Here is a 110479-nt window from a genome sequence, read left to right on the forward strand (position 1 = left end):
AATGATATAGTCCACGCCGTCGGGCGAGCAGTTGGTGTCAACCACGGCCACAACCGGAATGCCCAGCTTGTTGGCTTCGGCCACGGCAAGCGCTTCTTTCTTGACGTCGATGACAAAGATCAGGTCAGGGCGACCGCCCATTTCGCGGATACCTCCCAGGGACGCCTGAAGCTTGCCCTGGTCACGTTCCATGCCCAGACGCTCTTTTTTGGTCAGACCTTCGAAACCGCGCTCGGCCTGCTCGTCGATGGCCTTGAGGCGCTGGATCGATTTGGAAACCGTTTGCCAGTTGGTGAGCGTCCCGCCCAGCCAACGGTGGTTCATGTAGTATTGTGCGCAGTTCTCGGCCGCATCGGCGATGGGCTGAGCTGCCTGGCGCTTGGTGCCGACGAACAGAACGCGGCCGCCTTTGGCCACGGTGTCGCGAACGGCCTGCAGGGCCTGGTCCAGCATTGGCACGGTCTGCGTCAGGTCCATGATATGGATACCGTTGCGCGAGCCATAGATGAAGGGACCCATACGGGGGTTCCAGCGCTGTGTTTGGTGACCAAAGTGTACGCCTGCTTCAAGCAGTTGGCGCATGGAGAACTCGGGAAGAGCCATGTTCGTTTCCTTTTCCGGTTTTCGCCTCGTCTGGGGTATCAGTGCGGATGCACCAACCGGTGGACATTTGGGGATGTCTCCCCCATCTGCCCGCCCCGGACTGCGGATTAATGGGCTGGGCTTTAGGGGAGTGGTGGGGCAATGGCAAGGGGTTTTGCGAGGTGCCGCGATTTGGATTGGCATATTTTTGGAACACTGAAGACTTGGGAGCGCGCAGGATTGGGTTGCGATGGTTTTGCTTGCCCCGCAAGGCGGCGCTAAACCTTTGCCTTACTCAGCCAACGCGTGGCCTGCATGAACGACCGCTTGGGCCCTATTGGCCAACGTCTTGCGATCGCCCATCTCTGACACGCGCAGGGGCGCATGATAGACCACCTCGACATGCCCCTGACGGGGTAAGGCCAGCGTATAGATCAGATGACTGCCAAAGCTCATGTCGCCCCACCAGCCGTAGGTCCGCGCGTCCTCCCCCTCTGGCGCGTGATAGATCACAGTCACGGGCTGTACTGACAGCGCCTCTTTCAGCTCTGGCACAAACATCGCGGCAAAGAGCGTCGATTTGAAAGGCAATACCCGCAGCCCGTCCGTGCTGGTTCCTTCCGGGAAAAAGAGCAGACGTTGCCCGGCCATCAGGCGTTCCTCAAACAGAAGGGTCTGTTCTTTGGCCTTGCGCGGATCACGGGCGATGAACAGCGTTCCCGTCGCCCGGGCCAGAAACCCGATACCCGGCCAGCCCGACACTTCGGACTTGGACACGAAATAGACCCGGTCAGAGGCGTTAAGGACAAAGATATCGAGCCAACTGGAGTGGTTGGCGACAATCGCCCCGCGTCCTTGCATGGGCCGCCCAGTACGATGAAATCCCAAACCCAACCAGAACATCGAGATGCGGCACACGGCTTGCGTGATCCACGGCGTCCAGGGACGCGCGAGCCCGAAAAAGGGCCTTTCAATCAATCGCAGTGGCAGCAACACCGCCAACCCCAGTCCGATCGTCAGTACAATGGCCACTGCCCGATAAGCGATCCGCGTCAAAGCCATTGGCCCGAGGGTTGGATGATCTGGTGGTGGCGCGCCGTCCCATGTCACGCTCATGGCCCTGCTCCGTATATCCGTTTTTGCCGTTCCGACATCTGGGCCGTATCCATGATCAGGCACACATCAGTCGTGTTAAAGCTGTGATCAACATACGCCCCCGCACCGACCGTGCCCCCCAAACGGAGATAGGCTTTGATCAAGGCCGGGATCTGCACCATGGCCGCACGTCGATCGATCTGATCCTCAGGCACCAGGTTCATGTCTTGTGCGTGGGGCGGCAAGGCGCGCACGCGCAATGGTTCAGGTGCAAGATGGCGGTGATGCAACAACGACAAGGGCTGGGCCAACACCTTGGGGTCCGTGCCATGAAAGGACGCCACGCCAAACATGATGTCGATCTGGTGGCGCGCGACGTAATCCGCCAGTCCGGCCCACAGGTGGAACATCGCGGTGCCCCCGCGGTAATCGGCATGGACACAGGATCTACCCAACTCCAACAACCGCCGACCCGTGGCCCGCAATCGCGACAGGTCGTATTCGTCTTCGGAGTAAAATTGGCCCGCCGCTTGCGCTTGATCTGCGCGCAGCATCCGGTACACCCCAACCACCTGCCCAATGGCGTCATCAAAGAGCAGCATGTGATCAAAGAACGGATCAAACCGATCCTGTTCCAGCCCCATGTCATGATCCACCAAAGTGCCACCACCGCCCAATTCACGCACAAAAACATCATAACGCAAAGTCTGAGCTGCACGCAGATCGGCCTCGTTCTGCGCCATGGCAATTCGAAATTGGGGTACGGGTGGTTGGGTCATGCCGCTTGGCACCCTAAAAGATAAGGACCTGTCATTCACTCGCCAATTGGTTGCAAAGCGTTAAGACTTCGGAAACTATGCTGTGGCATCAAACACCGGAATGAGAACGACGCGTGTGCCATCAATAACAATTTTGCCTTCTTCGCGAAAATTGACGGTGATCTTGGCGCCCACATTGCTTTGTACCTGCCCCACGCCCCATTCGTCATGGTCGGGATGGCGCACCAACATACCCGGAGCCAGAATGGCATTCAGACTTTCCATAACATCCCCTTCGAATGAGGCGCCCCATGGGTCATAGCGACGTCAATATCGCGGCATTGATCGGCAGCCGCATCTGCCACGACCTGATATCCCCGATCGGGGCGATCAACAATGGCCTCGAACTGTTGGGCATGGCCGGCAACAATGACGGCCCCGAGATGGAGTTGATTTCCGAAAGTGTCGGAAATGCCAGTGCCCGCATCCGCTTTTTCCGCATCGCTTATGGGGCGGCCAGCGATCAGCAAATGGGTCGGGCCGATGTGGTGTCGATCCTCAAGGACAACCTGAGCGGCGGCCGCCTGGACGTGGCGTATGGCCCGCTGGATCCACAGCCACGCTGGGCGGTGCGCATGGCCTTTCTCGGCATTCAATGCCTGGAAACAGCGATGCCCTATGGTGGCCGGATCGAGATTAATTGCGACCAGGGCGCGTGGACCCTTACAGGCTATTCTCCCAAAGTCACGTTCGACACGCGGCTTTGGGATATCCTGTCGGGTATCGAGGCGCCTGATCTTGCGCCTGCCCATGTTCAGTTTGCATTGCTTCATGCAGTGGCTCAGGACGCGAAGTGCCGGGTCCACACGACCCACACAGATGGCGAGTTTGTCCGCATCACCTTTTAGGCCAGAGCCGCCTTGATCCTGGCTGCATGTGCCTTGATCGCATCCATGTCCCCCATTTGGCCGGCGGGCCGCATGGGTTGGCCACTGTGGCGCGGGTGGATATGGAAATGCAGGTGAAACACCTCCTGCCCGCCCGCCGTTTCGTTGAACTGCTGCAAGGTGATCCCATCGGCGTCAAAGGCCGTTTTGGCTGCATTCGCAACTTTCTTGACCGTGGCCACAACGGCAGCGAGCTGTGCATCCGAGGCATCCAGCACATTGCGACAAGGTGTCTTGGGGATCACCAGGCAATGCCCGTCGGTACGCGGCATGATGTCCATAAAGCAGTAGGTGTCGTCGTCCTCGTAAACCGCAAAGGACGGGATTTCACCCCGCAGGATTTTGGCAAAGATGTTCTGGTCGTCATAGGCGGTCATCAGCGGTTTCCTTGTGCAATTACCCCTTTAATACAAGGTGGCACGCGCCTGTCCAAGATGGCGCACCCCGAAAAAGCAAAGGGCGACCCGAGGGCCGCCCAATCTTCATTCGCTGTTCGGTTTTCCGGGGGCCGTTAGCCGTTGACATCCACAACCACACGGCCCTTGACCTGACCTTTGAGGATATCAGCGCCAAGCTGCGGCAAGTCCGCAAGGGTCGCGGGCTGGACCATGGCTTCGAGCTTGTCCATGGGCAGGTCTTTCGCCACCCGTTCCCAGGCCCGCACGCGGTTGTCATAGGGCTGCATGACACTGTCGATGCCCAAAAGGTTCACGCCGCGCAGAAGGAATGGAATAACGGTGGCCGGCAGGCCCGCACCGCCGGCCAGGCCGACAGCGGCGACACTTGCGCCGTATTTCATCTGTCCCAGCACGCGGGCCAGCATCGCGCCGCCCACGGCGTCGACACAGCCACCCCATGTTTCACCCTCAAGCGGGCGTTTCACTGTCTCGTTGATCTCGTCGCGGGCCACGATCTGCGAGGCACCCAGCGAGGTTAGATAGTCGGCCGTTTCAGGACGGCCCGTCACCCCTGCCACCTTATAGCCAAGGTTAGCCAGAATGGCCGTTGCAACAGAGCCGACACCACCCGCGGCACCTGTGACGAGAACCGGACCCGCCTTGATTCCATGATCTTCCAAAGCCATCACAGCCAGCATAGCGGTGAAACCAGCGGTGCCCACGGCCATCGCCTGGCGTGTGTCCAGACCCTCGGGCAGTGGCACCAACCAATCGGCCTTGACACGCGCCTTTTGGGCATAGCCGCCCCAATGGGCCTCGCCCACACGCCAACCGGTCAAAACAACCTTGTCGCCGGGCTCGTACCGATCATCATCAGAGGCCTCGACCGTGCCTGCAAAGTCAATGCCGGGCACATGGGGATATTTGCGAACAAGGCCGCCACCGGGGCCGATACACAGACCGTCCTTGTAGTTCACGGTCGAATACTCGACGGCAACAGTTACGTCACCGCTTGGCAGATCGTCCAGTGACAGTTGCGCCACTGCAGCCGAGGTCTTTCCGCTCTCTTCGTCCTTGTTCACCACAAGTGCATCAAACATCGTCATCTCCTATCCGGGGAAGGATCCCCTGCTTCTTTTCTTCAAAAATACTCCGGGGTCTGGGGTGGAACCCCAGTCCGACAATCACAACCAGAACGCGTCCTGGACCGTTGCGCTTCGCATACCGTCTGGCGTCTCGACTTCCAACCGGGTTCCGGCGTCCCAATGGGTCATGCGGATCATGCCGATGGACACGTTCGTGTTGAAATCGGGGGACCAGGCCGATGATGTGACCTGCCCCACCTTCTTGCCGTTGCCATAGATCGGCCAGGCCCGGTCGGACGATGGAACCGCGTCGCCGTCAATTGCGATGGGGCGAATTTGCTGGACCGGCCCTTCCTTGGACACGCGCAACAACGCGTCGCGCCCGATACATCCGATGGCCGTCTGCGTGTCGCAAAACCGGCCCAGCCCGCATTCATGCGGCGTATTGTCGTCAGTCATGTCATTGCCATAAGACAGCAGACCGCCCTCGATCCGCTCGATTGCATTGGGACAGCCTGCGCGCACGTTCAGGTCTTCACCCGCCGCAAACAGTTCGTTCCACAGGGGCATGCCGATCTCTGTGCCATCGACGTAAATCTCGAACCCGCCCTGTTTGGAATATCCCGACCGGGCAATGGCCAGATCGCGCCCCTCATATTGGAACATGTCAAATCGGAAGAAGCGGATATCGCGAACGCGGTCGCCAAAGACGCGGGCCACCAGTTCTTCTGCCTTGGGTCCCTGGATCGCCAGTGGCGAAATGTCGGGCTCGTCCACCAGCACATCCAGGCGAAAGCCTTGGGCGATCCCCTTGACCCAGAGCAACAGATCACTGTCGGCAATCGAAATCCACCAGCGATCCTCGCTCAGCTTTACCGCCACGGGGTCGTTCAACATGCCGCCCGTCTCGTCCACAATGGGCACATAATAGCATTGGCCCGGCAGCATCCGGCGCAGGTCGCGCGGCGTGAGCATCTGCATGAGCCGAGTGGCATCGGGGCCGCGCAGTTCCACCTGACGCTCGACGGCCACGTCCCAGATTTGTACGTGGGTCTTGAGATGACGGTAATCGGCCTCGACGCTTTCAAACATCGTGGGCAAGAGCATCCGGTTGTAGACGGTATAGGCTTTGACGCCCGCCGCCTCGACACCATCGGAAAACGGGGTGCGCCGCAGTCGGCGCGAAGGAGAAATCAAAGCCATCATTTAATCCTCTGGCATGAATACGATGTCGGTCACAGGGGCCTTCAGCCCTGCAGCAGTCATCATCGCGTGCACTTGGCCGCGGTGATGGGTTTGATGGTTGAAGAGCTGAACGATGCAGGTCTCAAGAGGCAGGCGGAAATCGCGGCCTTCCGTCACGGAAAACCACGACAGTTGTCCCTTGAGATCGAGGCCGCGCAGCGTGTCTGCCCACATTCGGATCGCCCCATCCATGCGAAAGCGCTCCGCACTCCAGACCGCAAATGTGGGTGTGAAGGTGCGATGATCCGCGTCAGCGGCAGGCTTGGCCACGCGCGGCTCAAACCGGCTCATCCAGAGGGTATCACCCCACAGGATGTGGTTCAGCGTTTCCATGATTGACCCAAAGAACGCGCCGCGATCTGCGCGCAGCACGTCGTCGGGGGCTTCGGCCAACAGCTCCATCAACTGGCGGTTCTGCCAGGCGTTATATCGGGCCATGGTGCGTACATAACCCGGATCGATCAAGGCTTGGGGCCCTTCCAGTCGATTGGGCAAATCTCGGCGGATTTGCCGCCAAAGTCCCAAATGCGCCCATAGTCGCGCACACGCGACTTCACGCCACGGGCCGCGATGATATCGGGGCCCATCCAGTATTTCGAGTTGGTGATCATCACAGGGTGATCCGGGTTGCCCCCGTCAATCATCTCGATTTCGCCCTGGATCTTGCGTCCGATATAAAGCCCCCGCTTTTTGCCATCGCGCACGATCTCGACCTTTTCACGCTCTGCGCCCACAATGTCGCTGACCAGCATAGTGAACAGGCCTGTCGTGCCGCCCGCCGCGCCCGAGAAGATTTGCAAGATGCCGTTGTAGGCCTTTTGCGAGGCCCGCTCGTCCACATAGGCCGCAACGCGCCAACCGCCCTCGCCCATCCGCCCCGGGATGTCGACCATGAGGCCCACGTTCAGGCCCGCAAGGCTTTCGCCCTCAAAGTGCCCTTCGTCGATGGCAATGGCCATCCAGGCGTGGCAGTGCCCTTCGGTGGGCGGGTGCGCGCCCAGGCTGACAACGCAGGGACAAAACACTTCGCACGAGCAATTCAGGAACAACTCGCCCTTGATCGCCCATTCCGTCGGCGACATCTGCCGTCGCCCCGATGTGCTGGGCATCCGGCTGTCGATCCGCTGGCTGATGGGCAATTTATCGGCGTCTGGGCGCTTTTTCACGGCCATAGTCATACTCCTCCGAAGTAGGGCCAGGCCAACACGGCCAGACCAGAGATGATCAGGATCACCCCCATGGGTTTTGTCACAACATGCCCGATCTGGGGCAATTTTTCGAGCACCATGAACAAGGTCGCAAGCCCCATCCACGCCAGGTTCATCACGCCGCCCACAAAGCCAAGGGCCATGAAGCCCCAGCAGCACCCGACACAAAAAGCCCCAAGGCCCAGCCCCATGCGAAGCCCGCCCTGAAAACCGGTTCGCCAGTTGCCCAAGAAATAAGTCATCGGGCTGTGGCAGACGCCGTGGCACATCTCTTTGGTGCGGGTGAATTGGAAAGCGCCGACAACCAACAGCAAAATGCCTGCAAACAGGGACGTCTTTGGGATGCCCAGCATGTCGATCACGCCACCATAAAGCAGGGCCAATTGGACACCTGCAATGAGAGCGGCAAAGGCGACCCAGACTACGAAATATCCCAGAATCACGCCAAGCCAGCCTGCGCGCGTACCATCGGCGCTGACCATGAGATCCTCATAGCTCCGCAACGTGGGCACCATCGTGGGCAACATCATCGCCGCCATCATGATCGCCCACATCGAAAAGAGCGGCCCGAAATTGGCCATGGGCATATACATCGGCATACGCGGGTCCATTGCGGCCATGCGTGCCCCCATCTCGCCCGGGCGGCCCAGCAGGTCGAGGTCCATGTCCATGCTCATCGCATACATGACCCACCACGCCACCAGGATCAGGCCGAAAAAGGCCAGCCAAAGCGTGCTGCGGATGACGTGCGGCATGAGACCTCCCCGACTCAAGTGTTGCCAGATTAAATGTCAGACATTAATATGTATGACAAATGAAAATTGATCCTGACAGCACTGCAGATTTTTCGGCACAGATCGCCAAGGCGATCCGGGATGCTATTGTCAGCGGTGATTTACTCGTAGATCAACGCCTTCCCTCCGAGGCTGAGCTTGCTGATCAATTCGACGTGTCACGGCCCACCGTGCGCGAGGCGCTCAAGCGTTTGGCGGCACAATCACTGATTCGGACCCAGCGCGGGGCCACCGGCGGGGCCTTTGTGAACCGCCTGCGCTTTGAGGAAGCCTACGACCAGCAAGTGACCACCTCGACGCTGCTGCTCAGCATGAATTCGGTGAGTTTCGATGTGGCCTGCGAGGCCCGCTATGCGCTGGAACGCGCTTGTGCCCCGCTCGCCGCACAGCGCCGCACGCCAGACCAACTGGCCACCATGCGCGCCGAAATTCACCGCCAGTCACAGCCCGGCCTGACGGACGAGGCGTTTTGCGCCTCTGACGTGACACTGCACCGCGCGCTGGTCGATGGTGCCGGAAACAAAGTTCTGAGCTATCAACTGGCCGGCGCTGTCGAGGCGATGCAGCCCTTGATGAACATGATCACCTTCACCGCGCGGTCGCGTGAGGTCATCGTAGCGCTACACACCGATCTCGCCGACGCGCTTGAGGCCGGGGATGCAGCGCGCACCGACGAAACGCTGCTCAAGCTGGAAAGCTACACCCGAGAACTGGCCCACAGTGTCGTCACGGCCCGGGCCGCAAAAGCGAAACACCAACAAGAAGCCAAAAAGGCCAAACCGAAGGAGCGCAAGACGGTCTGATCCCTCAGCCACATAAAATAACGGAGGGGCCAGCCACGATTTCAACGATACGTCAGGGAGGACGTTATGAATTTGAGACCAGACCCCACATTCCACCCTTCGCCCAAGATGGCGATGGAAGCCCCGGTCGAAAAGCTGGCCTTTACGCTGATGCTCAGCCCCGATGGGACTAAGCCCGATGGCTTGGCCGTCGTGGACGTAGACCCCGATAGCGACACCTACAGCCAGATCGTGCATGAATTGTACGTGCCGAACCTGGGCGATGAATTTCACCACTTTGGCTGGAACGCTTGTTCATCGTCGCTGTCGCCGCTGACAGGTCACGCCTTTCTGGAACGCCGCTATCTGATCATCCCCGGCATCCGGTCATCCCGCATCTACATCATTGACGTCAAAGACCCGATGGATTGCAAAATCCACAAGATCATCGAAGCTGACGAGTTGATGGCCAAGACCGGCTATTCCCGCCCCCACACCATCCATTGCGGCCCCGAGGGCATCTATGTCTCGACCCTGGGCGGCGGTGGCGAGGATGGCACTGACGGCCCCCCCGGCATCTTCATCATGGATTGCCAGACGTTCGAAATCCAAGGCCGCTACGAAATGGATCGCGGCATTCAGGACAAGCACTACGATTTCTGGTGGAACCTGCCGCGCGATTACATGGTCAGTTCCGAATGGGGCCTGCCACCGCAGTTCGAAAACGGCGTCGTCGCCGAGGACCTGCTCAGCAACAAATACGGTCACACGATCCACTTCTGGGATCTGCGCGCGCGCAAGGTGGCAAAGTCCATCGATCTGGGCGAAAACCACCAGATGGCGCTGGAAATCCGCCCTGCCCACGACCCGATCAAGGAATACGGGTTCTGTGGCGTGGTGGTCGACACCACCAACCTGCAAGGCGCGATTTTCACTTGGTGGAAGGATGACAATGGCGAGTGGCAGGCCAAGAAGACGATCACTATTGATCCCGTTCCTGCCGATCCCGACGACCTGCCCGACCTGTTGAAAGGGTTTGGTGCAGTGCCTCCACTAGTCACGGATATCGACCTGAGCATGGACGACAAATACCTGTATGTCGCGTGTTGGGGACTGGGCGAAATGCACCAATACGACGTGTCCGACCCGATGAACCCGGTTCTGGCCGGCAAGGTCGAGATCGGCGGCATCGTGGCCAAGCACAAGCACCCCAATGGCGAAGACTTTGGCTATGGCCCGCAGATGGTCGAGATAAGCCGCGATGGCAAACGGGTCTATTGGACCAATTCGCTGTATTCCACGTGGGATGATCAGTTCTATCCCGGTGAGCGCGGGGCGGCGATGGTCATGGCCAATGTTGGCGAAAACGGGGGCATCACCTTGGACGAAAAGTTCTGGACCAAGTTCCCCGAGGGTTATCGCAGCCACCAGATCCGGCTGGAAGGTGGCGACTGTTCCACCGACAGCTTCTGCTATCCGTCGGTGTAAATGGACCTGACAACAGCGGCGGGCCTCTGGCTCGCCGTTATCCTCTCCGGGCTTTATCATGGGCTCAATCCCGGCATGGGCTGGCCGCTTGCGGTCTCCTCGGCGCTGTTTGAGCGGCGAGCGTCAGCCCTATGGCCCGCGCTTGGCGCGCTGAGCCTTGGCCATTTCGCGGCAATGCTGGGCATCTTACTGCCGTTTTCCATGATGACGTTGCTCATTGATTATGAACGTGAAATTCGCATCGGCGCCGGCCTGATCGTCATCGCAATGGGCCTCTACCTGGCCATCACCCGGCGACACCCGCGCTTTCTCGCCCGCATCCCGCCGCACCGACTGGCACTCTGGTCTTTCCTTGTGGCGCTTGCCCACGGGGCTGCGTTGATGTTGGTGCCTATCTATCTGGGTCTGTGCGCGATCGAAGAATTGGACCAAGGGCACAAGGCCGCCTCCGCCCTCATGACCACTACCACTCTCGCGCTGGGGGTCGCGATCCTGCACACCATCGCGATGATGGGATCGGGCGGGGCGATGGCCTATGCGGTGCACCGATGGTTGGGACTGCAATTTCTGAGCCGCAGTTGGTTCGACCTGGAGCTTCTTTGGGCGCTCAGCCTGATTGTCGTGGGCGGCATCGGGCTTTTGACAGCGCTCTGACGCCGCTTGCGCCCTGCGCACCCTTTGCTATGCAAGGCACTTATCCTCTGCATAAAGGCGCACATCATGGAACTTTCAGGCAAGACCGTTGTGGTCACCGGCGGCAGCGACGGGATCGGCAAGCATATCTGCCTGAAACTGGCCGCCGAGGGATGCCGCCTTGCCATTATCGGTCGTGACACGTCCCGGTTGGCGGAAGTCGCCGGAGCCTGTGCCAGTGCTGGTGCGCCTCAGGTCCATACCTACGCCTGCGATATCCGCGACGGCGGCGCGCTGCAGAACACGGCACAGACGATCCTGAGCGATTTTGACGGCATCGACATTCTGATTAACAATGCAGGCATCTGGCACAAGACCGGCCGCCTCGACACCATCGACGGCGAAACGCTTCTGGCAACGGTCCAGACCAACCTGACCGCATTGATGCAACTGACCCAGCATTTGATCACCCACTTGCGCACGCGGGGCGAGGCCATCATCCTGAACGTTGCCTCAAAATCCGGTGTTGTGGCCCAGGCGGGTCAGGCGGTCTATACCGCCACCAAATACGGCGTGCGCGGCTTTACCGAAGTGCTCAAGGTCGATGAGGCCGACAGCGGTATCCGCGTGGCGGGGCTCTATCAAAGCGGCACAAATACCGAAATGTTTGCCAAGGCCAACGAGGACGTGCCCAACCACATCTTTACCGAACCCGAAGACCTGGCCGATGTGGTTGTGTTCATGCTGTCCCGACCGCCGAAAATCTGGCTGCACGACGTGCGCGTCGAATTGTAATTGCGGTGCTGGCCTAGACCAGTATGTCCATCAGCGGATCAACCGGAATTGGCCCGCTTAAATCGTTGGGATCATAGGGACTGTCAAAGACGGTATCAAAGCCCATGTCCTCAAGCGAGGCGATCGTCATCAAAGAAACGAACCCGCCCTGATCGACAAATCCGGTCATAATCTCTGCACCAAACAGATCTTCATCCCAATGGCCGCCCGCCGTGCCGGACCCACCGTCTGTCTCCACTGGAATACCCAGCAAAGAACCCGCATCTGCACCGGCAATTGTCGCAAATTCCGTTTGGTAAATGTCTGTTGCATTGGCACCGGTAAAGCGGATGTCACCCCCCGCGACCGAACCGCTTGTCAGCCCCATCAACGACCATAGGGTGCCAAAGCCTAGCGCATGCAACATCTCGTGCAACACGATGGTTTCCCAATTCCCGATATCAAGCTGGTTTTGTGCGTCTTCACTGTCAAAGGTCATCGCCCCTGTAGAAGGCAGGAAGGTCCCATCGTCGCGCAGCACCCGCGGCCCCGCGCTGCCCAGCGTGCCGCCCACCCCGTCGATGGCTTGCAAGGTTGCGGTGATGCTGATGTCATCAACAGCGACCCCGTTCACAATGGCATCGGGCAGATCGGCCAGAATGATTGAACTGAGGTAATCCGCAGCTTCGGTAAAGGCGTCTTGCAGGGCCGTCGACCAGGTCCCGACGAATTCAATCGTGACGTTGAACGAGGAACTGGCCGGGCCGCCGCTTGTATAGCTGGTGACCGGCCCATCGGGCAGCGGGCCGGGCGTGGCGTCATCCGCTCTGCCATATTCTGCGTTTGTGTCCCCCGGCGCCGGGCTGGGTTGCGAGATTTGCGGTGTGCCGGGCGTGGCATCGCCGGGTCTGCCTGCCTCGGTCGGCGCGTCGGGCGAAACGGGTGGATCAAGGGGCGGTGGCGCGGGATCGGGATCACTGTCTTCAACCGGTATCGGGTCTGGTGTGACCGGCAGATCCGTCCGCCCATCGTTGGAGGCGCGCGTGATCGCGCCGCCATCATCACGCCCACCGTTGGATCGCACAAAGTCAAAATGATCCGCCTGCGCGTCTTGGTTCGCGCGAGCCCATTCGCTGCGGCTCATCGGCTCGGTTTCAGAAAGGCCTGCCGCATCACTGTCGGATAATCTGGCGGAATATGCCTCGTCTCTTGCTGCATCTTGGCGGGAATATCTCAAAGCCATCTACCTGTCCTGTGAATCAACTAAAAAGCGAATGGTGTCAGTTTTGCATGACAAGTCCCGCGTGCATTCGCAAAAAGGGCGGTGGCGTAACCACTCGGCGGATAGATGCCGATGGCGGGTTCGCGTTTCGCCGTCCGTGCCACGACCGTTGAAAAGCAAAAGCTTTGGCACGCTTTCCGTCTGGTAACCGCACCCTTCATTCTCGCCACCCGCCGTTGAAGCCGCGCCACCATGTACTAACTGTCTGGCATGATAGACATTCTCAACATCATTGCCGCAGTCCTCACTATCGGTTTTGGGCTCTTTGGCTTTGTCGCGCCGCGCTACACCGCTGCGGCGCTTGATCTGGAACCGACTACCAGCACAATGGGCCTCAGCGAAATGCGCGCCTCCGTGGGCGGGCTTTTTGTAGTTGCCGGGCTTGCAGCGCTCTGGCTGGATGATCCGCTGGCCTTTGTGATGATCGGCTTTGCCTTTATGGGGGCAGCGCTGGGCCGCGTTCTGTCACTGATCTTTGATGCGCCGCCGGCGAGAAAGGTGATCATCTTTGGGGGGATTGAAGCCGCGCTATCAGCATGGTTTCTGGTCGCAAACCTTTAAAATCAGAGCAGTACGCCGCATTGTTGACGTTCCCGCTTGCAATCGTCGGTCCAAAAAATGCGCAATCGGAAGCTCCGACAGATTGCATCAGGCAGTGCGCTCTCCTATATATGGAGTGTCCTTCGGGACTATGGACATAAACGCGCTCGTCATAAGCGGATCGGACCCGGGGGCGGTACCCGGCGACTCCACCAACATCCCTTCATTTGGGGGACCACGGGGTCGAAACAGGATCGACGGACGTCTAAAGGGGTTAGCTTTGTCTCGGCTGTCTGCCACCGTTACCGGCGAAAACTGTACAATTGCAAATGACAATCGTGCTCCGATGGCAGTAGCAGCGTAAGCTGTTCCTAATATCGAAAATTAAGTCCTAACGCCTAGCCGCGTTAGGCGGGGTTCGCAGGCACCTGGCAACAGAAGCCTGCACTTTATTCCCAAACTTCAAACCTTGTTAATGTCGTGGTGTTAGGCGTTGATCAACCTCTGGATGATCAGTGCAAAGGCGGTCCATGCCCTACAAACTCAAAACGCTTCAAGGCTATTATGACGAGGTTTGGACCAAGGGAAACCTTGAGGCCATTCCAGATTATTTTGCACCGGACGCCCGCACGCGCGGGATCATGGGCGACATGCCGTTCGACGCGGACGACTTGGCGGACCTGATCTTTATGATCCGCGAACAACTCGGCCCGATCACCATCACCTTGCCCATCACGGTTGATCAGGACGAATGGCTTTCTGCGCTGGTCGAGGTCAAAAGCCATGCAGTGGCCAGCGGTGACCCTGTGCATGTCTTCGGCCAGATGATTGCGCGATTTGACGGGCAAAAGATGTCCGAGGTCTACAGCGGCGTCGATTCGTTGTTGTTGTTTGAACAGCTGGGCTGCCTGCCTGAAAACGCGATGGCCGTCATGCTCAGCGGCACGCGCCTGCGCTAGGGGCTTGACCTTAACCATGGCCCCCGATACGAAATTATCAGGGGCGCACGCGACTGCCCCATCAGGCTCATGGTTCCGGTTTGCCAAACAACCGCCCTGCCCAAGTGTCGCATCTTTTGTTGTGCTCAAAGGATGCCATGATGGACCCTGATTTTTGTTTTCACCCCAATGACTTGATGCGCGTGATGGGCACTGGCCAAATGCCCTGTCTGATCGACGTGTGCGTGCCCGAAGATATTGCCGCAGCGCCCTGGCGCCTGCCCGGTGCCCGTCATGTGGCGCATGGTGACATTCGCGAATGGATGCAAACGGCCGATCCCGCGCGGCCTGTGGTTGTGATCTGTCAGAAAGGGCTCAAGCTGAGCCATGGTGCTGCGGCCCTTTTGCGCGCACGGGGCTTTCACGCCCGTGCATTGGAGGGCGGAAACCTCGGCTGGTTTGATGCAAAACGGCCCCGTCTGGCCCTGAATACAGGCTCCGCAGGCATCGCTTCCTGGGTTCTGCCCGCACCGGTCACGGCCCAGTCGTTGTGCTTGGCCTGGCTGATCCATCGCTGGTTTGATGACGGGGCGGAGATCATGTGGGTGCCTGCCGCGATGGTCGGCGACGTGGCGGCCCGGTTTGGCGCGCAGCCTGCGCCGCGACGTATCGAAACGCTATGCTCTCAAGCGGGCCTCGATTACGTGCCGCTTGTCACCTTTCTGTCGCAGATTGATGGCAAGGCTGCGCCATGGTTGCCCCTTCTGACTGCCCTGCCCCACCTCCACCACAGTTCCGAGGCGCAAGCCGCGTCGGCATTGTCCATCATCGATGCGGCCTGGGTCGCCGCTCGCGAGGGGGCGGCATGAAACAGGATTGGTCGCAGCTTGCCCGCGTTTTCGGGCGCATCGGCTGCATGTCCTTTGGTGGGCCTGCGGCGCAGATCTCTCTGATGCACGAGGCGCTTGTCACGCGCCACAAATGGCTGACCGAGCAGGAATACCTGCGCGCGTTGTCACTTTGCATGCTCTTGCCCGGCCCGGAGGCGATGCAATTGGCGACCTATGCAGGCTGGCGGTTGCGTGGGGTGCCGGGCGGTCTGCTTGCCGGGCTTTTGTTTGTTGTGCCCGGGGCGCTGGTCATTCTGGGGCTCGCCATAGGCTATGTGCATTATGGCAACCTTCCTTTGATCCAGGCGGCGTTCCTTGGGGTCAAGGCTGCAGTGATTGTTGTGGTGCTGCAAGCGCTGCTGCGCCTTGGGAGAAAAGCGCTGACGGGCCGTGCAGCATGGATACTGGCAGGGCTCGCCTTTGCGGCCCTGTTTGTATTCGGCCTGCCCTTTCCAGTGATCGTGATCGCCGCAGGCATTTATGGGTATCTGACTGCACAAGGTGAAAACTCCACGCCACCACCCCACGCCAAAGCACGTACAGCACGCACGGTCCTTATCTGGGGCGGCCTTTGGGTGGCCCCCATTGTCGTGCTTTGGATCACCGCGCAGGATTTCCTGCTACAGATCGGTCTGTTCTTTTCCAAACTGGCGGTCGTTACCTTTGGCGGCGCCTATGCAGTGCTGGCCTATATGACGCAAGAGGTCGTGCAGAATTACGGGTGGATCACCACCGGGCAAACGATTGACGCACTGGGACTGGCCGAAACCACGCCGGGGCCGCTGATCCTTGTGACTGAATTCGTGGCCTTGCTTGCGGGCTTTGCCCAAGGCGGGCTTGGTATGGCCTTGGCGGCAGGCGCTGTGGCGCTTTGGGTGACTTTCACGCCCTGCTTTTTGTGGATCTTTGCCGCTGGCCCTTACCTCGAACACATCGCCGCGCGCCCGCGCCTTTCCGCCGCTTTGCACGCCATCACTGCGGCGGTTGTAGGGGTGATCCTGAACCTGTCGGTTTGGTTCGCCTTACACGTCATTTTTGGCCAAGTTGCCCAGGTTAACGCGCTCGCCCTGCCTCTGCCTGATGTCGCAACGCTTAATCATTGGGCAGTTCTGTTGACGGCAGTGGCGATGGTATTGATGCTGGGCTTGCGCGTCTCATTGCTGCCTGCCCTTGCTCTCATGGCCGCAACGGGTTGCACTTTGGGTCTGCTTGGTCTCAGTTAAGCCCAGTGAATTCCCAAGCCCCTCTTTCCTTGGCGCAAAATTGGGATATGCTAAGAGCAACTTGTGCGAGGACTGCCATGAGCCGGAGCATTGATTACGGCAACTTGATGCATGAGGCCATGCGTGGCCTCATTCGCAAAGTCCTGACCGATGTGTCTGAGAATGGCCTGCCAGGCGCTCACCATTTCTTTATCACCTTTGACACCAGCCATCCGGATGCCGAATTGGCCGATTGGCTGTCTGATCGTTATCCAGGCGAAATGACCGTCGTGATGCAACATTGGTATGACAAGCTGGAAGTTGGCGAGGATGGATTTTCCGTGACGCTGAACTTTGGTGACGCGCCAGAGCCGCTTTTTGTGCCCTATGACGCGATTAAGACATTTGTCGACCCATCTGTGGAATTCGGTCTGCGGTTCGAGACCCAGGAGGAAGACGGCGAAGAAGGGGCCAAAGCCCCGCCACCGCCCGAAATGCTGCCCAGTCCGACTGTGAAGGCAACTCAGATGGCAGAACCAAAAGCGCCGACTGACAAAGAATCCAAGCCAGCCGATGTTGTCTCTCTCGACAGTTTTCGAAAATAAGGACGCGCTTACTGGCGGGTCAGGAACGTATCGACCGCGCGCAGGATTTCGCCATCACGAATTGTCTGAAACCGCAAGTCTAGGCCACCATCACTAAGCGTGCGGTCATATTGTTGCAGGCTGTAACCGCCGTCCACATCCACAAAAAGCGAATAGACGGTCAGCGTTTCACTATCAATGCGCGACCAGACATAGGGTTCGCCCTTCATCGGGTTCAACTGCACCTCATGGCCAAACACGTTGCGTCGCATGGCCGCCGCATAAACCGCGTCGCGGTCGCTGGGCACAAAATCGATGGTGTAAGACTTTTCCTTGCGCCGCCCGTCAGAGCGCAGAGTGACAGAGGTCCATTTCACGCGAAATCCTTCCTTGGTTTCCGAAATGTCGACGCTCATGTCGCGCGGGATTTTCGTACCGTCTGCCGAGGTGACCTCAGCCGAGCCGGTATAGGTGCCCACAAATGCCGAAATATCGGCCCGCGCCACCCCTGCCATCAAAACCAAAAGGGCCATCAAACCGGCCAGCCGCATCACCGCCAATGAGGGAAACGATCGTAAAGGTGTCATCGGGAAGGCTCCTTCGGTTGCGCGCAGCTTTAATATAGGACGGTGCCGACGATGTTGCACCCAAACATTGAAAATTGTGACCGCACAACGCGCGATGGGCGCGGCCCCCATGCTTGTCTGTGCCGGTGCCGCCCGGTAAACCAAACCTGAACATTTTTTCAATCAGGAGCCGCCCGATGGCCGACACCCGCACAGAAACCGACAGCTTTGGCCCCCTTGAGGTCCCTTCGGAAAAATATTGGGGTGCGCAGACGCAACGCTCGATCATGAATTTTCCCATCGGTTGGGAAAAGCAGCCAATCGCCATCGTGCGTGCGCTGGGTGTGATCAAAAAAGCGTGTGCCATGCAAAACAAGGCTCAGGGTGGTCTCGATCCGCGTCTTGCAGACGCGATCATTCAGGCGGCGGGCGAAGTGGTTGACGGCAAATTTGACGACAACTTTCCCCTCGTCGTGTGGCAGACCGGCTCTGGCACCCAATCCAACATGAACGCCAATGAAGTGATCGCAAACCGCGCTATCGAAATCCTGGGCGGCGTGATCGGATCGAAAGACCCGGTGCACCCTAACGATCATTGCAATATGGGCCAGTCTTCCAATGACACATTCCCTACTGCGATGCACATTTCCGCGGCCATGACCGCACATAACGTGCTGCTGCCCGGGCTGGAGAAACTGCATGCAGCCTTGCAGTTCAAAGTCGAAGCCTTTGACGGGATCATCAAGATCGGTCGGACCCATACGCAGGATGCAACACCCCTGACCCTGAGCCAGGAATTTTCCGGCTATACCCACCAGGTCGCCATGGGCATTCAGCGGGTCAAAGACGCGTTGGGCCGGATTTACGAGTTGGCGCAGGGCGGTACGGCTGTGGGCACAGGCTTGAACACCAAAAAGGGCTGGGCCGAGGCGGTCGCGGCGCATATGGCCGACATCACTGACCTGCCCTTTGTCACGGCTCCTAACAAGTTCGAAGCACTGGCCGCTCATGACGCCATGGTCGAAATGTCAGGAGCGTTGAAGACTGTTGCTGCATCGCTTTTCAAGATTGCCAATGACATCCGCCTGCTCGGCTCGGGGCCCCGTTGCGGTCTGGGCGAGTTGGTGCTGCCCGAAAACGAGCCCGGCTCCTCCATCATGCCGGGCAAGGTGAACCCGACCCAATGCGAAGCGCTGACGCAGGTCTGTGCCCATGTGATGGGCAACGATGCAGCTGTTGGTTTTGCTGGGTCGCAGGGCCATTTTGAGCTGAACGTCTACAAACCCATGATGTCCTACAACGTGTTGCAATCCATGCAGCTTTTGGGTGACGCCGCTTCGGCCTTTACCGACAATCTCATTGATGGGCTGCAAGCGGATGAGGTGCGCATCGACAAGCTGATGCGCGAATCACTGATGCTGGTCACAGCCCTTGCGCCCGAGATCGGCTATGACAACGCCACCAAGGTCGCCAAGACGGCGCATAAGAACGGCACGACACTGCTCGAAGAGGCGATTGCCCTTGGTTTTGTAGACGAAGAAACGTTCAATCGCGTAGTGCGCCCTGAGAACATGATCGGGCCTAAGTGACGCGGCCTATCAACCTCAACAAGGCCCGCAAGGCCCGGGCTCGCGCCGAAAAAACGGCGCGGGCAGAGGCGAATGTGGTCGCATTCGGGCGCACCAAGGCCGAAAAGCAGCACGCAGAGCGAGAAACAGCACGCATGACGAGAGAACTGGACGGCAAAGCCCTCGAAACGTCCGCCAATGGTGCAAAAGACGGCAACAAAAAGCCATAAATTCCAGGCAACTTGTCAGCGTATTAAATGTGACAGGTATTGTTATGACCCAGAAGACGGACCAAAGCATTGAAGATCGCAATCGGGTGCGCGCCTTGCGACGGGCCCGACGGTATATCCGTGCGAATGAAGGGGCATTGGCCCGTCTTCTAAACACCTATGCCCGCGTCTCGACGCTCGATCCGACCCGGCGTGTTTGGGCCGAACAGTGAACGACGGGCCGCAAAAGCATTCCCTGACCCTCAAAGGACATCGCACAAGCGTGTCACTGGAGCCAGAGTTTTGGGCCGCTTTTCGCGAGATTGCGGCGGCTGACGGCAAACCGATCAATGCGCTGGCCAGCGAAATAGATGCCGCGCGCGCGCCGGATGTGGGGCTTGCCTCGGCGATCCGTGTGTTTGTGTTGTCCCGTTTTAGAGAACGTTAACCAAGACAGGGCAAGGTGCTCCGTATGTCTGGTTCCGCAAAAACCACCCCGCTCAGCCCTGAAGGTTACCTTTTGGGTATCTTCAGTTCCAAGGCCGCACGCGATGGCGCAGTGATACGTCGAAAATCGCGCGATATCGAACGCTACGTGGGCCGTCAGGTGTTTTTGTCCGAATTGAACCGGCGCGGGTATGCAGCCGTTGAGAATGCGGGCCAGATCGTGATCTTTTGCAATGCGGAACCGGTCCACCCTTTGGCCTAGCCGGAGACCGGCGCGGTCTCCGGCAGGTTTTCGGCGCGAAAACCGGAAAATCTGGACCGGAAACCGCGTCGGTTTCCAGCCGGTCTTTGCGTCAAAGACCGATTACGCAACCGATGCGCGATAGATCTTGTCAATATTGCCACCGAGTGCGGCATTGAACCCTTCATCGCTCATGTCTCGCTGCAACCCTTCGGTCAAGGCGCGGCTAAAGCTGGCAATCATCTTGTGGTTCTGGGCCAGGCGCGCGCTTGCATCGTCAGTCGAATATCCTCCTGACAGCGCCACAACTCGCACCACCCGCGGATGATCGGCCAACGCATCATAAAGCCCAGGTTGATCGGGCAATGTCAGTTTGAGCATTACGTCCTGACCTTCGGCCAAGCCCTCCACGTGGCGCATCAGTGCTGCGGCCAACATCGCTTCCGCTTCGGCCTTGGTCTCGGAATGGATGTTCACTTCAGGTTCGATGATCGGCACCATACCTGCTGCCAAAACCTCATGTGCCACCTCGAACTGATTGGCGACAATCGCCTCGATCCCCGTGGCATTGGCGCCATGCACAACCGACCTTTCCTTGGTGCCGTAGACGCCCATCGACTTGGCCTCGGCCAGCATCTCGGCGAGGCCCGGAATGGGTTTCAGCAATTGCACATCGTCGGCCTGATCCTGCAAACCTTTGTCAATTTTCAGAAACGGCACAACACCGCGCTTATTCCAGAGATAGGCAGGCACGGATTGCCCGTCGATTTTCTCATGCAGCGTTTTTTCAAACAGGATCGCGCCGATGACCTTGGCGCTGGTAAAATCGGGGCTGAGAATGATGCGGGCGCGCATTCGTTGGATTTCAGCGAACATCTCATCTTCGCTGCCATAGTCATTGGCGTCCACACCATAGAGCGCCAGTGCCTTGGGGGTGGACCCGCCCGATTGATCGAGCGCAGCAATAAATCCCGAACCGGTTTCCATCTGGGCACGCATTGTTGCAACATCAGTCATCGGGTCACCTCCGGAAGGATTAGGATTTGTTGTTGAAACAGGCCTATCGCAATCCAGGCGACGGTGTAATCCCACCGCCCCGGTGTTAGCGTTACCGTTTGCGCAAATTCAGCCAGATGCCGTCTTTGGCCCGCACCGTCAGGTGCGCCACGGGCACCGGATCGCGCCCTTCGACCGTTTCCACGCGCATATCGCGCAACAGTCGCGCCAGAATCAGCGGGCCTTCAACCATGGCGAAACCGGCTCCTGTGCAGACACGGGCGCCGGCAGAGAACGGGATAAACGCTTCACGTTGGCAGGTCTTGCCGTTTTCAGTGTGCCACCGCGCGGGATCAAAAGCGTCAGGCCGATCCCACAGCCGTTCGTGCCGGTGCAAGTGCCAGGGGCTCAACACCAACTGGCTGCCCTTGGGCACGGCTCGCTCGCGGAACGTCTCTGGGCAGGCGGCTTCGCGCACCATCATCGGAACCGGAGGATAAAGCCGCAGGGTTTCGCGAAACACATCGCGTGTGATCGGCAGCTTTGACATCGCAGCAAAGTCGCAAGCCTCCAGCGTTTGTGCTTCGCCGGCAACCTTGTCCTGCCAATCGGGGTACAGCGCCATGAGGTAGAGTGCCCAGGCCAGCGCTGATGCGCTCGTTTCGTGGCCTGCCAGGAAAAAGATCGCCACCTGGTCCACCATTTCGCCCGGCGAAAAGGTTTCTCCCGTTTCGGGGTCGCGGGTGGTCATAATCTTGGTGGCAAGATCATCCGGGGCGGAGCCCGCCGCGATCTCCTCTGCGCGTCGCTGCACCAATTGGCCGATCAACGCCCGAATACGCGCCGCACTGGCCCGCGTGTCACGGCGAAACAGACGCGGCATCCATTTGGGCAGGGGCACAAAGGCTGCCAGGTTCAGGATCGGTTGGCTACGCTGATAGGCACGAAATTCGTGGAACACCGCGCCCGCCAGCTTGTCCTCAATGGGGATAGAGAAAAGCGTGCGAAAAATCACGTCTGCGGCGGCGTGGCTGGTGTGTTCCTCAATCTCCGTCATGCCTTGGGGCAAACGGGCAGCCGCCGCCTCGGATGCGTCCCACATGGCGGGAAAGGTCTCGCGCAGGCGACCACCTTCGAACGCCGGATCAATGATCCGCCTTTGCCGTTTCCACATCTCGCCATTGGTCAAAAAAACCGAATTTCCCAACAGTGGGCGCAGCCCCTCGCCAATCCGGTCGGATTTGGGGAAGTCATCGGGCCGATCCTTGAGCACCGTTTTGACCAGATCGGGCTGATTCATCAGATAGCTGCGGAAGAATGGCGTGCGAAACTCTGCCATCCATGCGCGGTAAAGTCGCGCGGGTTGCGCCGACAGGATATCGCGCCGAAAAAGCTGCATATACCGCCAGAGCGATACGCGATCCGGCCTGCTGGGCGGTTTGGGCGGGATCATGCGGCCACAGACGTGTATTTGGACACGGCGTGATCAATCCGCGATTTCGAGGGTGGCCTGCCTGCATATCGTTCGGCCAAGGTCACAGGGCCTGCGGTGATCTGGAAATAATCGTAGTCTTTGGGGCGATCAAAGGCGCACATGTATTGAAAATGCAACCGAAAGAAGCGCCAGCGCAATTCCGACCACTTCTCTGCGCTGAGGGTTTGGGTGAACGCGGCGGAAAAGACGAGCGGCCATTTTTTGGCCGGCGGCGCAACGCCCGAGACCGCAACCGGATCGCATAGCGCAAAGGCACAGCCATCGCCGGGCGCGGTGACATCGACCCAAGTGAGTTCCTCGCGCGCGGCAAGATATTGCAGGTCTGCACGCAGGCGATGCGCGTCAGGCAAAAACGATACCATAGGCACCACTTGGCCCAGCGACAAAAACGCCAGCTTGGGCCCATGGACCGGAACACGGCCCGCACGGATCAGATCGGCAAGAATAGACACCCCCAAATGGGCGCCCGAGGAATGGCCAACCACCAGAACCTCGTCCACGTCCGTGGCAAGCGCCTCTGCGATACTGTCCTGAAAGTGGTGCATCCGATCTTCAAGGGGCTTTGGGTTCGCTCCGTTTGAGGCGGCCGAGTAGGCGTAGTCATGCATAAGATAATAAGCAAAGACTTTGCCGTCCTTGGATTTGAACCAACGCAAGAGGGCCACAAATGCAGCCGCCCCAAGAGCCGCCCCGATCCATGCCCCAATGTCGCCCAAGGTCAAACTGCCAAGCCGCCAGATACCCAACCAGAGGGCAAGCGCGATCAACAGCTGCCCCAAAAGCATACCCACGGGATAAAGCGCCGCAATCACCGGCCCTTTGCGCAGACGCATCAGACGGCATAGAGCGCCTGAGGCAATATAGGTCCAAGCGGTGCGAACCATCTGCAAATACGTCCCGGGGATAGAGGCGTCCATGCTGTCACGGACAATGTCGGACCAGACCAGCACTTCCACATCGGCATGGGTTGTGGCGTCGTCGATCATTGTGTCGATCTGCCAGCCGTAATGCGAACCGCCCGTTCGCGGTTTCAAGGTCAGGTCATATCCTGAAATAGCCGCTTGGGCCGCACCCTCGCTGCGGTAGAGCTCGCGATAGCGGCGCGGATGAATAGGGTCATAGCCGGGGATGTAAAACACCCGGCGGTTTTTGACGGTTTGTGGATGCGGACTGCTCATGGATGCACCTCTTTTCCAGAGATACTAACGGCTTTCTTTGGCCAAAGTAAGGCGGCGTGGGGCTACGTTCACGCGACTTTAATCGTTGTCGAAGACGGGTGCAGTCTTTGGTGGTTTTCCGGCACAGATGGCTGATATGAATGGCGGCACAGGGCCCCACGTTGGTTTCCAGCCGGTCTTGATTTCAAAGACCAGTGTGTCAACCCAAGGTGGCAAGTGCGGGAAATTGTTCCAACAGCCAGAACGAGAACCGGGTAAACAGGCCCAGCAGCATCGCAGCCCCAACAAAGACCAAAAGCGCGCCCATGACCTTTTCGATCATCGCCATGTGCCGCTTTAACCGGTTCATCACACCCATGGCCCGGCTCATGAACATCGCCGCCAACAGGAACGGAATACCAAGGCCCAAAGCGTAGATACCCAACAGGAATGTTCCGCGGGTCACCGACGCCTCTGACGCGGCGAGTGTCAGGATCGCACCCAGTTGTGGGCCGATACAGGGCGTCCAGCCAAAGGCAAAGGCAAGGCCAAGGATATAGGCCCCAAAGGACGACCCGCCTTGATCACCCGCATCCATGCGGGCCTCGCGGTCGAGAAAGCCGATCCGGTAAACACCCAGAAAGTGCAGGCCAAAGACGATGATCACCGCCCCCGATATCTGCGAAAACAGGATCTGGTTTTGAAGGAAAAACGCACCAAAGGCCGAGGCGGCAAAGCCGAGGAATATGAACACCGTCGACAGGCCCAGCACGAAAAAGAGGGCTGTGATCGTGGCGCGATTGCGCGCGCTGCGCCCTTCAGACATCTCATGCACCGTCATGCCGGACATATAGGCCAGGTAGGGCGGCACAATGGGCAGTACACAAGGGCTGAGAAAGCTTATGATGCCCGCGAACAGTGCCACGGCTATGGCGGGCAATAGGCTCGCATCGATGAGATCAATTCCAAACATGACCCTCGCCTATCCTATCGCGGCCCATCCGTCACGGGACATGCGGTCACATGTCTGTGGACAGACTGAAACATCACGCCTATTTCCCGGGGATGGATGACAAATACACACTCGACGCTGTGGGCTTGCTCTGCCCCCTGCCCGTACTCAAAGCGCGCAAACGTCTGCAATCGCTCGCCCTTGGCGAGGCGTTGACCGTTCTGGCCGATGATCCGGCTGCCGTGGTGGATGTGCCTCACTTTTGTGCTGAGGCCGGGCATGAACTTGTGTCCAGTGATCTGAGCGGACCTGTCCAAAGCTATGTGATCCGCAAAGGATAAAGGGCGCACCCTGCGGCGCGCCCTTTGACCAATTCATCGCTGTCCGGCTTACTTGCCCAGTGACCACCAGCCGCGCTTCTTCGGCTTTGGCGGCTCATCCGGGGTCGCAACCTCTTCCGCAACAGGCTCGGGCGCAGGCTCAGGTATGGCGGCTGCCACAACTGTTTCGGGCGCCGCTTCGGCAATTACTGCTTCGGGGGCCGGGTCTGCCTCCACAGGCTCGGACGGGGCTTCGACCGACGCTGTCACTTCTTCTACCACGGGCTCCGACGCTGCCTGAGCAGGCACCTCAGCGGCGGCCGCTGCGGCCTTGGCCTTGGCACTGGTGGTGCTGCGTGAACGCGTCGTGCGTGGTTTGGGCGCAGGTTTTTCTGCAGCCGCTTCCGCGATAGGTTCTGCTTCGGCCTTGGCCGCAGTGGACGATTTGGATGTCGTCGTGGAGCGGCTGGAACTGCGGGTCCGCGTCGGTGTCTTTTTCACAGGCACGTCTTCTGCGTCCGTAGCGGGTTCTGCGGCGTCAGACGCTGGCGCGGTCTCGGTCGTATCCGCCGCCGGTGCATCCGCCGCAGCGTCGCTGTCAGTCGCCTCTGCACCGTTCTCGGTTGTACCATCCGTTTCAGTCGTTGTGGACGACTTGCTCCGGCTCCGACGACGCCGCCGACGACGACGTTTGGGTTTTGGTTCGCCATCCTCGCCGGTCGTCACATCAGTTTCGGCGACAGCGTCATCCACCTCGGCCTCATCCTCGTCCACCTGATCCATGATCGAGGTGTCCACCGACACAACCGGAGCGGTGGCTACTGGCACAGCCCGCGTGGCGGTCTTGAACTTTTCCAGGGTGAAGTCGGGGCTGACCAGATGCGGCTCACCCTCAACCCGGACCGATAGGCCATAGCGGGCTTCGATATGGGCGATATGCTCGCGCTTTTGATTCATGAGGAAATTGGCGATGCCCACGGGGGCCTTGACCAGCACTTCGCGCGAACGGCGGCGGGTGCCCTCCTCTTCGACCTGACGCAGGATCGACAAGGCGAGATTGTCGTCGGACCGGATCAAACCGGTGCCGTGACAGGCTGCACAGGGCTGTGTCGTCGCCTCAATCATGCCGGGGCGCAGACGCTGGCGCGACATTTCCATCAGGCCAAATCCGCTGATACGGCCCACCTGAATGCGGGCGCGGTCGGTCTTGAGCTTGTCCTTCATCATCTTTTCGACTTTGGCGTTGTTGCGCCGTTCATCCATGTCGATGAAGTCGATCACGATCAGGCCTGCAAGGTCGCGCAGACGCAGCTGGCGCGCCACCTCTTCGGCCGCCTCCAGGTTGGTCTTGGTGGCGGTTTCCTCGATCGAGCCCTCTTTGGTCGAACGCCCCGAGTTCACGTCGATGGCCACCAAAGCTTCGGTGATGCCGATCACGATGTAGCCGCCGGATTTCAGCTGGACAGTCGGGTTGAACATGCCGGCCAGGTACGTCTCGACCTGATAGCGGGCAAAAAGCGGCAGGCTTTCACTGTAAAGTTTAACGTTCTTGGCGTGGGACGGCATGATCATCTTCATGAAATCCTTGGCGGTGCGATAGCCGCGCTCACCTTCCACAAACACCTCGTCGATCTCGCGGTTGTAGAGATCGCGGATCGAGCGTTTGATCAAATCGCCTTCTTCATAGATTTTCGCGGGCGCAATGGATTCCAACGTCAGCTTGCGGATCTGCTCCCACAGGCGGAACAGGTATTCGTAGTCGCGCTTGATTTCGGCCTTGGTCCGCTGCGCACCGGCGGTACGCACGATCAAGCCCGCGCCCTGGGGCACGTCGATCTCGTTGGCGATTTCCTTCAGCTTTTTGCGATCCGCGGCGTTGGTGATCTTGCGGCTGATGCCACCACCCCGGGCTGTGTTCGGCATCAAGACGCAGTAGCGGCCAGCCAGAGACAGATAGGTGGTCAGGGCTGCGCCCTTGTTGCCGCGTTCCTCTTTGACGACCTGCACCAGCAAGATCTGACGAACCTTGATGACTTCCTGGATTTTGTAACGGCGCGGGCGCGGTTTGCGCGGCGGGCGGATGTCATCCTGATCGTCATCATCGGCCACGGTGTCGATGCTGTCATCCTTGGACGCAGCCGAAGATTTCTTGGGGGCGTCCTCTTCGTCGCTGTCGTCGTCGGTGTCCGCATCGGCGTCGGCCGGCGCATCATCAGACGCCGTGGCGCCCTCTGCATTGGCCTCTTCGGACGCGGTCTGTTCAGCCGCATCGTCTGCGACATCTTCCTCGGCCACCGCTTCATCCGCCGCAGGGGTTTCAACGGGTGTTTCCTTGACCGTCTCCATGGGCGAGGCCGCCTCGGAGGCGTCGATCTCGGCCTCGGCACCAGTGTCAGCCTCCAGGTCAATCGTCTCCATCCCGTCGATTTCGGTCGACGTGACAGCATCGTCATTCTTGGCGGCAGCCGCCTTGGACTTGGAAGAGGTCGACCGGCGTCGGGTCGAAGTGGATTTTGGCTTGTCTTCTTCCTCGTCGCGGGCCTTCTGCGCCTCGGCATAAGCGCGCTCTTCGGCCATCAGGGCCTCGCGATCCGCCACAGGGATCTGATAATAATCAGGGTGGATTTCCGAAAACGCGAGGAACCCATGGCGGTTGCCGCCATAGTCCACAAACGCCGCCTGAAGCGACGGCTCGACCCGTGTTACTTTTGCGAGATAGATATTGCCGGCAAGCTGCCGTTTGTTTTCAGATTCAAAGTCGAACTCCTCGACCTTGTTTCCGTCCACCACCACGACGCGGGTCTCTTCCGCGTGGGTGGCATCGATAAGCATTTTCTTGGCCATAGTCTTTCACTGCACGACAGCGCATCAGACGTACCCGGGGGTGCGGCCGATTTGGGGTCGTGTCTATTTTGGGCGATCAGAGATGCGCGGCAGGTTGGGCCGGTTTGGGCCCCTGCTGGGTGATTGTATAAATCAACGCGCATCATCGCGGTTCTTCTCCGACACGGGCACCTCACTGGGGCCGCGCATCCGTTCATTCGCTGCACAAAGGCCTCGGCCTTGCGTCAGCATCTCGTGGCCTGTCTCAAGGCCCAATCGGTCTGTCAGAGGTCTTGCGCGGCGTACCAGCCAGTGTCCGTCCAACAGCGAAACTCAAAATAATGGGATGGCGACGCAGATGCGCGCCGTAAACCCATTGGTTTAGATAAGGCGATTGTGGGGGCAATGACAATGGCCAATCGTTCCGGCACCCACAACTGGTGCGGGAATCGCGTCACGACGCACACGTTAGCCCCGTAAAACACCATTCTGGCAAATCGCACCCAACGTCATCAAAGCCGACGCCAGGTCTGGCGCGACCTGTTGGCCAAGGTCCGGCAAGGGATGGTGCAAGGGCCTTAGATCCGGGATTTGCGTCGTATGGCACCCGGCGCGCACCGCTGATGTTGTGCCTGCATCGCTGTCCTCGAAAGCGGCGCAGAGTTGCGGATCAAGACCCAGACCGGCCGCAGCTTGCATATAAGGCGCCGGGTCTGGCTTGTTTGCGGGCACTTCGTCGCCACCCACCACCAGCTCGAAATGCGCCAGCAGCCCCGCACGTTCCAGATTGCTCCGCGCATGTGCAATATGGGTCGAGGTCACCACAGCCATCCGCGCGCCGGTCTCGGCGAGCGCTTCGATACTGTGGCGTACAGTCGGGCGCAGCGGAACGCCCGCAGCGAGGCTATCGCGGACCCCGGCATGCCAGGCTGCGTTGAACTCATCCACGCCGCCATCTAGGAATTCCGCCAAGAGCGCCCTGCCCCGCACCCCGGAATTGCCCACAAGCCGTAAAGACAGCGCCTCGACATCTGCAGGCGCGTGGCCCTTTGGGACCAGAATATCGAGCATGACACGCTGGTACACCCGCTCGCTGTCGATCAGCAGGCCATCCATATCGAAAAGAAATGCAGCCGGTTTCATCATGTCCGCCCTGTGGTTCATAGGGCTTGTGTGACACGGGTGCGGTGCGATGGAAACGGCCCTCGCCGATCCCACCGGTCACAGATTTCGACAGTTTGAAACAGCCTTACAAATAGTCAGAGCGCTGCAAGCTGTATTTGGCCATCTTTTCGTTCAGCGTTCTGCGCGGCAGGCACAGCTCATCCATGACAGATGCGATGGAACCTTTGTGACGCCGCATCGTGTTGTCGATCAGCATTCGTTCGAACGCCTCGACGTATTCCTTGAGCGGCTTGCCCTCGGTGGTCATGACAGGCTGCATTTCCTCGTGATCGTTCATAAGCAGTGACGCGATAGAGCCTGTGCCACGACGCGCCTGTAACACGGCCCGTTCAGCGATGTTGATCAATTGGCGCACATTGCCCGGCCACGGGGCCTGCAACAGTTGGGCGGCCTCTTGTGCCGAAACCTTTGGCGCGTCACAGCCATATTCATCGGCGAACTGGTCGCTCAGACGGGTAAAGAGCGTCAGGATATCCTCGCCCCGCTGACGCAGCGGCGGCACGGTGATCTTGAGGGCCGCAAGCCGGTAATACAGGTCCGGGCGCAGCGCATCCTCGCAGGTCCGGCCCGCCTCTTGCATGTTGCAGATGCCCACAATGCGGGTTTCCGCCGGTGTGCCCTGTTCGTTTATGACGGATAAAAGGCGGGCCTGCAGCGGCTCGCTCAACGCCTCGATGTCTTCGAGAAGCAGCGTGCCACCCCGCGCCTCTTCGATTGCGGGCAATTGAGCGTCTTCGGGCTGCATCGGGCCAAACAGGCGCTTTGCCAGCGCGTCTTCTTCCCAAGCCGAACAACTGACCAGCACAAATTTCTTGCCCGCCCGCGACCCGACAGCGTGCAAGGCATGAGCGACCAAAGTCTTGCCTGTCCCTGTCTCGCCGTCGATCAGCACATGACCATCGGCTTGGCCGAGATCCAGGATATCCTCGCGCAGTCGTTCCATCACCGGTGACTTGCCGATGAGCTTTTTCATCAGCTGCCCACCATCGCTGAGTTCACGGCGCAATGCACGGTTGTCCATTGTCAGGCGGCGCGCGCCCGTGGCCTTTTTGGCCAGTTCGGACATGCGATCAGGGTTGAAGGGCTTTTCGAGGAAATCGAAGGCGCCGACGCGCATCGCTTCGACCGCCATCGGTACATCGCCGTGCCCCGTGATCATGATCACAGGCAGTGCACTGTCACTGCCCATCAGCTTTTTGAGAAACTGCATCCCGTCCATTCCGGGCATCTTGATGTCTGATATGACAATGCCGGGGTAGTCGGGCCCAAGGTTTTTCAGCGCGTCCTCGGCACTGGCAAAGGTTTCGGTGTCATAGCCCGACAGGGCCAGCCACTGGCTGATGGATTGGCGCATGTCCTGTTCGTCATCGACGATCGCGATCTTCATGGCTTGGGTCATCGGTTCTCTCCCGGCTTATTCCGCCGCTTGGGTCTTGGGGTCCGTATCCTCGACGAGGATCGGAAGCTGCATTTCAAAGACAGCGCCGCCTGCCTGTCCGTTTCGCGCGGTCAGCCGTCCACCCAAATCGTTCACAATGCCCGACGAGATGGCAAGGCCCAAGCCAACGCCGTCTCCTGGCTGCTTGGTGGTGTAAAACGGCTCAAAAAGCTCATCGAGGTCGGCAATCCCGGGGCCATTGTCACGCACAGTCAGCGTAGCGGTCTCCCCCGCTGACAGGATGATATCCACCTGCGGGTCACGGGTGGATTTGGTGGCGTCAATGGCATTGCGCAAGAGGTTCACCATCACTTGCTCGATGCGCATCCGGTCCCCCATCACCATGGCAGGATCAGGGGGCAGTACGCGGTTGATCAGAACCCGGCGTTGACGCAGCTGCGGCTCCATCATCGACAGACTTGAGGCCAGCGCATCGCCCATGTTTACAGGGCTCAGCGCGTCCTGACCCTTGCGGGCATAAGATTTGAGCTGACGGGTGATGGCGCCCATCCGCTCAATCAGATCGTCGATGCGGCCAAAGCTGACCAACGCCTCGTCGGGCCGGTTGCGGCGCAGCAAAAGCCGCGCGCCGGCCAGATAGGTTTTCATCGCCGCCAGCGGTTGGTTCAACTCGTGACTGACGGCGGCCGACATCTCGCCCAAAGCGGCGAGTTTGGACGACTGTTCAAGGGTTTGCTCAGCTACGGCCAAGTCTTCCTGGACCCGTTTGCGCTCGGCGATTTCTCGCTGGAGCTGGGCGTTCAGATGGCGAAGCTCTGCCGACTCGCGCGCCGACAGGGCCAGGCGCAAGGCCGACCTACGGCTCAGCGCATAGAACGCCAGCGCCAGCAGAATCGCGAATCCCATAATTTCGAGCGCCAGTACCCCGTTCACCCGCTCGCGGACCGAGGCATATGTGGTAAAGGACGCCATGCGCCAGCCCCGGAATGGAATACGGGTTTCAAGGCGCATCACACCCTCGCCCTGCAAATAGGCGTCGGGCGGCAGGGCTGTCCAATCGGCGGTTGCCCGAATTGCCCGCTCGATTGCGCTTTGCGGGGTCTGGCGGGCCAAGGCTGCCTCTTCGGTTCGGCCCCGCCAGCGCGGCTCGGTCGCCAAAACGATCTGGCCGACGCTGTCGGTGACCAGAACAGCGGCCGAAATCCCCGACCAGGCCCGTTCGAACTTTTGCAGATCAACCTCGACCACAATAACACCCAACACGTCGCCGCCTGCGGTCACCCGCCGCGAGTAGGTGAAGGAGAAACCCGTGGTCTCCCGGGGGGCGACGGTGAAGATGGTGTCGGCAGCCCGCAAGGCGTCGATAAAGTAAGGCTCCGCCCGATGGGCTGACCCAAGCACGTTGCGGTCGGTGGCAGCCACGGCCCGCCCGTCACGGTCCAGCAGCATCAGGTTTGCGGCCCCAATCTCTTCAACAAAGGAAATCAGACGCTGGGTCGATTGCTGGTAATCCGCCGAATTCAGCGCCCCGATCAAGGTGGGATCACGGGCCAGCAACTGAGGCACAATGGCGCTGCGGCGCAGTTCACTCAGCAGATTTCCGGAATACAGCGCCAGGCGCAGCTCGGCCCGGTTCCGCGTGGTTTCGGTAAACCGGTCGGTAAGCAAACGGTTGGTCATGACCACGGTCACAATGGCCACAACCGTCAGCAACGCCAGCGCAAAGCGTACGCGCCAACTGATGGTGCGAGCGGTTGCTGTGGGGCGAGGCCCAGATGCTGTAGGATTTGCCATGCCGCGCAGCATAAGCCGCGCCCAACGCCTGCTCAAGTCACGCAGATGTCAGCTGCCCCGCCACTGCGCGGAAGAGCGCCTGCCCATCGGTGCCGCCATGGCCCATATCCGCCGCCCGCTCGGGATGCGGCATCATGCCAAGGACGCGGCGGTTCTCTGACAGGATGCCCGCAATATCGCGCAGCGATCCATTGGGATTGTCGGTGTAGGAAAAGGCAATGCGATCCTCGCCCGCCAAGGCGTCCAGTGTCGATTGATCAGCAAAATAGTTGCCATCGTGGTGCGCAATCGGGATGTCGATGACGTCGCCCGCATTGTACCTTTCGGTATAGACTGATTGCGAGGTTTCAACCTTCAGGCCCACAGTCTTGCAGATATATTTCAGGCCCGCATTGCGCAGCAGCGCGCCAGGCAGAATGCCGGTTTCGGTCAACACCTGAAAGCCGTTGCAGACACCCAAGACATAACCGCCGCGATCCGCGTGGGCTTTTACCGCCTGACAGACGGGAGAATTGGCCGCAATCGCGCCACAGCGCAGGTAGTCACCGAAAGAAAAGCCACCCGGCACGCCAACAATGTCAACGCCCTCAGGCAGGTCAGTGTCCTTGTGCCAGACCATTGTGACATCGGCGCCTGCCGCACGAAAGGCCACGGCCAGGTCGCGGTCACAGTTTGAGCCGGGGAAAACGACGACCGCCGCCTTCATGACATGTCGACCCGGTAGGATTCGATCACCGTGTTGGCCAACAGCTTTTCGCACATGGCATTCACGTCGGCCTCGGTTGCGCCGTCGGCCAGATCCAGCTCGATCACCTTGCCCTGACGGACGCCATTCACGCCCTCAAAGCCCAACGCACCCAATGCATGGCGCACGGCATCGCCTTGTGGGTCCAACACACCGGTCTTCAGCATCACATGCACAGTCGCTTTCATGCCCTGCCTTTCATTGTTCAAAAATACTCAATTGATGAGCGTCGGTTTCGTGATCGGGTTCGATGTCTTGGGCAAGACGCCCAGACGACGCGCCACTTCGGTGTAGGCATCGGCCAGATTGCCCAGATCGCGGCGGAACACGTCCTTGTCCAGTTTCTGGCCTGTTTCGATGTCCCACAGTCGGCAGCTGTCGGGGCTGATCTCATCGGCGATGATCAGGCGCATGAAATCACCGTCATAGACGCGGCCAATCTCGATCTTGAAGTCGACCAGACGGATGCCCACAGCCAGCATAACACCAGACAGGAAATCGTTGACGCGCAGCGCAAGGCTCAGAATGTCGTCCATGTCCTGCTGACTGGCCCATCCAAAAGCGGCGATGTGCTCTTCGCTCACCAGTGGATCGCCGAGGCTGTCATCCTTGTAGCAGTATTCGACAATCGGGCGCGGCAGTTGCGTGCCCTCGTCGATGCCAAGCCGGGTGCTCAGCGTGCCTGCGGCATAGTTGCGCACGATCACTTCCAGCGGGATGATCTCGCAGGTGCGGACCAGTTGCTCGCGCATATTGATCCGCTTGATGAAGTGGGTCGGCACACCGATCTGCCCAAGGCCCGTCATAAAGAATTCGCTGAGGCGGTTGTTCAAGACACCCTTGCCCTCTATCACGTCCTTTTTCTGCGCATTGAAGGCGGTGGCGTCGTCTTTGAAATATTGAACGATGGTGCCTGGCTCGGGTCCTTCATAAAGGATCTTGGCCTTACCTTCATAAATCTTCTTGCGTCGCGCCATGGGCGTCCTTTCGCTTCTTCCGGGATACGAGTCTGCCCGGCTTGTGGCCCTCATAAGCAATCAGGGGATACGCCGCAAGCAAAGGGGTTGCACCGGGGCGCGGACCCCCGCATATCTTGTGCAACGACATAGCCCGGAGACGTGACCCATGAGCACCTTTGACGACCGCGAAAACGCATTTGAAAACAAATTCGCCCATGATGCAGAGATGCAGTTCAAGGCAGACGCCCGCCGCAACAAGCTGCTGGGACTGTGGGCCGCCGACCTGATGGGCAAAGCGGGCGACGAGGCTGCGGCTTATGCGCGCGAGGTCGTGAAGTCAGATTTCGAAGAGGCAGGCCACGAGGACGTTTATCGCAAGGTTTCGGGCGATCTGGGCGATTTGGCGAACGAGGCGACAATTCGTGCCAAAATGGCCGAACTGATGACCGAAGCCAAAGCGCAGCTGATGAGCGAAACGGACTGAGATCAGCGGCTTACTGCTAAAACCTAAAGTGAATGCAGCGCGCAAGACCATCGTGGTTTTGCGCGTTTTTTCGTGTCGGAAGTGGTCCTTGCCGGAAGCGCCGACGCACAGCAAGCGCTGACACTTTTATTTGCGGCTTGAGTATTCGACTGTTTCGCAGGCCTCAGCGCCCACCGAACGCGGTTGTGCCCGTACCGCCGGGCGACAGAGGGATCGGTTTTCACTTGTTGCATGTTCAAGTTGGTTGCCATGACCAGTCTTGGCAACACGTCCACATCGGGACAGCGTGCGGTTGAGTGGCATCACCGCCCTCAAAAGATCACGCAGAACCATGCGACCCACCGCCTTTTATCAAACAAACCTCATCATCTTGATGAAGATTATGAACTGGCCTCAAAAAGCGTGCCATGACAGTTAAGCGCACAATCGCGCGCGAAAGGTACATTTATGCCCGATCTTCTTACCCGCATGCTGGCCGCCAAGGGAACGCTTTTGGCAGACGGTGCCACTGGTACGAACCTGTTCAACATGGGGCTGATGTCCGGCGATGCACCTGAACTGTGGAACGAAACGCACCCCGAAAAAATCACCGCCCTCTACAAGGGGGCCGTGGATGCAGGCAGCGATATCTTTCTGACCAACTCTTTTGGGGCCAACGCGTCACGGCTGAAATTGCATGATGCGGGTCACCGCGCCTTTGAGTTAAGCAAGATCGCCGCCGAAATCGGCCGCGAGGTGGCCGACAAGGCGGGGCGCACCGTGATTGTTGCAGGCTCCGTCGGTCCAACGGGTGATATCATGGAACCGGTTGGCACCCTCAGCCACGCCGACGCCGTCGAGATGTTCCATGAAACCGCCGCAGGTTTGAAGGCCGGCGGTGCTGATATCGGCTGGCTCGAAACAATCTCGGCGGCCGAAGAATACCGCGCCGCCGCTGAAGGGTTTGCGCTGGCCGGACTGCCGTGGGTCGGCACCATGAGCTTTGACACCGCAGGGCGTACGATGATGGGTGTTACCAGCAAGGATATGGTCGCCATGGTGTCCAGCATTCCCAACACGCCTGCCGCCTTTGGCGCCAATTGCGGTACAGGCGCCTCAGACCTGTTGCGCACGGTTCAGGGTTTTGCGGCCACCGGCACCGAAATACCGATTGTGGCCAAAGGCAACGCGGGCATCCCGAAGTACCATGACGGTCACATCCACTATGATGGCACGCCCGAGTTGATGGCAGACTATGCCGTCATGGCGCGCGACTGTGGTGCTTCAATCATTGGTGGGTGCTGTGGCACGCAACCGATGCACCTGGAAAAGATGCGCGAGGCGCTCGACACCCGACCCCGCCAACCGGCCCCAACGCTGGACGCTATTGTTTCCGCTCTGGGCGCGTTTTCGTCTGACAGCGACGGGACCGATGGCAATGGCCCACCCGCACGGCGCAAACGCGGACGCGCCCGCGTCGCCTAAAACAGGTCGAGCTGTGCGCTTGGCAGGCGCGGCGGCACAAAAAGGTCGCATCGCATGGGCGGTGCTTTTTCCTTTAACCCCAAACGTTTCATGGCAACGGTAAACCGATGGGCAATGATCTCGGCATAGGGCCCCTCGCCCCGCATCCGGTGTCCCCAACGGGCATCGTAATCTTGCCCGCCATGCATCTCGCGCAAGCGCGCCATGATGCGCGCCGCCCGGTCAGGAAAGTGTTCGGCCAGCCATTCCTGCACCAGTGGCGACACCTCTTGCGGCAGGCGCAGCATGATCCAACTTGCGCTGCGCGCGCCTGCGTCTTTGCCTGCGGCCAGGATCGCCTCAAGCTCGGGGTCGGTCAGGGCAGGCACCATGGGCGAGGCCATGATGCGAACGGGCACTCCGGCTTGCGCCAAACGGCGGATTATCGTCAATCGGCGCCTCGGTGCGGGCGCACGCGGCTCCATCAGCCGCGACAGGGTTGCATCCAGCGTCGTCACCGAAATGCCCACGCGCACCAGCCCCCGCTGCGCCATGCGACCCAGAACGTCGAGATCACGTTCGATCAAGGCCCCTTTGGTGACAATGGCAACCGGATGGCCGCTGGCCTCAAGCACCTCAAGGCAGCGGCGCATGATGCCATGTTCACGTTCAATCGGTTGATACGGGTCCGTATTGGTTCCGATTGCCAACGGGGCGACCTTGTAGGATTTGCGGGCCAACTCGGTCCGCAACACCTCGGGCGCATCCGGGCGCGCAACCAGTCTTGTTTCAAAATCCAATCCCGGCGAAAGGCCCAGATAGGCATGGCTGGGCCGGGCAAAGCAGTAGACACAACCATGTTCGCAGCCACGGTAGGGATTGATCGACCGGTCAAAAGGCAGATCGGGCGACCGGTTATAGCTGATGATGCTGCGCGGCCGTTCCACCGACACTTGTGTGCGCAAGATCGGCAAATCCTCTTCCCGGTCCCAACCATCCGCTTCCGCATGGCGGCTGACGCGGTCATAACGGCTCACTCTGTTGGACACCGTACCCCGGCCCCGAGGCTGTGCGCTTTGCAAATCAGGTTTCATCACGATATTTTGGAACAAATAAAGAACAAACGCCAGAAAAGAGTTGTAAATCAGTCCGCTTTGGCGGGTTTTCACGCCCAAACCGATCTTTGGCGTCGCGCACAGCGCCGCCCATGTCGCAATTTGAAAATTCCGCTGCGACATATTGGACCATAAACCAAGAAACATCAGCAGGTTCTCAGACCTGATTTCAGAGGTACGCCCATGGCAGACGAAGACGACATCATCCTCGCGGAGCTCGACGACGAAGAGCTTGTAAACCAGATGTTTGACGACCTTTACGATGGTCTCAAGGAAGAGATCGAAGAAGGGGTCAACATCCTGCTGGAGCGCGGCTGGGAGCCCTATGACATCCTGACCAAGGCTCTGGTCGGTGGCATGACGATCGTGGGCGCGGATTTCCGCGACGGTATCCTGTTTGTGCCCGAAGTGCTGCTGGCGGCAAACGCGATGAAGGGCGGCATGTTCATCCTCAAGCCTTTGCTGGCCGAGACAGGCGCGCCCCGCGTGGGCAAAATGGTCATCGGCACGGTCAAAGGCGACATCCACGACATCGGCAAGAACCTTGTGTCGATGATGATGGAAGGGGCCGGGTTCGAGGTTGTGGACCTCGGGATTAACAATCCGGTCGAAAACTACCTCGAAGCGATGGAAGCCGAAGGCCCCGATATTCTTGGCATGTCGGCCCTGCTGACCACAACCATGCCCTATATGAAGGTCGTGATCGACACGATGGTCGAAAAGGGTATTCGCGACGACTATATTGTGCTGGTTGGTGGCGCGCCCCTGAACGAAGAGTTCGGCAAAGCCATCGGGGCTGACGCGTATTGCCGGGATGCAGCCGTGGCGGTGGAGACGGCCAAGGAATTCGTGGCCCGCAAGCACAATCAGATGGCTGCCGGATAATCGAGAGATGGAGGTGCGCCGCACAACGCGCGCCGACCTCGATGTGATCATGGGCGCGCCGCACCTGTTCGACGCGCCCCCTGACCCGGACCGCACAGCCGAAATGCTGGATGATCCGCGTCACCACCTGTTTCTGGCGCTCAGCATGGGCGACCCCGTCGGCTTTTTGTCTGCGGTAGACTACATACACCCCGACAAGCCCCGCGCGATGTGGATCAACGAATTGGGCGTCCTTGAAACGGCTAGGCGGCGCAGTGTTGCCACGCGCCTCGCAGCAGAGGCATCCGCACATGCGCAGACCATCGGCTGCACCGAAATCTGGGTGCTCGCGGACCCGACCCATGAGGCCCTCGGGTTCTATGCATCGCTGAGCTGGGCCCGTGAGGGCGACCATATCGCAATGTTCACGAAGGCGCTGACATGACGACCCTTGACGACAGGACGCTGACGGAAAAAGGGTTCGAAGCTGTGGGCACTGGGCGCATCTTGCTCATTGCCTGCGGCGCGCTGGCCCGCGAAATTCTAGACCTCAAGGCCGCCAATGGCTGGCATCACATGGATCTGACCTGCCTGCCCGCCAAACTGCACCTCTACCCTGACAAAATCACCGAGGCTGTGCGCGCGGCCGTCGCCAAGCATCGTGCCAACTATGCGACGATCTTTGTCGTCTATGCCGATTGCGGCACGGGCGGATTGCTTGAAGTGACCTGCAAAGAGATGGGCGTCGAGATGATTGCAGGACCGCATTGCTACAGTTTTTTTGAGGGAAATGAACGCTTTGCAAAGCAGAGTGAAAGTGAAATCACCGCCTTTTACCTCACCGACTTCCTGGTGCGGCAGTTTGAGGCGTTCATCCTCAAACCCATGGGCCTGGACCGGCACCCCGAATTACGGGACATGTATTTCGGCAATTATGAAAAGCTGGTTTATCAGGCGCAAACCGACGATCCGGAGCTGACCGAAAAGGCGCGCCACGCCGCCGAAACCCTGGGCCTCGCATTCGAGAGACGCCTGACGGGCTACGGCGATCTTGAAACGACGCTCAAACAGCTCTGAGCTGTCTCTTGTCTTCTGGCCAGAAATTTCGCGGTGGTACGGGGGCTGGCCCGCAAGTTGCCGACACGACACACAGGCGCCAAAGTCCTCAACCGGGCGATGTTCAGCCCGCTGCTACCAATCGAATACGCTCGATCATTGCGCGCAGCCCGTTTGAGCGTTGCGCCGACAAATGATCATTCAAACCGAGCCGCGTCATCTCTGCCCGGGCGTCGACCTCCAGCACCTCTGCCGTGGTCAATCCGTTGTAAAGGTGGCGCAAAACGGCAATCAACCCTTTCACGATCATCGCGTCGCTGTCCCCTTCAAACCGAAACACGCCACCTTCGATCACCGGGTGCAGCCAGACCTGGCTGGCGCAGCCATCCACCTTCGTTGCGGGCACCTTGAGCGCATCGGGAAGCGGATCAAGCGCCTTGCCCTGCTCGATCACATAGCGATAGCGATCTTCCCAATCCTCCAGAAACTCAAAGTCCTCGACGATCTCTTCAAATGCAGCACTGGCCATGATTGCCCCGTTCCCAACGTTGTCCCCGTGGACCTAGGCGCGCCACGGCCAAAGGTCCAGCCCCCGAAACGGTGCTTTTCAACGCGCCGCCGATCCGCTACCAACTGACGCAAACACAAGTGCAGGCGACCCATGCGTATTCTGACAATCTCTCTTCTTGTTGCGACCATGACACTGACCGCCTGCGGTGCAGTCCGGGAAAGCCGGGTCAATCCGCTGAACTGGTTCGGTGGCAGCCGGTCGACCCCAGTCCAGCAGAAGACCGCAGAAGAAACCAACCCGCTGATCCCGCAAACAACGCGGGGCGGGCTGTTTTCAAGCGCGCGGGATGCGGCTCGGGAATATCTGGGCACGCCCATTGATCAGGTCAGTGGTCTGGTGATCGAACGTGTGCCCGGCGGCGGCATCATCCGTGTTACCGGGATCAGCGAAGTTCTTGGCATCTACGATGTGCGTCTGACGCCAGCGGACGACAACGAAGAGGTCGATGAGGATGGGGTGCTGACTTATCGGCTGGAAGGTGTACGCCCGGCGCGTGTTGTGCGCGGTGGCACCGAACGGCAGCGTACCGTCATGGCCGCGCGCCGCCTGACTGACAACCAACTGGCCGAGGCGCGGGTGATCCGTGTTGAGGGGCGTTTGAACGCCCAGACCACCTCGCGTCGCTGATCTTCTATTCGTCGTCCAACAGAATAATGCGTACGTCCGCCCCTTGAGCGGTGAGCGCGACGCGTCCCTCACAAAGGCGCATGGCATCCGCGCCAAAAACCTCGGCCCGCCACCCTTTGAGGGCCGGTACATCGCGCATGCCTGCGGCCATTGCGTCCAGATCTGCCGCTGTGGCGATCAGCTTGGCCGCCACGCCCGCACTTTCGGTCTTGGCCTTGAGCAGGACACGCAGCAGATCGGCCAGAGCCGGGTTCACCTGCATCTTTTCTCGGCTGCGATCGGGTTTCGGCATTGCGCCGGGGTCCATTGAGACGCCCCGCGCCACCGCCGCCAGTATGCCCTCGACGATCTCGCCCTTGCGGGCCTCGCGCAGCAACAGGCGCGACCGGCCCAGATCCTCATGGCTCTTGGGTTTGTTGCTGGCCAGTTCGACCAGCGCGTCGTCTTTATAGACCCGGTTGCGCGGTACGTTTTTGCGCTGTGCATATTCTTCGCGGAACGCGGCCAATTCCTGGACGATGGCGAGGAATTTTGGGGATGAGGTCCGAGTCTTGACCCGTTTCCAGGCATTTTCGGGCTGAATGATGTATGTCGCTGGTGACAGCAGCACTTGCAGCTCTTCCTCCACCCAGCGCGCGCGCCCGCTTTCTTCCAGCTTGGCGGCCAGAAACTCATAGATTTGGCGCAGATGCGTCACATCCGCGATGGCATAACTTTTTTGCGCATCCGTCAGCGGACGGCGCGACCAGTCGGTAAAGCGCGAGGTCTTGTCGACCCCCTCGCGCGCAATCTTGCGCACCAGCGTCTCGTATCCCACCTGTTCGCCAAAGCCGCAGACCATCGCCGCCACCTGGGTGTCAAAAAGCGGTTCGGGAAAGACCTGCGCATCCACATAGAAAATCTCAAGGTCCTGTCGCGCGGCGTGAAACACCTTGACCACCGAGGTGTCACGAAACAGCTCATAGAGTGGTTCCAGAGACATATTTCCAGCCAGCGGATCAACCAACACGGCATTTTCATCCGTGGTGCCGGGCATGGCCAATTGGATCAGGCAAAGTTTGGAATAATAGGTGCGCTCGCGCAGAAATTCGGTGTCGACCGTCACAAAGGGATGCGTTGCCGCCTCCTTGCAATATGCGGCCAGGTCTTCGGTCGTTGTTATGGTTTTCATACGCGGCTTCTTGTTCGTGTTTTTTGGACCGTCTTGGTTTTCCGGGTCTACACCAAAGGCAGCGCAGTGACTAGGGCCGCACGCGGATCACAGGGTCAGAGCATCAGTGGCCGTGTCTCGCCTGATGCAAAACGACGCAAAACGGCCGGGTAAAGGCGGTGTTCCTGCACGAGGACACGCGCCGCCAGTGTGTCCGGCGTGTCAAAGGCATGCACCGCAATCCGCGCCTGGCCCAGAATCGGACCGTCATCCAGCGCAGGCGTAACCAGATGCACGGTACAACCATGTTCTGTGTCACCGGCCTCCAGAGCGCGAGCATGGGTGTGCAGCCCCTTGTATTTCGGCAATAGCGAGGGGTGGATGTTCAGCATTCGCCCCGCCCAAGGCGTCACAAATCCTGCCGTCAGCACCCGCATGAACCCCGCCAGGCACAAAATATCGGGTGTATGGGGCGCCAGCGCCGTGTTCAGCGCTGCTTCAAAGGCCGGGCGGTCTTTGCCAAAGGGGCGGTGATCAACCACTTCGGTCGCGATCCCCTGCCCTTTGGCCCAAGCGATCCCGCCTGCATCTGCGTTGTTCGACACAACGACCGCGGGCCGGGCGGCGTGATCGCCCACCATATCCTCGACCAGCGCGCGCATATTCGACCCGCCACCCGAAACAAAGATGGCGACCCGTTTAGGCACCCGCCAGCGCCCCGGCATAGCGGACACCGTCGCCTTTGGTCACAGTGCCGATCCGGGTGACGGTTTGCCCTTCAGATTGCAGGGCCTGTGTCACGTCCACCTCATGTCCGGGGCTGACCACCACGACCATGCCAATGCCTGCATTGAAGGTCTTCAGCATCTCGGCCTCGGCCATGCCCCCTTGGGCCATCAGCCAGTCAAAGACAGGCGGCAAGGTCCAGGATGACAGGTCCACATCCGCGCCCAAGCCCTCGGGCATCACACGCGGCAGGTTCTCGGTCAGGCCACCGCCGGTGATATGAGCAAACCCATGCACCCCACCGGCCCCAATGGCAGCAAGCGCAGCTTTGACATAAAGGCGTGTTGGCGTCAGCAGGGCCGCACCCAGCGTCCCCTCGCCCCAGGGGCAGGCATCTTCCCATCCGAGGCCTGAGGCCTCGACAATCCGGCGCACCAGCGAAAATCCGTTGGAATGTACACCGTCCGAGGCCAGGCCGAGCAAAACATCACCCTCGGTGACACCCGAAGGCAGGGCTGTGCCCCGCTCCATCGCGCCGACGCTAAAGCCCGCCAGATCAAAATCGCCTGCTGGATACATGCCCGGCATTTCTGCCGTCTCGCCCCCAATCAAGGCACAGCCCGAGGCGGTGCAGCCTTTGGCGATGCCTTCGATGATGCGGGTCGCCTGGTCCAACTCCAGTTTGCCCGTCGCAAAGTAATCGAGGAAAAACAGGGGCTCGGCCCCCTGACAGACCAAATCGTTCACACACATGGCAACCAGATCAATGCCCACGCCGTCCACATTGCCAGTGTCGATGGCAATGCGCAGCTTGGTGCCCACCCCGTCGGTGGCCGCGACCAAAACCGGGTCGGCAAAGCCCGCCGCCTTGAGATCAAACAGCCCGCCAAAGCCGCCCAGACCCGAGGCGACACCGGGCCGCTTGGTCGCGGCTGCGGCCGGCTTGATCCGATCAACCAGCGCGTTGCCCGCATCAATATCCACGCCCGCCTCGGCATAGGTCATTCCGTTCTTGCCATCGCTCATCTGCGTTCTCCTCAGGCCTGACCGCCCCTTACCGTGAACCGCATCAAGGTTGCAAAAGGAAATACGCGGCGCGAGGTCAATCCGAGACCATGGGTACAGGGCGCAGTTCCCGTCACGAGGGTGTGAAATGACTTTGTCATGATTGCACGCGATACTGAGACCACGAGCGTGACACATTCGCGCCCCGCACAGTCTCCAACCCAAGGACAAGCCCATGCGCCGCCCTATTGCACCTGCCCTTTGCGTATTGACGCTGGGGCTGACATTGCCCCTCGCCGCAGAGGCGCAAGTCGTCGATATTGAGGATGGCGGGTTTACCCTGACATTCGGGGGGCAGATCAACCGGGCCTTTCTGTTTGCCGATGACGGGGTCGAAAGCAATTCGTTCTTTGTGGACAATGACAACTCTTCCACCCGGCTGCGGGCGCGTGCGGCCTATGATTTTGGCAATTTCGTGATTGGCGGCAATATCGAATATGAATTCGAATTCAGTTCCTCGAACTCGGTCAGCCAACTCAATTCCGACATCAGCAGCTCAGTCGCCAACGAACGCAAATTCGAGATTTTTGCCGAAACGGGTTTCGGGACGTTTACCTATGGCCAGGGCGATGCGTCCTCCAACGGTGTATCAGAAGTGGACTTGTCCGGCACGGCGCTTGGGAACAATTCCGATGTGGCGCTGATTGCAGGCAGCCAGCTATTGCGGAATACCGCGGGCGCATTCACCGGCGACGATGTGGGAAACTTCTTTACCAACCTTGACGGCAACAGCCGGATTGAGCGGTTTCGCTATGACACGCCTGAATTCCTGAATGGCTTTGTCGCCTCCGTCACCCTGGGTGAGGATGATCGTGACGACGTGGCACTGCGCTTCGATCGGACCATTGGAGACGTTCGGGTGCGAGCCGCCGCAGCCTATGCTCAAACGCAGACAGCTGACCGCATCAGCGGCTCGGTTTCGGCCTTTCACACACCTACCGGTCTCAACCTGACATTTGCCAGCGGCAGTGATGACTTGGATGGCTCGGACCGTGATCCCGGCTTCAATTACATCAAGCTCGGCTATCAGACCAAAGAGTTGCTCAAGGCCGGCACGACCTCGTTCGCGGTGGACTATTATGATGGTCAGAATCAGAGTGTGGACGGCAGCAGTTCCCAATCCATCAGCCTATTTGTGGTCCAGAAAGTGGATGCTTGGAACACCGAGTTTTACGGCGGTTACCGGACCTATGACGTGACCACGCCCACGACAGATTTTCAGGATCTCGACGTCGTCTTTCTTGGTGCGCGATTTACCTTCTGACCAGGCGCGCCAGGATATCTTGACACGTCCGGCTCGGGTGATATGCCCGTGCTCAGGCGGGCCTGTAGCTCAATTGGTTAGAGCAGAGCGCTCATAACGCTTTGGTTGCGGGTTCAAGTCCTGCCGGGCCTACCAACCGCCGCCAGGCACGTGTCGACGCACAGGATATGTCGATCACGTTTTCGACAGACCCGACAATTTTCAACTTGTGGCTGTTGGCCCGATGCACAAATGGCCTTCACAAGGGCAATCCACTCCGCTATTTTGAAAACATTAGCTTTTTCGAGATGGAGATGACCAGATGAAAGTATTGATCCCTGCGACGATCGCCGGATTGATGGCGGCCACATCGGCGTCCGCGGCTGGCTGCTGGACGGCATGGTATGGAGGGTTGTACAATGCGGGGTGTTACAGTTCGTACCAGACCTGCATGAGCCAGCCAAATGTGACGTCCTGCACACGCGTAAACAGCTAAAGAGATTGCCCGCGCTGTTGCCGTACTTGTTGCCTGCGTCCAGCGCGGGCATTGATCGATCTTACCGTATGGGCGGCCCGACACATTTTCGGATCCGGCACATCAGCCCTTCCGCACGTGCCATCCGACAACCATCGTCACCACGGTGTCGCCCGCAGCGTCGCGAATGTCGACGGTGATGTCGAAGGCAACCTTGCCCGCATCTTCCAGCTCTTTGACAAGCTCCGCGCCGGGACGTTCCGTCTTGGCATGGGCCTCAAGCCGCCCCTTGGCGATCTTGACGTAGGAAATTTGCGCGCCCGACGCCACGGGCCGCGCCTGAAAGATCATCGGCCCGAACGCACCCGCCAGAGCCGCGCCAGAGGCCGCCTCGCCCAGAGTGAACATCGCGCCTGCATGCTGCGACTGAATATGGTTCGACGTCTCGTTGCGCTGGTCCAGCGCGGTGACGCCCGTACCATCGCCCACCTCCACCACCTCGACGCCCACATAATTGGCAAACGGCACCGCCTGGCTCAGCTGCGCGCGGATCATCTCGAATGGGGTCATGGAGGCACTCCTGTGGCTATGCGCCACTAAGATCACGACACCGCCATAAAGCAAGCCTGCCGCTGCGGCACAACCTAACGTGCAATCACGATATCGGCGCGCAGGCCTCCCAATCGGTCGCTTCGCCCCAGGCGCAGCACGCCGCCGTGGGCACGGGCGATGTCAGTGGCGATAGCCAATCCGAGGCCCACGCCAGAGCCCTTGTCCTGATTGCGCGCGGGATCAAGGCGCACAAAGGGGCGCTGCGCATCGGCGCGCTGATCCTCGGGAATGCCGGGGCCATCATCCTCGACCCGCAGGCGCAGGGATTTATCGGTGATGGCGACTGACACCTCGGCGCGCGCGCCATAGCGCACCGCGTTGCTGACAAGATTGTCCAACGCACGGCGCATCGCGACGGGGCGCAGCATGGCCATGCCGCTGCCTTCAATGCTGTGGATCGTGACAGCCTGCCCTGCCCTTTGGGCATCCTCCACGATGGATTTGGCCATCTCGACAGGGTCAACGCTTTCAGGCTCGCTTTCTGTGTCGCCGGCGGCAAAGCTAAGGAAGGCGTCTATCATCCGCTGCATCTCGGTCACGTCCTGTTCCAGCGGGACGCGGTCGTCGTCTTCCAGCATCGACAGAGCCAGGCGCATCCGGGTCAGCGGTGTGCGCAAATCGTGGCTGACCCCCGACAGCATCAGGGTCCGCGTCTCGATCTGCCGTTCGATCCGGTTGCGCATGTCGACAAAGGCTGTGCCCGCCGCGCGCACCTCGGTCGCACCACCGGGCGTATAGGCCATGTGCCGCCCCCGACCAAAAGCCTCTGCCGCCCGGGCCAGCCGTTTGATGGGGCGCAGCTGATTGCGCAGATAGATAAAGGCGATGATAGTGATCAGCACACTGAAAAAGACCATGTTGACCAGCAATTGATGCGGGTTGGCCGCCGAAATCCGCCTTCGGTCAAAAACAACCTCCAACGGCCCCCGGTCGCTGTCGATCACCAGACGGACAATATCGTTGTCATAAAGATCAACGACGGCAATCTCGGGCAAAGCGGCCCGCAGCCTTGTTTTGACGACCAGTCCCGAAAAATCATACCAGAGCCGCGTATCCGGTGCCTCCAACACCTCCGGTTCTACCGGGCGCACGTCGATCTGCAATGGCCCCGCGATTTCGGGCAAAACAGCCTCCTGCGCCCCCAGCACCATGCGCAATTCACGCACAACGGCATCCGCCATCTGATGCGTGACATCTTCGAAATGACGCTGAATAAAGACAACGGAAACGACCAGTTGCACCACCACAACAGGCAAAAGCAGGATCAGGGCGGCGCGCCCATAAATCCCGCGCGGCAGATAGTGTTTGAGCAAAGCGAATGACATGGGCTAGAGCCTAGCGGTGCCCGCCCCAATACGAAAGTGCAACCCATGATGCCGCCTGACGATTTCGATCCGCCCGTAGGTGTCGCGATGGATTTGGGGCAAGGCGTGCGCAGGATCGTGGCGCCCAACCCCTCGCCCATGACCTACCGGGGCACAAATACGTATCTGATCGGGACGCGGGATCTGGCAGTGATCGACCCGGGGCCTATGGACCATGACCATCTCGAAGCGATCCTGTCGGCCTGTGCCCCCGGCCAACGCGTCACCCATATCATCGTTACGCACAGCCACCTTGATCATTCACCCCTCGCCGCCCCTTTGTCCGAGCGGACTGGGGCACCCGTCTATGCGTTTGGCCATGCGACCGCCGGGCGCAGCGCGGTCATGACCGAATTGGCCGCCTCGGGGTTGGTGGGTGGTGGTGAGGGGATCGACCACGGTTTTGTCCCCGATGTAGAGTTGGAAGACGGACAATTGATCATCGGAAAGGATTGGCAGCTTGAAGTGATCCATACGCCCGGGCATCTGGGCAATCACATCTGCCTTGGCCTGGGTGATTTGTGCCTGACAGCCGATCATGTGATGGGCTGGGCCAGTTCGCTGGTCTCGCCACCCGACGGTGACCTGACCGATTTCATGGCGTCATGTGCCCGTCTGCGTTCCCGCGGCTGGTCGCGCTTTCTGCCCGGCCACGGGGCCGAGATTGCGACGCCCGCCGCGCGCCTCGACTGGCTGATCGGACATCGCCAAGGGCGCGAGACCGCGATCCTGGCGGCCTTGGGCAACGGCGCCAAAACGGCATCGGCCCTCACCCGCGCCGTCTATACAGATACACCTGCCGCTCTATTGCCCGCAGCAGAGCGCAACGTATTGGCGCATCTCATTGACTTGATGGGAAAATCCACGGTCCAGGCCTTGGGCCCGTTGCAGGCGGACACCCTGTTTCAACGGCTCTGACGGCTTAGATAATTTTTTGCGCATCACAGGCGCAAACCCTCTGGACGCCACAAATCCGCATTGCTATACGACGCGAACCGTTCCGGCGTAGCTCAGCGGTAGAGCAGTTGACTGTTAATCAATTGGTCGTAGGTTCGATCCCTACCGCCGGAGCCATAAAAAGCCCTTTGGGATCAATATCCTGAAGGGTTTTTTTGTGCCTGACAAACTCTTCAGCCTGCCAATATCGTCCTGTGTAACTCGTCGAATACCAGCGCGGCATAGCTGGCATTCATATGCATGTAATCCGTCAGCTCGGGCTCGGCATCTGGGTCCATCTCGGCAGCCCGTGACAAGTCGGGCTTTGAGAAAAACGGGTCGGCCATGGCCGTTTCGGGAACAGGCAAGTAGGCAAGCGATTTGGCGAACATATGCTCGTGCACGCCTGAGTTAAACATCTCGAACAGGGCCTGGCGATCCGGTTGTGCCTGCAATCCGGCAAGGGCGTCGCTCACCTCCACTGCCTTGGTCGAGGGGTACGGCATCTGCACCACCACCATATTCTCCGCCGCTGGGAAAAACCGGCGCAGACGGTTGGTATAGGCGTTGATATGGCCCGCCATCGCGTCGCGCAGACAGGCCTGCGACACCAACGGCCCCGTGTCGTTCAGCGCGCGCAGCCCAAGCAGGTTGAAGCTGCCCAAAGCCTCAAAAAGATGGCGCAGGTAAAACCCGTGCGAGGTCAGCAACACCAGATCAAAGGCTGCAAAGTCGAGCACATGCGCGCCTTTTGGATCAATGACCTGGCGGGTGTTTTCGGATGGCGGATCGGCCAAACGCAGCGCCTTGCCCTTGCGCAAATCGGACTTGAAAAACAGCTGATTGTCGAGACCAAAGAAGGACAGGGCCACACCGGGATACCGCGCCTCGATCGCCTCAGCCGCATCGGCAAAAGCTGCCAGATGCGAGTTGCCGATGATCGCCACGCGGGTCACGTGCGAAAGGCCTCAAGCATAATCTCCTCGCATTGCACGTCCCATTCCGCCTCATGCACAGGCACGGGCGCCGGGATCACGTCGACTACACCATCCGCATAGCTGGCGACGAATGTGTCCATGACCTTTGCCACCCCTACCTCGGAGGGGTCGCGCAGGTTGTCGGCAAAGAAGGGTCCGCCCAGAACAGGCGTCGTGATGATCTCGTAGGAGGGAAAATAATCTACGTTGTCGAACCGCGCGACCAGTTCGGCGCAAACCGCGCGCAAGATTGATTTCGATGTGGTCGAGGCCACGGCCACATGAGCCTCCGTCGCGGTGGCCGTCAGGGGCACAGGCGACACTGTCAGCAGCATCTTGATGTCCGGATTGCGCGCCATCAGCATGTCGCGGACGGTGATCATGTCGCCCAGGATTTCGGCAAAGCCGAAATTCACAAAATCCACAGGATTGTCGGTGATGGTGCCCGCAATGGTGCCTGGGGCTGTGGGCAAGGTGCGGCCTGTCGCACGGTCCACCCATGCCTCTGTTAGACCAAGGGTAAAGATCAGGCATTGCGCTTGGCTCAACGCGATTTCAACGCATTTCAAATGCGCTGCCCGCGCCTGCACCACATCATCCGCGCTTCCCAGCCCTTGCGGTTCAACGCCCGGCCGCAAAGCGTCGTAGAACCGGCCGTCTTTCTCCCAGATGATCGGTGTAGGCGCGCCCACTTCACGCATTAATTCGACCAGTTGGCGCGGGGTATAGAGGTTGCCGTAGCGCGCGGAATAGAGGCCATAGCCATAGCGCCGCGCGATGCGGCGCGGGATCCGGTCGGCGATATCCTCGGTCTGGATCACATTCCAGCCCATGCCGTCCAACTTGCGGTGCAGATGCTGGGCGAAACAGCTGCCCGCCGTCATGATTGGCAGGCCCGCGTCCATCTGGAATTTGGGTTTATGCAAGTGGGCCACCGCCTCCGCCTGACGCTCCACCACTGCGCTGCGCCAAAAGGCCCAAGGCGGGCGTGATTGATAGGGCGAGATATCAGAACTCATGCCGCGTCCGCCTTGATCAACGCCTTGTAGGCCGCACGCAATCGGGCAAAGACAGGGCCTGCCACGCCGTCCCCAATGACCCGCCCATCAATCTCGAACACTGGCGTTTGCGCGCCAAAAGTGCCCGTCAAGAACGCCTCATCAGCACCGTAGGTGTCGACCAGGGAATAGTTCCGCTCGAAAACCGGAATTTCCAGATCACGGCACAAATCAATAACTTTTTGGCGCGTGATGCCGTTCATGCAGTAATCCCCCGTCGAAGTCCAAACCGACCCCTTCTTGACGATGAAAAAATTGCAGGCATTGGTCGTGTTCACAAACCCGAACGGGTCAAGCATCAACGCCTCGTCCGCCCCGGCGCGAACCGCATGGTTCAGGGCAATGATGCAGTTGAGTTTCGAGTGGGAATTGAGCTTGGCATCCTGTGTCAACGGCAGACCCCGGTGATGCGGCACGGTAGACAGTCGAATACCCCGCGTCACCACGCTTTCATCCGGTTTGGAATGCTCGGCGATGATCACGATAGTTGAGCCGAACATGCTGAGATGCGGGTGCTGAAACGGCTTGGTCTTGCGTCCCCGCGTCACCATCAGGCGGATATGGACATCTGTCGTCATCCCATTGGCCGCCAGCGTGTCCCAAACGGCCTGTTTCAGTGCGGCACGGTCCATCCCGATCTCAATCTCGGTATAAAGCGACGTCTCAAAAAGCCGATCCAGATGGTCGTCGAAAAAGGCAATATGTCCTTCATAAAGCCGCAAGCCTTCCCAAATCCCGTCGCCCAGCATGAACCCGCTGTCATAAACCGAGACAACAGCCTCGGCCCGGGGCACGATCCGACCATCCACATAGATCTTGATGTGGTCATTGCGGTCATCCGCTGCGGCATCATGGGTCGAAATATGACTGTCTTGCATCGGGGCCTCATCTGCGGTCACCCGCATCAAGTGCGCCCGGTGCTGCGCCGTCAAGGGCAAAGGTTTGCGCCCGGCCCTGGCTTGCGCCATTCTGCGATGATGCAAAACCTTATCACCCTCACCTCTGGCCCTCTCACCGCACGGTTTCACCCCTTCGGCGCGCGCCTGCTGCACCTGTCGCTGAATGGTGGCCAAAACCTCGTGCTGGCCGCTGACCCAGTGGCGCATCCCGTTTGGTACGCGTGTTACCCGGGGGCCATCGTGGGGCCGGTGGCCAACCGAATTACCGACGGTCAGGTCAAGGTGGCGGGTCAAACGCACCAGATGCCGCGCAACGAAGGTGGCGCAACGTGCCTGCACAGCGGCCCTGAAGGCCTGCATGCGCGCACGTGGCAGGTTGCGAAACACGGCGCAGATCACGTGACGTTCCGATGCCTGCTTGCGGATGACGACTGCGGCCTGCCGGGCGCACGGGACATCCGGGCACAGTTCCAACTGATCGACGCCACGCTGCGCCTCACAATTTCGGCCACCACTGATGCCGCCACGCCCATGAACATCGCGCACCACCCCTATTGGCGGCTGGGCAATGCCGCCGATCACCGGCTGATGGTGCCCGCCGATCACTATTTGCCGGTCAATGCCCGGAACCTGCCCACAGGCATGATGGCGTCAGTCGCAAACACCGGTTTTGATTTCCGCACCCCGCGCGCCCTGTCCGCCGACATCGACCACAACCTCTGCCTCAGCGATGCCCCAACACAAAGCCCGCAACGGGTCGCGGTTCTCACCGGCACCGATGGTTTGCGAATGCAGATCAAATCGACCGAACCCGGCCTTCAAGTCTATGCCGGGGCCTATTTGCCCTGCCTGCCCGGCACGGATATAGGCCCACTGGCAGGCATCGCACTGGAACCGCAGGGCTGGCCCGACGCACCCAACCAACCCCAGTTTCCCAGCGTGATGATCACGCCAGAGACGCCATACCGACAAATCACCGAATATTGTCTGGATCACGCCACATAATCGCCACATTTGCGCCCTTACAGCGGCATGCTCGCGTGCTGAGGTGGCACAGCCGCCGATCCGAGCGGCAGAGCAGTCAAAAGGTGATCCATGTCCCGGAAACCCCGCCCCAGCGCGACCAAACCCATGCCACAAACCAAACCGGCGCCCGCGCCCGTCTTTACCGATTACGCCAGCATCTGAAGCGCTGCGCGGGTGACAGCCCCTCGCCGCAGCGTTAGGTTGCGGCCATGAGCACGCCCGTTTCCTCGATCCGCAATCTCGGCCCGGCCATGGATGAGGCCTGCACCAAGGCGGGCATTCCCGACGCAGAAACCGTGCGCGAACTCGGCCCGGATGAGACTTATCGTCGGCTACTCCGCTCCGGCACGCGGCCTCATTTCATCGGATACTATGTGCTGGTGATGGGGCTACAGGGGCGACCTTGGAACGACTGCAAGGGCGATGAGAAAAAAGCCCTGCGAGTACGCTTTGACGCGATAAAAGCCGAAGCCTTCGACAGCGGTCTATCCGAGTTCGAACGCCATCTGGACGCGATTGGCGTGATCGAAAAACGCGGCTAGGACGTCAACCAGATCCGGCGCAAAGATAAAATGTGTTACGCACGAAACTGGCGATCAGCGCCCTTCCAAGTGTCGGCCGCCGTAACATGGTAAGGCCCAATTAGTCTTGAGCATGAATGGAACTGAAATGGTTGTGAAAATCCGACAAGCCGCTCAAAAAGATCGCGCCGCATGGGATGCCATGTTCAAAGCATATTGTCAGTTTGGCGGCGACGAACAGACCGCTGAAATGAGGGATCGCGTCTGGGGCTGGATACACGATAGTACAGCGCAAACTCTATGCTTCGTTGCCGAGAGTGATCAGGGCGACGTGGTTGGTTTCACGCATTTCAGGTCATACGAACGCCCCATGCCCGCAACAAAAGGTGCCTATATCGACGATATGTTTGTGGCACCTTCGGCACGCGGTCAGGGCGTGGTTGACCAAATGATCAAAGCCGTTGGGGACTATGCCAAGGAACATGGTTGGGACGTCGTACGATGGATGACATCGGAAACCAACTATAGGGCAAGGTCAGTCTACGATCGACATGCCACCAAGAGTGATTGGGTCACCTATCAACTGAACACCTGAAACCTGTGCCTTTGGCCACAAAACCGTCGCCTGCCTCACATGAAAAGAGGCCACAGCATCCGCCGCAGCCCCTTCAAAAATCAACTGTCAATCAGGACAGCTTAGCCAACCAGCTCAAGACCCGAGAAGAAATACGCGATTTCTTCGGCCGCTGTCTCAGGGGCGTCCGACCCGTGAACCGAGTTCTCGCCGACGGATTCGGCAAACTCGGCGCGGATCGTGCCGGGCTCTGCATCCGCAGGGTTGGTGGCCCCCATCACTTCGCGGTTCTTGGCAATGGCGCCTTCGCCTTCCAGAACCTGAGCCACGATCGGCGCGGACGCCATGAATTCGCACAGCTCGTCATAAAATGGACGCTCGGCATGCACGGCATAGAATGCACCAGCCTGCGCCTTGGTCAGGTGAATGCGTTTTTGGGCGACGATGCGCAGGCCAGCGGCTTCGAACTTGGCGTTGATCGCGCCTGTCAGGTTGCGGCGGGTTGCGTCGGGCTTGATGATGGAAAATGTACGCTCGAGAGCCATGGGATCATTCCTCTTGGGTTCGGGCACAAGTCTGCTGCGCCCTCGTGTTGAAATCGCGGCCCCGATACCATGGGCCTTTGCGCTTGGAAAGGCGCGATTGACGCCGCCGCGCAACTGCGGCACACGGCACCCATGCTGCGCATATCTGACATATCCTACAACGTCGAAGGCCGCCCTCTGTTTCAAGGGGCCAGTGCCGTCATTCCCGAAGGCCACAAGGTGGGATTGGTGGGCGCCAATGGGGCCGGCAAGACAACCCTTTTCAAGCTGATCCGGGGCGAACTGGTCCTTGAGGGCGGGTCGATTAACCTACCCAGCAAGGCCCGCATCGGTGGCGTCGCCCAAGAGGTGCCAGCCTCGGCCACATCGCTCATCGACACGGTGCTTGAGGCCGACACTGAACGCGCGGCCCTTCTGGCCGAAGCCGACAGCGCCACAGACCCTGCCCGCATCGCCGACATCCAGACGCGGCTCACCGATATCGACGCCTGGTCGGCAGAGGCGCGCGCCGCCACCATCCTAAAAGGTCTGGGCTTTGACACGGCTGAACAGCAAATGCCGTGCTCCGATTTCTCGGGCGGCTGGCGGATGCGCGTGGCTTTGGCCGCCGTTCTTTTTGCGCAGCCCGATCTGCTCCTGCTCGACGAGCCGACCAACTATCTCGACCTCGAAGGCGCGCTCTGGCTCGAATCCTACCTCGCCCGCTACCCGCACACGGTGCTGATCATCAGCCACGACCGGGGCCTGCTCAACCGGGCCGTCAGCGCGATCCTGCATCTCGAAGAACGGCAACTGACCTACTATTCCGGCCCCTACGACCAGTTTGCCCGCCAACGGGCCGAACGCCGCGCTGTGCAGGCCGCAATGGCCAAGAAACAGCAGCTGCGCCGAGACCACATGCAGGCCTTTGTGGACCGGTTCAAGGCTAAGGCGTCCAAGGCCAAACAGGCCCAATCGCGCCTCAAGATGATCGAAAAGATGGACATGATCGCCGCGCCAGAGGATGCGGCCAAACGGGTCTTCACCTTCCCCGAACCCGAAGAGCTTTCGCCGCCCATCATCAGCATCGAAGGCGGCACCACGGGCTACGGCGACACCACAATCCTGTCGCGCCTCAACCTTCGGATCGATCAGGATGACCGGATCGCTCTGTTGGGCAAGAACGGCCAGGGCAAATCAACGCTCTCCAAACTGCTGTCCGAACGGCTCCCGCTGATGTCCGGCAAAACCACTCGGTCAACCAAACTGCGGATCGGCTATTTTGCCCAGCACCAGGTGGACGAGCTACATATTGACGAAACGCCACTGCAACACCTGCAATCCATGCGCCCCGGCGTGATGCAATCCAAACTGCGTGCCCAACTCGCAGGCTTCGGGCTTGGCCCCGACCAGGCCGAAACGGTCGTGGGCCGCCTCTCGGGCGGGCAAAAGGCCCGTTTGTCGCTGCTCCTTGCCACCATCGACGCACCGCATCTTCTGATCCTGGACGAACCCACCAACCACCTCGACATCGAAAGCCGCGAGGCGCTGGTCGAAGCGCTCACCAGCTACACAGGGGCCGTGATCCTGGTCAGCCATGACATGCACCTGCTGAGCCTTGTGGCCGACCGGCTTTGGCTGGTCTCGAACGGCACGGTCAAACCTTACGAGGACGACCTCGAAAGCTACCGCAAAATGCTGCTGGCAGGCGACAAACCGGCCAAGCCCACCAAACCCGCTCCGGAAAAGCCCAAGCGCCCCAATCGCGACGCGATCCTCGCGCTACGCTCCGAGGTACGCAAATCCGAAGCGCGCGTGACAAAACTCAACGAGATGCGGGACAAGCTGGCCAGGAAACTGGCCGATCCCGCACTTTACGAGGATGCCAAGCTGGGCGAGATGGAGGTCTGGCAGAAAAAGTACGCCGAAGTCATGGGCGCGCTCGACCGCGCCGAAGCGCTCTGGATGCAAGACCTCGAAAAACTCGAAACCGCCGAAGCCCCATAGCTTCTTTTCTTTGGAAATACTCCGGGGTTTGGGGCAGAGCCCCAATACGAAAAATAGATAGAATGCGCCGACAGGCGCTCCGTTAGAAAACAGCCATGATCGACACCGCCTTTCTCATCACCGCCTTTGTGACCATGTTCGTCGTGATCGACCCCATCGGCCTGGCCCCGCTCTTCGTGGCGTTGACCCAGGGCGTGCCTGCAAAACAACGTCGTAACATCGCGCTGCGCGCCTGCGGGCTCGGCATGGCGATCCTCATCGTCTTTGGTCTGTTCGGCGAGGCGGTGCTGGGCTTCATCGGCATTTCCATGCCCGCCTTCCGGGTGGCGGGCGGCATACTCTTGTTCCTCACAGCCCTCGATATGCTGTTCGAACGACGTACAAAACGGCGCGAGGATCAAAGCGAGGAGGAAAGCTTTGACGACCCTTCCGTCTTCCCCCTCGCAATCCCCCTGATCGCAGGGCCTGGCGCCATTGCCTCTGTTATCCTGCTCACAGGCCAACGCCCCGGGGCCGAAGGATTGGCGCTGGTGCTGGGCATCACCGCATTGGTGCTTTGCGTCGTCCTTGTCCTCTTTCTCGCCTCCAGCCTGCTGGAACGCGCCTTGGGCAAAACCGGGATCACGGTCGTCACACGCCTCCTGGGCATGCTGCTGGCAGCCCTCTCGGTCCAGTTCGTGCTTGAGGGTCTGCGCGATTTCGGGCTGATCCCCGGCTGACAACCCCGCGAAGCGACCCTATATCTCACTCATGAGTTCAGACAGCATTGCCCAATTGATCTATCTCGGTACCTTCGCCCTCGTGCTGGGCGGCGGGTTCCTTCTGACGTCCAAGCTGAAACTCGGCCAGACGCTTCAAATGGCCTCCATCTGGGTGTTGATCTTTGTCGGCGCCATCGGGGCCGTTGGCATCTGGGGCGATATCCAGGATGATCTCTTTCCACACCAGACCCGCTTTGACGACACCGGCCAGATCATCGTCCCGCGCAGCGGGGATGGGCACTATTACCTCACGCTCGACCTTAACGGCACGCCCACCGCATTCATGGTGGATACCGGGGCGACCGACATGGTACTGACCCAGGCCGACGCGGCCGCCGCCGGGCTGAACCCCGAAACGCTCAACTACTTTGGCCGGGCCTTCACAGCAAATGGCGAGGTGCGCACTGCCCCCGTGCGCCTCGACACTGTCGCCATCGGCAGCATTGAGGATCGCGACGTGCCCGCCGTCGTGAACAACGGCCAGATGGAACAGTCCCTGCTCGGCATGGGCTACCTGCAACGCTGGGGCCGGATCGAGATTTCGGGCAATGAACTGACGCTTTCGCGCTAGGTCTCCGCCTTCTTTTCCCAGCGGCCGCTCTCCTCGGACCAGTACTGCGCCGACGCGCCAGCGTCCTTCAGCGCCTTCCATTGCCCGCGAGCCGTGTTCAACTGCGCCTCGTCATTGCCGTCAAAAAGGATACAAACCCGCTCTAACGCCGCCACTTCCTCAGCCGATACAGCCGCCCCATCCACGGACATGACGCAAGCGGGCCCATTGGCCGCCTCGCCAATGGTCAACAGGATCGGCTGATCCGCATCATGCGGTCCGCCAGCCAATCCATGGGGCAAAAAACCGTCATCGGCCCCAAGCCACAGTTTTTCATCCAGCCAGGACAGCCGCGCCAGATCCGTGCCGCGCACGGCCACCACCATATTGCGCTTGCGCGCGGCCTCCAGCAACTCGGTCAAGGCGACATCCAGGGACCGGCGCGTCAGGTGATAGAAATAGGCGGCACCCATGGCCCTCAGCTCTCGAAGTTATCCGCCACCAGACGGCTCAAGGCCATGACGCCCCAGCCTGTCGCGCCCTTGGGGGCCAAGGCCGTGTCGGATTTGACAGAAGCCACACCCGCAATATCGAGGTGAATCCACGGCGTACCGGGTTTGACAAAGCGTTGCAGAAACTGCGCCGCCGTGACCGACCCCGCAGGGCGACCGCCGATATTCTTCATATCCGCGATCCGCGATTTCAGCATATCGTCATAGGCCTGGCCGAGCGGCATGCGCCACGCGCCCTCACCCTCATTGCCAGCCGCCTTCAGGAACGCGTTACACAGCGTGTCGTCATTGGAAAACACGCCGGCATTCTCGTGCCCCAGACCGATAATAATTGCCCCGGTCAGGGTCGCCAGGTCAATCATGCCCGCAGGCTCAAAGCGCTCTTGCGCGTACCACATCACATCGCACAGCACCAAACGCCCTTCGGCATCAGTGTTGATGATCTCGACCGTGTCGCCCTTCATCGACGTGACCACGTCACCGGGGCGGGTCGCATTGCCCGACGGCATGTTTTCCACCAAACCGACAAGGCCCACGACATTGGCCTTGGCTTTACGACGCGCCAGCGCCCGCATGGTGCCCGCCACAACGCCGGCACCGCCCATATCCATGGTCATGTCTTCCATGCCGCCCGCAGGCTTGAGGCTGATGCCACCAGTGTCGAACACGACACCCTTGCCGATCAGCGCCAGTGGGGCGTCACCCTCAGCCCCGCCATTCCACTGCATGACGACAACTTTGGATGGGCTATCAGACCCCTGCCCTACAGACAAAAGCGTTCGCATTCCTAGCTTTGCAAGCGCATCTTCATCCAGAACTTCGACCTTGAGGCCAAGAGCTTCCATCTCAACCAGACGATCCGCAAACTCGGTGGTGGTCAGCACGTTGGCCGGCTCATTGACCAGATCGCGGGTCATAAAAGTGCCCTCGGCGATCGCCAGCAAAGGGGCCGCCGCCTCCGTCGCTTCTTCGGGGCGGCTGCACATCACGACGACCGCGCCGTCTGCATCCTTGGCATCCGTCTTGTGGGGCGTGAACGCATAGTCGCGCATCGCCAGACCAAAGGCGATTTCCTGGACCCGCCGCGCGCCATCCACGGCCAACAGCATATCGCCCGACCCACGCAGCTTGCCCAATGCTGCGCCCGCCTTGCGCGCGTCCTCAACCGAATGGTTGCGGGCCAGACAGATCACATCCACCGCTGTCGCCTCCATTCCCGCAGGCCAGGCCATCGACATCACCTCGCCAGGTTTCAGCTTGGCAAAGCCATCGCTGTCCACAAAGCGCTGCACCGCCCCTTTTGTCAGCCGGTTCACCCGACGGGCCGATTGCTCCAGCTTGCCGTCAGGCGTGACAACAACAGCCACCCGACCCTTGCGGGTGGCGATGGCGTCCAGATCGGTTGCAGCAAAGGAAATGGGGGTCAGGTCGGTCATGGCAGCCTCTGTCAAATGCGGGGTTTCAGACAGACCTAACGCGCCCACCCGCCGCTGACCAGCGCCGATGAAACGTTTAGGAGTTTTCCCCGTCTTACACATGCGTTAGCTTGGGCGAAACGCTGCCGCGTCATAACATGAAAACGACCACCGAGCGGGGGACCACCTTGGCAAAGTTTGACCGCTATATGCTGTCGCAACTGCTTGTGCTGTTTGGCTTTTTTGCGCTTGTTCTGGTGGCCGTCTTCTGGATCAACCGGGCCGTTCAGCTGTTTGATCGGTTGATAGGTGACGGACAGACAGCGCTTGTCTTTCTCGAATTCACCGCTCTGGGGTTGCCGCGGCTCATCACAACCGTTTTGCCCATCGCGGCCTTTGCGGCCACGATTTATCTCACCAACCGGCTCAACAACGAAAGCGAGCTGACGGTGATGATGGCCACAGGCAGCTCGCCCTGGCGGCTGGCCTGGCCGGTCACGATCTTTGGGCTGATCGCGGGCCTCATGATGAGCGTGCTCAGCCATTTCCTCGTGCCTGCCGCCGCTGCACAACTCAGTGAACGCGAGGTCGAAGTTTCGCGCAACATTACATCGCGCCTGCTGACCGAGGGCACGTTTCTCAGCCCCTCAACCGGCGTCACCTTCTACAGCCGCGCCATCGGCGAGGATGGCGTGCTGCGCGACGTGTTTCTGGCCGACCGGCGCGATGACAGCGAGCGGATGATCTATACCGCAGCCGAGGCCTATCTTGTGCGCAACAATGACGGCACATCGCTGATCATGGTCGATGGGCTGGCCCAACGGCTGACCGAGCCAGGCAAACGCCTGTCGACAGCCAAGTTTCAGGACTTTTCCTTTGATATCACAGGGCTGATGAGAACGGACGATGCCATCGACCCCTCGATTACCTATCTTAGCAGCCCCGCCCTGATGGGCGATTGGGCGAACGTGGCCACACAGAACAACACCACCACCGGGGCGGTAGCCGAAGAGTTGCACAGCCGGTTCGCCCGGGCGGCGTTTTGCTTTGTCACCGGGCTGATCGGCTTTGCAACCTTGCTTGTGGGGGGCTATTCCCGCTTTGGGGTCTGGCGCGAGATCGTGATCGCCTTTTTGCTGCTTGTGGCGTTGGATGGCGTCCGTTCCACCCTCTCGGCGCCCGTACTGAACGACGCGCGGATGTGGCCCATTCTCTACCTGCCTGCGCTCGTGGGCGGGCTGACCGTCATCGGGCTGTTGTGGACGGCAGCCCACCCCGGCATCTGGCGACGACGCTTGCGAGGACTGGCATGATCCTGCATCTCTATTTCGCCCGGCGCTTTGCCATGGGGCTTTTGCTGATCGCCACCGTGCTCACTGCGTTGATCGTTCTGGTAGACCTCATCGACCAAACGCGGCGGTTCTCGGACCTGAGCGTGTCCTTTGGCCAGCGGCTTGGGCTGACCTTTCTGAATGCGCCGGAAACCATCAACCAGATCCTGCCGCTGATCATGATCCTGGGCACCGTGTCGCTGTTCATCTCGCTTGCGTGGTCGTCCGAGCTTGTGGTGATGCGGGCCGCGGGACGCTCTGCCATGCGGGCGCTGGTGGCCCCCGTGACGGTTGCCCTGCTCTTGGGGCTCTTTGCCACCTCGACGCTGGGTCCGCTGGTGGCGGCAACCTCGAAACGCTACGCCACCCTGTCGGAAACCTACAGATCCGGCGGCGCCTCTGCTCTGTCGATCTCTGAAAACGGGCTCTGGCTGCGCCAGGGCGGCGCGCAGGGGCAAACGGTGATCCGGGCCAGCCGGTCCAATGCGGATGCCTCGGTGCTTTATGATGTGACATTCGTGGCCTACGCACCCCAGGGCGGCCCGGTGCGGCGGATCGAGGCGGCCAGCGCCGCACTGCAACCGGGCGGCTGGTCCCTGCGTCAGGCCAAGGTCTGGCCGCTGACCACCGGCCTCAATCCCGAAGCGAACGCCGCAACCCACGATATCCTCGTGGTGCCTTCGACCCTGACGCTCGACCGCATTCGCGAAAGTCTGGGCACGCCCGCCAATGTCTCGATCTGGGACATGCCACAATTCATCACCCAGCTGGAACAGGCAGGCTTTTCCGCGCGGCGCCACCACGTTTGGTTCCAATCCGAACTCGCCCGCCCTGTGTTCCTGATGGGCATGGTTCTGGTTGCCGCAGCCTTTACGATGCGCCATACCCGATTTGGGGGGACCGGCATGGCAGTGCTGGCCGCGGTACTACTGGGGTTCGGGTTGTATTTCATTCGCAGCTTTGCGCAGATTTTAGGTGAAAACGGGCAGATACCGATCATGCTGGCCGCATGGGCGCCGCCGGTGGCCTCGATTCTGCTGGCCCTTGGGCTGTTGTTGCAGGCCGAAGATGGCTAGGGCCTTCCGGCCATCGGGATACGCCGCCCTTTTGGTCCTGCTTTTGACGGCAACGGGCCTCTGGGCCCAGGAGGCACCCGAAACCAAAGCACCGCCGCCCGCTGTTCTGATTGCCGACGATATCCAGGTGACTCGCGACCGAGTGCTGATTGCGAGCGGCAATGTCGAGGCGTTTCAGGGCACCACCCGGCTGACTGCTGGAGAAATCCGCTATGACCAGAACACCGGCGCGCTTTCCATCACGGGGCCGATCACGATCGAAGACGGCAACGGCACCACGATCCTCGCCAATCAGGCGGAACTGAGCCGCGATTTGCAAAACGGGCTGCTGACCGGCGCGCGGCTGGTGCTGAACGATCAATTGCAACTGGCCGCGGTCCAGATGAACCGGGTCGGCGGGCGCTACACCCAGCTTTACAAGACTGCCGTGACCTCCTGCCGGATTTGCGAGGATGACCCAACGCCGCCGCTTTGGCAGATCCGGGCCAAACGGGTGGTGCATGACCGCGAAGAACGGCAACTTTATTTCGACGAGGCACAGTTCCGGATCAAAGGCACGCCGGTGTTTTACCTGCCCCGGCTGCGCCTGCCCGATCCGACGCTGAAACGGGCCACCGGCTTTCTGATCCCTTCCGTCAAATCAACTTCGCAATTGGGGACCGGGATCAAGGTGCCCTATTTCATCCGGCTGGGCGATCACCGGGATCTGACGCTGACGCCGTACCTGTCTGGCAACACGCGCACGCTGGAATTCCGCTACCGGCAAGCCTTTACCCGTGGGCGCATCGCTTTTGAGGGGGCGATCACGGACGACGATCTGGAACCGGGCAACGGCCGGGGCTATCTCTTTGGGATCGGACAATTTGCACTCAAACGGGACTTTGTTCTGCAATTCGACATCGAAGTGACTTCGGACGACGCCTACCTCAAGGATTACGGCTTTTCGGACAAGGACAGGCTGGACAGCGAACTCAGGGTCAGCCGGACGAAACGCGACGAATATATCCGGCTCAGCTATATCAACTTCAAATCGCTGCGCGACGGCGAAGATAACGACACGCTGCCCACGGACGTGATCGACGCACTCTATGAACGGCGGTTGTTTCCCCGGGCCATCGGGGGCGAGTTCCGGCTGACGGCGGCGGCGCATACTCATTTCCGGCATTCCAGCGTGGATGTCGACGCCAATGGCGACGGGATCGTGGACGGGCGGGATGTATTTCGGGTGAATGTCGACGCGGAATGGCTGCGCAACCTCCAATGGGGCGGCCTGCAAGTGCAGACAACACTTGGGGTGTCGGCGGACGCGTTCCGCGTGAACCAGGACAGCACCTTTGACGACAGCGATAGCGGCATCGCCCCAAAGGCCGCCGTGACCCTGCGCTATCCGCTGGTCCATTACGGCAAGAATGCCAGCAACCTGATCGAACCCGTGGTGCAATTCGGTTGGGTCGGTGGCGATGGGCTTGCCGTCCCGAATGAAGAAAGCACGCGGGTCGAATTTGACGAGGGCAACCTTTTGTCACTGTCGCGCTTTCCCGCCCCTGACGTGCGCGAACGGGGCTGGGCCGTGGCCTATGGCGCGTCCTGGGCGCGGTACGGGGCCGATACGTGGTCGGCAAACCTGACGATGGGTCAGGTCCTGCGCGAGGACGCGCAGGCGGATTTCACTGAAACCTCAGGGCTGGCCACGACCACCTCTGATTTCCTTCTGGCCGGTCAGCTCAAGTTCAATGGCGGGCTGGCGGTATCGGGGCGCACGCTCTTTGATGAAAACTTTGACGTGTCCAAGGCCGAGGTGCGTGGCGACTGGAGCAATCAGCGCCTCGATCTGGGGGGCAGCTATATCTGGATTTCGGATGATGCGGCCGAAGACCGGCTGTCCCCGATCAGCGAGTTCACCTTTGACGGGGCCTACCGGATCGACCGGTTCTGGACGGCCAGCCTTGACTGGCGCTACGACCTCGAAGAGGGGCGCGCCGCCACTGCAGGGGCGGGACTGAGCTATTCCAACGAATGCGTGACCATCGCCATGTCGGTGAACCGGCGCTATACCTCGTCAACAAGTGTTGAGCCTTCCACCAGTCTGGGGTTAACAGTATCCTTGCGGGGCTTTTCGGCTGATACCGGGGGCACCACACACACGCGATCATGCGGAAAGCAGGCGAAATGAGCGGTAAGACCATGAAACAGCTGATCCAGACGGCAGCCTCCCTTTGCATAGTGGCGGCGCTGACGCCCGCCACCGCTGTGGCGCAAAACCTCTTTTCCAAGGCCGCACAGGTGGACGAGGCGGTCATCACCGAATTTGAAGTGCAACAGCGCATCAGGTTCCTGCAAGTGCTGGGCACCCCCGTGGGCACGCGCGCGGACGTGCTGGACGAGTTGATCAAGGACCGCCTGCGCGAGGCCGCGACAATCCAATCTGGCATCACCCTGTCGAACGAGGATCTGCAACAGGGGCTGACGGATTTTGCCGCCCGCGCCCAGCTTTCTGCCGAAGAGTTCGTGAAGGGCCTCGAAAGTGAAGGGATCGCCCGCGAAACCTTCCGCGACTTTGTCGCCACCTCGATCATCTGGCGCGACTACATCCGCGCCCGCTTCGGCGCGCGGGTCCAGATTTCGGACGAAGAAGTGGACCGCGCCGTGCAATCCGTGGGCACCAATACCGGCATCGAAGTGCTGGTGTCAGAGATCATCATCCCCGCGCCACCAGACCGCGCCGCCGCCGTGCAAGCCCAGGCCGAAGAGATTGCCGAAAGCACGACCGAAGCGGAGTTTTCCAACTACGCCCGCCGTTTTTCCGCGACTGCTTCGCGGGGCAACGGGGGCCGTTTGAACTGGCTGCCGATCACCGAACTGCCCCCGCCGCTGCGCCCGATCCTGCTGGCGCTGGGTCAGGGCGAAGTCACCGCCCCTCTGCCTATCCCCAATGCAGTGGCGCTGTTCCAACTACGTGACATCCGCGAAACAGACACGCCTGATCCAGAATATGCCGCCATCGAATATGCGGCTTACTACATCGCCGGCGGGCGCACGCCCGAGGCCCTGTCGCGCGCCGCCGCGATCCGCGCCCGCGTGGACCGCTGTGACGACCTTTATGGCGTGGCCCAGGGTCAGCCCGAAAATGTTCTGGAGCGGGGCAGCCTGACGCCCGAAGAGATCCCTCAGGACATCGCCATTGAACTGGCCAAGCTGGACCCGGGCGAAGTCTCTACCGCGCTGACGCGGGCCAATGGCGAAACGCTGGTCTTCCTGATGCTGTGCGGGCGCACGCTTGTCCTGCCCGAAGACCAGGAGGTCGACCGCCAGGCTGTGGCCGCACAACTGCGCAACAGCCGCCTGACCGCCTTTTCCGATACGCTTCTGGAAGAGCTGCGCGCCGACGCCACCATTCGCATTTTTGAGTGATAGGGTCATGACCGGCGCACCCGTCGCCATCACCTGTGGCGAACCGGCCGGCATCGGCCCCGAGGTGGCGGCCAAGGGCTGGGCGGCGCTGCGCGGCGAGGTGCCCATGGTCTGGATCGGTGACCCGCGCCATTTGCCTGGCGGCACGCCCGTCACGATCGTGTCAGACGCGTCCGAGGCCCCTGCCGTCTGCGCCGACACCCTGCCCGTCCTGCACCATGCGTTCGCCGGCCCGGCCACGCCAGGCACGGCAGACCCCGGCAACGCCCAAGGCGTGATCGACGTGATCGCCCGCGGTGTCGATCTTGTACGCGCAGGTGGCGCCTGCGCCCTTTGCACGGCGCCCATCCACAAAAAGGTGCTGATGGACGGTGCGGATTTCGCTTATCCCGGCCACACCGAATACCTTGAGGCGCTGACGGACGCGCCCCGCGCGGTGATGATGCTCGCCTCTGACGAACTGCGCGTGGTGCCCACCACAATCCACATCGCGCTGGATCAGGTTGCCACCGCACTGACGCCGGATTTGTTGCGCACAACCATTCAAATCACGGCCGCAGGCCTGCGCGACCAATTCGGGATCGAAGCGCCCAGGCTGGTCGTCGCGGGCCTCAATCCCCATGCGGGCGAAGGCGGGGCCATGGGCCGCCAGGAACTGGACTGGATCGCGGCGCTCGTGGCCGAAGTCGCGGCCACCGGCATCGACGTCACTGGCCCCTGGCCCGGCGACACGCTCTTTCACGCCGCCGCCCGCACCCGTTATGACGCGGCCATCTGCATGTATCACGACCAGGCCCTGATCCCGATCAAGACGCTGGATTTCGACCGGGGTGTGAACGTAACCCTGGGCTTACCGATCATCCGCACCTCTCCCGATCACGGGACCGCCTTTGACATCGCGGGGCGCGGCATCGCCAACCCGACGAGTATGATCGAGGCGATCAAGCTGGCCGCGCGGATGGCAAATGGGTAAAGCCTCCGGCGGGCATATTTTGGGAACAATGAAAACATGAGTGCCATCGACGATCTGCCGCCGTTATCCCGTGTGATTGCCGATCACGGGCTGAGCGCGCGTAAGTCCTTGGGCCAGAACTTTCTGCTGGATCTGAACCTCACGGCCAAGATTGCACGGCAGGCAGGGGATTTGACCGGGGTGGATGTGCTCGAGATCGGGCCCGGGCCTGGTGGGCTGACCCGCGGCCTTTTGGCAGAAGGCGCGCGCAAGGTACTCGCCATTGAAAAGGATGCGCGGTGCCTGCCGGCTCTGGGCGAGATTGTGGGTGCTTATCCGGGTCGGTTGCAGGTGATCGAAGGCGACGCGTTAGACATTGATCCGCTGGCCCACCTTGAAGCACCCATCCGGGTGGCGGCCAACCTGCCCTACAATGTGGGCACCGAATTGCTGGTCCGTTGGCTCACGCCGCCCGACTGGCCGCCCTTCTGGCAATCGCTGACGCTCATGTTTCAGCGCGAAGTGGCCGAACGGATCGTGGCGGCCCCCGGTTCAAAAGCTTATGGGCGGCTTGCCTTGCTGGCCCAATGGCGGGCCGATGCCAAGATCGTTATGTCGCTACCCCCCGAGGCTTTCACGCCGCCGCCCAAGGTATCCAGCGCCGTGGTCCACCTGACGGCCCTGCCCGCCCCCCGGTTCGAAGCGGATGCGCTGGTGTTGAACCGGGTTGTGGCGGCGGCCTTTAACCAGCGGCGCAAAATGCTGCGCTCGGCCCTCAAGGGCATTGCACCCGATATCGAGGACCGGCTTCGCGCAGCCGGTATAGCGCCCACAGAGCGGGCGGAACAGGTATCTCTCGAAGGGTTTTGCGCGCTCGCCCGGGCGGTTGCCGCAGGCTAGCGCCTATTCTGCCGCCTCAGGTGCCGAACCGCTGTCTGGCGTCGGCGTCTCTTCGTCAGTGGGTGCTTTGGGCTTGCGGGTCCGGGTGCGCGGCTTGGGCTTGGGTTTGCTCTCTGGCGTCTCAACCAGACCGCTGTCGCCTTCGGCCTCGACCACATCAGGTTGGGGCGCCTCGGTCGGATCAGACGGGGGCGCAGGTTGTGCCGCCTCCTGCTCCTGACGGGCGGCGCGCTCGCGGTCACGCTCGGCCTGACGTTCACGGTTCTGGCGATCCTGTTCGGCCTGCCGTTCGCGGTTCTGGCGGTCCTGCTCTTCGCGGCGGGCATCAATCTCGCGCTGCGCCTCGCTCAGCATCCGCAGGTAGTGCTCTGCGTGCTGCTGGAAATTCTCTGTTGCCACCCGGTCGCCGGACAGCTGCGCGTCGCGCGCAAGCTGGTTGTACTTGTCGATGATCTGCTGCGGCGTGCCGCGCACCTTGCCCTCTGGGCCGGAACTGTCAAAGACACGATTTACGACGTTGCCACCGCCACCGCTGTTGTTGTTGCGGCTGCGATTGTTCTTGGACCGGGACCGTGATCTCGAAGATTTCATGTAGTCTGTTCAGCTCTCTGGCAGTGTTTTGCTGATCGCCTTGTGGTGCAGTATTGGCACCATCCTCATAACACGCGGCGATCTATCGGGCGAAGACCGTATGCAGGGCAACATGCCATAACACCGGGTCTGCGCATGAATAAGCATGGGTTTGGTTCCAGAACAAGTCCAAATCCCGCATTCGGGGCATTTTTGCGCGCCCTATGCGGGATTTTGCGCAACAACCACCCGGTCACGACGATCCAGATCCGGCAGAATGCGCACCGATCCCCAGCCTTCGCGCTCAAAGATGCGGCGCACATCAGGCCCCTGTTCATGACCGATCTCACACAGAACACGGCCCCGCGGGGTCAGGTAACTGCCCGCCTCCGCTGCAATGATCCGGTAGGCTGACAGCCCGTCGCCCTCATCTGTCAGGGCCATGCGCGGCTCATGATCGCGCAGCTCTGGCGATACCTCATCCATCTCGAAGGCGGCCAGGTAGGGCGGGTTCGCCACGATCAGGTCAAAGCGGCCTTCGACACCCTCGAACCAGTCGCCGGTGATGATCTGAGCGCGGTCTGCCACGTCGTTGAGAACGGCATTGGCGCTGGCCTGCAAACAGGCCGCCTCGCTCAGATCAATGCCGAGGCCCTTTGCGTCCTGTCGTTCCGCCAGAAGAGTGACAAGAATGCAGCCCGATCCGGTGCCCAGGTCCAGCACACGGGCGAAATCTTCCGCCAGGGCCGCCTCGATCAATGTCTCGGTCTCGGGGCGCGGGTCCAGCACATCGCCGCTGATCTTGAAGCGACGGCCATAAAACTCCCGCTCGCCGATCAGGTGGCTGACGGGCACGCGCACGGCGCGCAAGGCAATCAGATTATCATAGCGCTCCGCAATCTCGGGTGCGATATCCTCGGGCGCGATCAGGGTCACACGGGCCGCATCCACCTGCGCCGCATGGGCCAGAAGCAGCCGGGCATCACGCGCGGGGTCCGGCACACCAGCCGCCCGCAATCGCGCTGTGGCGGACGCCATCGCCTGGGCCGCGGTCACGTGCCCATCTCCGCCATCATGCGGGCTTGCGCATCCGCGGTCAGCGCATCAATCACGTCGTTCAGGTCCCCCTGCATGATCTGATCCAGCTTATAAAGCGTCAGATTGATCCGGTGATCGGTCATGCGGCCTTGGGGGAAATTATAGGTGCGGATACGCTCGGACCGGTCACCCGATCCCACTTGCGCCGCGCGGTCCGCCGAACGTTCGCTGTCAACCCGCTGCCGCTCCAGATCATAAAGGCGTGCGCGCAAGACCTGCATGGCAATCTCGCGGTTGCGGTGTTGGGATTTTTCCGAACTGGTAACGACAAGGCCCGTGGGCAGGTGCGTGATGCGTACGGCACTGTCGGTTGTGTTCACGTGCTGCCCGCCCGCCCCCGAGGCACGCATGGTATCGATGCGAATATCCCCGGGGTTGATGTCGATATCCACGTCTTCCGCCTCTGGCAGAACGGCCACCGTGGCAGCAGATGTATGGATGCGCCCGCCGCTTTCGGTTGTGGGCACACGCTGTACCCGGTGCACACCGGATTCGTATTTCAACCGGGCAAAGACGTTCTCGCCCTTGATATGAGCCACCACTTCCTTGATGCCGCCCAACTCGGTGGCCTGCTCTTCAATGATCTCCACACGCCAGCCCTGCGCCTCTGCATAACGCTGATACATGCGCAGCAAGTCACCCGCAAAAAGGGCGGCTTCATCGCCCCCCGTCCCGGGTCGTATCTCCAGCATCGCAGGACGGGCATCAGCGGCATCCTTGGGCAACAGCGACAGTTGCAAGGCGGCCTCGGCTTCCGGCAAAGCCGCCTTCAACCGGGGCACTTCCTCCGCGGCCAGCTCCGCCATGTCGGGATCGTCCAGCATCGCTTCGGCCTCGCCCAACTCATCCACCAGACGGGTATAGGTCTCGATCTGCTCCACCACCGGGCGCAAATCGGAATACTCCTTGGCCAGCACCGCAATATCGTCCGACCCAGCCGCCATCGCCGCTTCAAGATATTGAAAGCGTTGGGTGATCTGAATAAGGCGGTCTTGCGCGATCATGTCGCGGGTTTGATCCAAGCAGGGCCTTTGGTCAAGAGGCCGTTCGTGCTATATGGAGCGCATGAAAAAGCTTATCGTTCTTTCCGCCCTCATGGTCAGCCCGGTACTCACCCCGGCTCTGGCCGATGTCACCAGCCCCTCCGGCAAAACGGTCGAATGCTACTGCACCGACAAATCCGGCGCCCGGGTCGAGCTTGGTCAAACTGTCTGTCTGAACGTGGGCGGGCGCATGTTCATGGCGCAATGCCAGATGTCGCTGAACTCGCCCATGTGGCGAGAGGTCGAACAAGGATGCCTCAGTTCGTCGCTGTCATCCCCGTTCGGCGACAGCCCGCAACCGCTCCAGTCGTTTGCCGTTCACTCCCAGATCTGATCGGCCAAAGCGCAGGCGCGCGAACATCCGGATCTGACCGTCCACATACTCGACTGTGGTAAAATCGGGAAAGCCGATCCACTTGCTGCGTGTGCGATAGGTTACACGCCTGTCATCCACAGACCCGGCAATCACATCCGTGCGTGGCAGGGCACGGGCTGCGGCATCAATGCGGGCCAAGGCGTCTGGCTCGGCCTCAAAAACCCGGATCGCCCCGCCGGTCAGATCCTGGCTCTCAGTCGCCTCAACCGGCTGATGCCAACGGCGCGCATCCGTGGGCGCCAACCGCACGAACAACGAACCAGAGATCACGAAAACTAAAATAAAAACAAGTAGATACACGACGAGCTTCATCTTTCATTGTTCCAGTAAATATTCAATCGCGCCATCAACGATAGGCAACGCCAGGCAAAATACACAACAGTTCATACAGGATATTCGCCCCCGTGAGCGCCGTATTGCCGGACGTATCATAGGGTGGTGACACCTCCACCAGATCACAGCCCACAATGTTCACCCCTTTCAGCGCCCGGATCAGCTGCATTGCCTGCGGCGTGGTCAACCCACCGATCTCCGGTGTCCCGGTGCCCGGCGCATAAGCCGGATCAAGGCTGTCGATGTCGTAGGTGACATAAACCGGCCCGTCGCCAATATCGCGGCGAATCTCGGCGCCAAGCGTGCTCAGGTCACGGCCCCACAGCTCGGGCGCCAGAAACTGCTGAAACCCCCAACCGGCCGCTTCGGTAAAGTCTTCTGCCGAATAACCCGTACCGCGCAGCCCAATCTGGTAGGTTTTTGAGGGGTTTATCAGCCCTTCTTCATAGGCGCGGCGAAACACGGTTCCGTGGGTCTCACGCTCACCAAACATCTCATCGTTAACGTCCGCATGGGCATCCACATGGACCAGGGCCACGGGCCCATGACGCTTGGCAATACCCCTCAGGATCGGCAAGGTGATCGAATGATCTCCCCCAATGGCCATGGGGATCACATCAAAGTTGAGGATTGCATCATAACTCTCTGAAATAATGCGCAGACTATCCGCCAGCGAAAAAGTATTGATCGCCAGATCGCCAATATCGGCAACCTGCAGACTGTCAAAGGGCGCGGCACCCGTCTGCAAATTGTAAGGCCGGATCATCGCAGACTCAGACCGCACCTGCTTGGGGCCAAAACGCGTCCCCGACCGCCAGGACGTCCCGATATCCATCGGAATGCCCAGCACCGCCACATCCAACCCCAAAAGGTCATTGGCAAAGGGCAGGCGCATGAACGTGTTCGGCCCCGAAAATCGGGCCAGCTCATTGCCACTGATGGGCTGGTTCTTAGGCACCTTCCCGCATCCTCCACCCCAGCAACTGACATATTTCAACGGCCACATGGGCACCTGCAATCGCCGTGGCGCCCGTGGTGTCAAAGGGCGGGGAAACCTCCACAATGTCACCGCCGCGAATGTTCACACCTGCAAGGCCGCGCAGCAACGCCGCGGCCTGGGCTGACGACAGCCCGCCCCACACCGGCGTCCCCGTTCCCGGGGCAAAGGCGGGGTCAAGCCCGTCAATGTCAAAGCTGAGGTAACAGGGCCGATCCCCGACAATCTCGCGCGCCCGCGCGGCGGCGGCTTCCGGCCCGATCCGGTGAAATTCGGGCGCGTCGATGATGTTCACGCCCAGCGTATCCTCATTCGTGGTCCGTATCCCGATCTGGACCGAGGTGGCCGGGTCCACGATCCCCGACTTCACCGCCTTGTAAAACATCGTGCCGTGATCCACGCGATCCATGTCGTCATCGGCCCATGTGTCGGTGTGGGCATCCACCTGGATCAGCGAAATCGGGCCATAAACTTCGGCATAGGCCTTGAGGATCGGAAAGGAGATATAGTGATCGCCGCCCAGCACCACGCTGGCGGCACCCGCCTCCAAAATCCCGCGAATATGTGCGGTCAACGCCGCGGGAAAGGCAGGCACATCCGCATAATCGAACGCCACATCGCCATAATCCACGATGATCCTCTCGCTCAGCACGTCAAAGGGCCAACCATAGGGCGCATCGGGCGCTTGCAGCGACGACGCCTCGCGGATTGCGCGCGGCCCCAGCCGCGTGCCCGGGCGGTTCGTCACCGCCTGATCAAACGGCACGCCCGTCACCGCAATATCCACGCCGCTCAGGTCCTTGGTATAGCGGCGGCGCAAAAACGATGTCGCCCCGCCAAAGGTCAGCTCATAGGACGGCCCGCGCGGATCATCGCGGGTAAAGGCATGGTCGATTTGGCTTTTGGCATCTTCAAGGGCCATCACGCGTCTTTCTTCTGTGTTCCAAAATTCCCGGGGGGCAGCGCCCCCATCCGCTAGCGCAAGGGTTGGGCCGTCTCGACCAATCGGGCGAAAAATGACGCGCCAATCGGCGCAACCTCATCGTTGAAGTTGTATTTGGGGTGGTGCACGCCGGCCCCTTCACCCTGACCCAGCATCAGATAAGCGCCGGGGCGCGCCTCCAGCATATAGGAAAAATCCTCCGCCCCCATGACGGGCTGCAACCGATCTTCGACACCCGCGTCACCCGCCACTTCGGCGGCCACCAGCGCGGCAAAGGCTGTCTTGGCCGCGTCGTTCACGGTAGGCGGATACCCAAACTCAAACTTCAGTTCGGCGGTACAGCCATAGGCCGCGGCCTGGCCCGCCACGATCTCTTCCATCCGGCGCACCACCATCGCCTGCACCTCCTTGTCAAAGGTGCGGACCGTCCCATTGATATAGGCGGTCTCAGGGATCACGTTTTCAACTGTTCCGGTGTGGATCTGCGTGGTCGAAATGACCAGCGACCCGGCGGTGTTGTGGTTGCGGCTGGTGATGGTCTGCAACGCCGTGACAATGCCACAGGCCGCCACAACCGGGTCCACGCAATCATAGGGGCGTGCGCCATGCCCACCCTTGCCGGTCACATGGATGTGGAACGTGTCGGCGGCGGCCATAATTGGCCCTGCGGTGGTGTGGAACGTGCCGAAATCCTTGCCCGGCGCATTGTGGATGGCATAGACCTCGCTGATGTCAAAGGTGTCCATGATGCCCTCCTGCACCATCACCTCGCCACCACCGCCCATCTCTTCGGCCGGTTGAAAGATCAGCGCGACGCGGCCGGCAAAGTTGCGCGTCTCCGCCAGGTATTTCGCGGCCCCCAGCAACATCGCCGTGTGCCCGTCATGGCCACAGGCATGCATTTTGCCCGGATGGGTCGAGGCATAATCGACCCCCGTTTCCTCCTCGATAGGCAGCGCATCAAAATCCGCGCGCAGGCCAATGGTCGGCCCTTCGCCCTGCCCTTCGATGATGGCGACGATACCTGTTTGCGCAATCCCGTCATGGATCTCGTCCACCCCGATCTCGTCTAGACGTGCGCGGATAAAGGCCGCCGTCTTGGGGCAGTCAAAGGACAATTCCGGGATCGAATGCAGATGTTGCCGCCACGCGGTCATCTCCGGGCCTAAGTCTCCAATACGGTTGATGATCGCCATGGCTGGACTCCTGATTGCGGGATGCGTCACATGACAGCAAATCCGAAACCACGGGGGCCTGCAATGGCTGACGATCTGATAAACGACCAAACGGCAGGAATTGAGCGTCTTTTGGAAATCATGCGCCGGTTGCGTGACCCCGAAACCGGCTGCCCCTGGGATATCGAGCAAACCTTCCAGACCATCGCGCCCTACACGATCGAAGAGGCCTACGAGGTCGCCGACGCGATCGAGCGCGCCGATTGGCCCGAGCTTGAGGGCGAGCTGGGCGATCTGTTGCTGCAATCGGTCTACCACACGGCCATGGGCGAAGAGGCCGGCCATTTCACCTTTCAAACCGTGGTCACCAACATTTCCAACAAGATGGTGGCCCGGCATCCGCATGTCTTTGGCGACGAAAGCCGCGATAAATCCGCCGAACAACAGACCCGTGACTGGGAAGCGATCAAGGCGTCCGAACGTGCGGGCAAAGCCCAAAAAGGCACGCTGGATGGCGTGGCGATGAACCTGCCCGCGCTCCTGCGCGCCCTCAAGCTGCAAAAACGGGCCGCCCGTGTGGGCTTTGACTGGCCCGACACGTCCCATGTGATCGACAAGATCAAGGAAGAAGCTGCGGAACTGGTCGAGGCCCGCGACACGATGGGCCACGACGAGATGGTCGACGAAATGGGCGATCTCTTGTTTGTCATGGCCAATCTCGCCCGCCATCTCGACATCGACCCCGAAGAAGCGCTGCGGCGCACCAACGCCAAATTCACCCGTCGCTTTGGCGCGGTCGAGGCGGCGCTGGCCGAGAGGGGCAAAACACCCCAAGACAGCACGCTAGAGGAAATGGACGCCCTCTGGAACAATGTCAAACAGGCCGAAAAGGCTAGCCGAAGCTGATCCCGTCCATTTTCGAAATCACATCAAGATCATGGGTATAACGCTCTGACCAAAAACGCTTTTCCGCATCGGAAAACGCGGCAAAACCACGCGGGCCCCTGTCGTCCTTATGCGCGCCCACGATCTCTTGCCACGCGGCCCTGTTCAACGTCTCACCCGCCCGGTAACGCACCTGCAACGCCTCCAGCGCGGCATCGGTGGCGCTCAGGTTCATCACGCGCTGCGGCTCTTTCAAAGCGTCTGCGTCCAGCCCCGGCACCATCCGCGCCAACAACGCCGCACTGGTCCCGCGTTCCGCATAAGGGATCACAGTCATGGTCTCGGGGCGCAGCACATCGCGCATCACCGCCAGTAACTCAGGCCAGCCGCGATCCATCGACAGATAATGCGGGCGCAGCGCCTCGAAATCCTCTACAGCATTGTCCTCGGCCCGCTTGCGATAGCCTGACACAAACAGCTCGTCATAGGGGCGCACGACAAAAAGCACATGGGCAATCGGCCGGTCCCAGGCCGCACGCAGCACAGCACATCGCGCCTCTGCCGCCGGATAAAACCGGCCCGACATGAAATGCATCATCCGGCCGGGAATATTCTCCTCCGACAGGATCAGGTTCCTGCCACCGCAATGATCTGCAAGGGTTTTTCGGGCCTTCGCAATGGCCGCCTCCGTCACCCCATCCTTGGGGCGCGGCAGGCGCAGCGCCAGCTTGCCCGACGGAATATCGTCGCGCCCCGGATAGGCCATGGCCCATCCCGCTGCCGCCAACGCCTTGCGATTGCGGTGCAAACACATCTGAAACGACGATGTGCCCGTGCGATGCGCACCTGCGTGAAGGAATAGTCGAGCCTCAGCCATACCCGCCCTTATGCCAGCGCCGTGACAACGCGCAAGCTTTTGCGCAAACCCTGCGGGACGTTCTGGACAAGGGGTGCCAAAGCGGCCACGGTGCGCGCGATTTCATCACCGCTCACGAGGGTCCCATGGCACCGCGCAAGATCATCATCGACACCGACCCCGGCCAGGACGACGCGGTAGCCATCCTCTTGGCGCTGGCCAGCCCTGACGAGGTTGACGTGCTCGGCATCACGGCTGTCGCAGGTAACGTACCGCTCGACCTCACCTCCAAGAACGCCCTTATTATCTGTGAGTTGGCAGGCAAAGTTGATGTTCCGGTCTATGCAGGCTGCGACCGCCCCTTGGGTCGCCCGCTGGTGACGGCAGAACACGTGCACGGCAAAACCGGGCTTGATGGCCCATCCCTGCCTGATCCGACCAAGCAACTCACCCCCGGCCACGGCGTCGACTTCATCATCGACACCCTGCGCAGCGAGGCCCCGGGCACTGTTACGCTCTGCCCGCTCGGTCCGCTGACAAACATTGCCACCGCCTTCCAAAAGGCCCCCGATATCGTCGACAAGGTCCAGCAGGTCGTGCTGATGGGCGGCGCCTATTTCGAGGTGGGAAACATCACACCCACGGCGGAATTCAACATCTATGTCGACCCACAAGCCGCTGATATCGTGTTTAAATCCGGCATAGATATCGTGGTCATGCCGCTCGACGTCACACACAAGGCGTTGGTCACCCAATCGCGCAACGATGCCTTTCGCGCGCTCGGCACCCCCACAGGCATCGCCGTGGCGCAAATGACGGACTTCTTTGAACGGTTCGACAAGGAAAAATACGGCTCGGCGGGCGCGCCGCTCCATGACCCTTGTGTCACGGCCTACCTGATCAAGCCCGACCTGTTCACCGGCCGCCGCGTGAATGTAGAGATTGAAACCCAATCCGAACTCACCCTGGGCATGACCGTTGCCGATTGGTGGGGCGTCACGGATCGGCCCAAAAACGCGCTCTTTATCGGGGATCTGGACGACGACGGCTTCTTTGCTCTGCTGACCGAACGATTGGCCAGGTTGTGAGCGCCGCCCTCACCCTGGCCACGCCCGCGCATTTCGACCGTTTGATCCCCCTCGTCGCCGCCTTCCACGCCGAAGAAGGGCTGACACTCTCTGACGACCAGCGCAGCGCCGCGATCATGCCCCTGCTTGAAGGTATCCCGCACGGTGCCGCCTATCTCATCGGCCCGCCGCGCGCGCCCATCGGTTATATCGTGGTCACCTTTGGCTGGTCCGTCGAATTTGGCGGCATGGACGGGTTCGTGGACGAATTGTTCGTGCGCCCGGGCGTGCGCGGACGCGGGATCGCCAGCGAAGTCCTCATATCCCTGCCCCGCGCGCTGGCCGGCGCAGGCCTCAAGGCCCTGCACCTCGAGGTCGGTACGGACAATGAAGGCGCGCAACGAATTTACAGCCGCGCAGGCTTCCGGCTCCGCGACGGCTACCACCTGATGACGCGGATGCTCTAGCCAACGACCCCGGCGCGGCCTATCTCAAGGACATGACCCTGCACATCCCCTTCGACAACAGCTACGCCGCCCTGCCTGACGCTTTTTATGCGCGGCTCGACCCGACACCGGTCAAAACGCCGAGCATGATCGCCTGGAACAAGGCGCTTGCCACCGAACTGGGGATCACAGGCCAAAGCGCCGATGTTTTCGCAGGCAATACCGTGCCGCAAGGCGCCATCCCCCTGGCGCAACTCTACGCAGGCCACCAATTCGGCAGCTACAACCCGCAGTTGGGCGATGGGCGCGCGATCCTGCTGGGCGAGGTCATCGACCAAAGCGGCCAACGTCGCGATATCCAGCTCAAAGGCTCCGGCCCCACGCCCTATTCCCGCATGGGCGACGGGCGGGCCTGGCTGGGTCCTGTGTTGCGCGAATACGTGATCAGCGAGGCAATGCACGCGCTCGGCATCCCCACCACACGGGCGCTCGCAGCGGTCGGTACCGGCCAACCGGTCCTGCGCGAACAAGGGCCGCTGCCGGGCGCCGTGCTGACCCGCATCGCTTCCAGCCACCTGCGCGTGGGCACCTTCCAGATCTTCGCGCATCGCGGCCAGATCGACGAACTCAAAACCCTCACCGACTACGCCATCGCGCGGCACTACCCGGACGCGGATGGCCCCATGGGCCTGCTCGCCGGCGTCTGTCAGGCCCAGGCGGACCTTGTCGCATCATGGATGTCCGTGGGCTTCATCCACGGGGTCATGAACACCGACAATTGCACCATCTCGGGCGAGACGATCGATTATGGCCCCTGCGCCTTTATGGACGGCTATCACGAGGGGCGGGTGTTTTCCTCCATCGACCAGACGGGGCGCTATGCCTACGGCAACCAGCCGCGCATCGCGGTCTGGAACATGGCGCAACTGGCCACAGCGCTCCTGCAACTCTTCGACGACAAAGAGGCGGCAGTCGAAGAGGCCACCACAATCGTGCACAAAATGCCGGAACAGCTACAAACCGCTTGGCTGCACCGGTTCGGTGCGAAAATCGGCCTCACAAACCCGACGGCACAGGACCAACCGCTGATCGAAGAACTGCTAACCCTCATGCAAAACGACGGCGCAGATTTCACCAACACCTTCGCGGCCCTCGGCACCGACAACGCCCGCGACCAGTTCACCGACCGCGACGCCTTCGACGCTTGGGACCAAAAACGCCACTCCCGCACCGACCCCACCGCCATCGAAATCATGGCCAAGGCCAACCCAAAGATCATCCCGCGCAACCACCGGATCGAGGCAATGATCGATGCGGCGGTCAACGGCGACATGGCCCCCTTCGAACGCCTCACCAAAGCCCTGGGCACGCCCTACGCAATAACGGACGATGCCTTGCACAAACCACCCACACAGTCAGAGATCGTACCCGCCACCTTCTGCGGCACTTAACCCTTCATTGTTCCAAAAATATGCACATCCAAGGCTTGAAACAAATCACCGCCGGTTGATCAAAATCAGCCCCGCAGCCACCAGACCAAGGGCAAGCCAAATGCTCAACCCCACCTCTTCGCCCAGGATCACCCAGCCCAACAGCACGGCAAATACGGGCGAAAGAAAACTGAAGGACGCAACACCAGAGGCGGGGTAAATCTTCATCAGCCAGAACCAGAACAGGAACCCGAAACTGGCGATGAAAAAAATCTGATAGACCAGACCCGCCACGTGGACCCAGGCCAGATCGCGGACAAAGTCGCCAAAGAACAGGGCCGCAAACATCAACAGCGGCACAGACACCAAAAGCTGCCACAAGAGCTGCTGTTCGGCGCGCAAGACGTTCAAACCGGTCAAACGGACGCATAGGACGATGCCCGCCCAGCACATCGCCGCAACCATTGCCATCAGGTCGCCCCACAGGTTGCCGGGCGCGCCGCCGCGATCGGCCACGGCAATGACAACGCCCCCCATGGCCAGAGCCAGACCCAACAGGCGCACAGGCGTCAACCGCTCGCCCGGAAACAGAAAGTGCGCAGCCAGCGACAGCCAGACAGGCATCGCATAAAACAGGATCGAGGTGCGCGCGACGCTGGTCAGGTCAAGAGCCTGAAACAGCAGAATGAACTCGACCGCAAAGAGCACCCCCGCCAAACCACCGCCAAACCAGGCAGCCCGTGGCAAGGCCAGCGGAATGCCCCGCGCCCACATCCAGATCATCAGCACAACGCCCGACCCCACCGAACGCAGACCCGCCATGAACACAGGCTGAAAGCCACCATTGGCCAGCTTGATCACCACCTGATTGCAGCCAAGGTTCAGGGCAAAGGCGATCAGGGCCACGGCCCCGATCAGGTCGATATGGGATTTGCGTGTCATGGCCGCCACTAGCGGCTGGCCCGCCCGCAATGTCAATTGCCGCACGTCACCGCGCCATGTCGATTCTAGAGCGAGTTTCCCCCTCAGCCCCGCCCCGATTTGTGCCAAGCTGGCGCCAAGCGATTCTGCAAAAAGGGAAGACTGCAATGAGTTTGATGAAAACACTGGCCAAAGTGGCCATCGGTGTGGCCGTGGCCAAGGGTGCAAGTTCGATGATGAAAGGCGGCGCGGGCGGCGGCACTTCGGGCGGCGGCCTGGGCGGCTTGCTCGGCGGTCTCGCGGGCGGTGCGGGCACCCAACAGGCCGGCGCGGGCGCGGGCCTGCAAGACATGCTGGGCGGTCTGATGGGCGGCGGCGCGCAGGCCGGTGGCGGCAGCGCTGCGGGCTTGCAGGACATGCTGGGCGGCCTCATGGGCGGGGCGCAATCCGGCGGCACGGGCGGTCTGGGCGGCATCTTGGAAAGCTTGGGCGGCGCTGGCGGCGGCGCACAGGGTGGCGGCTTGCAAAGCATGTTGGGTGGTCTGGCCGGCGGCGCCGGGGCGGCGGGCCTCTTGGGCGCGCTCTCGGGCAAGGCTGCGGCCCGCCCTGCGGACAATGGGGCCAGCTTTGGCCAGGTCCTGAACTCCGCCTTTGACCAAACGCCCGAGCCAGAGATTGAACCCACCGCAGATCAGGAAGCCGCCGCTGCGCTGATGCTACGCGCAATGATCCAGGCCGCCAAATCCGACGGCAAGCTGGACGACGCCGAACAGGAAAAGCTGGTGGGCCAGTTGGGCGGCGACGTGGACGCCGAAGAAGCAGCCTTTGTGCGCGCCGAAATGGCAGCCCCCGTCGACATTGACGGGCTGGTCGCGCAAGTGCCCCGGGGCATGGGGCCACAGGTCTATGCCATGTCCCTTCTGGGCATTGATCTCGACAGCAGCGAAGAGGCGCAATACCTGCACAAACTGGCCCAAGGGCTGGGTTTGGACGCGCAATCCGTCAACGGCATCCACGCGCAACTGAATGTGCCGTCGCTCTATACCTGAACGTCGGTTTTTGAGTATTTAGAGAACAATGAAGGGGCTGGGCGTTTTGTGCCTGGCCCCTTTTGCCTTAGGCCGCCGGGCCTTTGGGTTTGGGCTTGCGCCGCCGCCGGTTGGACGGTTTGGCCCCGCCTGGTGCTCCGCCGGGACGTCCGCCACCCGGGCGCCCGCCGCCGGGGCGACCCCGTCCACGCCCGCCGCCGGGTTTGGCGGCGGGGTCTGGCATTTCCTCCCACGCGCGGCCAGAGGCCACGGGGATGCGGATCTTCATCACCTTCTGGATGTCCTTGAGATACGGCATCTCGTCCGGCGCACAGAACGCAATCGCCGCGCCATCCTTGCCCGCCCGCGCCGTCCGCCCGATCCGGTGCACATAGGCTTCGGGCACATTGGGCAACTCGTAATTATAGACGTGTTTCACATCCGGGATATCCAGGCCGCGCGCGGCCACATCCGTGGCCACCAAGATCAGGATCTCGCGCGATTTGAAGGCGGCCAGCGCCCGATCCCGCTGCCCTTGTCGCTTGTTGCCGTGGATGGCCACAACCTTGTAGCCCGCCTTGTCCAGCGCCTTGGTCAGCTTGTCAGCCCCGTGTTTGGTCCGGGTAAAGACGAGCGCGCGTTCCTCACGATGCTTCGCGGCCAGTTCAATCAACAGCGCCGTTTTCTCGGCCTTGGCGATGAAATGCACCTCTTGGGTGACCTTGTCGGCGGCCTTGCCGGGGGGCGACACCTCGATGCGCAGCGGCTCGTGCAGGTAGCTGGCCGCAATCTCGGCCATCTGCTTGGGCATTGTGGCCGAAAACAGCATTGTCTGGCGGTCATCGCCCATCATCTTGGCGATCTTGCGCAGGTCATGGACAAAGCCCAGGTCCAGCATCTGATCCGCCTCGTCCAGCACCAGAAAATTCGTCTGGTCCAACCGCACGGCCCGCCGGTCCACGAGATCAAGCAACCGGCCCGGAGTGGCCACAAGAATATCCGCCCCCTTGGACAGCCGCTGGATCTGCGGATTGATGGACACACCGCCCACCACAATCTGCACTTTCATATCCGTCAGGTCACGCAGCACGGCAGCGATCTGCCCCGCCAATTCCCGCGTGGGTGCCAGGATCAGACCGCGCGCGGTCTTGGGAGCGGCGCGCCCCCCCTCCTCCATCAGCCGCGCAATCAGCGGGATGCCAAAGGCCGCCGTCTTGCCGGTGCCGGTCTGGGCAAGGCCCATCACGTCGCGCCCGTTCAGCGCGTGCGGGATGGCTTGCGCCTGAATGGGGGTCGGTTGGGTCAGGCCCATCTCTGCCACACGCTTGGAAAGGGCGGCGGGCAGGTTCATCATGTCAAAATCGCTCATGGCCCCCAGTGAACCGAACCATGCATGGCGTCAACCGCAATTGCCGTAACCGAATTGTGCAACGCGCAAACCTTCGCTAAACGAACCGCATGACCGACACGACCCACAGCATCATCGCCCGTTGCGAAGCCGCAGGCCTGCGAATGACCCAGCCCCGCCGGGTGATCGCGCAAGTCTTGCAAGACAGCGATGACCACCCGGATGTGGAAGAGCTCTACAATCGCGCCAGTGCGGTCGATGCGGGCATTTCCATTGCCACCGTTTATCGCACCGTAAAACTGTTCGAAGAGGCAGGGATCCTGGACAAGCTGGAATTTGGCGATGGGCGCGCCCGGTACGAGGACGCCGAGCGGGAACATCATGACCATCTGATCGACCTCAACTCCGGCGAAGTGATCGAGTTCGTGGACGACGAGATCGAAGCGCTCCAGGAGCGTATTGCCGAAAAGCTGGGCTATGAACTGCGCGGCCACCGGCTTGAACTTTACGGCGTGCCGAAAAAACGCTGACCTGACCAAAGGAAACAAAGTGGCCGACCGTGACCGCCCCCTGCTCGCCGTTCTGATCGACGCCGACAACGTGCCCGCCAAATTCGCCGACGCGATCCTGCGCGAGGTGACGTCGATTGGCGAACCCGCGCTGCGCCGCGTCTATGGCGACTGGACCTCCGGCAGGCTCAAGGCATGGTCGGACCGCATCCTGCAACTGGGCCTCGTGGCGCATCAGGACACGTCCAACACCACGGGCAAGAATGCCAGCGACATCGGCCTGGTCATCGACGCGATGGACATCCTACACGGGCGGCGCTTTGATGGCTTTGTCATCGTGTCGTCGGACAGCGATTTCACCGCCCTCGCCAACCGCATGCGCGAGGATGGGCTGACCGTGATCGGCATCGGCGAGGCCAAGGCCCCCGAAGCGCTGCGCAATGTCTGCAACCGCTTTATCCTGATTGAAAACCTCGTGGACCAGGCCAAATCATCGCCCTCCCGCGAGGCCCCGAAATCCGCCCTGCCCCTGATCGAGGCAGCCATGGACAAAATCGACCAGGAGGACGAATGGTACGGCCTCGGCCAGATTGGCCAGGCCATCCAGAACGCCCACCCCGATTTCGACACCCGCACCTATGGGCACCGTAAACTCAGCGCTCTCGTCGAGGCCCTCAAAGGGGTCGAGACCCGCAAGCAAGGCAACCAGCTTATGATGCGATTGAGCCGCTGAGGTGAACAATCTCGACAACCTGCGCGGGGCGGCCATCATGGTGATCGCCATGCTCGGCTTTGCGGTCGAGGACGCGGTGATCAAGTTTCTGTCGGACGACCTGTCCATCGGCCAGATCATCGGGATGCTGGGCATGGGCGGCGGCATCGTCTTTGCGCTGATCTGCCGGGCACAGGGTCAGGCGCTGTGGACGCCCGCCTTTCTCGCGCCCGCCGTGATCATCCGCAACCTGGCCGAACTGATCGGGGCCGTGGGCTTTGTCACCGCACTCTCACTCATCCCGCTTTCGACGGCCTCAGCCATCCTTCAGGCCGGGCCGCTCCTCGTCACGCTCGGGGCCGCAGTGTTCCTGGGCGAACCCGTGGGCTGGCGGCGCTGGGGCGCGATCCTTGTGGGGTTCGCGGGCGTCATGCTGATCATCCGGCCCGGCACGGGCGACTTCAATTGGCTGGCGCTCTATGCGGTGCTGGGCGTTGTGGGGCTGGCCATCCGCGATCTGGCAACCCGGCGGGTCAAGGCGGCGGTCAGCTCGGTCCAGCTCAGCATGCTGGCGTTCTTCTCGCTGGTGCCTGCTGCCGCGCTGCTTTTGCTGTTCAGCGACAGCACAGTGGTCGCTCCAACGGCACGCGCATGGGGGCTGCTGGGGGCCTGCGTCCTTATCGGGGCCGTCGCCTATTTCGCGGTCACTGTCGCGATGCGCGTGGGCGAGATCAGCTTTGTCACCCCGTTCCGCTACTCGCGCATGATCTTTGCCCTGATCATTGGTGTCGCGATCTTTGACGAAACCCCCGACGCGCTGACCCTGATCGGGGCGGCGATCATCATCCTCTCCGGCCTCTACACGCTCTGGCGCGAACAGGTCGTAAAATCCGCCCCTGCGGCGTAAAACCCCTTGTTGTTAGCGCCACCATAACGCTAAACGCTGCATAACCTGACGTTAAGGAGCTGCCCCATGAGCACGATCATCGACATCCATGCCCGCGAAATCCTCGACAGCCGGGGCAACCCCACGGTCGAAGTGGACGTGACCCTTGAGGACGGCACCATGGGCCGGGCCGCTGTGCCATCGGGGGCCTCGACCGGTGCCTATGAGGCGGTGGAAAAGCGTGACGGCGACACATCCCGCTATATGGGCAAGGGCGTGCTGGAGGCTGTGGCCGCCGTGAACGGCGAGATCGCCGAGGCGCTGGTCGGCATCGACGCTACTGAACAGGTCGAAATTGACCAGGCCATGATCGAACTGGACGGCACCGACAACAAGGGCCGCCTGGGCGCCAACGCCATCTTGGGCGTGTCGCTTGCCGCGGCCAAGGCAGCCGCTGATTGGACGTCGCAACCGCTTTTCCGCTATGTGGGCGGGACCTCGGCGCGCATGCTGCCTGTGCCCATGATGAACATCATCAATGGCGGCGAGCATGCCGACAACCCCATCGACATCCAGGAATTCATGATCATGCCGGTCGCTGCGGACAACATCCGCGAGGCCGTGCGCATGGGCTCCGAAGTCTTCCATACGCTCAAGAAAGAGCTGTCAAACGCTGACCTTTCCACCGGGATCGGCGACGAGGGCGGCTTTGCGCCTGACATCAGCTCCACCCGCGATGCGCTTGATTTCATTCTGAAATCTATCGAAAAGGCAGGCTACAAACCGGGCGACGACATTCACCTGGCCCTCGATTGTGCGGCAACCGAATATTACAAGGACGGGTCTTACGTCTATGCGGGCGAAGGCAAAACACTGTCCTCGGATGAAAACGCCGCCTACCTCGCCGCCCTTGTCGCCGACTATCCGATCATCTCGATCGAGGACGGCATGTCCGAAGACGACTGGGACGGCTGGAAGGCCCTGACCGACATGTTGGGCGACAAGGTACAGCTTGTGGGCGACGACCTTTTTGTGACCAACCCGGTGCGTCTGGCCGAAGGGATCGAACGGGGCTGCGCCAACTCCATGCTGGTAAAAGTCAACCAAATCGGTAGCTTGACGGAAACACTTCAAGCGGTCGATATGGCCCACCGCGCCCGCTACACCAACGTGATGTCGCACCGCTCTGGCGAAACCGAGGATGCGACCATTGCCGATCTGGCGGTCGCCACCAACTGCGGTCAGATCAAGACAGGTTCGCTCGCCCGTTCAGACCGTTTGGCCAAATACAACCAGCTGATCCGGATCGAAGAGATGCTGGGCGCCACCGCCCAATACGCGGGCAAATCCATCCTGCGTTAAGCCTTGCAATTGGTCATGGTGGCCGCCAATGATGTCGCCATGACCCTCAACATCCGCACCCACACACCAGACGATCTGCCCGTGATTTCAACGCTCTGCTGGGCGTATCGCGATCTTCTGGTCGAACGGAACGCTGACTTTGCAGAGATGCTGGACCTCTATTATGCCAAGGACAGCTATAACGATCTGATCGCCGACCTGCCCCGCATCCATGCCCGGCCCAAGGGCGACATTCTGGTGGCAGAACGGGCGGATGCGGTCGTGGGCTGTGCCATGTATTACGAAATCGCCCCCGGCACCTGCGAGATCAAGCGCGTCTTTGTCTCAGAAGCCGCGCGCGGCAGCGGCGCGGGCCGGGCCTTGATGCGGGCCGGATTGGACGCTGCAAAAGCAGACGGTTACACGCGCATGGTCCTCGACACGGTCCATACCCTGCCCGAGGCCATCGCGCTTTATGAAGCGATGGGCTTTGCCCCCTGCGCGCCCTTCTACGAGCCCGATCCGCGTTTCATCGCCCATCTGCGCTTTTTCGATATCACCCTTTAGAACCGCGATGGCCCATAGGGTGCAATCAGGTCCGCCTGCGCATTGCTCAGCGGCCTGTCCAACACTTGGGGGGCCAGCAATTCGGCCGAGAGCGCCGCCAAGGTCACACCGGAATGCATGACGGCGGTAAACAGCCCCTCCGGCCCACAGGGCCCAATCACGGGCCGCCCGTCCTGCGGAACGGGCCGGTACGCCAGCATAACCCGATCCCACGCCAACGCCGTGCCCGGCACCAACGCCTCCAACCGCGCCAGCGCCTGATCCGCCAGCACATCGGGGCGGCTATCAATCTGCGTGCTGGCGTCCGATTGATGGGCCGCCGCCGTGGGCATCCAGATATGGCCGCCCGAGTCCTGGCGCACCTCACCCTCTGGCGTGACCAGCACATGAGCCAGCATCGGCGGCACTGCACCCGTCCGCATCATCAGCCCCGGACGGTCCAACATGGGCAGCGCCACGCCCAACGGCTCCAACAGCGCGGGGCTGCCATTGCCCGCCGCAACGATCACACGGTCGGCGGGCATCACACCCTGATCGGTCGCGACCCCGCTGACCCTGCCCGCAGTCGTTGCAATCCCGCGGACAGGCACGCCAATGATCCGGCGCACTCCCGCCAGCAGGTTCTGCGCCGTGGCCCTCGGCTCCGCCACCCCTTCGATGGCAAAGCGCAACGCGCGCGCCGGGGCCACGACATGCGGCTCTAACTCAGAAAACCCATCCTGATCAATGATATCCACGTCATAATTCAAGTCGCTCAGCGCTTTGAATTGCTGATCAAACCCCGCGCCCTCCTCCTCCCAACACAGCGCTCCGCTCCAGTTCAGGGGCACGTCCAAGCGCCGCCACGCCTCCAGCCCCGCCGCGCGCAACCGAAAGTGATCCGCATCCAGATAAAAGCTCGCATTGATCCAGCCAAAAGATCCCGCTGTCGCCCCGACACCCGACGACATCACCGTCACGTCAGCGCCCGAAGTGCTCAAGCTGCGAGCAAGCGCAGCACCGATGATGCCCGCCCCGATAATCACCACTTTCATATGCTTGCCCTCCGTTTCGGCCCACCCTAGGCTGCGGCCATGAACGCGCAAGAGATCATTGACCACCTTGGGCTGACGCCCCATCCCGAAGGCGGGCATTACCGGCAAACCTGGGTTGCGGAAAATGACGGGCGGCCTACCGGCACCTGCATCTATTTCCTGCTGGGCAAGGGCGAGGCCAGCCATTGGCACAAGGTGGATGCCACCGAGATTTGGCTCTTTCACGCGGGCGATCCGCTGATTCTGTCGCTCAGCGCCGATGATACAGGGCCCGCCACCGACCACCTGCTGACGCCAGACCTGACGCAGGGCGCACCACAGATCATCGTGCCCGAAGGACACTGGCAGGCCGCACGCAGTACCGGCGCCTATACGCTGGTCAGCTGCACGGTCTCCCCCGGATTTCAGTTCGACGGGTTCACGCTGGCGCCCCCCGGTTTCGACATCCCGCGCTAGGGCGCAGGCACGCTCAGCGTCCCGCCCGACACCGCCGCCCGCACCCCGGTCGTACCGGGGCAAGAGGTCGGCAAGCCGCGCGCCACGCGCACCGCGAGATAGGCAAAGGCCTGCGCCTCCAGCATATCGCCGTCAAGGCCCACATCCTCCACCGGCATCACCGGGCAATCAAGCGATACCGCCAGCATCCGCATCAGCACCGGATTGTGCCGCCCCCCACCCGTGACCAGAACGCGGGACGGGGCGCGCGGGCAATGCTGCATCGCCTCGGCCACACCCGCCGCACACATGGCCGTCAGGGTCGCGGTGGCATCGGCATCGCTCAACTCGGCAACGAGGCCGACCATCTCCGCAAAATCGTTCCGGTCCAGGGACTTGGGCGGAATACGGGCAAAATACGGCTCGGCCAGAAACAGCTCCAAGGCACCGGTCTCGACCGTCCCCTTGGCCGCGATGGCCCCACCCGCATCATAAGGCACGCCCAGGCGGGCCTGTACCAGATCGTTGATCGGCGCATTGGCAGGCCCGGTGTCAAAGGCAAGCAAGGCGCCGTCCTCTTCGGGCCGGTCAAAACCCGGGTCCACCCAGGTGATATTGCCCACACCGCCAAGGTTTAAAAACGCCACCGGGGCATCCGCCCCGAACCACTTGGCACAGGCGAAATGAAAAAACGGGGCCAGGGGCGCGCCCTCCCCGCCCAGCTCCACATCTGCCGACCGGAAATCCCAGACCACTGGCACGCCAAATGCCTCCGCCAACGCCGCCCCATCACCCAATTGCAACGTGCCCTGCGCACGGGGCGCGTGGGCAACCGTCTGGCCATGAAACCCGATCAGATCAACCTCGGCAAACTGGCCCAAAAGCTGGCGATGCGCGTCCATCACCACGTCTGTCGCGGGCGCCAAAACGTCGCCATGCCAGTGGCCCAACGCGGCGTGCAAAACGCCCCGCTGCTCTGCCGAATAGCTCAGATATTCCGCCGGGCCAAAGCCCTTGATCGTGACGCCATCGGTCTCGATCACCGCCGCATCCACCCCGTCCAGCGACGTGCCCGACATCGCGCCCAGTGCCCGAATGACCGCACCCTTTTGCCTGACCTTATCCATGGCCTTTTCCTTTGCCCCAACCCCCCGTATAGACTGCGCGCGAAGGCTTCCAAGGACAAGCACAATGACGTATGCCCCCCGCTCCGAATTCCTGCACGTGATGCAATCTCGCGGCTTTCTGGCCGACTGCACCGATATGCAGGGGCTGGACGAATTGCTGCTGTCTGGTCCGCAATCGGCCTATATCGGGTTCGATGCCACGGCCAAGTCGCTGCATGTGGGCTCGCTCATCCAGATCATGATGCTGCGCTGGTTCCAGAAAACCGGGCACCAGCCAATCGTATTGATGGGCGGCGGTACGACAAAAGTTGGCGACCCCTCGTTCCGCGCTGATGAACGGCCTCTACTTGGACCAGAGCAGATCGATGCCAATATTGCCGGAATAAGGAAAGTTTTTACATCTTATATCGAATTTCAAGGAAGCTATGACAACGAAAGCTGGTATAAAGTTGGCGAAGACAAACGGGCTTATTTGATCAACAACGCCGAATGGCTCGATGGCTTGAACTATCTCGATTTCCTGCGCGACATCGGCAGGCATTTCTCGATCAATCGGATGCTGTCGTTCGAAAGCGTCAAATCCCGGCTCGACCGCGAACAATCGCTGTCCTTCCTCGAATTCAACTACATGATCCTGCAAGCCTATGATTTCATGGAGCTTCACCGCCGCTATGGCTGCATCCTGCAAATGGGCGGCTCGGATCAATGGGGCAATATCATCAACGGGATCGACCTGACGCGTCGCGTGATCGAGGGCGAAGTGTTCGGTCTCACCTCGCCCTTGCTGACAACGTCTGACGGCAAGAAGATGGGCAAATCACAAGCGGGGGCCGTGTGGCTGAACCCCGACATGCTGTCGCCCTACGAATTCTGGCAATTCTGGCGCAACACCACGGATGCGGATGTGGGGCGCTTCCTCAAGCTCTACACCGAACTGCCGCTGGATGAATGCGACCGCCTTGGCGCGCTTGAGGGGTCCGAAATCAACGAGGCCAAGGCGCGGCTGGCCACCGAAGTCACCACGCTTTTGCACGGGGTCGACGCCGCCGCCGCCGCCGCCGACACAGCACGCGAAGTGTTCGAAAAGGGCGGCGTGGGTGATGACCTGCCCACCCTGACACTGAGTGCTGCGGATATCGGCGACGGGATCAGCATCGTGCAGTTGATCGTCAAATCGGGCCTTGCCGGATCAGGCAAAGAGGCCAAACGCCTGATCGCCGAAGGCGGTGCACGTCTGAACGATGAACCGCTGGGCGACGCCGGATTGATGATCGACGCAGGCGCGCTGTCTGCGCCGCTGAAACTGTCGGCAGGCAAAAAGCGGCACGCGCTGGTGCAACTGGGCTAAGGCTTTCAAAAAAGTAAACGCGCGCCGTCAAACCTTAACGGCGGGCGTTTATGACCGAATGGTTAACGCGCGGCGGGTGCCTAAAACGTACATTTTGCCCCCTTAACTGCTCATTGCTTGAAAATCAGGGCCGATCCCGGCGATCCGAGCCGGTCAAAACGTACAGACCTGGAATGAAACTGCTCATTTCACGGCGCACTGGGCACCGCACGCTGCGTTAACCCATGCGTGCCAAAACCGCCCGCGCCGCCCGAAGCCCCGGCGCTTCGCCCCCACGCCCCAGCTTGTCCATCGTCTCGTTCATCGCGGCCAACTGTCCGCTCGGATCGGCCAAAAGGGCCTCCATCGCCGCCACGACATTGGGCACGGTAAAGTCCTTGCCAATCACTTCTGGCACCACCCGGCTGTCCGTCACGTGGTTGATCAGACTGCCCGTATCCGTGGTCACCATGCGACTGATAATCGCCCGGCTGAGCCAATGCAGATCAAAGGCGCTGACCATCGGTGTGCCCGCCGCCGCCAGCTCCAGCGCGACGGTGCCAGAGGTGGCCAGTGCCACATCCGCCGCCCGGAACGCCGCCCGTTTTTCCGCCAATCCCGCCTGCAATTCCATGCCGCGCGGGTCCAACACAACGGGCTGCACGGGCCAGTCTTTCACCTGCTCCTGCACCAGCCCCGCCACCGCCTCAGCGGCCGGCAAAATCATCCGCATCCCCGGTCGGTTTGCCGCCAATTTTCCTAACGTTTCGCCGAAAACCGGGCCCATGCGCGCAATCTCTCCGCGCCGTGATCCGGGCAAAACCAGGATCAGCGGTTCGGCCCCTTCAAGCCCATATTTCGACCGGAAATCAGCCACTTGCGTGCCGCTGGCCTGCGGCACTGTCGCCGCCGGATGGCCCACAAAATCGCACGCCATCCCTTCGGCTATCATGTAGGGCGGCTCGAACGGAAACAGCGCCAGAACATGGTCGATCATCGCCGCCATCTTCTTGGCACGCCCCGGCCTCCAGGCCCATACGGTTGGGGCCACATAATGCACCGTGCGGACGTCCGACCCCGCCTTGACCAGCTTGGCCACGCGCAGCGAAAAGTCGGGGCTGTCGATGGTGATCAGCACATCCGGCTTGGTGTCGATTACCGCCTGCGCGGTTTCGGCAATCCGGCGTTTGAGGTGGAAATATTTGGGCAGCACCTCGGCAATGCCCATCACGCTCAATTCGGACATGTCAAAGCGCGAGGTCAGCCCATGTGCCTGCATCTGCGGCCCACCAATTCCGGCGAATTCCACATCCGGCGCAAGTGTCTTGAGACCCGCCATCAACGCGCCCCCCAGCGCATCGCCAGAGGGCTCGCCAGCGACAACAAAAACCCTCAGCGCACCCACAGGTACAGGCCTGCATCATTAAGGATCTGGATTACCCGGGCACGGTCCAAAACCAAGACGCCACCCGCCACAATTACGATGCCGCCAAGCCCTGCTGAAACCGCATTCCGTGCGGTCTGTGGGCCAATAGTTGGCAGATCGACGCGGATGTCCTGATCGGGCTTTGGCCCCTTGAATAACAAAGGCTTAGCGCCCTCACCCGACAGCCAATCAGCGGCCTCGCCCAGCATGTCGCCTGCCATGTCCATCAGCCCCGACACCGGATCACCATCGCCCAAAAGTGGCGGCGCAGACCTGCCCAAGCCGACCAACATCGCGTCCGTTCCAGAAGCATCCTCGCGCGCCCGGACGGAGCCGTTTTGCACCACGCACGCCTGGCCCAGATCGGCAGCCCCCTGCGCGGCCAAGACGCGCAGGGCAACGGCCACATCCGCCTCCGCGCCGTCACCTGGCCTGGTGGTGGTCAACACCCCCACAGGCGGGATCAGATCAGGGGCCAAGGCGTGAGCCGCCCGCACCGCAAAACCCGCCTGTTCAAACACTCCAATAGCCGCGCGCAAAGCGCCGTCCTCTCCCGATCCCAAGGCAGCCGCGAGCACCGGAACCAAGGGCATCGTGGCCGCGTCAATCTGACTGGGATCAAGCTGGGGGCGGTCAATGGCGCCGCAAAAGCAAACCTCCGTGACCCCCTTTTTTTTCAACGTATTCAGAAAGGTACCCAGACGCTCAATCCGAAAGGACAGATCGACGGCCAGCCCCTCGGGCACGTGTCCCTCCAGCGTGCAAACCACAGGCACAACCGTTTGTGCCGCCGCTACAGCAGCAGGCAACGCGCCCCGCCCTGCAATCAGCGCCAGCATCAGCGCGGCGTCAGGAACGAACGGTCGCTGTCGCCCATGACAAAGGCTACAATCTCGCGCACGTAATCGCTGTCGGTTTCGCGGCCCAGACGCTCGGCCCGATCATGGAACGTGCCGTCGCCCTGTGCCAGCATCTGAAACGCAGCCCGCAGCGCCGTGATGTCGGACCGGGCAACGCCGCGCCGTTTCAACCCAACAAGGTTCAGCCCATCCAATTCGCCGCGCGGCGCCTGAACCAGCCCATAGGGAATCACATCATTTGTGACCATGGTGACAGCGCCGATGATGGCCCCGCGCCCGATGCGAACAAACTGATGGATACCAGACAAACCACCGACGATTACATCGTCCTCAAGGCGGCAATGCCCTGCAATCGCTGCAGAATTCACCACAATAACCCGGTCACCGATATGAGCATCATGCGCGATGTGGCAGCCCGCCATAAAGAGACCGTCATCGCCGATCCGTGTTACGCCGCCCCCGCCCTCGGTGCCGCAATTCATCGTGACGTGCTCGCGGATCCGGTTGCGCGCGCCGATCTCGAGGCGGCTGGCCTCGCCCTTGAACTTCAGGTCCTGCGGCACCTCGCCAATGACGGCGAAAGAGAACACAACCGTGCCTGCGCCAATGCTTGTGTGACCGGTCACGACCACATGGCTTTTCAGTTCAACCTCGGGACCAATGACCACGTTTGGACCGACCACGCAAAACGGACCGATCCGGGCCGTCGGGTCAATCTGTGCACCCGCTTCGATCACCGCAGAGGGATGTATCGCTGCATCACTCATGTGTTGGACATATCCATCATGGCCGTAAATTCAGCCTCGCAGGCCATTTCGCCAGAAACCTCCGCCAGGCCGGAAAATTTCCAAACCTTGCTGCCGGCCTTGCCGCGCGTGGTGGTCAGCTTCAGCTCAAGCACGTCGCCCGGGACAACCATGCGGCGAAATTTGCATTTGTCGATGGCCATGAAATAGACCAGCATTTCCTTGTCGACCATATCGAGCGCGGTGCCCACCATCACGGCGGCCGTCTGCGCCATTGCCTCGACGATGGTGACGCCGGGCATGATCGGTTTGCCGGGGAAATGGCCCTGAAAGTGGGGCTCGTTCATCGTGACATTCTTGATGCCGCGGGCCGAATTGCAGCCGTCAATATCGACAACCTTGTCCACCAGTAGGAAAGGATAGCGATGCGGCAGGATGCGCTGGATCAGCCCGATATCTGCGGTCAAAAGCTCGTTGGTCATGGTCTGCTCCGGCCTTGTTCTGTGGTCTTTTCGTCTGGTCCTGCCTAGCAAGGCACGGGGCCTGCCGCAAGTCGGCGCTACTCTGCTGGCGCGTCCGTGCCGTCGCCCAGAACGTCGTCTATCCGCTCGACTGCGCGGGCCGTAATGTCGATCGCATTTGCACTGATAAAGACGCTGCGCCGTTCCAGGATCACCGCAGCCCCGGCCTCGCGCATGATCGCCTCAAGGACGGGTGCCGCAGCGGTCAGGAACCGGCCCCGGCTCTCTTCCAACTGGTTGGCAATGGCGCGGCTTTGGGCCTCGCGATCGCGGCGAATGGTCTGCACCCTTGCATCAAAGGCATCGGCCAGTGTGCGAAACTCTTCGGGCGTCAAATCGGGGCGCTGCGCGGTCAGGTTTTTTTCTTCTGCCTCAAGCTCGGCTTCAAGCGTGCGGTTTTCGTCAGCTAGGGCACGTGTCTGAGCCTCGATGTCTCGAACGACGCGCTTGCCAAAGGCGCTTTCGCTATAGAGCCGGTCACTGTCAATCGTCAGAACCGGGCTGCGCAGGTCTTGAGACAAAGCCGCGCCCGCCCCGATAACCAGGGCGAGCGCGAGAAGAACAACACGCGCGGGATGCCACATCGGACCAGCCCGCATGCGATCAGAACGTCGTCGACAGCGTCAGGTCAAAGGTCTGCTCTTGGTCGAAGTCTTCTTTGCGCAGGGCGTTGGTGAAGTTGAAGCGCAACGGCCCGACAACCGTATCCCACAGGATCGACACGCCGATCACGTGACGGAACGATCCGCCTTCTCCAACCACGCTGCCACCGGCCAGATTGACATCAGACAGATCCCACAGGTTACCCACGTCGTAAAACACTGCGCCACGAATGCCATATTCCTCGGGCAGACCTACAGGAAATTCCGCCTCGAACCGCGCTGCCACATAGATGTTGCCGCCCAACGGATCTGAATCCCCAGACCCGGAATTGTCACGCGGACCGATACCGCCGGGCTCAAAGCCCCGCAAAATACTTGGGCCAACAGCGAAGCGGTCAATGGTGCGGTTTGTGCCCCCGGACCAGGCCAACAGGCCCCCTTCCAGAGACGCTCGCAAGGTGACTTCTTCGCTGAACACACGGCGCTGGCCAACCACTTTGGCGGTGGTACGGATGTATTCGGAATCGCCACCCAGACCTGCAAAATCCTGGCTGAACTCAAGCAGCACACCGGCATTCGGGTTCAGCCCGCTGTTGCGCGAGTCGTAGCTGTAGGTATAGCCAAGCGCCGAGCTGAATTGTTCGCCCGCGTCGATTTCGTTCTGCACAACCGTGCCATGCTCGATCGGATCCCGCGCCAACACTTCGTTGGAACGCGCCGTATAGCGGAGTTCAAGCCGCCCGTTTTCACTGACCGGAAAGGTCAGCGAGGGGCTGAACACCAGTGCTTCACTGTCATAGTTGGCAAAGCTGCTGTCGCTTTCGCTGTATTGCAGGTTCAAACCAAAGGCCACATCGCGCCCCAGCAAGGACGGTTCGACAAAGCGGATACCATAGCGTTCCGCATCTTCGGCAGTCGAAAAAGTCAGACCAAGCGTTTGACCACGACCGAGAAAGTTCCGCTCTGTGAAGCTAACCGCGAGGCCAAACCCGTCATTGACCGAGTATGAGCCACCAAAGTTCAACGAGCCTGTAGGCTTCTCTTCGACATCAACGTCAATCACGACCTGATCCGGCCGCGACCCTTCGCGGGCGTTCACATTGGAAGAGGCAAAGAAATCAAGCACGCGGATCCGTTCGGCCGCATCGCGGATTTCGCGCGGGTTAAACGGGTCCCCCTCAGCGATTTTGAACTGGCGACGCAGCACGTTGTCCAACGTCGTGGTGTTGCCCTCGATGTCGATACGCTCGACAAAGACGCGCGGGCCACGGCTGAGGATCAGTTCCACATCCAGGGTCAGATCGCGATCATTGCGGATCACACGTGGCTCGACCCGCAGGAAATCAACGCCTTCGCGTTGGCCCTGCACTTCAAGGCGGGCCACTTCGGCCTCGACCAGAGTGGGCGAATACACCACTCCGGGCCTGACCTTTATCAACTCTTCATAAGCGTCTGCATCAACCTCAGGAAGATCACTGCTGACCGTTACCTCACCAAAACGAAACTGCTGGCCTTCCTGCACATTGAACACAAGGAAAAAGCCATCCCGCTCCTCGGTGAGTTCGGCATTGCTGCTAAGCGTCCTGAAATCGACATAGCCGCGCGAGAAATAGAAGTCCCGCAGCACTTGCTTGTCGAACTCGATCCGGTCCTCGATCAGGGTGTCCGAGCGGATGAGCGCCCGAAACAGGCCCGCCTGTTTGGTTTGCAGCACGCGGCGCAGACGGCGATCGGAAAAGACACGGTTTCCGACAAAGCTCAGACGCTCAATCTCGACCACGTCGCCTTCAAAAATCTCAAAAATCAGATCAACACGATTGTCCGCACGGCGGATGATCCGGGGCGTCACGCGCGCCGCGATGCGCCCCTGCGTGCTGTACGCTTCGGCGATGGAGCTGGCGTCGCGATCCGCTTGGGCGGGGCTAAAGACGCGCCGTTCCTGACTTTGGACGATGGCGCTGAGCGCTTCGTCGTCAAGCCGCCGGTTGCCTTCAAAGGTCACTCGGTTCAGCGTAGGAAGTTCGACCACGGTAATCAGCAGGCGTGATCCTTGCGGTTCGACTTCGACACTTTCGAAAAGTCCGCTGGATTGCAGGTTCTGCAAAGCGTCATTGACCTGACCCGCCGTGACCGTCTGGCCCGGTGCGATTCCAGCGCGGGTAATGATTGCGGCATCACCGACGCGCGCGTTCCCCTCCACTGAAATCGTCGTAAACCGGAATTGCTGGGCGAAGGCGGTGGCGCTTTGCCCCATCCAAGCCACTGAAACCAGTGCAAAAAACAGTACCGCTCGCAGGGCAGTGCGGTGGTCAATGTGCAGCATGCCGCCCGCGCCCCTCATCCCCAGTCCCATGGTGTATCCCCACGTGTTCAGACATCTAATACAGATGTGAGTAACGGGATTGCGAGGGCTTGTCAAAAGCACAAAAACCCGCGCCTAGGCGCGGGTGACAGATGTGTGACTGTGGATAAGTTTTGGCCTAGAGGCTGCCCAACCAGGCACCTGCCCCAAGGGCTGCTGCCAGCGTCGCGGCATAGAGCACGCGGTCAGAATTCAGCAACATAAGAAGGCTCAGGCCCCGGTATCCGCTTTGAAGTGTTTGCATGGTCTCAATCCTTTGGTTGGATTGAAACTAGACCCAGATTGCGGCCCCAACTTGGACCAACTGTGGCAACACTGTGGCAAAGCGCACATATACCGCCTCAGGGGCAGAAAAGATCATTTCCAAGCGCGAAGACCATCAATGTCAGCACCATCGCAAGCCCCGCTGTCATAAGGATGCGCAACGCACCATCGCTGGGCGGACGGCCCGTGACCGCCTCATAGGCGTAAAACACCAGGTGCCCGCCATCCAGTGCGGGAATGGGAAAGAGGTTCAAAAGACCGACAGCCGTTGAAAGGACAGCGATAAACCAGACAAAGCTTTGCGCCCCCTGGCTGGCCATCGTGCCCGACACCTGTGCGATGCCGATGGGCCCCGACAGATTACAGGTGCTGATAGAGCCGGTGATCATATGCCCCAATCCTGAGATGGATCCGCTGATGATCCGCCATGTTTGGGCCACACCGCCGGTGATGGCCGCACCTACGCCGGGGGATTCGGTTGCCGGTTCAAAGGCATTGGCACTCGCAACACCAATCCGCCACTGGGTGGCAAACCCGCCCTCGGGTTGCGGTTCGTCGACCCGTTTGGGGGCCAGAACTTTCTCAATCACGTCACCGTCGCGCCAAACGCTAAGCGCCAGGCTGCGCCCGTCAGACCCTTCGACGGCCACCACCAATTGCCCAAAGGCATAGACCGGCTCGCCGTCCACGGCCACGATCACATCGCCCGATTGCAGGCCCGCGGCCAATGCCGCGCTTTGCGGGCTGACCGAACTGACCATCGCGGGGCGCAGATACGGCCCCTGCACCACCTGTCGGCTGCCATCGCGCTCGACCGTGTAGTCAAAGATCGGTGTGGGCGGCAGGCTGTTCATCAGGTCGCCATAAGCGGGGTCTTCGATGCTGGGCACGGGCACGCCGTTGATCTCAAGGATCACGTCACCGACCTGCAACTCTTGCACTTCGGTGGGCATCGGGCGCAACTCGCCCACGGTCAGCGGATCGCGCGTAACGCCGTTAGTGTAGCCGACGATGGCAAAGACCAGAATAGACAGGGCAAAGTTGAACACCGGGCCCGCCGCGACGGTAGCCGCCCGCGCCCACAATGGGGCGCCGTGCATTGTGGCGCGCAAGCGCACCGGGTCGGCCTCAGCTTTGGCCATCGCCGCCTCATCCTTGCCGGATGCGGCATTGGCGTCGCCTGCGAATTTCACATAACCGCCGAAAGGCAACGCCGCGATCTGCCAACGGGTGCCGCGCTTGTCCATCCGGCTCCAGATCACGGGGCCGAACCCGATGGAAAACACATCCGCCTGAATGCCGGACCAGCGGCCCACGATATAGTGGCCGTATTCATGGATCGCGACGATCACGCTGAGCGCCACGACAAAGAAAAAGATGGTCCAGGCAAGGCCGCCAAAGGCGGGAATGAGGGCCGCAATATCCAAAGTGTTATCCTGCTCGTTGCTGTATCGCGCTGCGCGCCGCGTTTCTGGTGATGTGGTCCGCAGCCACGACGTTATCAAGGGTCATTGGGGCATCAATATGGCTAGGGTCGGTGTCGGTCAGAACCTGATCAACCACCTCCGCCATGCCGGGGAAAGACAAGTGTCCCGCGATAAACCCGTCCAGGGCCGTTTCCTTAGCCGCGTTGAACACGGCACCCGACAGCCCGCCCCGCTCCATCACTTCGCGGGCAAGACGCAAGGCGGGCCAGCGGACGTCGTCGGGTGCGCGGAAGGTCAGCGCGCCGATCTGGGCCAGGTCAAGCCGTTCGACAGGAAGGCTCTTGCGGGCGGGCCAATGCAGCGCATAGCCGATGGCGTGACGCATATCCGGCGGCCCCACATGAGCCATCAGCGCACCGTCCTTGAAGCCGACCATGGCATGGATCATCGATTCGGGATGCACCAACACTTCGATCTGGTCAGGGGACACGCAAAAATATTCCCGTGTTTCAATGAGTTCCAGCGCCTTGTTGAACATGGACGCACTGTCGATGGTGATCCGCTGACCCATGTCCCAATTGGGATGGGACGACGCCTCGGCCAGGGTGGCACCCGCCAGTTTTTCCATGGGCCAATCGCGGAACGCCCCGCCCGAAGCGGTGATGATGATCCGCTCCACCGCATCCATATCCTCACCCACGAGGGCCTGAAACACGGCGGAATGCTCGCTGTCGACCGGCAATACACGGGCGTTGTGATCCTTGGCGGTTTGCAGGATCAGGCCCCCCGCACAGACCAGCGATTCCTTGTTGGCCAGCGCCAATGTCGCCCCTTGTTGCAGGGCACATATTCCTGGTGCCAGGCCCGCCGCGCCCACAATAGCCGACATCACCCAATCGGCCGGACGGCACCCCGCCTCTGTGAGGGCCGCCTGCCCCGCTGCTGCCTCGACGCCCGAACCAGACAACGCCGCGCGCAGGTCATCCAGGCGCGCCTCATCTGCCGTGACGGCCACGTCGGCGTTCAGACGGATCGCATCATGCGCCAACACTTCAATATTCGACGCACCGGTCAGCGCCACCACGTCATAGGCTTCTGGATCGCGCGCAATAAGATCAATGGTATTCTGACCGATGGAGCCTGTGGCCCCAAAGATCGACACCCGCCGCGTCACAGCACGCCCCCGGGAAACCCCACGACCTGGCCCAGCATCAGCAAGAACACCGACGCGCCCAGCATCCCATCAAAGCGATCCAACACACCACCGTGGCCCGGGATCAGGTCCGAACTGTCCTTGACGCCCATCTTGCGCTTCAGCGCGCTTTCGGAAATGTCGCCCATCTGGCTGGCCATAGACAGCGCAACGGATACCCCGATCAGTTGCAGGCTGGCCTCGGTGTTGATGGCAAAGATGGCCCCGACAATGCCTGCCCCGATCCAGCCAGCCACCGTGCCTGACCATGTTTTCTTGGGGCTGACACGGGGCCAGAATTTGGGCCCACCAATCATGCGCCCAGCAAAATAGCCCACTACATCCGTGACCACGACCACCAGAACCAGCCACACCATCCAGCCAAAACCCAGATCGTCACGCACATTCATCATGCCAAAACCCGCCATCAGTATCAGCACGGTAAAGGTCATGTATGTCGCGCGGTTCCGCTCCAACTGTCCAAAGCCGACCATCGCGGGCGCCAACAACAAAGGCAGGGCAAAGCCTGTCGGCAAATAGATGGCCAACAGCAGAGCCGCGCCCGAAACAGCGCCCAATTGCAAGGCCAGCGGGCGGTTCAGGGGCACCAACATGCGCGCCAATTCCCAAACCATTAACCCGCAGACCAGCGACACCAGCACATGAAAGACGTCCCCGCCCATCCATATGCCCCAAACGCCCACCAGCACCATGATCAGGCCAGACCCCATGCGCGTGGCCAGGTCAGACCATTTTTCGGGTTTCTCGCTCATGGTTTGACCCCTCCGAACCGGCGATCGCGCCCGCCATAGTTCTCGCACAGCGCGGTGAATTCCGCGCGCCCGAAATCCGGCCAGAGCGTGTCGATAAACTCGTATTCCGCATACGCCGATTGCCACAGCAGAAAGTTGGAAATGCGGGCCTCGCCGCTGGTGCGAATGACCAGGTCAGGATCTGGTAAAACATAAGTATCCAAATACTTTGGAAGCGTTTCTTCATCCACCGTTTCCGGATCCAGCTTGCCCGACGCCACGTCTTCGGCCAGCCGTTTGGTGGCGCGCGCCACCTCGTCGCGGCCGCCATAGTTCAGGGCAATGGTCAGATGCACGCTGGTATTGTGCGCGGTCAGCGCCTCCAACTCGTCCATGAGCGCGATCAGTTTTTTGTCCAACCGCACCCGATCTCCAATGAACCGCACACGCGCGCCGAATTCGTTCAGCGCGCGGGCCTCTTTGGTGATGTAGCGGCGAAAAAGGCTCATCAGGCCCGCAACCTCGACCTGGGTGCGTTTCCAGTTCTCGGTCGAGAAGGCAAAGATCGTCAGATATTCGACACCGATATCGGGACAGGTTTCCACCACTTCGCGGACCCGGCGGGCACCGGCATGGTGACCAAACAGGCGCGGCCGCCCCCGTTGCGTCGCCCAACGGCCATTGCCGTCCATAATGATGGCGACGTGACGCGGGCCGGTATGTGCGGGGTCAGCGATGGTGTGATCCTTGGGGTTGTTTTACGAAAAAACGTCGCTGGCAGAAATGTGGTCAACCGTTTCCATCCGGGGCTCCGCCCTTCCACAGGCAGAAAAGGCCCCCGGACGTTTTCCAATCAGGCCTGTTAGACCTGCATGATCTCGGCTTGTTTGGTTTCAAGCGCTGCATCAATCCCCTTGATGGCCGCGTCGGTCATATCCTGAACCTCGCCTTCCCACAGCTTCTGGTCATCCTCGGACATACCGTCAGCCTTGGCCTTCTTGATCTGGTCCATGCCGTCGCGGCGCACATTGCGGATACTCACGCGGGCGTTTTCAGCATAGCTTCCCGCGACCTTGGTCAATTCGCGGCGGCGCTCTTCGTTCAGTTCGGGGATGGGCAGCATGATGATGGTGCCGTTGAGCTGCGGATTGATGCCCAACCCGCTTTCACGGAGCGCCTTTTCCACCTTGTTCACAAGGCCCTTGTCCCAGACGTTGATGGTCACCATGCGCGGTTCCGGCACGTTGACGGTGCCCACCTGGTTGATCGGCGTCATGGAGCCGTAGGCATCCACCATCACCGGCTCAAGCATGGAAGCCGACGCACGGCCCGTGCGCAGCGAGGCAAATTCGGTCTTGAGGTTCACCATTGCGCCGTCCATGCGGCGCTGAAGGTCGTCTGTATCCAGCATGAAGTCGTCTGACATGCGTTTTCCCCGTATTCATTATGTGGACGATGGCCGGTTTTCACCCGGTATAAATCATCGCAGGTGCGGATGGCCAGCAGGAGTTGTGCAGGCCTTGCTTAGTCAGCCCTGCACCCGTGTGTAAGTTCCCTCGCCCGCCAGAATGCCCCGGAACCCGCCGGGCTCATCCAGCGAGAAGACGATGATGGGAAGGTTGTTGTCGCGGGCAAGCGCGATGGCGCTGGCATCCATCACGCCCAGACGCTTGGCCAACACGTCATCATAACTGACCGTGTCATAACGCACCGCGTCGTCGTGCTTGGCCGGGTCTTTGTCATAGACGCCGTCGACCTTGGTGCCTTTGAAAATCGCTTCGCAGGACATTTCGTTGGCTCTCAGGGTCGCCGCCGTGTCGGTGGTGAAGTACGGATTGCCCGTCCCGGCGGCAAAGATGCAGACCCGCTTTTTCTCTAGATGGCGCACGGCGCGGCGGCGTATATAGGGCTCGGCCACCTCGTTCATGGTGATGGCGCTGATCACGCGGGTGTGGATTTTCAGGCCCTCAAGCGCCGATTGCATCGCCAGCGCATTCATGACCGTTGCAAGCATCCCCATATAGTCGGCGGTTGTCCGCTCCATGCCCTGGGCAGATCCTTGCAGCCCGCGAAAGATATTGCCGCCACCGATGACCATGCAAATCTCGACGCCCATATCGTGGACGGATTGGACTTCTCGGGCAATCCGTTCGACGGTTGGCGGGTGCAGGCCGAACCCCTGGTCGCCCATCAAAGCCTCGCCCGAAATCTTCAGCATGACCCGTTTGAAAGTAGCTCCGGTGTCTGTCTCGACCATGGCGTGTCCCCCGCTCTTTGATATTGCGCGCAACCTGTCCTAAAACGGCCCGGTTTTCAATGGACAGAACCACATGATTGCCGACCTGATCGCATCTTTGCGCCCCGACGCGCCCGTTCTGATTGCCGGGCCGACTGCGTCTGGCAAATCCGCGCTGGCGCTGGCCATCGCCGAGGCGCAGGGCGGTGTCATCGTAAATGCAGATGCAAGCCAGGTTTATGACTGTTGGCGGGTGCTCACGGCCCGCCCCTCAGCCCAAGAAGAGGCGCGCGCACCGCATCGGCTTTATGGGCACCTGCCCTATGACGCGCCCTATTCCACCGGGCACTGGCTGCGCGAGGTTGCGCCCATTCTTGGTACCGAACGAGCCATCTTTGTGGGCGGCACGGGCCTCTACTTTACCGCGCTGACCGAAGGGCTTGCCGAAATACCGGCCACACCTGCCGCTGTGCGGACGCAAGCCGACGCGATGGACCTCAATGACATGCGTGACGCACTCGACGCGTCGACGGCCAAGCGCATCGACCTGGCCAATCGCGCCCGGGTGCAACGCGCCTGGGAGGTTCTGCACGCCACAGGCCGGGGCCTTGCCGATTGGCAGGACGACAAGACCGAGGCGATCCTGCCGCGTGGCAGCTATACCGGCATCGTCATGGACAGCCCCAAGGATTGGCTAACCCCGCGCATCGAACAGCGCTTTGCCCAGATGCTGGATCAAGGGGGGCTGGAAGAGGCACGCACCATGCAAGACCGCTTTGACCACGGGCTGCCATCGTGTCGCGCCATCGGGGTGGCAGAGGCGATGGGTGTGCTTAATCAAACCCTGTCGCGCGCCCAAGCAATTGAGGCCGCCACCATCGCCACCCGGCGCTATGCCAAACGGCAACGGACCTGGTTTCGCGCTCGGATGGGCGACTGGCACTGGGTCCCCTCTGCAACGCTTGCCGAAAAATGACTATTTCCGCTTAGCTGCTCGAATTTTCCATGCAAAAATGGGATTGAGTTGATCAAAGCGAACATTGTCATGTCTTTGCCACCCATCCACGTCTCTACACTGTCGCAATGGACAGGCGGTCAGGATTGGCGTCTGACGCTGGCCCATGATCGGCCTGCGCATCTGCTGATCTGGATCACACGGGGCCAGGGTCGGTTGCTTTTGAATGGAACGCGGCGCGGTGTAGGGACGAATAATGCGATCTCTGTACCGCCTCACACGCTCTTTGCATTGGACCTGGGGCGACAAAGCATGGGGCAAGTCGTCGTGATCCCCGACGGGACCGACGTGCGCCTGCCCACCGGTCCACGCCAATTGCGGCTGCGCGACAACACGGCGATTTCGGAACTGGCAGCTTTGTTCGAAGTGGCGCAGCGCGAGGTGAGCCATCCGCGCCCCCTGTCCCAGGACGCGATGGATGCGCATGTCGCGCTGATGTCGGTCTGGCTGCGCCGTCAGATTGCCGAGCCGGAACATCTGCCCTTGGCGATGAACGCCGCCGCCCGACTGAGCGCCGCATTCTGCGCCCGGGTCGTCGATCATCACCGCGAGGGCCTGTCGATGGCCGATCATGCCGCCGCACTCGACGTGACGCCCACACACCTGACGCGCGCCTGCAAGGCGGCCACGGGCAAAACGGCCGCCGATCTGCTGACCGAGCGGGTGCTTTATGCCGCGCGGGTCGCATTGATTGAAACGACCGTGCCCGTTCAGGATGTGGCGCGCCATCTGGGCTTTGGATCGGCGGCTTACTTTACCCGGTTCATGCAGCAACATACCGGGCAAACCCCGACTGCCCTGCGCCGCAGCGCCGGACCAGAGGGCAACACATTGCGCCGCCAAAACTGACGGCAAAGCAGGCAATGTCGTAAATGCGATAACCAAATGTCGCAAACAGGCGACGATTCATCCACGCTCACCGTTGACCTGTGGCTTTATCTGTTGCCTCATGGACCTATCGTAATTTTTGAGACAGTCAGTCCATCCCGATTGCACCAGCGCGCAGGTGGCAGGACTGACGGAAAAGGATGGGGACAACGCACCAGGGGCCACTCCTTTGGGGCGCACCAAGGCAAAACCAAGCACGACACGAAAAATCAGCAAAACGAACTGCGGCCCGGGCATCCGGGCGTCAAAAAATGTGAGGCCCACCAAATGAGGCCCGCACACTCACCGGCAGGAAACTCTGCCACAAGCCACCCAACAGGGGCGACATATGGGACTATTCATTCTTAGACGACTGGGCGTGATGATATTGACGGCCTTATGCCTGACATTCCTCGTCTTCTTTCTGACCAACCTCTATCCAAACCTTGAAAAACTGGCCAAGACCCAAGGCAACTTCCGCATGTCCGAAGAGGAAGTGCAAAGTTGGCTTGAGCCGCGCGGCTTTACCGATCCGATGTTGATCAAATATGGCCGCTGGCTGGGCGTTGTGCCCGGTTGGGTCAACGAGGACGAAGACGGAACTGTAACTGGCAAATGCTTTGCCCCCAACACACCCGAGGACGAACGCTCCAGCTTTTGTGGCGTTATCCAGGGCGATTGGGGCTATTCGCTGGTGTTCAAGGATGATGTCGGCGGTCTGGTGATGACGCGGTTGGCGGCCACAGGCAAGCTGATGGGCTTTGTTCTGTTACTGATGGTGCCGCTGTCGTTGATCGTTGGGGTGCTGGCGGGCATGCGCGAAGGCTCGGGGCTTGACCGGTCACTCTCGACCTTCTCGATCGCCACAACTGCCACACCTGAATACGTGTCGGGGGTTGTGTTCATTGCTCTGCTGGCCTCGTCCAAGTTCGGGGTCTCACCGCTTTTGGCGGAATGGGGCTGGATCGAGGGCAAAACGCTCTTTTCCGGGTCGGCCACCAAGGCCATTGACGACGCGACCTTTGCCAACTTCACCCTGCCGGTGCTGACCATTGCCCTTTATGGCATGGGCTATATCGCGCGGATGACGCGAGCCTCCATGACCGAGGTGATGACGGCGCAATACATCCGCACTGCGCGACTCAAGGGAGTAAGCTTTGGCAACATCGTGATGAAACACGCGCTGCGCAACGCGCTGATCGCGCCGTTCACGGTGATCATGCTACAAATCCCGTGGCTCTTGAATGGGGTCGTGATTGTCGAGACGCTCTTTAACTACAAGGGCTTTGGCTGGCTGCTGGTGCAGGCGGCAGGCAACAATGACATCGAACTTCTGTTGGCCGTCTCGGTCGTCTCTGTGGTCGTGGTGCTGATCACGCAGCTGATATCGGATATCGGCTACGTCTTCCTCAACCCACGCATCCGCATTTCTTAAGGGAGGGCCAGAGATATGGAACCTTTGACGTGGACAGGCGCCGTTGGCCAATTCTTGGACCCGGTCGCCTATGTTTTGGCAATTGTCTTTGCCATCGCCCTGTTGGCGCAAATCGTGCTGAGCGTGGTGACAAGTGGCGCGCGGGTTGTGACCAACCCCGACGGCACACTGAGTTCGGCAGGCGGACCCTATGATCTGGCGGCCTCGGCGGTGCGTTGGATTGGCCTTGCCCTGCTGGTGGTTGCAATCCTCTACATCGGGATCGGCGTTGTCGGTGGGCCCGGTGCAGTGGGTATTGTCGGCGGTATGGCGCAACAATTGCTGCCTGTGTGGATCGCATTGATCGTCACCTTTGTCGTGTCGATCAAGTACAAGCGCAAGCTGGGTCTGTACGGCAAACTCTTTGACAGCACCGTGGGCATGATCGGCTTTGCACTGGTGATGTTCTGGGTGTTTGCCGGCGTGATGGCGGGCGTCTTTGACTGGATCACCACCCATGACAGCCTCAGCCAGGTGTCGGGGATGAAGAACAAAGGCCCGGGCACACCGCTCTTTGGGGCAGAGGACGGCGAATATGCCTGGTATCTGCTGGGCGGTGACAACCTGGCACGCGATGTCTTCAGCCGTCTGTTCAAAGGCGCCTGGGTCGTGGTGCAGATCGCGCCGCTGGCAACGCTTTTTGCTTTTATGGTCGGGATCACCCTCGGCCTGCCCGCCGGATATTATGGCGGACGGCTCGATACGATCCTGTCGTTCTTGGCGAACCTGATCCTCGCCTTCCCGGTTATTCTGCTGTTTTATCTGCTCGTGACGCCGGAGATCGTGGCGACGGGCATTCCCAACTATATGGCAACGGTTCTGTTCGTGTTCCCGCTGGTTTTTGTGGCGGTGCTGCTGAATTCGCGCTTTTACACCCAGCCAAGCCTGCGCACGCCGCTTTTGATTGTGGTGCTGGGTGTGTTGGGTTGGATCTATCTGTCACTGATCTCGGATGCAGGGTCGAAGGTGGCGGTGCTGCCCGAGTTCCTGGACCTCTTTGACATCCCCGCTGGGATACTTGTGGTGTTCGTGTCGGTGGTTTTTGTGAACGCGCCCACGGTCTTTCGGATCGTGCGGGGCCTGGCACTGGACATCAAGACACGGGACTATGTAGCGGCAGCCCAGACCCGGGGTGAAGGCCCCTGGTACATCATGCTGTGGGAGATCCTGCCCAACGCCCGTGGCCCCCTGATCGTGGATTTCTGTCTGCGCATTGGCTACACCACGATCCTCTTGGGCACCTTGGGTTTCTTTGGCCTGGGGCTGGAATCGGAAAGCCCCGACTGGGGCACAACGATCAACACCGGTCGCCAGCTTATTCGGGCCTATGTCCATCCCCTGCTGCCGCCGGCGATCTCGTTGATGACGCTGGTGCTTGGGTTGAACTTGCTGGCCGATGGTCTGCGCGAAGAAAGCCTGAAGGACTAGGTTGAGACGGCGGGACCGGGGGCCAGCCCCCGGACCCCCGGAGTATTTTTGAAGAAAAGAAGCAGGGGGCATCAGACCCCCGACACTCCGACAGGGAGAACATGAGATGGCGAAAACGGATTATGACGGCCCGATCCTTGAGATCGACAAGCTGAGCATTTCCTTCTTTACGCGGCTGCGGGAAATCCCGGCTGTGATGGACTTTTCCGTAACCGTGCAACCGGGTGAGGCCGTAGGCCTTGTGGGCGAGAGCGGCTGCGGCAAATCCACCGTGGCCTTGGGCGTCATGCAGGATCTGGGCAAGAACGGCCGCATCGTCGGCGGTTCGATCAAGTTCAAGGGCCGTGACCTTCAGGAAATGAGCGCCGAAGAGCTGCGTGACATTCGCGGTTCCGAGATCGCGATGATCTATCAGGAACCCATGGCCTCGCTGAACCCGGCGATGAAGATCGGCAAGCAGCTGATGGAAGTCCCGATGATACATGCGGGCATGTCCGAAAAGGAAGCCTATGACCGCGCGCTTCAGGTGGTCACGGATGTGAAACTGCCCGATCCCAAGCGGATCTTGAACAGCTTCCCGCACCAACTGTCGGGGGGGCAGCAACAGCGGATCGTCATCGCCATGGCGCTGATGTCAGAGCCGTCCCTGCTGATCCTGGATGAGCCCACAACCGCCCTTGATGTGACAGTGGAGGCGGCCGTGGTCGAGTTGGTCAAGGATTTGGGCAAGAAATACGGAACCTCGATGCTGTTTATCTCGCATAACCTGGGCCTGGTCCTTGAGACCTGCGACCGCATCTGTGTGATGTATTCCGGCGAGGCGGTGGAACGCGGCAGTATCAAGCAGGTCTTTGACGAGATGCAGCACCCCTATACTCAGGCGCTGTTCCGGTCGATCCCCCTGCCCGGCGCAGACAAGAACGCGCGTCCCCTGGTGGCAATACCTGGCAACTTCCCCCTGCCCCACGAGCGCCCACCGGGCTGCAACTTTGGGCCCCGTTGCGACTACTTTGAAGCGGGCCGTTGTGACGCGGACAAGACGATCAAGATGGCCCCGGCCAATGCTGATGGCAGCCATGAAACCCGCTGTCTGAAGTTCCAAGAGATCAACTGGAACGCCCCGCCCGAACTGGGCGAGGTCAAGACCAAGGGCGCCGTCGGCGATGTCGTTTTGAAAATGGACAACCTCAAGAAGTATTACGAGGTGGCCGCTTCTGCCCTTTTCTCCTCTGGCGAGAAGAAGGTGGTCAAGGCAAACGAGACCCTGAGTTTCGAGGCCCGCGAGTCCGAAACCCTCGCCATTGTGGGCGAATCCGGTTGCGGCAAATCCACCTTTGCCAAGGTTCTCATGGGCCTTGAGACCGCGACGGAAGGCACCATCACCCTAGGCAACAATGCGATCCAGGACATTCCTATCGAAAAGCGCGATACGCAAACCGTGGCCGATATCCAGATGGTGTTCCAAAACCCCTTTGACACGCTGAACCCCTCGATGACCGTGGGGCGGCAGATCATTCGGGCGCTGGAAATCTTCAAGATCGGCAATAACGAGGCTGAGCGTCGCGCGCGGATGCTGGAACTGCTTGATCTGGTCAAGCTGCCCCGCGCCTTTGCCGACCGGATGCCCCGCCAACTGTCGGGTGGGCAAAAACAGCGCGTCGGCATTGCCCGCGCCTTTGCGGGCGACGCGCGCATCGTTGTCGCGGATGAACCCGTCTCGGCCCTTGACGTGTCGGTTCAGGCCGCTGTCACCGACCTGCTGATGGAGATCCAGCGCGAGCACAAGACCACGCTGCTCTTTATCAGCCACGACCTTTCCATCGTGCGCTATCTCAGTGACCGGGTCATGGTGATGTATCTGGGCCATGTGGTGGAATTGGGCAGCACCGATCAGGTGTTTTCGCCCCCCTATCACCCTTATACCGAGGCGCTGTTGTCCGCCGTGCCCATTGCCGACACCAAGGTCGAGAAAAAGCACATCGTGCTCGAAGGCGACATTCCATCGGCGATGAACCCGCCCTCCGGTTGTCCGTTCCAGACCCGCTGCCGCTGGAAATCCGAAGTGCCGGGGGGCCTGTGTGAAAAAGAGGTGCCGCCGGTGCGGATGCTAGCCGAAGGCCATCAGGTCAAATGCCACCTCAGTGACGAAAAACTGGCGCAGATGGAACCCGTCATCAAGATCGCTGCCGAATAAACAAACGGGGCCGCATTACGCGGCCCCTTTCTCATCCTGATTGTGGCGGGTTCAGGCCGCAGGGTTCATCAGGATATAATAATACGTCTGAAGATCAGCGTAGTTCGAGGCCAGGACCCCGCCCAGGTAGCCGATCCAGAACTGCCACCCACGTGGGTTGCTGCGCGCAAAGATCTGGCTCATCACAAAGCCGACCGGCGCAATGGCCACACCCGCGATATAGGCCCCCATTACATAGTTGCCCATGACCATTTGATAGATGGTTATAACGTCCAGCGACGCCAGCACCAGAAGGCCCACATTCATCGCGAAAAGCGTGCCCGCGATACCGCCTGCGAGGCCACCAACGGCGATCATGTCCCAATGCAGGCGGCGTTTTTTCTCGGTTTCCTGAACCAGGTGGTCCTTGCGGTAAGCGCCCGCGCCCGAAACCTCTTGGTTTTCGATCCGCGCAAGGCGTTGTTCAAAGGTGCTTTGGGCGGCGTGGGCCATGGGCGTTATCCTTTTGTCTGTGCGCGGCGAAACCGCGTGTCTGGTACACGCATGACAAGACAAAATGGCGGGATCGTGGCGGCAAAACGCAAATTTTGGGTGCAGCCTTAGCTGCCCCAGATGATTTTCACGTAATTGCGCGTTTCCTTGAAGGGCGGGACACCGTTGTAGCGTTTGACGGCCCCCGGACCGGCATTGTAGGCGGCCAGCGCCAGACGCCAACTGCCAAAGGTCTGGTACTGCTTTTTGAGATAGCGCGCGCCACCTTCGAGGTTCTGGCCCGGGTCTTCGCGGTCCACGCCGAGCGCGCGGGCAGTGGCGGGCATCAACTGGGCAAGGCCATAGGCGCCCTTGTGCGAACGCGCCTTGGAATTCCAGCCGGATTCCTGCTGGACCAGCCTCAAGAACAGGTCTTCAGGCACCCCATGCTTGCGCGCGGCGCGTTTGGCCATGCTGAGGTAAGGGCCGTTATACTTGCCGTTGAACTTGGGGCTTTGGCTGTCCCACTTGGTGGGCGTGATCACCTTGGGAGGCTGCAAGCGGACCGAGTTGGAGTATTGTTTGGAGGCGCGGGTGTCGAGGATGCTGGTTTGCGACTTGAAGAGCTTGGAACGGTTGCGCGTGGACAGAACATCCGCCGCAGCTGCCTGCCCCAGCAATGCGCAAATCACCACTCCGCCCGTCAGTGCCCGTCTCAAGCGTTTTGCCCCTCACCATCGTGGCCCGTTGTCCACAGGGCACCAAATAGCGGTTTTTTCGCGCTTGTGCCAGTCTCAACCACATATGCCTGTTTAACTGGCTTTAACCATGTTTCGGCGAAGTATAGGTTGTTGCAAATTCAAGGCGGCGGCCCGGGAATCGGTGCGTGCCCAAGGACAAAAAGGGGAATCACATGGCAGGATCAGTGAACAAGGTCATCCTGATCGGCAATCTGGGGCGCGACCCAGAGGTGCGCACGTTCCAGAATGGCGGCAAGGTCTGCAATCTGCGAATTGCCACATCCGAGACGTGGAAAGATCGCAACACGGGCGAGCGCAAGGAGCGGACAGAATGGCACTCGGTTGCGATTTTCTCCGAGCCTCTGGCGCGGGTGGCCGAGCAATATTTGCGCAAAGGCTCCAAGGTTTACATCGAAGGTCAGCTTGAGACCCGCAAGTGGCAGGACCAGTCGGGCCAGGATCGCTATTCCACCGAAGTCGTGTTGCGCCCTTACCGATCCGAGCTAACCATGCTGGACGGTCGCGATGGCGGCGGTGGCGGCGGCGGCAACTTTGGCGGCGGCGGTGGTGGTGGCCAGATGGGCTATGACGACCGGGGCGGCGACTATGGCGGTGGTGGTGGATCGTCCACGCCAACACCTTCACGCGATCTCGACGACGAAATCCCGTTCTAGGCGACGCGGATTTTGACACAAAATCCGGCTCGGAAACTGACACAGTTTCCGGGTCCAGGCCTCTAATGTCTGTCCAAGCAATTAAACCGGCGCGTCAGTTTCCGCCTAGCCCCCGTGGGCACGCAGCACATCCAGCACCATTTCGGGCGTTACATCACCGGTGACAAAAGCGTCACCAATGCCGCGCGCGAGCACAAAATTCAGCCGACCAGCCACTACCTTCTTGTCCTGCCCCATAAGGTTCAGCAACGCGTCCGCCGACGGCAAATCACCCGGGATATCTGACAGGTCTGACTTCATCCCCATGGCCTGAAGATGCGCCCGTACCCGGCTCGGCTCTTCCTGACTGACCAACCCCATCCGCGCCGACAGCGCAAAGGCAAGGCTACAGCCAATTGCAACCCCTTCGCCATGCAGCAGCCGATCCGAATACCCTGTGGCCGCCTCAAGCGCATGGCAGAACGTGTG

119 protein-coding genes, 2 tRNA genes and 1 other RNA gene (2 of these 122 running past the window's edge) are annotated in these 110479 nt (G+C 60.7%); 58 read left to right on the forward strand and 64 right to left on the reverse strand.

Annotated elements, in window-relative coordinates:
* The 4 genes from rpsB to Q1A44_RS14185 all read right to left on the reverse strand — a co-directional run.
* Window positions 1–603: the 5' portion of a 30S ribosomal protein S2 gene (rpsB, locus tag Q1A44_RS14170; RefSeq protein WP_299626360.1), read on the reverse strand. 189 nt of this gene lie to the left of the window's left edge; only the first 603 of its 792 coding nucleotides appear in the window; its start codon is at window positions 601–603; its stop codon lies off the left edge, out of view.
* 270 nt (window positions 604–873) lie between these two features.
* Window positions 874–1698: a 1-acyl-sn-glycerol-3-phosphate acyltransferase gene (locus Q1A44_RS14175; protein ID WP_299626363.1), complete on the reverse strand. Its 825-nt coding sequence runs from the start codon at window positions 1696–1698 to the stop codon at window positions 874–876.
* The gene (locus Q1A44_RS14180; protein ID WP_299626366.1) at window positions 1695–2456 is read right to left on the reverse strand and encodes a GNAT family N-acyltransferase; all 762 of its coding nucleotides are present in this window, start codon (window positions 2454–2456) and stop codon (window positions 1695–1697) included. Before Q1A44_RS14180 ends, Q1A44_RS14175 begins: the two co-directional genes overlap by 4 nt.
* A 75-nt stretch (window positions 2457–2531) precedes the next feature.
* Complete coding sequence (locus Q1A44_RS14185) at window positions 2532–2720, reverse strand: DUF3553 domain-containing protein (protein WP_299626370.1); 189 nt, start codon at window positions 2718–2720, stop codon at window positions 2532–2534.
* A 26-nt stretch (window positions 2721–2746) separates the two neighbouring features.
* On the opposite strand from Q1A44_RS14185, the gene Q1A44_RS14190 reads away from it, so the two are divergent.
* Window positions 2747–3343 (forward strand): histidine phosphotransferase family protein, encoded by a 597-nt coding sequence (locus Q1A44_RS14190; RefSeq protein WP_299626373.1) that lies wholly within the window; start codon window positions 2747–2749, stop codon window positions 3341–3343.
* Here Q1A44_RS14190 and Q1A44_RS14195 read toward each other — a convergent pair.
* The 6 genes from Q1A44_RS14195 to Q1A44_RS14220 all read right to left on the reverse strand — a co-directional run bounded on the left by Q1A44_RS14195 (window position 3340) and on the right by Q1A44_RS14220 (window position 8073).
* On the reverse strand, window positions 3340–3759 hold the full coding sequence (locus tag Q1A44_RS14195; protein ID WP_299626376.1) for an HIT family protein: 420 nt from the start codon (window positions 3757–3759) through the stop codon (window positions 3340–3342). The genes Q1A44_RS14190 and Q1A44_RS14195 overlap by 4 nt on opposite strands.
* Before the next feature lie 134 nt (window positions 3760–3893).
* The gene (gene acuI, locus Q1A44_RS14200; protein WP_299626379.1) at window positions 3894–4880 is read right to left on the reverse strand and encodes an acryloyl-CoA reductase; all 987 of its coding nucleotides are present in this window, start codon (window positions 4878–4880) and stop codon (window positions 3894–3896) included.
* A gap of 84 nt (window positions 4881–4964) precedes the next feature.
* Complete coding sequence (locus tag Q1A44_RS14205) at window positions 4965–6068, reverse strand: dimethylsulfoniopropionate demethylase (RefSeq protein WP_299626900.1); 1104 nt, start codon at window positions 6066–6068, stop codon at window positions 4965–4967.
* Window positions 6069–6071: 3 nt separating this feature from the next.
* Window positions 6072–6575, reverse strand: coding sequence for a DinB family protein (locus Q1A44_RS14210; protein ID WP_299626382.1), 504 nt, complete (start codon window positions 6573–6575; stop codon window positions 6072–6074).
* Window positions 6572–7282, reverse strand: coding sequence for a DUF1326 domain-containing protein (locus Q1A44_RS14215; RefSeq protein ID WP_299626385.1), 711 nt, complete (start codon window positions 7280–7282; stop codon window positions 6572–6574). The genes Q1A44_RS14210 and Q1A44_RS14215 overlap by 4 nt, the downstream gene beginning before the upstream one ends.
* A gap of 2 nt (window positions 7283–7284) precedes the next feature.
* A complete protein-coding gene (locus tag Q1A44_RS14220; protein WP_299626388.1) occupies window positions 7285–8073 on the reverse strand; it encodes a DUF2182 domain-containing protein in 789 nt (262 codons plus the stop codon).
* Between the two features lie 59 nt (window positions 8074–8132).
* Between Q1A44_RS14220 and Q1A44_RS14225 the strand changes: the two genes are divergently transcribed.
* The 4 genes from Q1A44_RS14225 to Q1A44_RS14240 all read left to right on the forward strand — a co-directional run bounded on the left by Q1A44_RS14225 (window position 8133) and on the right by Q1A44_RS14240 (window position 11810).
* The gene (locus Q1A44_RS14225; RefSeq protein ID WP_299626391.1) at window positions 8133–8915 is read left to right on the forward strand and encodes a GntR family transcriptional regulator; all 783 of its coding nucleotides are present in this window, start codon (window positions 8133–8135) and stop codon (window positions 8913–8915) included.
* A 66-nt stretch (window positions 8916–8981) separates the two neighbouring features.
* Window positions 8982–10382, forward strand: coding sequence for a selenium-binding protein SBP56-related protein (locus Q1A44_RS14230; protein ID WP_299626395.1), 1401 nt, complete (start codon window positions 8982–8984; stop codon window positions 10380–10382).
* Window positions 10383–11036 (forward strand): hypothetical protein, encoded by a 654-nt coding sequence (locus tag Q1A44_RS14235; protein WP_299626398.1) that lies wholly within the window; start codon window positions 10383–10385, stop codon window positions 11034–11036.
* A 66-nt stretch (window positions 11037–11102) separates the two neighbouring features.
* The gene (locus Q1A44_RS14240) at window positions 11103–11810 is read left to right on the forward strand and encodes an SDR family oxidoreductase (protein WP_299626401.1); all 708 of its coding nucleotides are present in this window, start codon (window positions 11103–11105) and stop codon (window positions 11808–11810) included.
* A gap of 13 nt (window positions 11811–11823) precedes the next feature.
* On the opposite strand, the gene Q1A44_RS14245 is transcribed toward Q1A44_RS14240, so the two are convergent.
* Complete coding sequence (locus Q1A44_RS14245; RefSeq protein ID WP_299626404.1) at window positions 11824–13032, reverse strand: leishmanolysin-related zinc metalloendopeptidase; 1209 nt, start codon at window positions 13030–13032, stop codon at window positions 11824–11826.
* Window positions 13033–13281: 249 nt separating this feature from the next.
* Between Q1A44_RS14245 and Q1A44_RS14250 the strand changes: the two genes are divergently transcribed.
* From Q1A44_RS14250 to Q1A44_RS14275, 6 genes are all read left to right on the forward strand, one after another.
* Entirely contained in the window at window positions 13282–13632 is a 351-nt protein-coding gene (locus Q1A44_RS14250; protein ID WP_299626407.1) for a DUF4345 family protein, read from the forward strand.
* A 78-nt stretch (window positions 13633–13710) separates the two neighbouring features.
* Window positions 13711–14060: a transfer-messenger RNA gene (ssrA, locus tag Q1A44_RS14255) on the forward strand.
* A gap of 81 nt (window positions 14061–14141) precedes the next feature.
* On the forward strand, window positions 14142–14570 hold the full coding sequence (locus tag Q1A44_RS14260; RefSeq protein WP_299626409.1) for a nuclear transport factor 2 family protein: 429 nt from the start codon (window positions 14142–14144) through the stop codon (window positions 14568–14570).
* Between the two features lie 137 nt (window positions 14571–14707).
* Window positions 14708–15418, forward strand: coding sequence for a rhodanese-like domain-containing protein (locus Q1A44_RS14265; protein ID WP_299626412.1), 711 nt, complete (start codon window positions 14708–14710; stop codon window positions 15416–15418).
* Window positions 15415–16662 carry a chromate efflux transporter gene (gene chrA / locus Q1A44_RS14270; protein ID WP_299626415.1) on the forward strand — a complete coding sequence of 416 codons (1248 nt, stop codon included), beginning with the start codon at window positions 15415–15417 and terminating at the stop codon, window positions 16660–16662. The genes Q1A44_RS14265 and chrA overlap by 4 nt, the downstream gene beginning before the upstream one ends.
* 77 nt (window positions 16663–16739) lie before the next feature.
* The gene (locus Q1A44_RS14275) at window positions 16740–17246 is read left to right on the forward strand and encodes a ClpXP protease specificity-enhancing factor SspB (RefSeq protein ID WP_299626418.1); all 507 of its coding nucleotides are present in this window, start codon (window positions 16740–16742) and stop codon (window positions 17244–17246) included.
* Window positions 17247–17254: 8 nt separating this feature from the next.
* On the opposite strand, the gene Q1A44_RS14280 is transcribed toward Q1A44_RS14275, so the two are convergent.
* Entirely contained in the window at window positions 17255–17812 is a 558-nt protein-coding gene (locus Q1A44_RS14280; RefSeq protein ID WP_299626421.1) for a hypothetical protein, read from the reverse strand.
* Between the two features lie 176 nt (window positions 17813–17988).
* Between Q1A44_RS14280 and fumC the strand changes: the two genes are divergently transcribed.
* The 5 genes from fumC to Q1A44_RS14305 are packed head-to-tail and all read left to right on the forward strand — an operon-like array spanning window position 17989 to window position 20277.
* Complete coding sequence (gene fumC, locus Q1A44_RS14285; RefSeq protein ID WP_299626424.1) at window positions 17989–19380, forward strand: class II fumarate hydratase; 1392 nt, start codon at window positions 17989–17991, stop codon at window positions 19378–19380.
* Window positions 19377–19589 (forward strand): DUF4169 family protein, encoded by a 213-nt coding sequence (locus Q1A44_RS14290; protein ID WP_299626427.1) that lies wholly within the window; start codon window positions 19377–19379, stop codon window positions 19587–19589. The genes fumC and Q1A44_RS14290 overlap by 4 nt, the downstream gene beginning before the upstream one ends.
* 44 nt (window positions 19590–19633) lie before the next feature.
* Window positions 19634–19801: a hypothetical protein gene (locus tag Q1A44_RS14295; protein WP_299626430.1), complete on the forward strand. Its 168-nt coding sequence runs from the start codon at window positions 19634–19636 to the stop codon at window positions 19799–19801.
* Window positions 19798–20016, forward strand: coding sequence for a ribbon-helix-helix domain-containing protein (locus Q1A44_RS14300; RefSeq protein WP_299626433.1), 219 nt, complete (start codon window positions 19798–19800; stop codon window positions 20014–20016). The genes Q1A44_RS14295 and Q1A44_RS14300 overlap by 4 nt, the downstream gene beginning before the upstream one ends.
* Window positions 20017–20040: 24 nt before the next feature.
* Complete coding sequence (locus Q1A44_RS14305) at window positions 20041–20277, forward strand: N-(5'-phosphoribosyl)anthranilate isomerase (protein ID WP_299626436.1); 237 nt, start codon at window positions 20041–20043, stop codon at window positions 20275–20277.
* 102 nt (window positions 20278–20379) lie between these two features.
* Here the strand turns inward: Q1A44_RS14305 and Q1A44_RS14310 are convergent, their stop codons facing one another.
* The 4 genes from Q1A44_RS14310 to Q1A44_RS14325 all read right to left on the reverse strand — a co-directional run bounded on the left by Q1A44_RS14310 (window position 20380) and on the right by Q1A44_RS14325 (window position 24877).
* Window positions 20380–21273, reverse strand: a complete 894-nt coding sequence (locus Q1A44_RS14310; protein WP_299626439.1) for a fructose bisphosphate aldolase — start codon at window positions 21271–21273, stop codon at window positions 20380–20382.
* 91 nt (window positions 21274–21364) lie between these two features.
* Window positions 21365–22705, reverse strand: coding sequence for a cytochrome P450 (locus Q1A44_RS14315; RefSeq protein ID WP_299626442.1), 1341 nt, complete (start codon window positions 22703–22705; stop codon window positions 21365–21367).
* Window positions 22702–23925 (reverse strand): hypothetical protein, encoded by a 1224-nt coding sequence (locus Q1A44_RS14320; RefSeq protein ID WP_299626445.1) that lies wholly within the window; start codon window positions 23923–23925, stop codon window positions 22702–22704. The genes Q1A44_RS14315 and Q1A44_RS14320 overlap by 4 nt, the downstream gene beginning before the upstream one ends.
* Before the next feature lie 199 nt (window positions 23926–24124).
* The gene (locus Q1A44_RS14325; protein ID WP_299626448.1) at window positions 24125–24877 is read right to left on the reverse strand and encodes a cytochrome c biogenesis protein CcdA; all 753 of its coding nucleotides are present in this window, start codon (window positions 24875–24877) and stop codon (window positions 24125–24127) included.
* Between the two features lie 50 nt (window positions 24878–24927).
* Here Q1A44_RS14325 and Q1A44_RS14330 point away from each other — a divergent pair, with 50 nt between their 5' ends.
* Window positions 24928–25197: a sulfurtransferase TusA family protein gene (locus tag Q1A44_RS14330; protein ID WP_299626451.1), complete on the forward strand. Its 270-nt coding sequence runs from the start codon at window positions 24928–24930 to the stop codon at window positions 25195–25197.
* A gap of 48 nt (window positions 25198–25245) precedes the next feature.
* Here Q1A44_RS14330 and Q1A44_RS14335 read toward each other — a convergent pair whose 3' ends face one another.
* From Q1A44_RS14335 to purC, 7 genes are all read right to left on the reverse strand, one after another.
* Complete coding sequence (locus Q1A44_RS14335; RefSeq protein WP_299626454.1) at window positions 25246–28020, reverse strand: Rne/Rng family ribonuclease; 2775 nt, start codon at window positions 28018–28020, stop codon at window positions 25246–25248.
* Window positions 28021–28467: 447 nt separating this feature from the next.
* On the reverse strand, window positions 28468–29145 hold the full coding sequence (locus Q1A44_RS14340) for an HAD family phosphatase (RefSeq protein WP_299626457.1): 678 nt from the start codon (window positions 29143–29145) through the stop codon (window positions 28468–28470).
* 103 nt (window positions 29146–29248) lie between these two features.
* Window positions 29249–30583: a sigma-54 dependent transcriptional regulator gene (locus Q1A44_RS14345; protein ID WP_299626460.1), complete on the reverse strand. Its 1335-nt coding sequence runs from the start codon at window positions 30581–30583 to the stop codon at window positions 29249–29251.
* Between the two features lie 15 nt (window positions 30584–30598).
* Entirely contained in the window at window positions 30599–32377 is a 1779-nt protein-coding gene (locus tag Q1A44_RS14350; protein ID WP_299626463.1) for an ATP-binding protein, read from the reverse strand.
* A gap of 37 nt (window positions 32378–32414) precedes the next feature.
* Complete coding sequence (gene purQ, locus Q1A44_RS14355; RefSeq protein WP_299626466.1) at window positions 32415–33083, reverse strand: phosphoribosylformylglycinamidine synthase subunit PurQ; 669 nt, start codon at window positions 33081–33083, stop codon at window positions 32415–32417.
* A complete protein-coding gene (purS, locus tag Q1A44_RS14360; RefSeq protein WP_299626469.1) occupies window positions 33080–33310 on the reverse strand; it encodes a phosphoribosylformylglycinamidine synthase subunit PurS in 231 nt (76 codons plus the stop codon). The genes purQ and purS overlap by 4 nt, the downstream gene beginning before the upstream one ends.
* 27 nt (window positions 33311–33337) lie before the next feature.
* Window positions 33338–34099, reverse strand: a complete 762-nt coding sequence (purC, locus tag Q1A44_RS14365) for a phosphoribosylaminoimidazolesuccinocarboxamide synthase (protein WP_299626471.1) — start codon at window positions 34097–34099, stop codon at window positions 33338–33340.
* Window positions 34100–34247: 148 nt separating this feature from the next.
* Between purC and Q1A44_RS14370 the strand changes: the two genes are divergently transcribed.
* Window positions 34248–34565, forward strand: a complete 318-nt coding sequence (locus Q1A44_RS14370; RefSeq protein ID WP_299626474.1) for a DUF1476 domain-containing protein — start codon at window positions 34248–34250, stop codon at window positions 34563–34565.
* A gap of 447 nt (window positions 34566–35012) precedes the next feature.
* The gene (gene bmt, locus Q1A44_RS14375; RefSeq protein ID WP_299626477.1) at window positions 35013–36029 is read left to right on the forward strand and encodes a betaine--homocysteine S-methyltransferase; all 1017 of its coding nucleotides are present in this window, start codon (window positions 35013–35015) and stop codon (window positions 36027–36029) included.
* Here bmt and Q1A44_RS14380 read toward each other — a convergent pair.
* Window positions 36026–37102, reverse strand: coding sequence for a PA0069 family radical SAM protein (locus Q1A44_RS14380; protein WP_299626480.1), 1077 nt, complete (start codon window positions 37100–37102; stop codon window positions 36026–36028). The genes bmt and Q1A44_RS14380 overlap by 4 nt on opposite strands.
* Window positions 37103–37306: 204 nt before the next feature.
* On the opposite strand from Q1A44_RS14380, the gene Q1A44_RS14385 reads away from it, so the two are divergent.
* Genes Q1A44_RS14385 through Q1A44_RS14395 form a run of 3 tightly spaced genes read left to right on the forward strand, consistent with a single transcriptional unit; the run spans window position 37307 to window position 39064 of the window.
* Complete coding sequence (locus Q1A44_RS14385; protein WP_299626483.1) at window positions 37307–38008, forward strand: B12-binding domain-containing protein; 702 nt, start codon at window positions 37307–37309, stop codon at window positions 38006–38008.
* Between the two features lie 13 nt (window positions 38009–38021).
* Window positions 38022–38432 (forward strand): GNAT family N-acetyltransferase, encoded by a 411-nt coding sequence (locus tag Q1A44_RS14390; RefSeq protein ID WP_299626486.1) that lies wholly within the window; start codon window positions 38022–38024, stop codon window positions 38430–38432.
* Window positions 38429–39064 carry a DUF1638 domain-containing protein gene (locus tag Q1A44_RS14395; RefSeq protein ID WP_299626489.1) on the forward strand — a complete coding sequence of 212 codons (636 nt, stop codon included), beginning with the start codon at window positions 38429–38431 and terminating at the stop codon, window positions 39062–39064. The genes Q1A44_RS14390 and Q1A44_RS14395 overlap by 4 nt, the downstream gene beginning before the upstream one ends.
* A 103-nt stretch (window positions 39065–39167) precedes the next feature.
* Here Q1A44_RS14395 and Q1A44_RS14400 read toward each other — a convergent pair whose 3' ends face one another.
* On the reverse strand, window positions 39168–39572 hold the full coding sequence (locus Q1A44_RS14400; RefSeq protein WP_299626492.1) for a SufE family protein: 405 nt from the start codon (window positions 39570–39572) through the stop codon (window positions 39168–39170).
* 132 nt (window positions 39573–39704) lie between these two features.
* On the opposite strand from Q1A44_RS14400, the gene Q1A44_RS14405 reads away from it, so the two are divergent.
* Entirely contained in the window at window positions 39705–40241 is a 537-nt protein-coding gene (locus Q1A44_RS14405) for a hypothetical protein (protein ID WP_299626495.1), read from the forward strand.
* A 4-nt stretch (window positions 40242–40245) separates the two neighbouring features.
* Here the strand turns inward: Q1A44_RS14405 and rnd are convergent, their stop codons facing one another.
* The 3 genes from rnd to purM all read right to left on the reverse strand — a co-directional run bounded on the left by rnd (window position 40246) and on the right by purM (window position 43143).
* Window positions 40246–41412, reverse strand: coding sequence for a ribonuclease D (gene rnd, locus Q1A44_RS14410; protein WP_299626498.1), 1167 nt, complete (start codon window positions 41410–41412; stop codon window positions 40246–40248).
* A 95-nt stretch (window positions 41413–41507) separates the two neighbouring features.
* Entirely contained in the window at window positions 41508–42116 is a 609-nt protein-coding gene (purN, locus tag Q1A44_RS14415; protein WP_299626501.1) for a phosphoribosylglycinamide formyltransferase, read from the reverse strand.
* On the reverse strand, window positions 42091–43143 hold the full coding sequence (gene purM, locus Q1A44_RS14420) for a phosphoribosylformylglycinamidine cyclo-ligase (protein ID WP_299626504.1): 1053 nt from the start codon (window positions 43141–43143) through the stop codon (window positions 42091–42093). The genes purN and purM overlap by 26 nt, the downstream gene beginning before the upstream one ends.
* A gap of 214 nt (window positions 43144–43357) precedes the next feature.
* On the opposite strand from purM, the gene Q1A44_RS14425 reads away from it, so the two are divergent.
* Together Q1A44_RS14425 and Q1A44_RS14430 are read left to right on the forward strand one after the other, a co-directional pair.
* Window positions 43358–44446: a porin gene (locus tag Q1A44_RS14425; RefSeq protein ID WP_299626507.1), complete on the forward strand. Its 1089-nt coding sequence runs from the start codon at window positions 43358–43360 to the stop codon at window positions 44444–44446.
* Between the two features lie 58 nt (window positions 44447–44504).
* Window positions 44505–44581, forward strand: a tRNA-Ile gene (locus Q1A44_RS14430).
* Between the two features lie 442 nt (window positions 44582–45023).
* Here Q1A44_RS14430 and Q1A44_RS14435 read toward each other — a convergent pair.
* Window positions 45024–45470 (reverse strand): DUF4442 domain-containing protein, encoded by a 447-nt coding sequence (locus tag Q1A44_RS14435; RefSeq protein WP_299626510.1) that lies wholly within the window; start codon window positions 45468–45470, stop codon window positions 45024–45026.
* A 74-nt stretch (window positions 45471–45544) separates the two neighbouring features.
* Window positions 45545–46837 carry an ATP-binding protein gene (locus Q1A44_RS14440; protein WP_299626513.1) on the reverse strand — a complete coding sequence of 431 codons (1293 nt, stop codon included), beginning with the start codon at window positions 46835–46837 and terminating at the stop codon, window positions 45545–45547.
* A gap of 45 nt (window positions 46838–46882) precedes the next feature.
* On the opposite strand from Q1A44_RS14440, the gene Q1A44_RS14445 reads away from it, so the two are divergent.
* Together Q1A44_RS14445 and Q1A44_RS14450 are read left to right on the forward strand one after the other, a co-directional pair.
* Window positions 46883–47794, forward strand: coding sequence for an MBL fold metallo-hydrolase (locus Q1A44_RS14445; RefSeq protein ID WP_299626516.1), 912 nt, complete (start codon window positions 46883–46885; stop codon window positions 47792–47794).
* 81 nt (window positions 47795–47875) lie between these two features.
* Window positions 47876–47950: transfer RNA gene (locus tag Q1A44_RS14450), tRNA-Asn, on the forward strand.
* Window positions 47951–48006: 56 nt separating this feature from the next.
* On the opposite strand, the gene Q1A44_RS14455 is transcribed toward Q1A44_RS14450, so the two are convergent.
* Genes Q1A44_RS14455 through Q1A44_RS14465 form a run of 3 tightly spaced genes read right to left on the reverse strand, consistent with a single transcriptional unit; the run spans window position 48007 to window position 50725 of the window.
* The gene (locus tag Q1A44_RS14455; RefSeq protein ID WP_299626519.1) at window positions 48007–48768 is read right to left on the reverse strand and encodes a hypothetical protein; all 762 of its coding nucleotides are present in this window, start codon (window positions 48766–48768) and stop codon (window positions 48007–48009) included.
* Complete coding sequence (locus Q1A44_RS14460; RefSeq protein ID WP_299626522.1) at window positions 48765–49808, reverse strand: GSCFA domain-containing protein; 1044 nt, start codon at window positions 49806–49808, stop codon at window positions 48765–48767. Before Q1A44_RS14460 ends, Q1A44_RS14455 begins: the two co-directional genes overlap by 4 nt.
* Window positions 49805–50725: an aminotransferase class IV gene (locus Q1A44_RS14465; protein ID WP_299626903.1), complete on the reverse strand. Its 921-nt coding sequence runs from the start codon at window positions 50723–50725 to the stop codon at window positions 49805–49807. Before Q1A44_RS14465 ends, Q1A44_RS14460 begins: the two co-directional genes overlap by 4 nt.
* Before the next feature lie 96 nt (window positions 50726–50821).
* Between Q1A44_RS14465 and Q1A44_RS14470 the strand changes: the two genes are divergently transcribed.
* From Q1A44_RS14470 to Q1A44_RS14480, 3 genes are all read left to right on the forward strand, one after another.
* Window positions 50822–51751 (forward strand): aldose epimerase family protein, encoded by a 930-nt coding sequence (locus tag Q1A44_RS14470; RefSeq protein ID WP_299626525.1) that lies wholly within the window; start codon window positions 50822–50824, stop codon window positions 51749–51751.
* A 230-nt stretch (window positions 51752–51981) separates the two neighbouring features.
* On the forward strand, window positions 51982–52314 hold the full coding sequence (locus Q1A44_RS14475) for a TfoX/Sxy family DNA transformation protein (RefSeq protein ID WP_299626528.1): 333 nt from the start codon (window positions 51982–51984) through the stop codon (window positions 52312–52314).
* A 127-nt stretch (window positions 52315–52441) separates the two neighbouring features.
* Window positions 52442–52888, forward strand: a complete 447-nt coding sequence (locus Q1A44_RS14480) for a GNAT family N-acetyltransferase (protein ID WP_299626531.1) — start codon at window positions 52442–52444, stop codon at window positions 52886–52888.
* A gap of 101 nt (window positions 52889–52989) precedes the next feature.
* On the opposite strand, the gene ndk is transcribed toward Q1A44_RS14480, so the two are convergent.
* Window positions 52990–53412: a nucleoside-diphosphate kinase gene (gene ndk / locus Q1A44_RS14485; RefSeq protein ID WP_299626534.1), complete on the reverse strand. Its 423-nt coding sequence runs from the start codon at window positions 53410–53412 to the stop codon at window positions 52990–52992.
* Between the two features lie 132 nt (window positions 53413–53544).
* Here ndk and Q1A44_RS14490 point away from each other — a divergent pair, with 132 nt between their 5' ends.
* The 3 genes from Q1A44_RS14490 to Q1A44_RS14500 all read left to right on the forward strand — a co-directional run bounded on the left by Q1A44_RS14490 (window position 53545) and on the right by Q1A44_RS14500 (window position 56730).
* Window positions 53545–55398 (forward strand): ABC-F family ATP-binding cassette domain-containing protein, encoded by a 1854-nt coding sequence (locus Q1A44_RS14490; protein ID WP_299626537.1) that lies wholly within the window; start codon window positions 53545–53547, stop codon window positions 55396–55398.
* A 95-nt stretch (window positions 55399–55493) separates the two neighbouring features.
* On the forward strand, window positions 55494–56117 hold the full coding sequence (locus tag Q1A44_RS14495) for a MarC family protein (protein WP_299626540.1): 624 nt from the start codon (window positions 55494–55496) through the stop codon (window positions 56115–56117).
* 31 nt (window positions 56118–56148) lie between these two features.
* Window positions 56149–56730, forward strand: a complete 582-nt coding sequence (locus Q1A44_RS14500) for a TIGR02281 family clan AA aspartic protease (RefSeq protein ID WP_299626543.1) — start codon at window positions 56149–56151, stop codon at window positions 56728–56730.
* Here Q1A44_RS14500 and Q1A44_RS14505 read toward each other — a convergent pair.
* Window positions 56727–57182 carry a DNA polymerase III subunit chi gene (locus Q1A44_RS14505; RefSeq protein WP_299626546.1) on the reverse strand — a complete coding sequence of 152 codons (456 nt, stop codon included), beginning with the start codon at window positions 57180–57182 and terminating at the stop codon, window positions 56727–56729. The genes Q1A44_RS14500 and Q1A44_RS14505 overlap by 4 nt on opposite strands.
* 5 nt (window positions 57183–57187) lie before the next feature.
* Window positions 57188–58657 (reverse strand): leucyl aminopeptidase, encoded by a 1470-nt coding sequence (locus Q1A44_RS14510; RefSeq protein ID WP_299626549.1) that lies wholly within the window; start codon window positions 58655–58657, stop codon window positions 57188–57190.
* 137 nt (window positions 58658–58794) lie between these two features.
* On the opposite strand from Q1A44_RS14510, the gene lptF reads away from it, so the two are divergent.
* Genes lptF through rsmA form a run of 6 tightly spaced genes read left to right on the forward strand, consistent with a single transcriptional unit; the run spans window position 58795 to window position 66306 of the window.
* Window positions 58795–59949 (forward strand): LPS export ABC transporter permease LptF, encoded by a 1155-nt coding sequence (lptF, locus tag Q1A44_RS14515; protein ID WP_366942606.1) that lies wholly within the window; start codon window positions 58795–58797, stop codon window positions 59947–59949.
* Window positions 59946–61043: an LPS export ABC transporter permease LptG gene (gene lptG / locus Q1A44_RS14520; RefSeq protein ID WP_299626552.1), complete on the forward strand. Its 1098-nt coding sequence runs from the start codon at window positions 59946–59948 to the stop codon at window positions 61041–61043. The genes lptF and lptG overlap by 4 nt, the downstream gene beginning before the upstream one ends.
* Window positions 61036–63216, forward strand: coding sequence for an LPS assembly protein LptD (gene lptD / locus Q1A44_RS14525; protein ID WP_299626555.1), 2181 nt, complete (start codon window positions 61036–61038; stop codon window positions 63214–63216). Before lptG ends, lptD begins: the two co-directional genes overlap by 8 nt.
* Window positions 63213–64454, forward strand: a complete 1242-nt coding sequence (locus Q1A44_RS14530) for a peptidylprolyl isomerase (protein WP_299626559.1) — start codon at window positions 63213–63215, stop codon at window positions 64452–64454. Before lptD ends, Q1A44_RS14530 begins: the two co-directional genes overlap by 4 nt.
* A gap of 7 nt (window positions 64455–64461) precedes the next feature.
* Entirely contained in the window at window positions 64462–65427 is a 966-nt protein-coding gene (pdxA, locus tag Q1A44_RS14535; protein WP_299626562.1) for a 4-hydroxythreonine-4-phosphate dehydrogenase PdxA, read from the forward strand.
* Between the two features lie 36 nt (window positions 65428–65463).
* Window positions 65464–66306, forward strand: a complete 843-nt coding sequence (rsmA, locus tag Q1A44_RS14540) for a 16S rRNA (adenine(1518)-N(6)/adenine(1519)-N(6))-dimethyltransferase RsmA (protein WP_299626565.1) — start codon at window positions 65464–65466, stop codon at window positions 66304–66306.
* Between the two features lie 3 nt (window positions 66307–66309).
* On the opposite strand, the gene Q1A44_RS14545 is transcribed toward rsmA, so the two are convergent.
* The 3 genes from Q1A44_RS14545 to prfA form a co-directional block, all read right to left on the reverse strand.
* Window positions 66310–66897, reverse strand: coding sequence for a DUF4167 domain-containing protein (locus tag Q1A44_RS14545; RefSeq protein WP_299626568.1), 588 nt, complete (start codon window positions 66895–66897; stop codon window positions 66310–66312).
* Between the two features lie 201 nt (window positions 66898–67098).
* Window positions 67099–67914, reverse strand: a complete 816-nt coding sequence (gene prmC / locus Q1A44_RS14550) for a peptide chain release factor N(5)-glutamine methyltransferase (protein ID WP_299626908.1) — start codon at window positions 67912–67914, stop codon at window positions 67099–67101.
* Window positions 67915–67928: 14 nt separating this feature from the next.
* Complete coding sequence (gene prfA / locus Q1A44_RS14555) at window positions 67929–68978, reverse strand: peptide chain release factor 1 (protein WP_299626571.1); 1050 nt, start codon at window positions 68976–68978, stop codon at window positions 67929–67931.
* A 61-nt stretch (window positions 68979–69039) separates the two neighbouring features.
* Here prfA and Q1A44_RS14560 point away from each other — a divergent pair, with 61 nt between their 5' ends.
* A complete protein-coding gene (locus Q1A44_RS14560; RefSeq protein WP_299626574.1) occupies window positions 69040–69351 on the forward strand; it encodes a hypothetical protein in 312 nt (103 codons plus the stop codon).
* Here Q1A44_RS14560 and Q1A44_RS14565 read toward each other — a convergent pair.
* From Q1A44_RS14565 to Q1A44_RS14580, 4 genes are read right to left on the reverse strand one after another with little or no spacing between them, the layout of a single operon-like run.
* Window positions 69289–69705 carry a DUF1499 domain-containing protein gene (locus Q1A44_RS14565; protein WP_299626577.1) on the reverse strand — a complete coding sequence of 139 codons (417 nt, stop codon included), beginning with the start codon at window positions 69703–69705 and terminating at the stop codon, window positions 69289–69291. The two genes, Q1A44_RS14560 and Q1A44_RS14565, sit on opposite strands and share 63 nt — an antisense overlap.
* A gap of 34 nt (window positions 69706–69739) precedes the next feature.
* A complete protein-coding gene (gene speB / locus Q1A44_RS14570) occupies window positions 69740–70684 on the reverse strand; it encodes an agmatinase (protein WP_299626580.1) in 945 nt (314 codons plus the stop codon).
* Complete coding sequence (gene speB / locus Q1A44_RS14575) at window positions 70677–71645, reverse strand: agmatinase (protein WP_299626583.1); 969 nt, start codon at window positions 71643–71645, stop codon at window positions 70677–70679. The genes speB (Q1A44_RS14570) and speB (Q1A44_RS14575) overlap by 8 nt, the downstream gene beginning before the upstream one ends.
* Window positions 71646–71698: 53 nt before the next feature.
* Window positions 71699–72862: a M20 aminoacylase family protein gene (locus tag Q1A44_RS14580; protein WP_299626586.1), complete on the reverse strand. Its 1164-nt coding sequence runs from the start codon at window positions 72860–72862 to the stop codon at window positions 71699–71701.
* 63 nt (window positions 72863–72925) lie between these two features.
* Here Q1A44_RS14580 and mazG point away from each other — a divergent pair, with 63 nt between their 5' ends.
* Window positions 72926–73747 carry a nucleoside triphosphate pyrophosphohydrolase gene (gene mazG, locus Q1A44_RS14585; protein WP_299626589.1) on the forward strand — a complete coding sequence of 274 codons (822 nt, stop codon included), beginning with the start codon at window positions 72926–72928 and terminating at the stop codon, window positions 73745–73747.
* On the opposite strand, the gene Q1A44_RS14590 is transcribed toward mazG, so the two are convergent.
* A complete protein-coding gene (locus Q1A44_RS14590; protein ID WP_299626591.1) occupies window positions 73734–74603 on the reverse strand; it encodes a hypothetical protein in 870 nt (289 codons plus the stop codon). The two genes, mazG and Q1A44_RS14590, sit on opposite strands and share 14 nt — an antisense overlap.
* 125 nt (window positions 74604–74728) lie before the next feature.
* Here Q1A44_RS14590 and Q1A44_RS14595 point away from each other — a divergent pair, with 125 nt between their 5' ends.
* From Q1A44_RS14595 to Q1A44_RS14605, 3 genes are read left to right on the forward strand one after another with little or no spacing between them, the layout of a single operon-like run.
* On the forward strand, window positions 74729–75670 hold the full coding sequence (locus Q1A44_RS14595; RefSeq protein ID WP_299626594.1) for a nucleoside hydrolase: 942 nt from the start codon (window positions 74729–74731) through the stop codon (window positions 75668–75670).
* Window positions 75667–76116, forward strand: a complete 450-nt coding sequence (locus tag Q1A44_RS14600; protein ID WP_299626597.1) for a GNAT family N-acetyltransferase — start codon at window positions 75667–75669, stop codon at window positions 76114–76116. Before Q1A44_RS14595 ends, Q1A44_RS14600 begins: the two co-directional genes overlap by 4 nt.
* A gap of 32 nt (window positions 76117–76148) precedes the next feature.
* Window positions 76149–77546 carry a YdiU family protein gene (locus Q1A44_RS14605; protein ID WP_299626600.1) on the forward strand — a complete coding sequence of 466 codons (1398 nt, stop codon included), beginning with the start codon at window positions 76149–76151 and terminating at the stop codon, window positions 77544–77546.
* 45 nt (window positions 77547–77591) lie between these two features.
* On the opposite strand, the gene Q1A44_RS14610 is transcribed toward Q1A44_RS14605, so the two are convergent.
* A complete protein-coding gene (locus tag Q1A44_RS14610; protein WP_299626603.1) occupies window positions 77592–78467 on the reverse strand; it encodes a DMT family transporter in 876 nt (291 codons plus the stop codon).
* Between the two features lie 146 nt (window positions 78468–78613).
* Here Q1A44_RS14610 and Q1A44_RS14615 point away from each other — a divergent pair, with 146 nt between their 5' ends.
* Complete coding sequence (locus Q1A44_RS14615; RefSeq protein WP_299626606.1) at window positions 78614–79495, forward strand: tellurite resistance TerB family protein; 882 nt, start codon at window positions 78614–78616, stop codon at window positions 79493–79495.
* A 67-nt stretch (window positions 79496–79562) separates the two neighbouring features.
* Here Q1A44_RS14615 and Q1A44_RS14620 read toward each other — a convergent pair whose 3' ends face one another.
* Complete coding sequence (locus tag Q1A44_RS14620) at window positions 79563–80843, reverse strand: DEAD/DEAH box helicase (RefSeq protein ID WP_299626609.1); 1281 nt, start codon at window positions 80841–80843, stop codon at window positions 79563–79565.
* Between the two features lie 89 nt (window positions 80844–80932).
* On the opposite strand from Q1A44_RS14620, the gene Q1A44_RS14625 reads away from it, so the two are divergent.
* The 5 genes from Q1A44_RS14625 to Q1A44_RS14645 all read left to right on the forward strand — a co-directional run bounded on the left by Q1A44_RS14625 (window position 80933) and on the right by Q1A44_RS14645 (window position 84837).
* A complete protein-coding gene (locus Q1A44_RS14625) occupies window positions 80933–81352 on the forward strand; it encodes a Fur family transcriptional regulator (RefSeq protein WP_299626612.1) in 420 nt (139 codons plus the stop codon).
* Window positions 81353–81371: 19 nt separating this feature from the next.
* Window positions 81372–82064, forward strand: a complete 693-nt coding sequence (locus Q1A44_RS14630) for an NYN domain-containing protein (protein WP_299626615.1) — start codon at window positions 81372–81374, stop codon at window positions 82062–82064.
* Window position 82065: 1 nt separating this feature from the next.
* Complete coding sequence (locus Q1A44_RS14635; RefSeq protein WP_299626619.1) at window positions 82066–82950, forward strand: DMT family transporter; 885 nt, start codon at window positions 82066–82068, stop codon at window positions 82948–82950.
* A gap of 66 nt (window positions 82951–83016) precedes the next feature.
* A complete protein-coding gene (gene eno, locus Q1A44_RS14640) occupies window positions 83017–84291 on the forward strand; it encodes a phosphopyruvate hydratase (RefSeq protein WP_299626622.1) in 1275 nt (424 codons plus the stop codon).
* Between the two features lie 39 nt (window positions 84292–84330).
* Complete coding sequence (locus Q1A44_RS14645) at window positions 84331–84837, forward strand: GNAT family N-acetyltransferase (RefSeq protein WP_299626625.1); 507 nt, start codon at window positions 84331–84333, stop codon at window positions 84835–84837.
* Here the strand turns inward: Q1A44_RS14645 and Q1A44_RS14650 are convergent.
* Window positions 84834–85871 (reverse strand): FAD-binding oxidoreductase, encoded by a 1038-nt coding sequence (locus tag Q1A44_RS14650; protein WP_299626628.1) that lies wholly within the window; start codon window positions 85869–85871, stop codon window positions 84834–84836. The genes Q1A44_RS14645 and Q1A44_RS14650 overlap by 4 nt on opposite strands.
* A 39-nt stretch (window positions 85872–85910) precedes the next feature.
* Between Q1A44_RS14650 and Q1A44_RS14655 the strand changes: the two genes are divergently transcribed.
* Entirely contained in the window at window positions 85911–86327 is a 417-nt protein-coding gene (locus tag Q1A44_RS14655; protein WP_299626631.1) for a cupin domain-containing protein, read from the forward strand.
* Here Q1A44_RS14655 and Q1A44_RS14660 read toward each other — a convergent pair.
* Window positions 86324–87433, reverse strand: coding sequence for an anhydro-N-acetylmuramic acid kinase (locus tag Q1A44_RS14660; RefSeq protein WP_299626634.1), 1110 nt, complete (start codon window positions 87431–87433; stop codon window positions 86324–86326). The two genes, Q1A44_RS14655 and Q1A44_RS14660, sit on opposite strands and share 4 nt — an antisense overlap.
* 64 nt (window positions 87434–87497) lie before the next feature.
* Between Q1A44_RS14660 and tyrS the strand changes: the two genes are divergently transcribed.
* On the forward strand, window positions 87498–88781 hold the full coding sequence (gene tyrS, locus Q1A44_RS14665; RefSeq protein WP_299626637.1) for a tyrosine--tRNA ligase: 1284 nt from the start codon (window positions 87498–87500) through the stop codon (window positions 88779–88781).
* A 217-nt stretch (window positions 88782–88998) separates the two neighbouring features.
* Here the strand turns inward: tyrS and lpxB are convergent, their stop codons facing one another.
* The 13 genes from lpxB to pyrH all read right to left on the reverse strand — a co-directional run bounded on the left by lpxB (window position 88999) and on the right by pyrH (window position 101169).
* Complete coding sequence (gene lpxB, locus Q1A44_RS14670; RefSeq protein ID WP_299626910.1) at window positions 88999–90156, reverse strand: lipid-A-disaccharide synthase; 1158 nt, start codon at window positions 90154–90156, stop codon at window positions 88999–89001.
* Window positions 90153–91025 carry a UDP-2,3-diacylglucosamine diphosphatase LpxI gene (gene lpxI, locus Q1A44_RS14675; protein WP_299626640.1) on the reverse strand — a complete coding sequence of 291 codons (873 nt, stop codon included), beginning with the start codon at window positions 91023–91025 and terminating at the stop codon, window positions 90153–90155. Before lpxI ends, lpxB begins: the two co-directional genes overlap by 4 nt.
* Complete coding sequence (gene lpxA / locus Q1A44_RS14680; protein WP_299626643.1) at window positions 91025–91813, reverse strand: acyl-ACP--UDP-N-acetylglucosamine O-acyltransferase; 789 nt, start codon at window positions 91811–91813, stop codon at window positions 91025–91027. The genes lpxI and lpxA overlap by 1 nt, the downstream gene beginning before the upstream one ends.
* Window positions 91810–92274, reverse strand: coding sequence for a 3-hydroxyacyl-ACP dehydratase FabZ (fabZ, locus tag Q1A44_RS14685; RefSeq protein WP_299626646.1), 465 nt, complete (start codon window positions 92272–92274; stop codon window positions 91810–91812). Before fabZ ends, lpxA begins: the two co-directional genes overlap by 4 nt.
* Window positions 92275–92351: 77 nt before the next feature.
* Window positions 92352–92912: an OmpH family outer membrane protein gene (locus Q1A44_RS14690; protein WP_299626649.1), complete on the reverse strand. Its 561-nt coding sequence runs from the start codon at window positions 92910–92912 to the stop codon at window positions 92352–92354.
* Window positions 92913–92916: 4 nt separating this feature from the next.
* The gene (gene bamA, locus Q1A44_RS14695) at window positions 92917–95169 is read right to left on the reverse strand and encodes an outer membrane protein assembly factor BamA (protein WP_299626912.1); all 2253 of its coding nucleotides are present in this window, start codon (window positions 95167–95169) and stop codon (window positions 92917–92919) included.
* 226 nt (window positions 95170–95395) lie between these two features.
* Window positions 95396–95521 (reverse strand): hypothetical protein, encoded by a 126-nt coding sequence (locus tag Q1A44_RS14700; RefSeq protein ID WP_299626652.1) that lies wholly within the window; start codon window positions 95519–95521, stop codon window positions 95396–95398.
* 97 nt (window positions 95522–95618) lie between these two features.
* Window positions 95619–96968 (reverse strand): RIP metalloprotease RseP, encoded by a 1350-nt coding sequence (gene rseP / locus Q1A44_RS14705; protein ID WP_299626655.1) that lies wholly within the window; start codon window positions 96966–96968, stop codon window positions 95619–95621.
* Between the two features lie 4 nt (window positions 96969–96972).
* Entirely contained in the window at window positions 96973–98142 is a 1170-nt protein-coding gene (gene dxr / locus Q1A44_RS14710) for a 1-deoxy-D-xylulose-5-phosphate reductoisomerase (RefSeq protein ID WP_299626658.1), read from the reverse strand.
* Window positions 98139–98933, reverse strand: coding sequence for a phosphatidate cytidylyltransferase (locus Q1A44_RS14715; protein WP_299626661.1), 795 nt, complete (start codon window positions 98931–98933; stop codon window positions 98139–98141). The genes dxr and Q1A44_RS14715 overlap by 4 nt, the downstream gene beginning before the upstream one ends.
* A complete protein-coding gene (uppS, locus tag Q1A44_RS14720) occupies window positions 98930–99649 on the reverse strand; it encodes a polyprenyl diphosphate synthase (RefSeq protein WP_299626915.1) in 720 nt (239 codons plus the stop codon). Before uppS ends, Q1A44_RS14715 begins: the two co-directional genes overlap by 4 nt.
* Window positions 99650–99774: 125 nt before the next feature.
* Window positions 99775–100338, reverse strand: a complete 564-nt coding sequence (gene frr, locus Q1A44_RS14725; RefSeq protein WP_299626664.1) for a ribosome recycling factor — start codon at window positions 100336–100338, stop codon at window positions 99775–99777.
* Between the two features lie 102 nt (window positions 100339–100440).
* On the reverse strand, window positions 100441–101169 hold the full coding sequence (pyrH, locus tag Q1A44_RS14730) for a UMP kinase (RefSeq protein ID WP_299626668.1): 729 nt from the start codon (window positions 101167–101169) through the stop codon (window positions 100441–100443).
* 73 nt (window positions 101170–101242) lie between these two features.
* On the opposite strand from pyrH, the gene miaA reads away from it, so the two are divergent.
* The 5 genes from miaA (at window position 101243) to Q1A44_RS14755 (ending at window position 108126) form a co-directional block, all read left to right on the forward strand.
* Window positions 101243–102124: a tRNA (adenosine(37)-N6)-dimethylallyltransferase MiaA gene (miaA, locus tag Q1A44_RS14735; RefSeq protein ID WP_299626671.1), complete on the forward strand. Its 882-nt coding sequence runs from the start codon at window positions 101243–101245 to the stop codon at window positions 102122–102124.
* 69 nt (window positions 102125–102193) lie between these two features.
* Entirely contained in the window at window positions 102194–103012 is an 819-nt protein-coding gene (locus Q1A44_RS14740) for an AraC family transcriptional regulator (protein ID WP_299626674.1), read from the forward strand.
* Window positions 103013–103379: 367 nt separating this feature from the next.
* Window positions 103380–104465 (forward strand): ABC transporter permease, encoded by a 1086-nt coding sequence (locus Q1A44_RS14745; RefSeq protein ID WP_299626677.1) that lies wholly within the window; start codon window positions 103380–103382, stop codon window positions 104463–104465.
* A 15-nt stretch (window positions 104466–104480) separates the two neighbouring features.
* Window positions 104481–105932: an ABC transporter permease gene (locus Q1A44_RS14750; protein WP_299626681.1), complete on the forward strand. Its 1452-nt coding sequence runs from the start codon at window positions 104481–104483 to the stop codon at window positions 105930–105932.
* Between the two features lie 106 nt (window positions 105933–106038).
* On the forward strand, window positions 106039–108126 hold the full coding sequence (locus tag Q1A44_RS14755) for an ABC transporter ATP-binding protein (RefSeq protein ID WP_299626683.1): 2088 nt from the start codon (window positions 106039–106041) through the stop codon (window positions 108124–108126).
* Window positions 108127–108177: 51 nt separating this feature from the next.
* Here the strand turns inward: Q1A44_RS14755 and Q1A44_RS14760 are convergent, their stop codons facing one another.
* Window positions 108178–108618: a hypothetical protein gene (locus Q1A44_RS14760; RefSeq protein ID WP_299626686.1), complete on the reverse strand. Its 441-nt coding sequence runs from the start codon at window positions 108616–108618 to the stop codon at window positions 108178–108180.
* A gap of 107 nt (window positions 108619–108725) precedes the next feature.
* Window positions 108726–109316 carry a lytic transglycosylase domain-containing protein gene (locus tag Q1A44_RS14765; RefSeq protein ID WP_299626689.1) on the reverse strand — a complete coding sequence of 197 codons (591 nt, stop codon included), beginning with the start codon at window positions 109314–109316 and terminating at the stop codon, window positions 108726–108728.
* A 194-nt stretch (window positions 109317–109510) separates the two neighbouring features.
* On the opposite strand from Q1A44_RS14765, the gene ssb reads away from it, so the two are divergent.
* On the forward strand, window positions 109511–110011 hold the full coding sequence (gene ssb, locus Q1A44_RS14770) for a single-stranded DNA-binding protein (RefSeq protein WP_299626692.1): 501 nt from the start codon (window positions 109511–109513) through the stop codon (window positions 110009–110011).
* A 105-nt stretch (window positions 110012–110116) separates the two neighbouring features.
* On the opposite strand, the gene aroB is transcribed toward ssb, so the two are convergent.
* Window positions 110117–110479, reverse strand: partial view of a 3-dehydroquinate synthase gene (gene aroB, locus Q1A44_RS14775; protein ID WP_299626695.1) — the 3' end only. Its footprint extends 744 nt past the window's final position; 363 of the gene's 1107 nt are visible here — the last part of the coding sequence; the start codon falls outside the window, past its right edge — the gene reads right to left on this strand; its stop codon occupies window positions 110117–110119.

This window comes from uncultured Tateyamaria sp. (genome assembly GCF_947503705.1).
In the GTDB taxonomy this organism is placed as follows: domain Bacteria; phylum Pseudomonadota; class Alphaproteobacteria; order Rhodobacterales; family Rhodobacteraceae; genus Tateyamaria.

Excerpts from the sequence above, each read along its gene's own strand:
- Q1A44_RS14500 (WP_299626543.1), top strand. The coding sequence starts at position 56,149 with ATGAGTTCAGACAGCATTGCCCAATTGATCTATCTCGGTACCTTCGCC.
- Q1A44_RS14565 (WP_299626577.1), bottom strand. The coding sequence starts at position 69,705 with ATGAAGCTCGTCGTGTATCTACTTGTTTTTATTTTAGTTTTCGTGATC.
- miaA (WP_299626671.1), top strand. The coding sequence starts at position 101,243 with ATGATTGCCGACCTGATCGCATCTTTGCGCCCCGACGCGCCCGTTCTG.
- purM (WP_299626504.1), bottom strand. The coding sequence starts at position 43,143 with ATGAGCGATGGCAAGAACGGAATGACCTATGCCGAGGCGGGCGTGGAT.
- Q1A44_RS14335 (WP_299626454.1), bottom strand. The coding sequence starts at position 28,020 with ATGGCCAAGAAAATGCTTATCGATGCCACCCACGCGGAAGAGACCCGC.
- ssb (WP_299626692.1), top strand. The coding sequence starts at position 109,511 with ATGGCAGGATCAGTGAACAAGGTCATCCTGATCGGCAATCTGGGGCGC.
- prmC (WP_299626908.1), bottom strand. The coding sequence starts at position 67,914 with ATGGCGTCCGCCACAGCGCGATTGCGGGCGGCTGGTGTGCCGGACCCC.
- Q1A44_RS14345 (WP_299626460.1), bottom strand. The coding sequence starts at position 30,583 with ATGACCCAAGCCATGAAGATCGCGATCGTCGATGACGAACAGGACATG.
- Q1A44_RS14580 (WP_299626586.1), bottom strand. The coding sequence starts at position 72,862 with ATGGCGATCATCAACCGTATTGGAGACTTAGGCCCGGAGATGACCGCG.
- Q1A44_RS14205 (WP_299626900.1), bottom strand. The coding sequence starts at position 6,068 with ATGGCTTTGATTTCTCCTTCGCGCCGACTGCGGCGCACCCCGTTTTCC.
- Q1A44_RS14440 (WP_299626513.1), bottom strand. The coding sequence starts at position 46,837 with ATGTCATTCGCTTTGCTCAAACACTATCTGCCGCGCGGGATTTATGGG.
- bmt (WP_299626477.1), top strand. The coding sequence starts at position 35,013 with ATGCCCGATCTTCTTACCCGCATGCTGGCCGCCAAGGGAACGCTTTTG.
- Q1A44_RS14195 (WP_299626376.1), bottom strand. The coding sequence starts at position 3,759 with ATGACCGCCTATGACGACCAGAACATCTTTGCCAAAATCCTGCGGGGT.
- Q1A44_RS14655 (WP_299626631.1), top strand. The coding sequence starts at position 85,911 with ATGAACGCGCAAGAGATCATTGACCACCTTGGGCTGACGCCCCATCCC.
- Q1A44_RS14530 (WP_299626559.1), top strand. The coding sequence starts at position 63,213 with ATGAGCGGTAAGACCATGAAACAGCTGATCCAGACGGCAGCCTCCCTT.
- Q1A44_RS14625 (WP_299626612.1), top strand. The coding sequence starts at position 80,933 with ATGACCGACACGACCCACAGCATCATCGCCCGTTGCGAAGCCGCAGGC.
- Q1A44_RS14175 (WP_299626363.1), bottom strand. The coding sequence starts at position 1,698 with ATGAGCGTGACATGGGACGGCGCGCCACCACCAGATCATCCAACCCTC.
- mazG (WP_299626589.1), top strand. The coding sequence starts at position 72,926 with ATGGCTGACGATCTGATAAACGACCAAACGGCAGGAATTGAGCGTCTT.
- lptG (WP_299626552.1), top strand. The coding sequence starts at position 59,946 with ATGATCCTGCATCTCTATTTCGCCCGGCGCTTTGCCATGGGGCTTTTG.
- Q1A44_RS14460 (WP_299626522.1), bottom strand. The coding sequence starts at position 49,808 with ATGAGTTCTGATATCTCGCCCTATCAATCACGCCCGCCTTGGGCCTTT.
- Q1A44_RS14275 (WP_299626418.1), top strand. The coding sequence starts at position 16,740 with ATGAGCCGGAGCATTGATTACGGCAACTTGATGCATGAGGCCATGCGT.
- Q1A44_RS14480 (WP_299626531.1), top strand. The coding sequence starts at position 52,442 with ATGGTTGTGAAAATCCGACAAGCCGCTCAAAAAGATCGCGCCGCATGG.
- Q1A44_RS14545 (WP_299626568.1), bottom strand. The coding sequence starts at position 66,897 with ATGAAATCTTCGAGATCACGGTCCCGGTCCAAGAACAATCGCAGCCGC.
- Q1A44_RS14660 (WP_299626634.1), bottom strand. The coding sequence starts at position 87,433 with ATGGATAAGGTCAGGCAAAAGGGTGCGGTCATTCGGGCACTGGGCGCG.
- pyrH (WP_299626668.1), bottom strand. The coding sequence starts at position 101,169 with ATGGTCGAGACAGACACCGGAGCTACTTTCAAACGGGTCATGCTGAAG.
- lpxI (WP_299626640.1), bottom strand. The coding sequence starts at position 91,025 with ATGCTGGCGCTGATTGCAGGGCGGGGCGCGTTGCCTGCTGCTGTAGCG.
- Q1A44_RS14320 (WP_299626445.1), bottom strand. The coding sequence starts at position 23,925 with ATGAGCAGTCCGCATCCACAAACCGTCAAAAACCGCCGGGTGTTTTAC.
- bamA (WP_299626912.1), bottom strand. The coding sequence starts at position 95,169 with ATGGGGCAAAGCGCCACCGCCTTCGCCCAGCAATTCCGGTTTACGACG.
- Q1A44_RS14385 (WP_299626483.1), top strand. The coding sequence starts at position 37,307 with ATGGCAGACGAAGACGACATCATCCTCGCGGAGCTCGACGACGAAGAG.
- Q1A44_RS14370 (WP_299626474.1), top strand. The coding sequence starts at position 34,248 with ATGAGCACCTTTGACGACCGCGAAAACGCATTTGAAAACAAATTCGCC.
- Q1A44_RS14435 (WP_299626510.1), bottom strand. The coding sequence starts at position 45,470 with ATGACCCCATTCGAGATGATCCGCGCGCAGCTGAGCCAGGCGGTGCCG.
- Q1A44_RS14395 (WP_299626489.1), top strand. The coding sequence starts at position 38,429 with ATGACGACCCTTGACGACAGGACGCTGACGGAAAAAGGGTTCGAAGCT.
- Q1A44_RS14260 (WP_299626409.1), top strand. The coding sequence starts at position 14,142 with ATGCCCTACAAACTCAAAACGCTTCAAGGCTATTATGACGAGGTTTGG.
- eno (WP_299626622.1), top strand. The coding sequence starts at position 83,017 with ATGAGCACGATCATCGACATCCATGCCCGCGAAATCCTCGACAGCCGG.
- Q1A44_RS14230 (WP_299626395.1), top strand. The coding sequence starts at position 8,982 with ATGAATTTGAGACCAGACCCCACATTCCACCCTTCGCCCAAGATGGCG.
- Q1A44_RS14620 (WP_299626609.1), bottom strand. The coding sequence starts at position 80,843 with ATGAGCGATTTTGACATGATGAACCTGCCCGCCGCCCTTTCCAAGCGT.
- Q1A44_RS14470 (WP_299626525.1), top strand. The coding sequence starts at position 50,822 with ATGATGCAAAACCTTATCACCCTCACCTCTGGCCCTCTCACCGCACGG.
- Q1A44_RS14715 (WP_299626661.1), bottom strand. The coding sequence starts at position 98,933 with ATGAGCGAGAAACCCGAAAAATGGTCTGACCTGGCCACGCGCATGGGG.
- Q1A44_RS14350 (WP_299626463.1), bottom strand. The coding sequence starts at position 32,377 with ATGGCAAATCCTACAGCATCTGGGCCTCGCCCCACAGCAACCGCTCGC.
- Q1A44_RS14185 (WP_299626370.1), bottom strand. The coding sequence starts at position 2,720 with ATGGAAAGTCTGAATGCCATTCTGGCTCCGGGTATGTTGGTGCGCCAT.
- Q1A44_RS14265 (WP_299626412.1), top strand. The coding sequence starts at position 14,708 with ATGATGGACCCTGATTTTTGTTTTCACCCCAATGACTTGATGCGCGTG.
- Q1A44_RS14295 (WP_299626430.1), top strand. The coding sequence starts at position 19,634 with ATGACCCAGAAGACGGACCAAAGCATTGAAGATCGCAATCGGGTGCGC.
- Q1A44_RS14280 (WP_299626421.1), bottom strand. The coding sequence starts at position 17,812 with ATGACACCTTTACGATCGTTTCCCTCATTGGCGGTGATGCGGCTGGCC.
- Q1A44_RS14330 (WP_299626451.1), top strand. The coding sequence starts at position 24,928 with ATGTCTGTGGACAGACTGAAACATCACGCCTATTTCCCGGGGATGGAT.
- purS (WP_299626469.1), bottom strand. The coding sequence starts at position 33,310 with ATGAAAGCGACTGTGCATGTGATGCTGAAGACCGGTGTGTTGGACCCA.
- Q1A44_RS14490 (WP_299626537.1), top strand. The coding sequence starts at position 53,545 with ATGCTGCGCATATCTGACATATCCTACAACGTCGAAGGCCGCCCTCTG.
- Q1A44_RS14400 (WP_299626492.1), bottom strand. The coding sequence starts at position 39,572 with ATGGCCAGTGCTGCATTTGAAGAGATCGTCGAGGACTTTGAGTTTCTG.
- Q1A44_RS14245 (WP_299626404.1), bottom strand. The coding sequence starts at position 13,032 with ATGGCTTTGAGATATTCCCGCCAAGATGCAGCAAGAGACGAGGCATAT.
- Q1A44_RS14310 (WP_299626439.1), bottom strand. The coding sequence starts at position 21,273 with ATGACTGATGTTGCAACAATGCGTGCCCAGATGGAAACCGGTTCGGGA.
- rnd (WP_299626498.1), bottom strand. The coding sequence starts at position 41,412 with ATGAAAACCATAACAACGACCGAAGACCTGGCCGCATATTGCAAGGAG.
- rsmA (WP_299626565.1), top strand. The coding sequence starts at position 65,464 with ATGAGTGCCATCGACGATCTGCCGCCGTTATCCCGTGTGATTGCCGAT.
- purC (WP_299626471.1), bottom strand. The coding sequence starts at position 34,099 with ATGGCGCGACGCAAGAAGATTTATGAAGGTAAGGCCAAGATCCTTTAT.
- Q1A44_RS14510 (WP_299626549.1), bottom strand. The coding sequence starts at position 58,657 with ATGACCGACCTGACCCCCATTTCCTTTGCTGCAACCGATCTGGACGCC.
- speB (WP_299626583.1), bottom strand. The coding sequence starts at position 71,645 with ATGGCCCTTGAAGATGCCAAAAGCCAAATCGACCATGCCTTTACCCGC.
- Q1A44_RS14325 (WP_299626448.1), bottom strand. The coding sequence starts at position 24,877 with ATGTTTGGAATTGATCTCATCGATGCGAGCCTATTGCCCGCCATAGCC.
- Q1A44_RS14405 (WP_299626495.1), top strand. The coding sequence starts at position 39,705 with ATGCGTATTCTGACAATCTCTCTTCTTGTTGCGACCATGACACTGACC.
- chrA (WP_299626415.1), top strand. The coding sequence starts at position 15,415 with ATGAAACAGGATTGGTCGCAGCTTGCCCGCGTTTTCGGGCGCATCGGC.
- Q1A44_RS14505 (WP_299626546.1), bottom strand. The coding sequence starts at position 57,182 with ATGGGTGCCGCCTATTTCTATCACCTGACGCGCCGGTCCCTGGATGTC.
- Q1A44_RS14305 (WP_299626436.1), top strand. The coding sequence starts at position 20,041 with ATGTCTGGTTCCGCAAAAACCACCCCGCTCAGCCCTGAAGGTTACCTT.
- frr (WP_299626664.1), bottom strand. The coding sequence starts at position 100,338 with ATGTCAGACGACTTCATGCTGGATACAGACGACCTTCAGCGCCGCATG.
- Q1A44_RS14605 (WP_299626600.1), top strand. The coding sequence starts at position 76,149 with ATGACCCTGCACATCCCCTTCGACAACAGCTACGCCGCCCTGCCTGAC.
- Q1A44_RS14340 (WP_299626457.1), bottom strand. The coding sequence starts at position 29,145 with ATGATGAAACCGGCTGCATTTCTTTTCGATATGGATGGCCTGCTGATC.
- acuI (WP_299626379.1), bottom strand. The coding sequence starts at position 4,880 with ATGTTTGATGCACTTGTGGTGAACAAGGACGAAGAGAGCGGAAAGACC.
- lpxA (WP_299626643.1), bottom strand. The coding sequence starts at position 91,813 with ATGAGTGATGCAGCGATACATCCCTCTGCGGTGATCGAAGCGGGTGCA.
- fumC (WP_299626424.1), top strand. The coding sequence starts at position 17,989 with ATGGCCGACACCCGCACAGAAACCGACAGCTTTGGCCCCCTTGAGGTC.
- Q1A44_RS14220 (WP_299626388.1), bottom strand. The coding sequence starts at position 8,073 with ATGCCGCACGTCATCCGCAGCACGCTTTGGCTGGCCTTTTTCGGCCTG.
- Q1A44_RS14740 (WP_299626674.1), top strand. The coding sequence starts at position 102,194 with ATGTCTTTGCCACCCATCCACGTCTCTACACTGTCGCAATGGACAGGC.
- Q1A44_RS14760 (WP_299626686.1), bottom strand. The coding sequence starts at position 108,618 with ATGGCCCACGCCGCCCAAAGCACCTTTGAACAACGCCTTGCGCGGATC.
- Q1A44_RS14315 (WP_299626442.1), bottom strand. The coding sequence starts at position 22,705 with ATGATCCCGCCCAAACCGCCCAGCAGGCCGGATCGCGTATCGCTCTGG.
- Q1A44_RS14590 (WP_299626591.1), bottom strand. The coding sequence starts at position 74,603 with ATGGCTGAGGCTCGACTATTCCTTCACGCAGGTGCGCATCGCACGGGC.
- tyrS (WP_299626637.1), top strand. The coding sequence starts at position 87,498 with ATGACGTATGCCCCCCGCTCCGAATTCCTGCACGTGATGCAATCTCGC.
- Q1A44_RS14595 (WP_299626594.1), top strand. The coding sequence starts at position 74,729 with ATGGCACCGCGCAAGATCATCATCGACACCGACCCCGGCCAGGACGAC.
- Q1A44_RS14215 (WP_299626385.1), bottom strand. The coding sequence starts at position 7,282 with ATGGCCGTGAAAAAGCGCCCAGACGCCGATAAATTGCCCATCAGCCAG.
- Q1A44_RS14615 (WP_299626606.1), top strand. The coding sequence starts at position 78,614 with ATGAGTTTGATGAAAACACTGGCCAAAGTGGCCATCGGTGTGGCCGTG.
- ndk (WP_299626534.1), bottom strand. The coding sequence starts at position 53,412 with ATGGCTCTCGAGCGTACATTTTCCATCATCAAGCCCGACGCAACCCGC.
- Q1A44_RS14610 (WP_299626603.1), bottom strand. The coding sequence starts at position 78,467 with ATGACACGCAAATCCCATATCGACCTGATCGGGGCCGTGGCCCTGATC.
- Q1A44_RS14560 (WP_299626574.1), top strand. The coding sequence starts at position 69,040 with ATGAAAAAGCTTATCGTTCTTTCCGCCCTCATGGTCAGCCCGGTACTC.
- Q1A44_RS14475 (WP_299626528.1), top strand. The coding sequence starts at position 51,982 with ATGAGCACGCCCGTTTCCTCGATCCGCAATCTCGGCCCGGCCATGGAT.
- Q1A44_RS14495 (WP_299626540.1), top strand. The coding sequence starts at position 55,494 with ATGATCGACACCGCCTTTCTCATCACCGCCTTTGTGACCATGTTCGTC.
- Q1A44_RS14445 (WP_299626516.1), top strand. The coding sequence starts at position 46,883 with ATGATGCCGCCTGACGATTTCGATCCGCCCGTAGGTGTCGCGATGGAT.
- Q1A44_RS14465 (WP_299626903.1), bottom strand. The coding sequence starts at position 50,725 with ATGCAAGACAGTCATATTTCGACCCATGATGCCGCAGCGGATGACCGC.
- Q1A44_RS14650 (WP_299626628.1), bottom strand. The coding sequence starts at position 85,871 with ATGAAAGTGGTGATTATCGGGGCGGGCATCATCGGTGCTGCGCTTGCT.
- Q1A44_RS14745 (WP_299626677.1), top strand. The coding sequence starts at position 103,380 with ATGGGACTATTCATTCTTAGACGACTGGGCGTGATGATATTGACGGCC.
- lptD (WP_299626555.1), top strand. The coding sequence starts at position 61,036 with ATGGCTAGGGCCTTCCGGCCATCGGGATACGCCGCCCTTTTGGTCCTG.
- Q1A44_RS14690 (WP_299626649.1), bottom strand. The coding sequence starts at position 92,912 with ATGCGGGCTGGTCCGATGTGGCATCCCGCGCGTGTTGTTCTTCTCGCG.
- Q1A44_RS14225 (WP_299626391.1), top strand. The coding sequence starts at position 8,133 with ATGAAAATTGATCCTGACAGCACTGCAGATTTTTCGGCACAGATCGCC.
- Q1A44_RS14755 (WP_299626683.1), top strand. The coding sequence starts at position 106,039 with ATGGCGAAAACGGATTATGACGGCCCGATCCTTGAGATCGACAAGCTG.
- prfA (WP_299626571.1), bottom strand. The coding sequence starts at position 68,978 with ATGATCGCGCAAGACCGCCTTATTCAGATCACCCAACGCTTTCAATAT.
- Q1A44_RS14425 (WP_299626507.1), top strand. The coding sequence starts at position 43,358 with ATGCGCCGCCCTATTGCACCTGCCCTTTGCGTATTGACGCTGGGGCTG.
- Q1A44_RS14750 (WP_299626681.1), top strand. The coding sequence starts at position 104,481 with ATGGAACCTTTGACGTGGACAGGCGCCGTTGGCCAATTCTTGGACCCG.
- Q1A44_RS14240 (WP_299626401.1), top strand. The coding sequence starts at position 11,103 with ATGGAACTTTCAGGCAAGACCGTTGTGGTCACCGGCGGCAGCGACGGG.
- Q1A44_RS14645 (WP_299626625.1), top strand. The coding sequence starts at position 84,331 with ATGACCCTCAACATCCGCACCCACACACCAGACGATCTGCCCGTGATT.
- lptF (WP_366942606.1), top strand. The coding sequence starts at position 58,795 with ATGAAAACGACCACCGAGCGGGGGACCACCTTGGCAAAGTTTGACCGC.
- Q1A44_RS14235 (WP_299626398.1), top strand. The coding sequence starts at position 10,383 with ATGGACCTGACAACAGCGGCGGGCCTCTGGCTCGCCGTTATCCTCTCC.
- purN (WP_299626501.1), bottom strand. The coding sequence starts at position 42,116 with ATGCCGGGGCGCTGGCGGGTGCCTAAACGGGTCGCCATCTTTGTTTCG.
- Q1A44_RS14380 (WP_299626480.1), bottom strand. The coding sequence starts at position 37,102 with ATGAAACCTGATTTGCAAAGCGCACAGCCTCGGGGCCGGGGTACGGTG.
- pdxA (WP_299626562.1), top strand. The coding sequence starts at position 64,462 with ATGACCGGCGCACCCGTCGCCATCACCTGTGGCGAACCGGCCGGCATC.
- Q1A44_RS14250 (WP_299626407.1), top strand. The coding sequence starts at position 13,282 with ATGATAGACATTCTCAACATCATTGCCGCAGTCCTCACTATCGGTTTT.
- Q1A44_RS14700 (WP_299626652.1), bottom strand. The coding sequence starts at position 95,521 with ATGCAAACACTTCAAAGCGGATACCGGGGCCTGAGCCTTCTTATGTTG.
- Q1A44_RS14190 (WP_299626373.1), top strand. The coding sequence starts at position 2,747 with ATGGGTCATAGCGACGTCAATATCGCGGCATTGATCGGCAGCCGCATC.
- Q1A44_RS14180 (WP_299626366.1), bottom strand. The coding sequence starts at position 2,456 with ATGACCCAACCACCCGTACCCCAATTTCGAATTGCCATGGCGCAGAAC.
- purQ (WP_299626466.1), bottom strand. The coding sequence starts at position 33,083 with ATGAAGGCGGCGGTCGTCGTTTTCCCCGGCTCAAACTGTGACCGCGAC.
- fabZ (WP_299626646.1), bottom strand. The coding sequence starts at position 92,274 with ATGACCAACGAGCTTTTGACCGCAGATATCGGGCTGATCCAGCGCATC.